An 84,625-nucleotide genomic window follows, 5' to 3' on the forward strand; every position below is an offset into this window, starting at 1 on the left:
TAGAAAAAGCCCAGCAATTGCTGGGCTAAATGTATTAAAGAATTTTTGCGAGCGCTTGTAATGGGTGGGCAAGCTTCTCACCCTCAAAACGCTTCACTTGGCTTCGGCAGGAATACCCCGTCACTAAGCAACGCTCTTTCGGTAAGTCTTGGATCCTTGGCTTCCAACTTAGACCGTATATGTCTTTCGACATTTGTAGCTTATCGACTTCGTGCCCGAAGGTGCCCGCCATACCACAGCAACCGACAGGAACGCTGGTAAGTGCAGCGCCAAAGTGTTTGAAGATAGCGCCCCACTCTTTTTCAGCGTTCGGCATTTTGGTTTTCTCAGTACAGTGAGCAAACAAGTACCACATTTCTTCACTTGCTGAGCGCGCTTCGAACTCACCTAACGATGGCATTAACCATTCATGCACAGTAAGCACATCAAAGTCGCCGCGCTTATCACCTAAGATCTCAACGTATTCATCGCGGTAACAAAGCACAAGAGCAGGGTCAACACCGACCAAAGGAATACCAATATCCGCCACCATCGACAAGAAATCCGAAGTCGATTTGGCTTCACGAGCAAAACGACTTAAGAAGCCTTTGATGTGCAGTGCTTTACCATTTGGCTTAAACGGCAGCAGTACCGGTGTTTTGCCAAGCTTCTGAGCCAGAGTGACGAAGTCTTCAACGACTTCTGCATCATAAAAACTAGTAAACGGGTCTTGAACGATGAGCACATGCTGTTTCTTATGTTCAGAAGACAAGCCTTCTAAATACTGTAGGTCGAAGAGTTGCAGCTCTTTACTTGCCAGACGACTTTTTAGCGTAGGCACAGACATCAGCGGTGCATCAACATAACCGACCGTTTTAGCTGTTGCCGTTTGGATCCACTTTTGACCCAATGCTGCGTTCACTACTTTTGGCGCTTTCGCCATCAGCGGCAGCATGGTTTCAATATTGGCGACTAAATAGTCTTTTGCTGGGCGCTGGTAACGCGAGTAGTAGATGTTTAAGAATCGAGAACGGAAACTTGGAACATCGACTTTAATCGGACATTGACTCGCACACGCTTTACACGCCAAACAACCGCTCATCGCTTCATGAACTTCATGCGAGAAGTCGTACTCATGGCGTTTGTTCATCGTGTTACGAACACGTTCCACCATGGTTTTAACCGGAGTATTGTCCTTCAGCGCTTCTTGCTCTAAATCAAGAATATCGACGCCTTGCTCCGTCAGCTGACGCAACCATTCTCTCACTAGGCCTGCACGGCCTTTTGGTGAGTGACGACGGTCTGCCGTGACTTTCATCGAAGGACACATTGGCGAGCTCGTATCGTAGTTGAAACACAAACCGTTACCGTTACACTCCATCGCTTGCTTAAAGCTATCGCGAACTTGTACGTCAATCTGACGATCATAAAAGCCACGTTTGGTATCAGTCACTTTTACCAATTCAGCATCACTGTCTAATGGCGTACAGATCTTGCCCGGATTCATCTTGTTATGTGGGTCGAATGCGGCTTTAACACGTCTTAATTCGGTAAACAGCTCTTCACCAAAGAAGTCAGGACCATATTCAGAACGAAAGCCTTTACCGTGTTCACCCCACATTAAGCCGCCGTATTTCGCCACCAGCTTAACCACTTCATCAGAAACTTCGTGCATCAATGCTTCTTGCATCGGGTCACACAAATCTAAAGCAGGGCGAACGTGCAGTACGCCCGCGTCAACGTGACCAAACATGCCGTAGTTCAGCTCTTTTGAATCGAGTAACACTCTAAATTCAGAGATAAAATCCGCCAAGTTTTCCGGTGGTACGCAGGTATCTTCAGCAAAAGCGACCGGCTTAGCTCGACCTTTTGCTGCACCTAATAGACCCACCGCTTTTTTACGCATGTTGTAGATTCGGCCAATGCTCGCTAAGTCGCTGCACACTTGGAAACCAATCACACCCGCTTCTTCGGTTTCTACCATGGTTTCAAGTTGCGCGGTCAGCGCTTGAACTTGTTGTTCAACTTCCGCTTCATCTTGACCTGCAAACTCAACCATGTTGATGCCAAGCATCTCTTTATTTGGCACATCCATAAGCAGGTCGCTCACGGTGTGCCAAACAATATCTTGCTTCGCAAGATTCAATACTCTTGAATCAACGGTTTCAACAGATAGTGCTTTCGCTTCAACCATGAACGGCGCATTACGCAACGCAGAGTCAAACGTGTTGTATTTCACGTTAACCAGTGTTCGAGCTTTTGGAATTGGCGTTAAATTTAGTTTTGCTTCAGTAATGAATGCGAGTGAACCTTCGGCACCGCATAAAACGCGAGTCAGATCAAAGCTGTCATCTTGTTCATTGATTGCATTCTTTAGATCGTAGCCTGTTAAGAAGCGATTCAACGGGGGGAATTTATTTAGGATTTGAGCACGTTTTTTACGACAAACAGCCTCAGTCACCGCAAGTGCATGGTGAGCAAATTCACCCTCAACGGGTAAGCCGTTTGATAAATCAGATTCTAGACATGAACCATCTGCGAACACGGCTTGCAGCGACAACACATGATCAGAGGTTTTCCCGTACTTGAGTGACCCTTGGCCAGAGGCATCGGTATTAACCATGCCACCTATAGTTGCTCGGTTACTGGTTGAAAGGTCTGGAGAAAAAAAGTAACCGTAGGGACGCACAGCATCGTTCAATTGATCTTTAACGACGCCAGACTGAACTCTTACCCAGCCTTCGTTTTCGTTAATCTCAAGAACCTTATTCATATATCGTGATAGGTCAACCACCACGCCTTTTGTTAATGACTGTCCGTTTGTGCCAGTACCACCGCCGCGAGGAGAAAAAGTCACTCGTTCGTAAGCGGATTTAGAACCTACTTTGCCGATCAATGCAACGTCGTGCGTTGTCTTAGGAAGAATGACAGCCTGTGGCAATTGCTGATAGACACTGTTATCAGTCGCCACGGCCAAACGGCTAGAATATTGAGATTCAATGTCGCCAGTAAAGCCCACTGTTTTTAAATCATCTAAAAAGCGTACGACTACTGGGTCGACATCAGCATTGAGTTGAAGTCTTGGTAACATTTGCTTCCTGCCCCTACTTCGCTGATCCTATCAGCATTGGGTTATTTAAGATTTTAGTAATTTTCTTTGAATTTCGTCACTTTACTACTATTAAGATCATATAAAAAGGTGCTCAAATAAGAATCTCAGTGCAAGAATAGAGAAATAGTCACTTTTGTCTTAATTCAGTAGTAATATATTGAATAACATTTTGTTTAAGGCACTTCACGAGCACATCACAATGAAAAAAAACAAAACAGTCACAACTGAAGATATTCTTCTTAAGCTATGCCAATCAGTCTCCAGCGTACTCACTTCAGCGACGGCTTCTCAAGTGTCCTATTCAGCCATGGTTCAAAAAATCAATAAAACAAGTTTGAAACCTGACTTCGGCTGTTTCGTCTTATTTGACGGTGGTTTTTCCGGTCTTGTTGTTATCAATTTTACGTCAAAAGCGGCATTAGAGATCTATGCCAATTATATGCGTAACATGGGGATGCCTGAAGAAGAACTTGCTGTTCTCCATACTTCGGACGAAGTTGGTGATGTATTGGGAGAATTAATGAATCAATTAGTCGGCGACTTTACGAATAAAATCCGTAAAGAACTGCAAACTAACATCACGCAGAACCAACCTAAAATGCTGGCGCTTAACAAGCAAGTTAACCTTTCTGTAGACACCAACCTAGATCGTCCACAAGCGCGCCGTGTAACTTTCTCAACCGAAAAGAACAATATTTTCTATCTTGAATTAGCCATGGATAAGACAGAATTCATCCAATTGGAAGAATTTGAAATCGCTGAGGACGAATGTCCAGATAGCATTCTTGAAACTACTCAGAAAAATATGCAAGGAGCAAACAAATCCACTCAAAGCTCAAGCAACGATTCTGCAGCGGATCTACTCGATGAACTCGGGATCTAATTCCACAAAGCCCTAGTCGTTCTGATAAATAACCTCACTAACGCCATCAATACGCTGATGGCGTTTTTATTTTTCAAAAACAACTTTACCTCTACTTCACAACCAGACCTATAGGTTTATATGTGAGTTTTAACTTTCTGTTACCTGTCAAAACATGTAAAATGTCGGACTTTTAAAAATTTGCGGTAATGATTAAGTAGTCGATGGATAAGAAAAAAGCCCTAAAGAAAATTGCCAAGTGTCTTGAGCTTGGAAATTCTGCGAACGTCAATGAAGCTGCCAATGCGATAAAAATGGCGCACAGCTTGATGCTGAAATATGGTCTCGAAAAAGACGATATTGAATTTATCAAGATGGGAAAAACTCAATCCAGTCATCTGTTACCTGCAAATATCAGCTCTACACTGCTGCGTGTTATTCGTGGTATCAACACCAAATTTGGTGTTGAAGCCGTGTTACTGAATCACAAAGGCCTCAAGCGTGTTGAGTTCATTGGTGAAGCCGATCGCGCTATCTTCGCAGCTTTTGCGTTTGATATTGTTTACCGAGAACTGAATGAGCACACGGGCCAATTTAGAAATAGCTTCGCTGGCTCAGGAACCGGGTCATTAGAGGTTACACGTCGTGTGAACTCGTTTGTTTCAGGTTGGGTTGAAGGAGCGCTTGAGAAGCTACCTACTATTACCCCCGACGATGAATCAAACAACAAGATCAATAACTACATTGATAAAGAATTCAAAAATATCGACCGCGAAACTTTTAAGCAACAACTGAGAGAAGCGATGAAAAACCTCACCGCAGATTATGAAGTTGGCTTGAAGAAAGGTCGTAAATTGTCTGTAAATCGACCAGTTTCCGGTGCTCAGACACCTAAAAAGATCACTAAATCGTAGAGCGGCTTTACATTACCTCAACGTATTGATAAAAACACCAATAGCATTTGCAGAACTATGGTTGTCATTCACATCCATTCGTTTGACAGAGGTACATAATGGAGAAAGTACGTTGAAAAAAATCACTCTAGCCCTGGCGCTTACTGTCGCCTTAACAGGTTGTCAGGCAACGCAACGTCAAAACGCGACAACTGGCGAGTCTGAGACTAACTCAGCAACGCAAGGCGCCCTAATCGGTGCTATCGCAGGAGCCGTTGCGGGAGCTGTTACCGGTGACGATTCTAAAGATCGCCGCAAGCGGGCTTTAATTGGTGCTGCAGGCGGAGCTGCCGTTGGCGGAAGTGTTGGTTACTACTTTGACCAACAAGAAGCCGCACTTCGTGAAGAGCTAATGAACTCAGGAGTTCAAGTACAGCGTGTAGGTGAGAACCAACTTCTACTCCGTCTAGAGAACGGCATCGGTTTTGATTCCAGTTCTTACGCTTTGCAGTCTAGCATTCACAACACGCTGCGCGGCGTCGCTCGCATCTTAGTTGAATACCCAGACACTAGCCTAGTAATTGAAGGTCACACTGACAGCACTGGCAGTGAATCGACTAACCAAATACTTTCCGAGCGTCGCGCAGAATCCGTTCGTTCATTCTTGGTCTCTCAAAATGTAGCGGCAGGTCGTGCTATTGCTCGTGGTAACGGTGAGCGCTACCCTCTTTGTGACAACAAAACCTCTCAAGGTCGTGCTTGTAACCGTCGCGTAGAAATTCAAATCTTGCCACTTAAGTAGCACGATTAAGCCCAGCTCGTCTTTATCTATTGAATTAACCATTATATAGTTGCTTGTCAGTCGTGTTACTTATTCAAAGTAATACGACTAACCAACAATCATAAATGTATTCATATTGAACTATCGACTCTGGGCTTTTTACGAGACTTATCTTTTGCTTACCTTATCCAACTTGCTGCCGTCGTCATTTCTTAGAACTCTATTTCTAGCCCTCATCTTTTCCACTATACAGTTATCAATCACACATTTCGTTTATGCTGAAAGGAGTGGTGAGTTGTTACTAGAATCACAACCTCAAGATCCAGTTTCTCAATACCAGTTAGCTCAAGCTTATGAGTCGGGGATCGACCTCCCTCTTAGCACCAGCGACGCATTTTATTGGTATACGCAATCAGCAGATAATGGCAATTCAGATGCGCAATTTAGATTGGGAGAGTTGTACTTAGCAGGTACAGGCGTAGAACAAAGCAACAAGCTTGCTCTGAAATGGTTAATCAAAGCAGCGCTGCAAGGTAACCAACGAGCGCCAATCGAGATCGCCAAACTCTACGAGTCCTCACTTGAGAAAGCACAACTCCAACCATTAGATGCTGCACTGATATGGTATGAAGCAGCCTTACCAGACAATCCTGACGCACAAGATGGATACAACCGGGTTCTGGAAGCACAATTCAACCAACAACGCGCAAAGCAGATTTCTTCGATTGAGAAGCTCAATGACAGCATCGACTCTGAAATAGACACCAGTCAGGGGTTATCTCAGCAAGTACAATCTAACCAAGCCTCACGCTCTAACCTCTCCAGTTCTAACCAAACGTATTCAGACTATCTGATTGGCACAGCCTTAGCCGTGTTGATTTCAATTATCAGCATCATTGCGACGTTCGTTATCTCAAGAAGAAGACAAGCTCTAAAGTCGGGTGATTCGCGACAGCAACAACAATCATTTGAAGCGCGGCTTAGCTCGAAGGACCTGACGATTAAGCAGCAAAAAAGACAACTGCACGCGATGCTTACTGAACTAAAGAAACAGAAAAATTCAAAGGACATACAAAAAATACAAGTGGCTTGCGCTTTATTCGGATATACATCGAACTCTATTCCTGAACAGAGAAGTGTAAAAACTAGATACAAACAACTATCAAAAATATACCATCCTGACGCTAGCGGGTGCGACGAAGAAATGAAACGCTTGAACAATGCACTAAAAACCCTACTACAAAATGTTACAAAATAGTAAAAAATCACACTTATCAAATTTACAAAGTCACAAATATACCGATTTTATTAGTGTGGCAATCGATCCCCCTCTCAAAAACAGGTAACAAACTATTAACTAATAGGTCTTACTTGTGTCATAATTTGCGCCGAAAATACACCTGGCGTATACAGGTGAGGAGAGAATATGTTCACAATAGAAGGCGTTTGTGATTGGTGCAAAAAGCCAAGCCTAGTAAAAAAGCACGACTACCTAGATGGTAAGTGTCATCATGCATGTAAAGAGTGCAATGATATTGCAACCATTGATGTTCGCCAGTTCAATATTGGTGAAATGGAAATGAGAGCGAAACTCTCCCAAGCGACACTGAGATAAGCAACACCGTGAGATATAAGAAAGCGCCTAAGGCGCTTTTTTTGTATCTGGGGCTTATCTTCTTATCTTCTTATCTTCTTATCTTCTTATCTTCTTATCTTCTATACGGAGGTATACAGTACTTTTATGCAAAAACCACTGTATACACCTGTATGAAACTCACATATTTTTCAACTTATGAGACAAAATAGTAAATTCATTCGAATTTAATTTATTATTTACTTTCATATAGTTAGATGATCACTATCTATTTTTTTGACAAAGATCGTCCAATAATCCCGCAAAAAACGCTTGATCTTATAAGCAATCAAAACTACTGTATACACATACAGCATGTATATAAGGACAGCAAAATGATTCAAGCACACGTTAAAGCACAACACTCTAGCCCGCTAGTTCACTGCGCATTTACATCAGTTTCTCGTAAAAGCAAAAATTCAAACGAGGAAGCGTTGTTTGCAAGAATGGCGTTGCTGTCCAATCAACATCAGTGGTTACTGTTTACCGCTCAAACACCAAGACCATCAGCTAAACAGCTTAAGCAACATAATGTTTGCTGCGACCGCGTTATTCATATGAAAGCCTCTCATCAAATGACTGAGGTAGAAACTGTTGAGAAAGCAATCCGTTCTAAGAATGCTAGCGCGATTGTTGCAAGTGCATCGATTGACCAATTCAGCCAACAGTACCTAAGAACACTAGGGTTACGCTTTCAATGTGAAGTCTTCTTTATGGATGCAAATTCAGAGCGTATTCACTAAACCACCTTGCTTAATAACATTTTGGCTCAAAAACATAGCTCACAAACATAGCTTAATCTTTTAGCTAACAAAGTTAACTTAACAAACATAGCTCCAAAACAAAGTCCAAATATACTGCCTTCCCCCGCCCTACAATTCGCCAATTTTTTAGCGGATTGTTAGGCGGGGGTTTTTATTTAAATAATAGATTTAGCAATCGATTGCTTTTTCTCTGGAAGCAAATAGTAGATTGGGTATAATGCCCGTCTAATCATGTGCACACCGCACTTCTCTGTACGACGTTTGATAAAAAATAGGAATGTCTAAATGAGCCTTGCTGATCAAGTTCTTGCCGTAAATGATGACCTACCAATCCGTACTGATAAACCTGTCCACAGTGGCAAGGTTCGTTCGGTCTACTGGTTAACTGAAGAAGATAGCCAACGACTAATTAAAGAGAAAGGCTACGATGTAGCACCAGATGCGCCTTTAGCAATCATGGTGATCAGTGACCGTATCTCTGCATTTGATTGTATCTGGCGTGGTGAAGGGAATCTTAAAGGTGTTCCAGGTAAGGGAGCGGCTCTGAATGCTATCTCTAACCACTGGTTCAAATTGTTTAAAGACAACGGACTTGCTGACAGTCATATTCTTGATATCCCTCACCCGTTCGTATGGATTGTACAAAAAGCTCGCCCAGTCATGATCGAGGCGATTTGCCGTCAATACATCACAGGTTCAATGTGGCGTGCGTACGCGAACGGCGAACGTGAATTCTGTGGTATCGAGATGCCTGAAGGCCTTGAGAAAGACAAGAAGTTGCCTGAGCTACTGATCACGCCTTCAACAAAAGGAATTCTGAAAGGTATTCCTGGCGTTCCAGAAGCTGACGATGTGAACATCACTCGTAACAACATCGAAGATAACTTTGCAGCCTTCAACTTTACTCAAGCAAGCGACATCGCGCATTACGAAAAACTTCTTAAAGAAGGCTTCAACGTAATCAGCCAAGCGCTAGCAAAAGTAGATCAAACCTTTGTTGATACCAAATTTGAGTTTGGCTACGTCAACGATGCTCAAGGCAAAGAAAAACTTATCTACATGGACGAAGTTGGTACTCCAGATTCATCGCGTATCTGGGATACTCAGGAATACAACAACGGCAACATCGTTGAGAACTCAAAAGAAGGTTTCCGTCAGTTCTTGCTTAACTACTTCCCTGATGCAGACATCTTGTTAAACAAAGAACGTATGCCAGAGCGTGAAGCATTGGCTCGTGATAATGAACTTCCACTTGATTCGCTAATGTCTCTGTCTCGCACTTACCTTGATATCGCAGCGAAAATCACAGGTGCAGAGATCGTACTGAGCGAAAATCCTAAGCAAGAGATCATTGATGTACTGCGCGCTGACTATGGTCTAATCGACTAGTCGCTTAATTGCTTAATCTCAAAATAAAAAGCTAGAACGCTAATAAGCTCGTAGACACAAGTTTTAGATACTAAAAGGGCCTCAATATTGAGGCCCTTTTTACGTGTACGTTCTACTATTCCTGAGAGAGGTTGTAGGCGAACTGAAGTTACAGCCTAATCGTAAACTCTTCTCCAGAATTAACCGCAAGCACTAAATGACTACGCGATTCGATATACTCTATCTGCTCTTCTTCAAGAGAATATGGCATCACAACTTTGAGTTCATTTATTCCTTCTAGCTTGGCAAGCTTGAGCAAAGTGACAATGTTTGACTCATCACTTTTACGCGTAGACATTGATTTCAATGCCATCTGCCATAAGCGATCTTCTGGGCTTGCTAGCTCTTTAATGCTATCGCGCCAGACAGTACTGAATACTGGGGCAATGGTGGTAAGTGCTTCCAGGAAAGTCCATTTTTTACTGCATGAGGCGCCAAGAAATGTTGTGTAATCAAACTCTACACGCGTCTCTTTCTGTTTATCCATGATGTCCCCCGACACTTTGGCAACACAATATACTCAATATCCACCAACTTCTTTTATATAGCAATAGGATATAGAAGAATGGTCTTTTATGACCTTTTGACTGGTTAAAATTGCATATAAAAATCAAGTTTGTAACAAAATACGCACTGATAAATCACATATGCGCCTATTTGATTAATATTTTAGAGATAAAACTTATCTAAGCTATTTTATATCGATAATACGGCTCGCTTTTTTATATTGAATACGCCATCCTGACCATGTTGGTAGTTCCCAACGTTTTGGCGATAACTTACGACCACCCGATTGATAATGCACGTAAATCAGCTTTCTTCCGGGGAAGTATTCAACATCAAGCTGCAAATCAGCAAGGCTCAAAGAAAACGGATATTTTTCTGAAAACTCTGAATAAAGCCAAGTTGGGATGCCTTCAAAGGGAATATCTGACTGTTCGAACATTTCTAGCTCGCTAATGTCAGTAACCCCTAAGACTTCAAGTTGCTCTATAAACCATCCCTCAAAACTCAATTGCTCAATCTCTGGGGTATTGTGTATTTTCTCATCGAGCCCAAGTCTCACGTACAACTGCCAATGCTTGATCTCTTGAGTGCGAAGTTCTGCAAAACCGGGAAGCTGAGCACCGCTGACTACGAGGTCTACGATAGGCTTCAATGACAATTGACCTTCAGCCGCCACGAGTTTAGTCATAATAGGGCGGCCGGCATAGAGCAACGCGACCTCGGTAAAAACGCCATCATCATTCACAACGGTTTCACCTTGCCCCCACTCTCCTAGTTCAGCATCAATGATAAGCTCAAGAGGAATTGGGGCCGTGACCGTCGCTAGGGTCAGTGTTTGCTTAACGCCTCTTCCCGGCAAGCTGTGGGTATCAAGCACCAACATAGCTTGTGCATTATCAGGGAAACGACTCTGACGACCGAGTACCACCTCTAACACTCCATTAGCAAAGGCTTCTTTTCTTTTAAGTCGGCGTACAAACACCAGTTCAGGATGCAGATTTACAATGGTCTTGAGCAGTTCAATGCGTTGGAAACGTGACGCGACTTCTAGCTGAGGAAGTTCAAACACCTCCCGCATTTGCTTAGCCAGTCCTTGTGCTTCATTCAGTGCTTGTTGGTCGATATCTAGATGCGGATAATCACGACCGCGAACAATCTGAATTAACAGGGTTAAATCACACCCTTCTTTTTCTTGCTGAGCCAGCGCTTCAAGATGCTCTGCATTGTTAGGTAATTGGTACAAACGAGCCGGAACAGACAACGCAGCAGTGAGATCCACCATGGCTTCTTTTAGTGCTTTGGTTTTGATTCGAGTAACAATGTCGGCATACAAAGCATCAATCGGCAACGGGTAAAGATTTTTACCGTGCTCAGTAATTTGATGGTCGATATCAATCGCTTCCATTGTCAGTAAGGTTTGGGTCGCACTATTTAGCGACCTCTCAGGAATAAGGTCAAGAAAAGACAAGCTCTCAAGCGAGGTGTCGCAACATGCTGCAGCCAACATAGGTTCAGTCAGCTCTTCACGCTGTAACTCAGGCGGTGTGACTAACTCTAACGCCGCATGCTCTCCATATAGACGAACGCAAACGCCATCCATTACCCTACCCGCGCGGCCAGCTCGCTGTTTGGCACTCGCTCGTGATATGGATTTAAGCATCAGTGTGGTTCTGCCATTACGCTGGACGGTGCGCCTTTCTAATCCTGAATCTATCACCACACCAATGTCAGGAATGGTTAATGACGTTTCTGCAACGTTGGTCGCAAGGATGACCTTTCTCAGGGTATTTCCTTCAACATTGATATTGCGACCCGATAACGCTGAATCTCGCTCTTTATCACTGACCGACGCATGCAATTTAACAACTTGGATATCTGGATTTTTCGCTAAGGCTTGTTCGCATTGCACGATCTCTTTTTTACCCGGCAGAAAAACCAACATATCGCCAGAAGAAGCGATCAGCTGATGATTCACTTCTTCCGCAATACGCTGCTCTAGATGTCGAATATCAGGCAGTGTTCTGGATTCGTTCGCTCGATGCTCTATCTCAACTTGATAAGTTCGCCCTTCACAGCTTATGCGATTCGCATCCAAATAATGAGCAAGGCGTTCCCCCTCAATGGTTGCTGATGTGATCACCAAACGATGACTCGCTTTTTGTTTCAGAATCGCCACCAGCAGATCAATGTCCCAACGTCTCTCGTGAAATTCATCCACCACGATCACATCAAAGTTAGCCAATCCATCTTCTGATAACCAACGCAGCGCGATACCGGGCGTCACAAAAACGACGCTAGTTTGCTCGTTGTATTCCGACTCAAGCTTAATCGCATAGCCCACTTTGCTACCCAACTTCTCGCCCGATTGTTGCACTAAATATTTAGCGAGTGACGTACAAGCGATTCGTCTTGGTTCAACAACCAACACTCGCCCATGCGCTGATGCCCAAACTGGTAAGCGTGTTGATTTACCCGACCCGGTTTCAGCTTCAACAACAAGATGAGAATTAGAGATCTGTTCATGGAAAGTCTTTTGATAAGAATCGATGGGCAGTGATGACATACAGAAGGTAACTAATGAAAAACGGTGAGCAAAGTATAACGAATTATGACGTTAGAATTCGAAAAGTGTGGGACATAATTAAGAATATCATTTTGTTTGCTCAGATCTCGGAGAAACTATTTACAATTGAATAACTAAACCGTTATCATTTTTCAGTTACCCTTTCTCCCATATTAGGCATCCAATGAACAACGATAAACGCCCTCTATATATACCTTATGCTGGTCCTGCTCTACTAAGTACTCCTCTTCTAAACAAAGGCAGCGCATTCTCAGCTCAAGAACGTAGTTCTTTCAACCTTGAAGGCTTGTTACCGGAAACAACCGAAACAATTCAAGAGCAAGTTGAACGTGCTTACAAGCAATATTGCAACTTCGAAAGCGATATGGATAAGCATATCTACCTGCGTAATATCCAAGACACAAATGAAACGCTCTTTTATCGTTTAGTTCAAAACCACATCTCTGAAATGATGCCTATCATTTACACGCCAACAGTTGGCGCAGCATGTGAGAACTTTTCAAATATTTACCGTCGTGGTCGTGGCTTGTTTATCTCATATCCGAACCGCGATCGCATCGATGATCTACTGAATAATGCAACCAACCACAACGTAAAAGTTATCGTGGTAACTGATGGTGAGCGTATTCTTGGTTTGGGAGACCAAGGGATCGGTGGTATGGGTATTCCAATTGGTAAACTCGCACTTTATACAGCTTGTGGCGGCATCAGCCCAGCTTATATGCTACCAATCGTGCTTGATGTTGGTACTAACAACCCTCAACGTCTTGCAGACCCTATGTATATGGGTTGGCGTCACCCTCGTATCACAGGGGCTGATTACGATGCATTCGTTGAAGAGTTCATCCAAGCCGTTCAACGCCGTTGGCCTGATGCATTAGTACAATTCGAAGATTTCGCTCAAAAGAATGCAATGCCATTGCTTGAGCGCTATAAAGACCGCATCTGTTGTTTCAACGATGACATCCAAGGTACAGCAGCCGTCACTGTAGGTTCTCTACTTGCAGCATGTAAAGCCGCAAACAGCAAACTTTCAGAACAGCGTATTACCTTCTTAGGTGCAGGCTCTGCCGGGTGTGGTATCGCTGAAGCGATCATCGCGCAAATGGTATCTGAAGGTATCAGTGATGCTCAGGCTCGTTCTCAAGTGTACATGGTTGATCGTTGGGGCCTGCTACAAGAAGGCATGCAAAACCTACTTGATTTCCAACAACGCTTAGTTCAAACCAATGCGAATACTAAAGGTTGGGAAAGTGATAGCTCAGGCTTCTCACTACTGGATGTTGTTCGTCACGCAAAACCAACCGTTCTTGTTGGCGTATCTGGTGCTCCGGGTCTATTCAGTAAGGAAGTCATCCAAGAGATGAATCTACACTGTGAACGCCCTATTGTGTTCCCACTGTCTAACCCAACTAGCCGTGTTGAAGCAACACCAAACGACATCATTCGTTGGACTGATGGAAAAGCATTGGTAGCAACGGGTAGCCCATTTGAGCCAGTAACTCATAACGGCACAACTTACCCAATTGCTCAGTGTAACAATAGCTACATCTTCCCAGGGATCGGCCTTGGGGTACTTGCTGTGAATGCTTCACGCATCACTGACGAAATGCTAATGGAATCGAGTCGTGCGCTTGCAACGTGCTCTCCACTCGCAATCAATGGTTCAGGTGCTCTACTTCCACCATTGGAAGAGATCCATACCGTATCTAAGAAGATTGCTCTCGCTGTTGGTAAAAAAGCGATTGAACAAGGTGTAGCTCTAGAGATCACCGACGAAGCACTACAACAAGCCATTGACCAACACTTCTGGCAGCCGGTTTACCGTCGCTACAAGCGCACCGCATTCTAATAAAAATTGTTACGCTTCTAATCAAAGCCTCTGTAATCACAGGGGCTTTTTCTTTACACAGTCTTGTCTTTTTAACTGATTTTTCTCATTTTTATTTGGTATTATCGAACACCAAAAATTTAATGTTCAACCAAAGGGCCATACCGAGAGTGAAATTCGATTCTCACGTTTACCGTACCTACTTACTAAAAGCTTACCAAAAACTACAAGGGTTTATGTTTGGCGCCTTCCTCGTATTCTTGGTAAGCTGCGCTGCAATTATTGCTATCGATTATTGGGTTTCATGGCAAGCAGAAGATCGCATCATTTACGATATTGATGAAGTACCTGAGCGCGAAGTTGCGGTTGTCCTCGGCACCAGTAAATATTTAGGTCGAACGCTCAACGATTATTATAAATACCGAATTGAAGCCGCTATCGAGTTGTTCAATCGTGAAAAGGTGAATCAATTTTTACTGAGTGGCGATAACGCTCACCGTTCTTACAATGAACCTTGGACGATGAAACGAGACTTATTGAAAGCCGGTATTCCTGATGAACGAATCAATCTAGATTACGCTGGATTTAGGACATTAGACTCAATTGTTCGTGCAAAAAAAATATTCGACACAGATAACTTCCTGATCATCACTCAAAAGTTTCACTGTGAAAGAGCGCTATTTATCGCTAATTCTTATGATATACACGCAACGTGTTTAGCGGTTTCTGGACCAACTCATCACTCGGGAATGACCATACGCTTACGTGAAGTGTTTGCCCGCACCAAAGCGTTTCTTGACCTATACATTATTGGGACCACACCTAAATTTCTTGGCCCGAAAGAGCCAATTCAACTAAATCCAAAACAAGAATCATCACCTATCCCTCCGCCTATTGCAGGACCAGCAGAGACTGATGTGTAGAAAACTACACATTTTTAATTTGTTACCTCACACTTCCCCACTGTTACACAAAAACACACCAACACTCCTTTATTAACTTAAGTAACATTATCCCAACAAAGCCCACCCCTACATCAAGTCAATGCATTAGCACTGTATAGCTTGAAACAAGATAATTCGAAAACTATATACCTCGAAAAAATAAGAAGCATCGCTCTTTGGGTCAGGTGCACCAATAAAACGAGGATAAACAAAAGGAGCGCCTTATGACGGCACTTGTTACTACGCTGAAACACTGGCTGTTTACACGCAACAGCATGATCTTAATTGGTAATTTCTCGCTATTTGCGTTATTGCTCAACACCTTGCCTTTCGAAGCTCAAGTGAATACAGGTCTAAGTATTCTCGTATTTGTCGCGATTTTATGGTTAACCGAAGCCATTCACGTCAGCATCACAGCTTTGCTCATTCCACTTTTGGCTGTCTTGTTTGGTGTTTTCAACACATCGGCTGCATTGTCTAACTTTTCCAACCCGATCATCTTTCTGTTTATGGGGGGGTTTGCTCTTGCGGCGGCACTCAACAAACAAGAACTAGATAAAGCGATTGCTGACAAGGTGCTGCTAATAGCAAAGGGGAAAATGTCTGTCGCCGTCTTCATGTTATTTGGCGTAAGTGCTGGGTTATCAATGTGGATCTCAAACACAGCCACCACTGCAATGATGCTTCCCCTTGTTCTTGGCATCATGAATAAAGTTGACCAAAGTGAAGACCGTAATACGTATGTGTTCGTGCTTCTGGGTATCGCCTATTGCGCATCCATTGGTGGTATTGCAACTTTAGTCGGCAGTCCTCCAAATGCAATCGCAGCAGCGGAAGTTGGCTTGAGTTTTACTGAGTGGATGGAACTGGGTCTGCCGATCTCAATGATCTTGCTCCCAATCGCGATGATCATCCTATATGTAATGACTAAACCTAAGCTAAACCACAAGTTCGAGTTAGACCACGCTCCTGTAGAGTGGACTAATAGTAAGAAAATTACTCTATCAATTTTCCTCTTAACCGTTACGCTTTGGATATTTGGGAAACCAATCAACGCAATGATCGGTGGGTTCTCTAAATTTGATAGCTTAGTTGCAATTGGCGCGATTGTACTGCTTGGTGCTTCTAGAGTTGTTGAGTGGAAAGATGTCGAAAAATCAACGGACTGGGGGGTACTTATTCTGTTCGGCGGTGGTATCTGCTTAAGCAATGTTCTTAAAGAGACTGGCACCAGTGTCTTCTTAGCACACTCACTCAGTGGCTTCTTGGAAACGGCTGGCGTGCTTCTCACAATTCTTGCTGTAGTTGCTTTTGTTGTATTCCTGACTGAATTTGCGAGTAACACCGCAAGTGCCGCACTGCTTGTCCCTTTATTTGCAACTATTGCTGAAGCTCTTGGTATGTCACCAGTTATCTTATCAGCGTTGATTGCCGTTGCTGCGTCTTGTGCCTTCATGTTACCAGTCGCAACACCGCCTAACGCAATCGTATTTGGCTCAGGACATATCAAACAAAAAGAGATGATGCGAATCGGTATGGTATTAAACCTAGTTTGTATCTTAGTACTTACATTATTCGCTTGGATTTTCTGGTAAATACTCAATGCTTAAAGAGTAGGCCTGATAGGTCAATACTTATAGAAATGCTCTAAAAATTGGTTGCAGTTCCCCCGGCTCACCAATATAAAAAAAATGCCACACGTTACATATGTACGTGTGGCTTATCAACTAACTAAAACAATTTTCAGATTAGTGACTCAAGATCACCTGATTTCGCCCCGAATGTTTCGCTTGATACAAAGCCTCATCTGCACGAGCAATCGTCTCCGACCCCTTTTCTTGCTTCATTTCCGCAACGCCAATACTGCAAGTCAGAGGATCACCATGCACCCAAAGGTGCTGACTAACCAAAAATCGGACTTTCTCAGCCTTCCTCTGTGCTTCATCAGCATCAGTATCAGGACAGAAAACGATGAATTCCTCACCGCCCCATCTCACTAGCTTATCAGTGTCACATATCGAACTACCGACCACCATTCCGAACTCTCGTAAAACATGATCCCCCATTTGATGTCCGTATTTATCATTCACACTCTTAAAGTAGTCCAGATCGAGGTACAAGATACTCAACTTTCCGTGGCCTCGCTTAACGTGTTGAGACTGCATTTTCAGCCACTCACGAATGGCATGCCGATTTAAGGTCCCAGTCAATTCATCACGATGAGCTAATTCTGAAAACTCGAAATTCTGATCTCGAAGCGCTTGGTTAAGACTTTTAAGATGAAGGTGTCTTTTCTCCACTATCAACATACGCTTTCTTGAACGATGCAGTTCTGAAACTAAAAATGCCGTACCAGTACAAACCCAAATAAAAAGCAGAATCATAAATAGGCTCTCTGTTGAAATAGACGAACCTTCAAATTCAATGCTGCGTATCACGATTCGATGATGGCCGATTTTCGCTCCAGAACCCGTCGCAAACTCAACCATGTTAACGTTCGAATACTCTGGTAAGGAATGCTCAAGATCAATATTGTTATCGGAAAGCCACCATGTCATGACTTGTAGGTTGTTGATGGGAATTTCAATAACTCCACCATCCACGCCAGGCGAAAATTCCATTCCGTTGTACTTATGCGTGTACTCGTCATCAGGAACAGAGTAAGCCGGATTATAATTTCTCAAATACGTTCTTAAACGAGCACTAGAACCTTCGTCTGTGTGATAATCAATATTCACTCTAAAGGTATGGTACTGGGAAAGATCAAGGCCAACGGTGATGTCTGGGTTGATACGAATCGATAGGCCGCAATATGGCCAAGGGTACTCCGACACCTTCAGTTCACAATCGAGGATGTATTGCTTGTCTTCAAATGAGATTTTAGAGGTACTAACGCCCATGTGGATTTGATCACTGGTCGCGATAAATTCGTATTTTTCAGGGGTAATAGAAGTGATTAAACGATTTCCGTTCACTCGGTAATATTGCATAATCGCAAGTGTCGCAATAACTAAAAAGATGACTATTTTATGGATCCACTTCACTTCTAAGTTTCCGGCTTACTGCTTCTAAAATATAAAACTAATGGTATAAGAATTCAGAAGACCATTAATTTTGCGACAATTTATAACTAATAGTTCATCTACAAACGTTATATCACGCGTGAACAAAATGTCATACTATAATTTATAAATGGAATTTTCTATCAGTTACCCACCATGATAATCAAATAATCTTACGTATAAAAACGGACTCTATTTGTTATACTCAGCGCATAATCATCGTAAACCGTGGCGCCTGCTTACAGAGCGTCCGAGTCGACGAAATAATAATCAAAATACAACGAGTAATGTCATGTCTTTATTAGCAAAAGGAACACTCAAGAAGATGAGTGCTTCGCTCGATGGTGCGGTGACCTACCGTCTACCTGTCGGTGAAGAGTTTGTAGAGCTAAACCCTCTGATTGGTAAAACCATTAATCTCACTCACACGGGTAATATTTTTTGCTGTTCGTGTGGTAAGAAAACCAAAAAAAGCTATTCTCAAGGCCACTGCTTCGTCTGCATGAAAAAGCTTGCTAGCTGTGATATGTGTATTATGAAACCAGAGACGTGCCACTATGACCAAGGAACGTGCCGTGAACCTGAATGGGGCGAAGCAAACTGCATGGTTGATCACTTCGTCTATCTTTCGAACACTTCAAGCCTTAAGGTTGGTATCACTCGTCATACTCAGATCCCCACTCGCTGGATCGATCAAGGTGCCACTCAAGGCTTACCAATCTTGAAAGTGAAAACACGTCAGATTTCTGGCCTGATCGAAGTTGAGTTAGCAAAACACATTGCCGACAAAACCAACTGGCGCACATTGCTAAAAGGCGACGGTGACGATATGGAGTTGCTAGAAAAAGCCAAAGAACTCTTGCCATTAGTTGAGGATACAATCCAAGAGATCAAAGCTAAGTTTGGTGACGATGCTATCGAGATTCTGAGCGAAAACATCACTTCACTGAGCTACCCAGTTGAGCAACACCCAGTGAAGATTGTATCGCACAACTTTGATAAAAATCCTGAGGTGACAGGTGTACTTCAAGGCATTAAAGGCCAATACCTAATCCTAGATACGGGCGTGATTAACATCCGTAAATTTGGCTCTTACGAAGTGGAAGTATCAGCTTAATCATTTGCTAACACGAGACGAAGTCTTTCTTAACTTTAGCTCTCAGTAAATTAAGTGTTGAACAACTCACAACCAGTACATGCACAGTCAGTGTGGCTATTGTTAAATCAATAAGCTCAATGAAATAAAAAGAGCATACTCCCTACTCATTACTATTGAGGCAAGTATGCTCTTTTCTAATTCGATAACGGCCAAGGTATTAGTTACTTCTTGCTAGTTACTTCGCAAGATCCCTTCAAGCACATTGAACAGCAAGTCGATCTCTTCAATCGAGTTGTAATGCATACAACCAATACGTACCACGCCCTGCTCTTCGATACCCAACTGCTTCACCAAACCTAGAGCATAGAAGTGTCCATTCCACACACAGATATTATGCTCCCCCAGCTTCTTAGCAATAAACTCTGGAGAGTGGTTATCAAAGGTGATTGCGAACGTTGGGGTTCTTAGGTTCGAATCAAACTCTGTCTTACCATAGAGTTTTGCCCCTTCCAGATCGGACAAACGTTTTAGGAAGTACTCACTAAGCTTGCTTTCATGCTTACTATACAGCGCATAACTTTGCTCTAAACGAGAACGTAATGAATCGGCTGGATCACCTAACTGCGCCAAGTAATCCACCGCCGCAATCACACCCGCAAGGCCTTCAAAGCTTTGCGTACCTGTTTCAAAACGGCCTGGGCCAATGTTTGTCGCTGGCTCTACCTTGTAAGGCTTTAAAGTATGTAGCCATTGAGGTGAAATATAAGCAATGCCAACATGCGGGCCGAAGAATTTATAAGCTGAACATGCCAAGAAATCACAATTCAGCTGCTGAACATCGATCAAATGATGTGGAGCGTAATGCACGGCATCGACATAAACCTGCGCACCATGCTGATGTGCAAGTTCGATAACTTTCGCCATGTCGACAATCGAGCCCGTCGTGTTCGAAGCAAACGTCACCGCGACAAGCTTGGTTTTCTCATTCAGCAGCGACTCAAAGTGCGCCATATCCAAACTGCAATCTGACTCATCCACACGAACTTGGCGAACAATAGCGCCTTTGTCGTCTGCCGCTTGCTGCCAGCTCGATACATTAGAATAATGGTCTAACGCCGTGACGATAACTTCATCGCCTTCTTGCCAATCGCGACTGATCGCTCGACTAAGTTGGAAGGTCAGAGATGTCATGTTCGCGCCGAACACAACATTGCCTGAAGATTCAGTGTTGAGTAGCGCTTGTACCGCTTCTCTCGCTTGCTGCATTAAGCCTGTCGTCTTTTGGCTCGAAAAATAGTGACCGCCTAGGTTTGAATTAAAGTGCCCAAGATATTCCGTCATTGATGCTAAGACATTTTCAGGAACCTGAGAGCCCCCCGGCCCATCAAAAAAGGTCACAGGCTTACCGTTATGGTATTGGCCTAGCGCGCTAAACTGCTGGCGCACATCGTTAAGAGTGAAGGACATTGCGCGCATCCTTAGCCGTAAGAACAAACACATCCATATAGCCCATCTCATCGTGGTCTATGGTACGAATTGGTTGTGCATTATGCCAAAGCTTACTGTCAGCCAGCATTGCCACTTCACCATCGCCTAATACTTTTCTAAAGAATGGCGCTTCATGTGAGTCTTGATACAGCATGATTTCACCGCCCACAATATTATGTCGGTTCACACCGATTAAGGCGATATGATCAAAACCATCTTGGTGAACACCTTCCGGAGCGACCTGAGTTTCTTCAAAGATAGCGGCAATACGGATCTGATGAATTTCGATTTCTTGCCCGTCTTCAAGCCCATTAGTTTCAATAAACAGTTCACACATCTCTTGCATGCCTTCACTGCTTATAATTTTCGCTTCAATCGGCTCAAACTGGCGAACAACATCACCTTGAAAATGGTTAATATCTTCAGACTGAACAAAGTTATGTTTGTTTAGTTCAACGACCTGTCCGTTACGGAATTGAACCACTGAGTACCTTCTCAATCGAAACTGACCATCTGCATGCTCCGTACTTGGAAGCTTGGAGAATGAAGGTGATAGCTCCTCAACCGCGTGGTTACTGAGACGGGTAATATGTAGGGTATTTTCGTGAGCATGTAACATCATCGACTCCTTAATGATTGTTAATCCACATTCGGCATTTAACGTTTTATTTACATAAAGGATACTTGAAGATCTTGCCAAATCAACAATAAACAATCATTTATCCCGTCAAATTCAATAATTAAGATGCTAAAACCAAATTCACAACAAAAGGCAGTGTATAACACCAGAATAAAAGATGACCAACTCTTAAAACTAGCACACTCCACTAGCCAGTTAAAAACACCTTAAATTTTTTATATAGCGATATTATTAACTATCCTAATAAATTTCACACTCTATCAACCCTTTCTCTTCAATATGCCAGCCTCCTTACATAAGCTCAGCCCTCACTATCGCCATCATTCATTTCTATATTTTTGCACAGTAAAATACGACCTACCTATCAGATGCCAAGCTACTGATGACTTAGCCAACAAAATCAAGCTGGTTAATTTGCGAGTAACCCAAAATTCACAAGCCTTTTCTTGCGCGTCTGGACAGGTCGAGTTCGGGGGGAACTCGGCCGCCCTCAATTGATTTTCTTTCTTTTAAGGCAGCGAGTTAATTGCTCTTTCAGTATCGAAGATGTTTGAAGTGGGATATTGTGGAGGGATTTTACTCAGTGGTATCTGGCAACCTAAGCATGAAGCGTTTGAACAGACCATTCAAAAGACATTACCTCAGATCAGAAGAGAGGCAAATATTAGACCTCGATATTGGGGAAAATCCAAAATTCAATACTGTATCGATATCTACAAGCAAGCCTCCGGTTTCGTAGACCCTAACGATTTATATTTCGATACAATTGAGCTTTCAGTTGCAAGTAGCAAGTAGCAAGTAGCAAGTAGCAAAGAATCAACCCATCTATATAGATCTTTACAAGGGAATGAACCTGATATTTATTGTAACGTGCTCTTAAAAGGGGAGCCAAAATAAATAAATTATTAGCATAAATATTTTATCATACTTTTTATTAGCTCTACTTAGCGCAATGGTGAGATGAATTTGATCACTAAGCTAACGCTTTAGAATATTGTAAATAATTAATAAATTCCCATTTGGGGAAACGTGTAACTCATTTATATCCGTACGACCTGAAGTCGTATGAAGCGCTGTTCACAATGATAAGAGTTAACCATCTATATCAACAAATAACCCTAGAATTCTGAATAAAGCGGCGAATACGACAATGTAACAAAACTCGATTATTAGACCTAGTGGGAATTGAATCGTGAGAGGACGTTCTTCCTGATAATCACAAATTGGGCAAGTGCTAGGGCGTCAGTATGATGAACATAAGTGAATCCACGTTATGATGAAGCTGCGGAAGTGATTAATACACTGTGGTTAAACGGCAATGAGAATCGGAAATAAATTGGTAGCTAACCACTCTATGTTACTCATTGTAGATATCTAAGCCACAGTATAGCGAGATTCATGTTCAATTAACAATGAGTGGCAATAGCAACTCTTGAAGTTGATAAGAACCTCTTATTGATAAATGATCATCGTCAAAGTAAAATGACTCTTTCTCATCCCCAACAAGGCAATGACCAAAACGGCAATAAACATTAGTAGGATCTAACAAAACCACATTCGAAAATTTATTTGCTTCTTCCTTTATGAGATTATTGGTGAACATTTGAAAATCTTTATGTTTATCAATAGTTAATGATGTTCTTTTTAACAAATCGACATCTACACCAAAAATACTTAATGAATCAAAATATAGTTTATCTGGGTTTCTTAATTGCATTGGAACTTGCAATAAAAGAACGACTTTCACACCTGCATCTGAATAAGATTTTAAAGTTTGATTTAGACCATCTTTCAAAGCGATTATTGACTTATTTCTATCCTTTTTATCGTCGCTACTTAGTTTTGAAAGGTATTGAATACCTTTACCTAAGTAGGTACCATGAGTGTAATAAGTCCATCTAGCGGACAGATAAATAACATCCACGTTGCTAGCAATAACATGCTTCATAACCCTTTTGTTTAAGTTGTGACAATTCTTATTCTCTTGATCACTTCTTATAGGGTAAATGCCCAACAAAGGTGGGCAACCGCTAAAGCCTACATAACTCAGTTCAATATTATTCGATAAAGACAAGTCTTCTAACGCAGGTAAAGATGAGTACATATGAGAGTCACCTAAAGCTACAACTTTTCTATGTCCATTACTAAGCTTACAAACTACTATATCCTGACGACTTTGCCCCTTTCTATCGAAACAATCATATGGTTTTCGCTCAATCGATTTAGCTACAGATTCTATATATCTATTTTTGAATGTCTTAATGTCATATTGAGTTATGGCAACAGAAATAAAAATAACTGGTAATACTATAAGAAAGTCATATCTATATTTACGTTTTTCAAATAAAACAAATGAAACCCACCCTAACAAAACACTAAGTAAGAACATTACAATAGCAATTTGAGTCGTTATTTTTAAACCATACAAATATGAAAAACTAACTACAGGCCAGTGCCAAAGGTATATAGAGTATGACCACTTACCTAAGTTTTGAAAAAATATATTATTAGTAATAAAGCTAGATTGTTGATTCGCAACAAGCATCAAGTAAGAACCCAAAACTGGCAATAAAGCAAAGTAACCAGGCCACGCTATATCACTAGACACAAAAGAATATGAAGCAAGGATTAAGGCTAAACCTACAAGTTCTACAAGTTTCTTCTTATTTTCGGGTAAGCGCCAGGGATAAAGAAACGCTACACCACCCATCATCATTTCCCAAGCTCTTGTTGGAAGTAAGTAGTAAGCTCCTACTGGCCATTTCATTGTGCCTAAGACGCTAAACAAAAAACCTAAAATCGTTCCAGTGATAATTAATCTTTTTAAGTTACCTAAAGATAAGAACCTCTTGAATGCCACTAAAACAATAGGGTAGAGGATGTAAAACTGCCATTCAACCGAGAGTGACCATGTATGTAAAAGCCACTTATCTTTAGGGTCTGCATCAAAGTAACCAGATTCTAAATAATAACTGATATTTGAAAAGAAGAGTATACTGCTAAATACATGGTTCGCTAACTTAGTAAATGAGTCTGATTGAATTAATAATAAATAGCCCAATGCCAAAACAACAAAACACAAAACAGCAAGAGCAGGAATTATTCTATTAGCCCTAGCTACGTAGAATTTAAAGAGGTTGAAATTATTGTTCTCTAGACCTTTAAAGATTATCCCTGTCATTAAAAAACCAGAGATAACAAAAAACACATCAACGCCAGCAAAACCACCAGGAACCCAAGCAGGGTTAAAATGGAATAGAACTACAGCAATTACCGCTATCGCTCTCAAACCATTTATGTCATATCTAAAATTCATCACATATACTCAAAATCAAAACTTCGAAGTATTGTAAGGACAAGACACTGCAATACAAGACAAGAAATCATAGCCTCGACTCATTTAGAGGTTATCATTGTTCTTATTATGTTAAACGGGCGTGTTTGTATCAAAAAACACCGAAGTACCTAAAAACAGGGCTGTATGTTTGTAACGTAACTAGTTATCTACCAATTACAATATATGTAACTTATAATATTCTAGTTTTGTTTGATGTAAAAATCTTGTTTTTGCTTAGTTTAGTCGTGCTCTACGAAGTTTTTGCTCACAGACAAAGTAATTATCCATTTCATGACAGAAGCACCTTAGGTGGAATGATCTAAAACATTTCTGCCCAACTTTGAACTTCAGAACTGACAACTAGCCTTGCGCGTACTAAAACATGTAAATTTCTTCAAGGTCGGTTTCAAAATAGACAAGCGGAAGGTTGGTTACCTAAATACAAGTCTAGAGTTAGTGCACCGGACGTTTTCGTAATCCCGGCTCCAACCCCCCATAAACCTTTGCGCGTTTTTACTGATTTTTCAGCCACGAAAACGTTTGTCTCCATTAAGTTCTAACCTATAACGATTAATTACACTTCAGCCCTTGTTTAACCTTTTATTGCCTCCATATTTTCCATACAATCCTAAGCGATTATAAATAAAAACAAATTCAATTTCGGAGTCCTCATGAGCGACGTAAAGCACTGTAATTTATTGATTCTTGGTTCTGGCCCTGCTGGCTATACAGCTGCAGTTTACGCTGCTCGTGCAAACCTAAACCCAGTACTTGTTACCGGTATGCAGCAAGGTGGTCAGCTTACAACCACAACAGAAGTGGAAAACTGGCCGGGTGATGCTGAAGGTTTAACGGGTCCAGCACTAATGGATCGCATGAAAGAGCACGCAGAGCGCTTTGAAACAGAGATCCTGTTCGACCACATTAACGAAGTCGACCTATCAAACCGCCCTTTCCGCCTTAAAGGTGATTCTGGCGAGTACACATGTGATGCTTTAATCATCTCAACAGGCGCATCAGCTAAGTACCTAGGTCTAGATTCTGAAGAAGCATTCAAAGGCCGTGGCGTTTCTGCTTGTGCAACGTGTGACGGTTTCTTCTACCGCAACCAAAAAGTAGCGGTTGTGGGTGGTGGTAACACCGCTGTTGAAGAAGCACTTTACCTATCTAACATCGCGTCTGAAGTTCACCTAGTTCACCGTCGTGACACGTTCCGCGCTGAAAAGATTCTAGTGAAGCGTTTAATGGACAAAGTAGAGAACGGTAACATTGTTCTTCACACTGACCGCACGCTAGAAGAAGTTCTGGGCGACGATATGGGCGTTACTGGTGTTCGCATTAAAGATACTCAGTCTGACAAGACAGAAGATATCGAAGTAATGGGCGCGTTCATCGCTATCGGTCACCAGCCGAACACTGAAATCTTCAAAGGCCAAGTCGACATGAAAGATGACTACATCATCGTTCAGTCTGGTCTGGAAGGTAACGCAACACAAACCAGCATCCCAGGCGTGTTCGCTGCAGGTGATGTAATGGACCACAACTACCGCCAAGCAATCACTTCTGCCGGTACGGGTTGTATGGCTGCACTGGATGCTGAACGCTTCCTAGACGGCCTGAACGATAAATAAAATCTGAGATTACAGATTTAAATATCGAAGTCCTCGCCTCAGTGGATGCAGGGCGTCATCACAATTTGTTATAAATCCCTAGAGCCCAGTGGTATATCCACTGGGCTTTCTTTTGTATACTACTGGCCCTCAACGAATAATAATTATCATTAAGCCTTCATAATGGATAAGAAAAAACAACGCAGCTTGAATAAGTGGCTGAAGCAACAAAGTAAGTTAGCAAAACGCTGGCTTATGATTGCGATTAGCCTTGGCGTACTTTCAAGCGTGTTTTTAATTGCTCAAGCAGCTCTTCTCGCCTCTATTCTTCACCAGCTGATCATCGAGAATGTCGATAAATCTGAACTGGTTGGTCATTTCGCAGGCTTGGCATTATCGGTCGTTGGCCGTGCTGGCTGTACATGGGGACGTGAAATCGCAGGTTATCGCTGTGGTGAACAGATCCGTGTCTACATCAGACAACTCATCCTTGATAAGTTACGTGAGTTAGGCCCTGCTTATATCAAAGGCAAACCTGCGGGTACGTGGGCAACCCTGTTGCTAGAGCAAGTTGAAGACATGCAAGACTTCTTCTCTCGTTACTTACCTCAGATGTCTTTGTCGGTGATGATTCCGTTTATCATTCTTGTAGTCGTGTTCCCGATAAACTGGGCTGCCGGCTTGATCTTCTTGATTACCGCGCCACTGGTACCGATGTTTATGGCGCTTGTCGGCATGAAAGCCGCAGATGCAAACCGTAAAAACTTTAAAGCACTTCAGCGTCTTTCAGGTCACTTTTACGACCGTTTGCAATCAATGACAACCATTCGTCTGTTTGATCGTACAAGCGCAGAAACAGAAGTATTGAAAGGTGCTTCTGAAGTGTTCCGAACTCGTACCATGGATGTATTGAAGATCGCTTTCTTGTCTTCTGCGGTTCTTGAGTTCTTCACATCTATCTCGATTGCGATGACGGCGGTTTACTTCGGTTTCACTTACATCGGTGAACTGAACTTTGGTCATTACGGCGTTGGCATTACTCTATTCGCGGGTCTGTTTATTCTTATCTTGGCACCGGAGTTTTACCAACCTCTGCGTGACTTAGGTACGTTCTACCACGCGAAGCAACAAGCGGTTGGCGCAGCCGAAAGTATTGTCGAGTTCCTAGAAACAGACATCACTAAGGTTAAATCAGGTGACACTCAACTAAACCCAACCCAAGGCATCAATATTGAAGCTCAAGACTTGAAAGTGTTGAGCCCTGAAGGTTTTCAACTGGTTGGCCCTATCTCGTTTGCGCTTAATACTCACCAGTCGACTGCATTGGTTGGCCCAAGCGGTGCGGGTAAAACAAGTTTGATCAACGCCATACTTGGTTTCATGCCTTATGAAGGAAGCTTGAAAATCAATGGCATTGAATTGCGAGACCTAGACTTAGCCTCTTGGCGTAAGACGATTAGCTGGGTTGGTCAAAACCCGTTGCTACTGCACGGCACAATTCGTGACAACGTCACCCTTGGTAAGCAAAATATTACTGACCAAGTTGTCGAGAATGCACTCGAGCAATCTTTTGCTAACGAATTCGTAAACGAACACGGCTTGGATTACATGATTTCTGATCGTTCGGGCGGTCTGTCTGTTGGTCAATCTCAGCGTTTGGCTTTAGCTCGTGCGATGATTCAAGACGGTCAGTTCTGGTTGCTCGATGAACCTACTGCCAGCTTAGATACTCGTAGCGAACAATTGGTAATGAAAGGCATCAATAGCAATATTGAAAGCCGCACTGCCCTGCTTGTAACGCACCAACTTGCTCCCCTTAAGTCAGTCGATAATATTCTGGTTATGCGCGATGGTGGGCTGGTTGAACAAGGTCATTACTCTCAGCTTTCAACTGCGGGTGGTTTATTCGAAGAGATGCTTAACGCGAACTTAGCTCAACAAGACAATAAGGGTAATTTAGATGCGTGATTTACTGCCTTACCTGAAACTCTATAAAAAACATTGGTTTGGCCTATCGCTAGGCATGCTATTGGCTTTTGCTACTCTGTCCGCTTCTATCGGCTTGTTAACGCTATCGGGTTGGTTTATTTCAGCTTCTGCGGTTGCTGGCCTTACGATTGCGCGTGAAACCTTCAACTACATGCTGCCGGGTGGCGGTGTACGTGGTTTAGCCATGGGCCGAACGGCGGGGCGTTGGGGCGAACGTGTTGTGAGCCACAATGCGACATTCAAGCTACTGACAGATCTGCGTATCTTCTTCTTCAAGAAACTGGCACCGCTGATCCCGGGTCGTATTTCAAACCTTCGTGACGCTGACCTACTTAACCGTTTGGTTGCTGATGTCGACGCAATGGACCACGTGTATCTGCGTTTAGTAAGTCCAGTGACGGTTGGTGTGTTCGGAATTTTCTTCCTAACTCTATTCCTGATGTGGTTCGATACTTCGCTTGGTTTAATTTTAGGTTCAATCCTTCTCATCATGCTTCTGGTTTGGCCAGTCTTGTTCTACAAGCTGGGGAAACGTAACGGTGGTGAGCTGACACAGAACAAAGCGGATCTTCGTGTTACTACGCTAGATTGGATTGAAGGCTACAGCGAGCTAACTCTGTTCGGTGCTGAAGAGCGTTACCGTAATGCAATTCTAGAGACTCAACGCAAGCTGATGGCGAATCAGTTTGTAAACGCTAACCTAACCGGTATGGCGTCAGCAGCACTGATGCTGTTCAACGGTTTGACGCTTGTTCTTATGCTTTGGCTTGCCGCTGATGGCGTGGGCGGTAATGCACCAGACCCGTTCATCGCGCTAATGGCGTTCGCAACCATGGCAAGTTTTGAACTGCTGATGCCAATCGCAGGTGCATTCCAGCATTTAGGTCAAACTCTGTCTTCAGCACGTCGCTTGAACGAAGTGATTCTGTCTGAGCCAGAAGTTCAGTTCGCTGAAGAAAAACTCGACATCAGCAAACCGCTTGATATTACGTTCTCAAATATGACGTTCAACTACCCTGATTCTGAGCGCAGTGTTCTGAACGCTGTCGACCTAACGATCCCGGCAACGAATAAAGTTGCGATTGTGGGTCAAACGGGCTCTGGTAAATCGACTCTGATTCAGCTGCTAACGCGCTACTGGGATCCGAAAAAGGGTTATATCTCAATTGCGGGCATTGAACTGACACAGTGGAATGAATCACAACTTCGTGAATCAATCAGCGTGGTCAGCCAACGAGTAGACATCTTGAATGGTACTCTCCGTGACAACTTGTTGATTGCAAGACCAGAAGCAACCGATGATCACTTAGCGAATATCCTAAAAGACGTTGGCCTAGAAAAGCTGCTTGAGAATAATGCACTTGATAGTTGGTTAGGTGACGGTGGTCGTCAACTTTCTGGTGGTGAGAAGCGCCGTATTGGTATCGCACGTGCGATTCTTCATGATGCCCCTATCCTGCTTCTCGATGAGCCAACAGAAGGCTTAGACAAGCAAACAGAGCAAAGTATTATGACAATGTTCGAAAAGCACTTTGAAGGCAAAACGGTTATATTCATCACGCACCGCTTGATTGGTCTAGAGTCGATGGATTCTATCGTTCTGATTGAACAAGGCGAGATTGTAGAAAATGGCTCTCACGAGAAGCTGTTAAACGAAGAAGGACGTTATTTCCAGCTTCGCCAAGCAATCTAGCTTCTTCATAAGTTATAAAAAACCATTCAAGGCCCGAGTTTATGCTCGGGCTTTTTTATCCGCTCCCTCGAACTATCAGTTCCTCTATGCACACCAAGCCGGTAACGCACACAGGAGACTAATGGTAGTGCCAATGTCAAACCGACGTTACCAGAACTGCAAGTTGATAACGCGCTATTTATGAGCGCTGAGTTACTCTGATTGGTATAACTCTCTCATGCGCAAATGCAAAAAAGCCGAATATGATAATCACATTCGGCTTTCAATTTCGTTGTAGCGTATTAACGACTAAACGTTACTTTCTTCTACTTTTTAGTTATTCACTTAAAGCTTGAAGCGGCTGATTTCTCTTTCTAGTTCATGAGACAGCTCAGAAAGCTGAGCAGCTTGTTCGGCGGCTTGGTGCGCTTCGTCTGCTAGTTCATTAGATACGTCACGAATTCCTTCGGTATTGCGAGTAATCTCAGATGTTACTGAAGCTTGCTCTTCTGCAGCTGAAGCAATCTGTGTCGCCATATCACTGATACGTTCAACGGCTGCATGAATTTGCGTTAGGCTTGCAGCTGCTGAGTTCGCGTCATCGACACTGGTTTCAGCAAGAGTACGACTATCATTCATGATGTTAACCGCTTTGCCTGTTGTGCCTTGCAGCAGTTCAATAGTCTGTTGAATCTCTTGCGTTGAACCATGTGTACGTTGACTCAACACTCGAACTTCATCCGCTACAACTGCGAAGCCTCGACCCTGCTCACCTGCACGTGCAGCTTCAATAGCAGCATTAAGTGCAAGTAAGTTAGTTTGCTCAGCGATGCCTTGAATGTTAGACAAGATAGTGTTGATGCTATTACCGTGCTCTTCTAGTTCTAGAATTACGTTAGTTGCGATTTGAACTTCTTGAGCAAGGTTTTGGATTGAGCTTTGAGTCTGTGTCACTTGACCAGTACCGTGTTCACACGCGCCAACGGCTTCAGATGAGTTCTGAGCGGTGTGGTCGGCGTTACCCGCGATCTCTTGTGTTGCAGCAGCCATTTCGTTAACAGCTGTTGCGACCATATTGATTTCGTCTTGTTGCATTTGGATACGAGAGCTACGCTCTTCAGCTTGAGAAGCCGTTTGACGTGCTTGGTTACCCAATGCAGCAGACACTTCGCTTAGCTTAACAACCATAGTGTGCATGTTGCCCACAAAGCGGTTAAAGTTTTCAGCAAGCTTACCAATCTCATCATCACTCTTAGGCTCAAGTCGTTGAGTAAGGTCACCTTCACCTGATGCAATTTCTTCTAACGCAGCAGAAACACGATTTAAGTCGCGGAAGAGGAAACTCACTAACCAAGAAACCAGTACGATCACAATTAATGTGATCACAACAGCCGTTGTGATCAACTGAGTAAGTAGTGTTGAGTGGTTCGCTTCTTCTGTTGCTTTGTCCATCTGAACCGCAAAGATCCAGTTAGTGTTAGGAACCTTCGTGAAATAAAGAAGCTTCTCAGCACCGCGCTGTGTAAAGCTCTCTATGCTGCCAGTACGCACAGCATTCTCAATGATAGACATCGAGATATCGCTTGAAAGTTGGCTCACAGGCTTCAAGCTTAACGCTGAATCTGGATGTGCTAGGAACGTGCCGTCAGAGGCATCAATTAGCATTGCGTATGCGTTGTCACCCACATCCAGGCTGATTACGTCATTAACCAATTGGTCGATCAGTACGTCTGCGCCGACTACACCAACAAGCTTGCCGTTGTGGCGAACAGGCTCTGCAATCGTTACTAAAAGCGCTTTCGTGATCGCATCTTGGTAAGCAGTAGTTATGATTTGTTTGCCAGCCGCGTTTGCTTCTTGGTACCAAGGGCGTTGACGAGGGTCGTAATCTGCACGGTTACGATCAGGATGTGAACGGTACATTCCGCCTTCTGGAGTACCTAAAAAAATATCGTCAAAGCCACCCGCGATACGAGCTTGCTTAAGGAAAGGGACAACATCTCTTTCTTGTGAAAACTCATTAAATGCCGAAGCGATATCCTTACGAATAGTTATCCAGTTTTTAATACCTTCAGATGCTGCTTCTGATACGCTTTCTGCTCGTAGATATACGCCATTATGAGTCTGTTCAAATAATTGATTTGCTGATAGCCAAGTCAATGCTGTTGCCATAACGACAACAGCAGATAGGCTAGCGCCTATAAGCTTCTGTTTAAGTGTTATTTTCATTATAAGTTTTCACGAGTGGTGGGAAATCCTGCGCATATTACCCAATATCAGTATTAAATTCGAGCGATTTCACAATTTAATATCGTTATATAATTTAGATAAACCATAAACTTAAATTATGTCAATTCCTTGGCATTTTGCCAAAATAAAGGCGGCACTTTAAGCATGGTTATTTAGAAAGTGTGGGGGGAAGGAGATTTGTTATTAGGTGGTAAACAGCCACAAAAAAAGCAGGAAAGTTCCCTTTCCTGCTTTTCGTATTATCTAATGTTCAACGATGATACAAAACCATGTATCACTGTGAATCTTAGGAGTTAGCGCTTTTCAGTACGCATACCCATTAGCAAACTCACACACATCAGCAATAAAATGATAGTGAACGGTAATGCAGTTGATATTGCACCCGCTTGCAGAGCTTGTACTGCTTCAGTACCACCAACCCACAGTAAAGCTACCGCAATAGCACCTTCGAGGAAAGCCCAGAAGATACGTTGAGGAACTGGAGTATCAACCTTACCACCAGAGGTGATGCTATCGATAACTAAAGAGCCAGAATCGGATGATGTAATGAAGAACACAAGAACTAATACAATCGCAATGATTGATAGCAGCGTACCAAACGGCAGAGCATCAAACATTTGGAACATTGCTAGTGATACATCTGTCAGACCATCTTGGCCAAGTATGCCAATATTATTTACGATTTGATCAATCGCCATCCCGCCAAACACTGACATCCAAATGATAGTCACAGTGGTAGGAACAATCAGTACAGCTGTAATGAATTCACGAACAGTACGACCTTTAGAAACACGTGCGATAAACATACCGACGAATGGAGACCACGAAATCCACCAAGCCCAGTAGAACACAGTCCAACCGTGCAGCCACGCTTCATCTTCACGGCCGTGAGGATTACTCAACGGAATAATGTTTTCGATGTAAGCCATCAATGTAGTTGGTATTGAAGCAAAAGTAACGGCATAACCAATCAGCGCAACCAGAACTAGTAGCATAAAAGCAACTAACATGTTGATATTACTGATAACTTTAACACCGCCATCAATACCACGGACTACAGAAACCACGGCAAGTAAAGTTACTACCGTAATAACAATAACTTGTAGCCCTAGACCAGCTTCAACTCCAAATACATGTTGAATACCACTTGCCGCTTGTTGAGCACCTAAGCCTAGCGATGTAGCCAAACCAAAGAGTGTCGCTAGAACCGCAAGAATATCAACAATGTGACCAGCCCAACCCCAAGCTCTATCACCTAAAATTGGGTAAAAGATAGAACGAATAGAAAGAGGCAACCCTTTGTTATAAGAGAAGAAAGCAAGTGAAAGTGCCACTACACCATAGATCGCCCAAGGATGTAGACCCCAGTGATACATGGTTGCACCAAGTGCCAATCGAGCAGCTTCAGGTGTGTTAGCTTCAACACCAAGCGGCGTTTCATACCAACCAGTGAAGTACGCAGCAGGCTCTGCCACGCTCCAAAACATTAAGCCGATACCCATACCTGCAGCGAATAGCATGGAGAGCCAAGACATAAATGAATAGTCAGCGGTTGCATCAACACCACCAAGACGGATTTTACCAAACGGAGAAACTATCAAGCCCAAGCAGAAAATAACAAAAATATTGCCCGACCAAATGAACAACCAATCAAATGAATTGATGATTTGGCCTTTCACACCATCTAGAGCGGCTTTTGCTGATGCAGTATCTGTCAGTAAAATAGCAATCAGAAAAAGAGCAATAAGTCCTGCACTAATACCAAACACAGGGTTGTGAACATCAAACCCCCACTTTTGGACGTTATCTTGACCGACAGTGTAATCCGTACTGTCAATACTGTATTTATCTATACCTTTAGTCATTATCCCTCTCTACAGAATATTACTAATATCCTTTAATTTACCTGTGACTTAATCATAAACTCGAACATACGATCCAAGTAGAACAAGCATGTTGTCACAACAATTCAAATACTTGGATGTTGAAAGTCTAGCAGGTTAACTTATTGTTTTCAGTAAATCAGAATCAGTTCGATTAATTTTCAAACAAAATTCACGTAATTACTCAAATTTATGAAGAGACAAAGGCCGAATACATCGACCTTGTACTCTAAAATACTTTTAGCTCAAAGCACTTTGTTGTTGAACCAATTGATTTTCTGTTCGTAAACCAAGCGTTAAACTTAGACACATAAACAACAATATGAACGCAAATGGTAATGCCATTGATACCGTTCCAGCTTGCAATGCTTGAATTGATTCAGTACCGCCAACCCACAGTAAAACAGCCGCAATAGCACCCCCCATTAATGCCCAAAATACACGCTGTGGAACTGGAGCATCAACTTTCCCCCCTGAGGTAATACTATCAATCACTAGCGAACCTGAGTCTGAAGAAGTAATGAAGAACACCATAATCAAGCCGATTGATACAACAGATAGCGCAGAGCTCATAGGAAGTGCGTCATAAGTGTGGAATAGAGAAAGCGTAATATCTTGTAGGCCATTCACCCCGATCTCACCAACTTTATTTGCCACCTGATCGATAGCTATACCACCAAAGATAGCCATCCAAATAATGATGACCGATGTTGGAATAAACAATACAGCGACCATGAACTCACGAATTGTACGACCTTTAGAGATACGAGCGATAAACATGCCTACAAATGGTGACCAAGATATCCACCATGCCCAATAAAATACTGTCCAAGCTTGCATCCAAGTTTCATCATCACGGCCATGTGGATTACTTAGAGGAATAAAGTTTTCTACGTAACCCATTAGGGCCGTTGGTATCGATTTGATGCCCGCCATACCACCTGCAATGGTTACGAAGACCAACACAGCTAAAGCAACCAACATATTAACGTTACTTAGAAGCTTGACACCACCGTTGATACCACGGATAACCGACATCGTCGCCAAAAAGGTAACCACAGCAATAACAATCAACTGCATGCCAATACCACCATTAGTCCCAAACACATGGTTAATACCACTGGTAGCTTGCTGTGCCCCTAAGCCTAGCGATGTTGCTAAACCAAATAATGTCGCTAATACCGCAACGATATCCACAATGTGACCAAACCAGCCCCAAGTTCTATCCCCTAAGACAGGGTAGAAAACAGAGCGAATTGACAACGGTAATCCTTTATTGAATGTAAAAAAGGCAAGCGCTAACGCAACAATGGCGTAAATAGACCAGCCGTGTAAGCCCCAATTATAGATCGTTGCACCTAATGCCAATTTTGCAGCTTCAGGAGAATAGGCTTCAACATTCAATGGGGTTTCATACCAACCCGTGAAATAAGCAACAGGTTCTGCAACACCCCAGAACAATAAACCAATCCCCATGCCCGCAGCGAATAACATTGACATCCAAGAAAGGCTAGAGTGCTCTGCTTTGGCATCATTGCCACCTAGGCGGATGTTGCCATAAGGGGATACAATGAGGGCAAAACAGAAAATTAAGAAGATATTTGCAGCCCACATGAACAAACCATCAAAGTTACCGATGACCTGCCATTTAATTCCATCAAGTGCGGCTTTCGCGGTTTCTGGATCTGCCACCAGAAGAGCGATCAAGAAAATAATGATCGCTCCTGCACTGATTCCAAATACAGGGTTATGAACATCAAAGCCCCATTTCTGAATGTTATCTTGTCCAACTGTATAATCGGTATTTTCAATACTATACCTATCTTTTACAGGCTTCATGTTTCCTCTCTAATTTGTAGCGCACAGTTTGCAACATTGCATTCGGCGCTTACATTTTGGAAAAAATAATATCAACCTGTCGCAAAAATACTAAAAAAACCTCTAAAAAGTTGGCCTAAATGGCAAAGTTAGTAATTAAATTACACTTTTGATGTAATTTAGCGTAAGATCACTCTACAAGCCCAGAATTAACAGCATACTTAGCCAATTCTGCAGTTGAGTGAATATCCAGCTTATGCTTAATATTTTGCCTATGAGTTTCGACTGTCCTATAACTGATATTCAGCGTCTTCGCGACCTCTTTGCTACTCTCCCCTTTCGCTACTAATTTCAACACCGCTTCTTCACGTCTGCTCAATGGATTCTTTACAGATTGTGTCGGGGTAATTGGCTGAGTAAATAGATTTTGCGTCACTTTTTCGCAAAAATAAGTCGAACCTTGATTCACCGTTTTGATCGCTTGAACCATCTTTTCTGCAGAAATCTCTTTCAACATATATCCAACCGCTCCTGACTGCATCACTTTCATGATGTATTCACGGTTGTTATGCATGGTCAACATCAGTACTTTCGCTTCAGAATCCTCTTCTTTGATCTGATTAGTCGCGTCAATCCCATTCATGATGGGCATACTGATGTCCATTAACACAACGTCAGGACGAAGAGTTTTAACTATTTCTACCGCTTCTAAACCATTGCTAGCAGTACCTATCACGCTAATATCTGACTCAAGCTCCAACCTCGCCATAAAGCCATCCAGTACCACTTGGTGATCGTCAGCGATCACAACTCGAATAACTTCACTCATTCACTAATCCCTCTAGTGTCAACAACACTGTAATTTCCGTTCCGAAGCCAATCTCGCTCATCAATTCAAAATCACCGCCAATGAATTCGACTCGCTCTCTCATATTGCGTAGGCCAATCCCTCGTTTTTCCATCGCTTTATAAGTATTAAAGCCCACGCCGTTATCTTGAATCAGCAATTGCAATACATTGCCGATTTGTTGTGCAATAACCGTTACCTTGGTCGCTTTTGCGTGCTTCTCTATATTATTCAATGACTCTTGCACAACTCGATACAAGGTCGTTGCGACCTCCGATTTCAATTTTCCAGGATTGGTTTTAAATAAAGTATCAACTTCAATACCGGAGTGAGCCTGAAAATCCAAGAGTAATGACGATAAAGCCGCTTCCAAGCCAATATCATCTAGGGAGCTAGGGCGAAGCTGGTGAGAAATATGCCTGACCTCCTCAATTGCTCTCATTAATGAGTGCTGAGACTTATTCAAATGGGACTTCAGATCTTCACTTTGTAATTTATAACCTAACAACTCCAAATGACATCGACTTGAGACTAATAACTGGTTAATACCATCATGTAGTTCACGAGCTAAGTGTTTCTTTTCGTCTTCTTGAAACATTACCGTTTTATGGGCAAGTTCCTTTAAGTTGTTATCGGCAATACGGTGTTCATGCATGTTAATAGCTAATGTAAGCACAATGATGACCGCCACTGTCACACTAATAATTACAACGATAGAAAAGAACGTGGTTTCAATATTTTTGTTGATCGCGTCCTGCATTGAAGCCACTTCCTGATGCACGTCTTCAATATACAAGCCCGTGCCAATCATCCATCCCCATCGTTCTAACCAAGCGGCATAACTCAACTTCGGAACGACCTCTCTAGTTGATGGCTTTTGCCACAAATACTGGTGAAACCCGCCCCCCGTTTGAGCCTCTTTCAGCAGGGCCTCTATAAGAAAGTCACCATCTTCATCTTGCAGTTGAAGTAAGTTTCTCCCTATCAATTCAGGCTGTATTGGATGGACTAAATTGGTTCCATGACGATCATATGCGAAAAAATACCCATCGGATCCATATCTAAGTTTAGATAATATACTCCGAACTCCAGTCTTAGCGTGTGCTTCTTGGATCTCAGGGTCGTTGTAGATGTGCTCGATGGCATCAAATGCGAGATCGACCGTATCTTTGAGGGCGTTTTCACGAGATTTAATTAAGCTGTCCCTGAAGATCTCGACCTCTTTCGCACCCAACGTTTTGGTTTGGTGTAACGAGATCCAACTTATGCTCGCGGTTACAAGCAGCAACGGGAGTAACGTCAGCAAAATCAGCTTAGCTTTAAGAGACATTCCTTTCCCTCACAAAAAAAACGGCTTACTGAATATCAATAAGCCGTTTTACTTTACCAATTTATAGATAGCCGTTGAAACATATCATTCACATTCTAGGCTTCACTCACATTCCATAGAAAGATGGGAAAGCGAGAAGTGATCCAAGTACGATGATTTGAATCAGAATGAACGGCATCACGCCTCGGTAGATATCCTTGGTAGTGATGCCTTTCGGTGAAACTCCCTTCAAATAGAACAAACTGAAGCCAAATGGCGGCGTTAGGAATGAAGTTTGTAGGTTCATAGCGATAAGGATAGCGAACCAAGTAATGTTGATGCCCATCAATTCAGCCACTGGCGCTATGATCGGGACGATGATGAAACAGATCTCTACAAAGTCGATGAAGAAACCCAAAATCAAAATAACCAACATGGTGATGATTAAGAAGCCCCACTTTTCACCTGGCAGTTGCAGCATCCACTCTTCGACTAGATAGTCGCCACCGGTATAAGTAAACGCCATCGAAAATGCAGTAGCACCAAGCAAGATAGCAAAGACCATTGCGGTAACCTTCACTGTCTCTTTAGACGCAGCAAATACCATCGACCAACTAAACTGACCGTATAACAGTGCGAGAACCAATGCACCAGCACCACCTAACGCTGCCGATTCAGTTGGCGTTGCCACACCTGCAAAGATAGATCCCAATACCACAATGATGAGCGCTAGCGGTGGGAGAATCGCTTTAAGCGCATTAAACACTTCTTGCTTTCGGCTAATCGAGTCATCGCGCTCGATTGGCTGAGCCGACTCGGGGTTTAGCTTCGCGTATATCAATATGTACACGATATAAGCACCCACTAGCATCACGCCCGGCCAAATTGCCGCTTGGAACAAGTCGCCAACCGGCACACCTAATACATCACCCAGTAATATCAAGACGATGGATGGCGGAATGATTTGCCCTAAGGTGCCAGAAGCACAGATGGTGCCGCAGGCTAAGCCTTTATCGTAGTTGTACTTGAGCATCACGGGCAGAGAGATAAGCCCCATTGCCACTACTGAGGCCCCTACTACACCCGTTGATGCGGCAAGTAGTGAGCCCACGAGTACGGTTGAGATAGCGATACCACCTCGAACACCACCAAACAATCGCCCCATTGACTCAAGCAACTGCTCAGCAAGCTTGGTCTTTTGTAGAACAAGCCCCATGAAAACAAACAATGGAACGGCCATCAGCACCGTATTTTCCATGATCGATTGAATTCGATATGGCATGAAGGCAAACATTTCAATACCTTCAGCCCAAACACCAAAGATTAACGCGATACCACCAAAGGTAAACGCTACTGGGAAGCCAAGTAAAAGTGCAAACAAGGCGACGAAAAACATTACTATTCCAATCATGTTCAACCTCTACTTGTTCTTTGCATGAATATTATTTGCATGGATAAGGTGCGGATTAAAAATCTTGTTCAATGAATGCAGGATCAAACCGACGCCACTGAGTGCCATTAAGAAGAATGACAGCGGGATCATGGCTTTAATGATCCAGCGATATGGCAAGCCACCCGGGTCACCTGAGGTTTCGCCAAGGTTATAACTCTCTTTGGCCACATCAATTCCAAACCAAGCAACTAGCAAACAGAAAGGCATCAGAAAGATCAGTGTGCCGAGCAGGTCAATAATGGCTTGTGCCTTGAAGCTCAGTTGCTCGTAGAACACATCCACTCGCACATGACCACCAGCTTTGATGGCATAAGGAACACCTAATAAGAAAACGGCTGAGAAGAGATGCCATTCCATCTCTTGGAAAGCGATTGAGACATCATTGAAGGCATATCTCATGACAACGTCATACACGACGTTAGCGATAAGTAAAATAAACAACATACTGGAAAGCCATCCCAGTGCGTCACCGATACGATTAAACAGGCGTTCAATATAAATTAGACTTCGCATTACCGACTCCATGGAATTTGAAAAGACATCGCGCAGCGGGCTAACAAGCTGTTCGATGTAGAAAGGGTTCTTGGGCGTATTACAGGATTTATCCTGCTTAATTATTATGTTTTAAATGAACCCGCCACTGACTCACTCTTAGTTGCCTAATATGGAAAGCGTTGGGTTCATTTAGATTCAGTTCAACAACTGTCGATTATTTCGCTTGGCTATTTAGATAAGCTCTATGTGAAATATCCGTCCATGAGCGCACTTGCTCTAGGTAGCTTGCTTGTGAAGCTTGGATCTCTTTTGCCAACTCATCTTTCTCAGCATGGGCAGCAAGTAGGCGATCGTTCGCTTCTTTCAATGCTGACATTACTTCTGGTGGGAAATCTTTCACTTGTACATCTGGGTGTTCTGTCTTTATTGAAACCCAGTTCTTGCCACTTTCATGTGTTGCTTGCGTGTACATGTCGTAAGCCGCGGTGCGCATTGCAACGCGTAAGATTTCTTGTAGGTCTTCAGGAAGTTTGTTCCAAGTGCGTTTGTTCACTAGGAATTGAAGCTCAGAACCCGGCTCATGCCAACCTGTGTAGTAGTACGGCGCGATCTTGTGAAAACCCATTCGTAAATCAAGTGATGGACCAACCCACTCTAGTGCATCAATTGTGCGACGCTCTAGCGATGTGTAAAGCTCTCCTGGGGCAATATTGGTAGGTTTAGCACCTAGCTCTGCTAGAATCTCACCGGCAAAGCCTGGGATACGCATTTTCAGACCTTGTAGATCTTCGACACTGTTGATCTCTTTTTGAAACCAACCGCCCATTTGAACATCAGTATTACCGCCGGGAAATGACATCAAGTTGTGTGGAGAGTAAACCTGCTCCATCAACTCCATACCACCACCGTGATAGAACCACGCGTATTGCTCTGCAGGGGTCATACCAAAAGGCATAGAAGTGAAGTAAAGAGTATTTGGCACTTTACCTTTCCAGTAATAAGAGCCTGAGTGACCCATGTCGTATTGACCAGACTTAACCATGTCAAAAACGCCAAGCGGTGCTTTGTGTTTGTTCGCTGAATCGATTCTGATTTGCAGTCGGCCATTCGACATTTTCTCAGCCATCGCAGCCATGTTCTTGGTCGCGTCACCGAATACAGGGAAGTTTGGTCCCCATGTTTCAGCAAGCTTCAAGCGATAAACCTTATCAGCAGCAGTTGCACCGGTAACGACCAAAGCTAAACAAGCCGCTGCAGTTACCGCAACGTTTTTAAAAACTCGTGTGAGGGAGTTAGAAATGAGACTCATGTTCACATCCTTTTGTTGGGTTAATACTCTTTCTTTGAGTATTTTTTATGATTCAACATAAGAGTGCACCTTGATGAGGCAACTAGATATCAGGGAGAGCACGCACCACGGACTCACACAAACCATGTATTAGACCAAAGGATTACGTAGAACTACGTAGGAGATAATTGAGATATGTCGATTTTAAAGGACTCACTTTATTCACGAGAAGAGTGCTTATTGATAAATACTTAAGTAGATCTATTGAGCAGAAATTAACAATTGATTCCCATTGCGTGATGAGAATCAATTCGTTGCTACATTCTGGGGATATCAACCAGCGATTTCTCACTACAGACGCCCTACTTTAATGCTTGTTAATTAAGTGCATGGACGTCAGACAAGAGAACCATTTTCGAAGAGCAAAAGATGAGATGTGAAGCTGTAAACTGAGTTTGGCACGATTCGTCAGATACAAAAAAGCCTCGATGATCGAGGCTTAAAAACTTAACGAAGCGAATATAATCCTAAGGGATTAGATAGCTTTGTAGATAACCTTGTTACCTGCTAGCTGTTCTTTCGCTACTAGGTTTTCTTCAAGAAGTTTTTTCAATGCGCCTGTTGCCCATGAAGCTGCTTTCGCGTCTTCTTGACCAGCTTTTAGACCGATACCTTTAGGGTTAATGCCATCAGCATTGCTAACAACGATGTCTAGAACTTGTTGTTGCTTAGGAGTCAGTGCGACAGCGACGTCTTTAGTTGCTGCTACTGTTTTCTCTACCGCTGGTTTTGCTGCTACAGGTTTTTCTGCTACCACTTTCTCTGCGACAGGCCTCGCTGTTTTAGGCGTTGCCACTGCGTTTACTACAGCCGCTTTAATGCGTTTCTGCAGTTTAGCCTGCACCTTACGCTTATGAGCAAGTCTCATTGAATATTTCTCCAGTTCACTGCTCTTATCGCAGTGGTGAAAATTTGAAGCGCGATTTATACCAAAAAACAGGAACTATTTGTAGAGTGAAGCGTCGAAAGTCGACGAAAAATACCGATATTGTCTACTAGCGTCTATTATTTAAACATCGACTTATCAATTCAGGGTCATATATACTGGTTATCCATCCAGACAAAAATATGAAAACTTGGTGTTGCCTATGGACACTCGTCACCTTACAAATTTCTCTTTACCTTCATTCACACGCTCGTACCGAATTATCACTGTTATTTTGGGTTTCATTTGCTTGATCGTTGCTCTATACAGCGACAATGCAAAGCTACTAATCGTCGGCGCATTTTGTATTATTGTTCTTCTGGGGACTGGGTATTATTTAATGCTGCGAAGTAGAGTGATGCTTACACTCACTCCAACTCATTTTCAGCAACACTTTTATAAAGGTGGCTGGGTTTTACAATGGCGCAACATTCAAAAGATTGGCCTTTGTACTTATGAACAAGAAGGGTGGCACCAACCTTTACCTTGGGTCGGTATTAAGATTAAAGATTACTCTCCCTATCTTGACTCTATCTGCCCAAAGATCACTTGTGAGTTATTGCTGAGCCAACGATCACTTTTGTATCTAGGAGCTAAACAAGCGGGTAAAGAGTCAAACTTTGAGGATATAGTGCTCGACTCATCGCATTACAACACTCGCTGTACTGAAAATGGTTGTGTTGAACTGAGCCAATATAAAGAATCACAAAATACTGACGAAGTTAGTTTCAGCGATAGCCAAACACAGACTAGCTCTGATTCATCCAATAAACCGAAGAATCAAAACACAGTCATTAAAAACTATTCTGGGTTACAGGCAATGCTTGCGAATAGGATGAAGTACCAAAGAAGTTTCCACGGTTACGATATTTTCATATCAACTCAAGATTTGAATATGAGTGGAGAAGAGTTTATTGGATTAGCTCGACGCTACTTGGCTGCAGCTGAGCGGCTTTCTGATTAAAACGAGCACGTTTGAAATTAGAGCGTTAAATTTAAACAAACTAAAAGTTGATATTAAAACAAGCATGCTCGCATACGCGTAAAATTAAAAAAGCTTAGCTTTCAGTACAAAAGCTAAGCTTAATTTTTCAATCAACCTCAACACGAATAACCGGCTGTCAATCAAGGACTTAATTAGTATAAAGGCATTTCATCCGCTACGAACGGATTAGATGCGCGCTCACGACCAAATGTAGATTCAGGGCCATGACCCGGAACAAATGTTACGTCATTGCCTAACGGCCAAAGCTTAGTTTTGATTGAATCAATCAGCGTGTTGAAATCCCCTTGAGGGAAATCAGTACGACCAATCGCACCGTTAAACAACACATCACCAACGAATGCTAGACGAGCTTGCTCACTGAACAGTACAACGTGTCCAGGTGTGTGGCCCGGAGTGTGGAACACATCGATAACTTGGTTACCAAAAGTCACTTTGTCCCCCTCATCTAGCCAAGTATTTGGTTCAAAGGCTTTACACAGAGGGAAACCAAACATCTGACTTTGATTCTCTAGCCCTTGAAGCCAAAAATTATCTGCCTTGTGTGGGCCAACAATGCTAACCTTCAAGATCTCAGCAAGGGGTACAGTGCCGCCGACATGATCTAAGTGACCGTGCGTCAATACCAAGTTCACCACCTTAACACCTAGTTCTTCGATGATAGCCGCTAGTTGTTGAACATCACCGCCCGGATCGACGACGATGCCTTCCATGGTTTCATCACACCATACAATCGAGCAGTTTTGAGAAAAAGAGGTAACAGGTACAACTTGATACTTAAGAGACATATACAAACCTTAGAGGGCAAACTGAAATTTGGGCAAACTATGACATTGGATGTCTACTTTGACAAGTGTCTACCGTATCGCTCTTCCACTAAGTTTAGCTCTACCAGCTGCGTACTGGACCAGTATCAATATGGATAAAGTTGCTACGCGCATAATAACCCACACCACCTGCATGTAAGCTTTTAGCTACGTCTCTCAACTCTTTCAAATCCACACCATCAATACGAAAATCGATCGCTTTGCCTAACATGTGGTAGCTCTTCTTCGCCACACCACTCGACTTAGAGCGTAACGCTTCATTCGTAGCTGGAGAGCGGTAGCCAGAAATGATTTGAACTTCTTCTTGAATACCTAGGACATTTTGAATCTGAGTTATTTGATCAAATAGATTCTTATCCATTGGATGAATCTCGTTTCGGCGGAAATCACGACATAATTTGCTTAGGCGAGCCATCTCATCACCAACATAATTAGTGCCATCGAAATAACAGGTCTCTAACCTCTCACCGGTGTGAAGGTTATTCATACTAATCGTTCTTGGTCGATCTGGGTACGAAGCAAAAGCAATAGAAGGAGTGATTGAAGCTATAACAGCAGTACCACCAGCGTAAGCCAAAAACTGACGGCGAGAAAATAAACTTTGAGACATACAGCAAGAAAACCCAATTGCATCGAACAAAAAACGCACGATACATAATGAGAATTGCTGCGTCAACGTACAAAAACGCACCAAAAGGCCAGTAACTCTAACCTTTTAAACGTTAGTTATTGATACACATTATAATTTTATCAATAGAAACGACGTTGTCATTTTTTGGTCAATATCGCCTTTTTTAATCAGATTTGAATCAACCGCCCTCTTTGTCGTATTGATAGATGTCACTACGGTATTGGATCCCCTCCTCTTCAAACAACACGGTTTGATAGATGATATGCACCGGAATCCTCTTTCTGAGACGAACCTTAGTGTTAGGAGCAAGATCATAGCTCTGATTGGGAACTTTCCTTACCTTAGTTGCAAACAACAACTTTGCTAGTTGTTCCGCATGCTCGACACGTATACAGCCTGAGCTATAGGCACGGGAGTCACTATTGAACAGACTTTTACTTGGCGTATCGTGCAAATAGATCGCTCGTTTATTAGGAGTATTAAACTTATACAAACCTAATGCATTACTCGATCCAGCCTGTTGACGCATGCGATATGGAAACGAGTTAAAATTGATGGTCTGCCAATCGATCTTTGTGGTATCGACCGTCTCCATAGTGCGCCAACCGTCAATCACTTGGAAGTGATGTGTTTCTAGGTAGCTTTCATCCGCTTTTACCTTGGGCAGAATGTCTTTTACCATGATTTTCCATGGCACATTCCAAGTCGGGTTTAGTATGACCGAATCTAGGTTTATCTCTAAAAGTGGTGTTTTTCGCGACTTTCTGCCTACGACGACTTTGGACTCAAACACCTCTTCGCCACCCTCCCAATACTTCATATCAAAGCTAGGAACATTCACCACAATGAGAGAGTCTCTATTTCTTGGCCACAAGCGAACGCGTTCTGCATTTAAGGCTAACGCATTCAATCGATCATCGAAGCCCATGTTTATCCACTTGATCGTATTAGGCCCGATAATTCCATCGGCTGTCAGGCCATGCATGTGTTGAAACAACTTAATCGCGCTTTCTAAGTCGCGATCAAACTTGGGAAAATCGACAGCAATCATTGATGTGTCGACACCCACTAAAGCTATGCGCTCAACGAGAACGGTTTTGTTTGAAATCAAGTCCCCCAACCGTTTCAAACCCTTTTGTTTATATAGCTCAATAGAGAGTTCAGAAGCAGTTTTTAGGACAGAGTAAGTCGCCTTAAATTGATCGAAGTTACCAACGGGAGGCGCGTAAGACAGCACCATCTCTAACAAATAATCATCGGCTACACTGCTTTTTAATCTCATAAGAATATGAGGAGAAGGCGCTGGCAGCTTAGAATGCAACTTACCTGAAAAGTACCACGCCTTACCGGCTAGTGGCGCATTTTCAACGTAGCTTAAGTAATAGATAAAGGTGTCGGTGAGTAAGATGTCTAACTCTTGCCATTGACCTCGAGATTGATATTGACGGATTTGCTTCAGTTGTCGATCAAAAAGGGGAGCCATTTGCGCTTGCTCTAAAAGCGACAGCTGAAATTCAAACGCTTTAACAAGTTCAGGCGAATCCCAAAGAATAGGAAGAGAAGAGTCTTGATAAATACTCTGGGTGAGCTCTGGATAAATCAGCATAAAAGAGAGCTCTGAATCAGCCGGTATAAATCGACTCTCGTCAGAACTCGTATAGCTCCATGCATGCACAGAAACTAACGCCAACAATCCACAGAAGTATTTCGCGAACATGCTTCACTCCATTTCCTATCATCCAATAAGTATGGCAAAAAAATCGGAGTGAGCATGTTATTTTTACGAGGCGATATAAATCAGATAGAGCTCCAATGATTATCCCACTGGATGGGCGATTGCTGTGTCGACTTTTGATAAGGTGTACGTTGACTAACCACATTACCCGCCCCAGAGCTTAATCGAAACTCACCATCAAGCAGCACAGCACCAGAAGCGTCAGATAATGCAGACAGTTCTACTAATTCTTTAGTCTCTTTAGACCAAATACCATAACAATTACCTCGTGGTGAGGTCGCAATAATCCAGTCATCAGACGCCGCAATACTTGCGATGTAGTGATTGAACCTTGCCCATTGCTCAGGCTCCGCGTTCAGTGATTCAAACTGCCCGCCTTTGGTATGCATCGCCAACAGCGAAGGATACTCATCTGGCTCACCACGATATTGCTGGCCACAAAGCACGGTTTCAGCACCATCATGGGCTAAGTGTCGAATACTCAGCTTCTTGTCTAGCAATTCAACCTGATCAAGCACTGCACCTTCAGGTGAAACATAACTTAAACTAGGCTGCATTGAATCGAGATTTTTCGGTGTTCTGCCATCAGTATGGACGCCACCAACACCAATCGCGAGATTACCATCAGGCATGATGATCACTTCATGTGGGCCGATACCGAAACCAGTGAACTCTTCAACCTTACGATACCCTTGCGCGACATCATAAACGCCAATCACGCCTTGGCTGGTGTCCGTTTTCCCTTCGGTGGCATACAGAAACTTGCCATCCAATGAGTAAACGCCATGACCATAGAAGTGGCGGTTGTTACCTTTCACGACCATTTTGATTTGCTGACCATTTTTATAGTCAAACACCATAAAATAGTCACCTGGGCGACGAGCAAACGCCACAGCATGCGATGAGGTTGGGCAAATAGCGACGCCATGACCACGATCGGGGATAGGCAACTGACTCAACGGCATACCATATTCATCAGCCACCACCGCTGAATATTGACCACGTCCATTTAGCGCACAGCCAACCAACTGGGGTTCATTCGATGCACTCTTTCGAGTCGCACAGCCAAATGGCAGTACTGGAACAGCTGCGCAACCCAGTGCAGCCTTGAGTAGCGTTCTTCTCGTATTATCAGTCACCATCGGTAGCATTAAATCCTATTACCACGCCAAGCTCTATCGCCACTTCTTCATGAATCAGGTACTTCAAGTGTTCTAGCTTATTGTATTGAGTAAGCACCGTTCGGTAGCCTTCTTTACTCTGCAATAGCTCAAACAAACTTGATTCTGTAGGCCAACTATCTAGCGTTAGCGTAAATTGAGCAGCAACACGATCTGCAAGGCCACCTAAACCCTTCTCTCTCAACAAGCCATCTAGTCCATTGCCATCAGCCAAATAAAGCTTTTGAAGTGCTGCTACATTGGCTTTTAGTTGAGTCATCGAGGTTTGTGCACGCCATGATTCTGAGAAGTAAGGACGCGGATGACCGATTTTCGCCATCGGACGACTCAGCTTTTTCATGCTGTAATCAAGTTGGTTGGTCAATAAAGCGATGTATTCCGACTCCCAACGAGTCTCGTCTTGCGCTAACCAAGGGTTAACTTGCCAAGCTTCAGCAATAGAAGCCGATTTCATCGCCAAGTTTTGTGCGATAGCTTGTGAAGATAAACACCCTAGCGCTTTATCTTGAAGCAGTGACGACTGCTCGTCGTACAGAGACCATTCCAATGCGCCAAGCCCTTGAACAGTCACACTTTGCTGCGCGATTTCGTCTTGTGACCAAGCTTTATCTTGCTGAGTCAGCTGACGCATTTTTAAGCCTGTGGTATTCTTTTTGTCTGGCCAAAACTGAACATTCCAACTCTCTTCAAGTGCCGCTGTTGGGCCTCTTTCTTGGCCTTGCAGTGCCATCCAACTATTCATTGTTAACTGCCACTGGTTTTTCAACGCATCTAACTCAACAGTGTTGGCTTCACAGTAACCCTGCATCAAGACTTCCAGCTCACTGGCTTGCTTAGCAAATAGCACTGCTGAATCAAATTCTTGTTGATACACGCTACGACTGATATGAGCGGTCGTGTCTGCTTGATAAGAGACTCCGTTAACCTCAGATGAAGCCGTTTGCTCACCCGATGATTGGCAGCCTGCCATGATTAATACCGACAAAGGCATTAACAAAAATTTATGTGTCATGCTGTTACCTTACTTCCTAATTTTTCTTTTAATTATATGAGTTCAACCTATTTAAAAATTACCGCTGATCTCGCATTCCTACAAGTTCAGCGGTTATGTTCTTTTGGCTAACTTATTCTTCGGATTAGCTTGTTCTTTAAGTTAACTGGGGCGTTGAGCTACTGAATCTCATACCGACTATAGCGAATTCAAAAACGCCAGCAGTGCTTCACGCTCAGTCGCATTCAAAGACAGAACCTTTTGTCTCGCCATTTCTGCTTCACCACCGTGCCAAAGCACCGCTTCCATAACGTTTCTTGCACGACCGTCATGAAGCAAGAAGGTGTGACCGTTCACTTCTTTGGTATAGCCTAATCCCCACAATGGCGTGGTGCGCCACTCATGACCGTTCGCAAGATACTCTGGGCGATTATCGGCTAAGCCTTCACCCATATCATGCAAAAGCATATCGGTGTATGGGCTAATCAACTGTTTCGAAAGAGCAGGCAGACCTTCACGCTCTGCTGTGCGAATTTCAGCTTGGTGACAGCTTTGACAACCAATCTCTTTAAATAGCTTTTTACCTTGAACAACCGTTGGGTTATCGACATTACGACGAATTGGAACCGCTAAGTGCTGCGAATAGAACTCAACGAAGTCGAGGATATTGTCGCTCACTTCTGGCTCACCACCATTTGGGAAGTCATCACAAGTCGATTGCGCTGATGTGCAGTTTTCGTTCGGGAACAAGCTGCTTGTTAGGCCTAAGTCACCGTTAAATGCCGCTGCGTTTTGCTGCATTAGGTTTGGCTGTCCGGCTTTCCAACCGAAGCGACCGAGTGCCATTTCATTGGTTTGAACATCAAGAACATAGTTAGCTTTACCCGACACGCCCTGTTTGTCTGCCAACTGTTGGTCAGCAAATCCTAGAATCGTTTCTTTTGGAATGCTCTCAAGCAAGCCAAGGCCGATCATTGGCGGAGCAACACGAGCTGAAAACTCTGTTTTAGGGTGCATCTCGCCAAAAGCAAGATCAGTAATCTTTAGGGTTGGTTTACGCAGAGTCACGACTGTGCCGTCTTTGAATTCAACCGGAACATCTGTGTAGCTGATGTTCACTTTACCCTCTGGTTTAACACCTTGAAGTGCGAAATCTTGAAGCTGACCACCGTAGGTCGGTTCTGGAATACCACCATCGCGAATAAAGGCTTGTCTCTGATCTGGTGTTTCAGCCGGAATGCTTAAACGAACCAACATGGATACTGCGTTCTCATCGCCTTTTTCTGGCGCGTGACCACGACCATCTTTGATGTGGCAGTTTTGGCAACCATTGGTGTTGAACAATGGCCCCAATCCATCACGAGCATCGGTTGATGATGGCGCAGGCACCCAAGGGTTTCTAAAGAAGCTGTTACCTACGCTGAAATCTAAGCGCTTGCTCATTGGTAAATTGGCAGCAGGAAGAGAAAAAGCATTCGCTCCCTCTTTCTTCACAGTAGTTTTACCACCAGAGTAGGTTTCATGGGCGTGTAATGGAGATAAGAAAAACAGTGCGGTTAATAGTGAGGCTGAGAGATACGACTTCATACATTGCCTTGCTGTGCATTTGATTTTAGTTTTTTTGATAATGACTTTCTTGAATAGCAAACAATTAAGGGCTCAATAAGAGCCCTTGCATTAGTTTTGGCCTCGGGTTCTTAGAACTCGTGATCAGCCGTGTCTGGGTTTAGACTATCAATACCAATCACACCAGCAGCACGCTCAATCGCAGCAGTTTGAGACACTAGCGCAACAATTGTTTTGTTTACTAGTGCGTTACCTGCCGCGTTGTCAGCAGCGATTAGCTGATCGAAGTGCTGGTTGTTTTTCTCAGCAGACGTTACTAATTCACCTACTTGTGCACGCGCTAGGTCAAACTGCTTTTGAATATCTTTCGCAGCTTGCTCATCTTTTTGCTCTACTAGGTCAAACAGGCTTGGGCCTGAAAGCAGAGTGCCGTCTTCACGCTTGTATAGACCCGTGTAAACGTTGTAGATGCCTTGCTCGTTGTAGTAGTGAGAGTTGTGTGTGTTATCAGAGAAACAATCGTGCTCGTCTTCAGTCGAGTTCGCTTCTAGTGCCACCTTCATACGCTCACCCGCTAGCTCACCTAGAGACAGTGAGCCCATACCGAATAGCATTTTACGCAAACCGTTTTCGCTAGATTCAGCAAGAAGTTCTTGACGGTAGTTGCCTTTCTCGCCTTCAGCCCACTGCTTTTCCATCCACTCTAGGTCTTGAATAAGGAGTTCAGCTGATGCTTTTAGGTATGCGCCACGACGGTCACAGTTGCCATTTGTACACTCAGCGCCAACAACGAAATCTGTGTAAGCACGCTCACCTGCACCGCTGTTAGTACCGTTTAAATCTTGGCCCCAAAGTAGGAATTCAATCGCGTGGTAGCCAGATGCCACGTTCGCTTCAGAACCGCCGATCTCGTTAAGGTCTGCGATTAGCTCAGGGGTAATGTTCGTTGCATCAACAGTCGTCTGACCAATTTGAAAAGTCTTGTTTGCCACGATGTTTGCGCTAGCGCCTTCGTTACCAAGCTCATATTGGTAATCAGAAGAAACGTAATCGATCAGGCCTTCATCTAGTGGCCATGCGTTTAGTTGGCCTTCCCAATCATCAACAATAACGTTACCAAAGCGGAACACTTCAGATTGTTGGTAAGGAACACGAGACTCAAGCCAAGCTTGTTTGACTTGTTCGAAGTTACCAGCAGAAGGAGAAGCTAAGAAGGCATCAATAGAAGAGTTCAACGCTTTTGCTGTAACTACTGAATCGGCAAACACTGCATGTGCAATATCTGCGTAATGTTCTACAACTTGATCTTGAGTTACTGCTGCGAAAGAAGAAGCAGAGGCAAAAATGAGTGACGAAGTTACGGCTTTTGTCACTAAAGATTTAATGGTCATGAAGCATCCTTGTTGAGCTTTAAATTATTATTCGTAGTAATAGTGCAAACTATTATCATTTACACTACGGATTAAAATAATACAAACTTACAATTTTATTGCAAGATAAATACAAAAAAACCTCACGAAGGTGAGGTCTTTAAACATTTTTGTGTTTTACGCAACAAAGAGACGAGTCAGATATCTAAATTATGTTTTCCGTGTGAGACTTTTGCCTTGAGGTAGCTTTCGTTCCCCGACTTTATATGGGCAGAGGTCTTTACCACTTCTTCAATCTCAATACCAAAAGATCTAAGCTCATTGATCTTCTTAGGGTTATTGGTCAGCAAACGGATTTTAGTGGTGCCTAAAGCTCGTAGCATTTCAGCTGCTTCTGTAAAATCACGCAAATCATCACCAAAGCCTAGGTGATTATTTGCTTCATACGTGTTCATTCCTTCACTTTGAAGACGGTAAGCATCAATTTTGTTATACAAACCAATACCGCGTCCTTCTTGGCGTAAATAAAGAATCACGCCACCCGTTTCACCCATAATCCTTATGGTTTCGTCTAACTGCTCACCACAGTCACAGCGAGATGAATGGAAAACATCACCAGTAAGACACTCAGAATGCATGCGAACAAGAGGTATGTCTTGTGTCTTATCTGCTGACTTAAATATCACAGCAACATGCTCTTTATCTGTTTTCAAACCATGAAAAGACAGAAGCTCAGCATCAATACTGCTTGTTACCCCTACTTTGAAATCTATTCTGGCACGCACTTCCGCCATAGCTATACTCACTTGAAAATTCGATGTATTTAACAACACTACATTATATGTCTAGGCAATATTTTGTAGCGAACTATCTAATGATAGACACTATGAGGCTGTTAACAATTTTTTTCAAGATCGAACAGGCAAAAATTGTTATGTTATAACAATAAATGTTCACATAAGAAAAAACCCACATTGGCATGGCCAATATGGGTTATAAATAAGTCTAATTGTAGTGGTTGACTAAAACTGTAGTTATACCTTGACCGCTTATCAACCAACTTGTGTTTGCTTCCAGATGACTAATTGAACCCAGGCGTTTTGCAATTCGGTCAACTCTTCCGGGGTCAAAGTAGATACACTTGACTTGGCACTGTATTTTTCGCCCCATTTATCTGCTTGGACATGGGTATGGAACTCTTTTTTTAGATTTGAGATTACGTTATCCACGAATACATCCTTATATAACAGTGCTTAGCCTTTATAATTTTTAATGTTACAAAATACAGGTCAATTGGTAAACAATAATACATGACTTTTATGAGCTCTTTCTAACACTTTTTACTGATAGATATATAAACAAGAGGAATAATAGACTGGGTAGTAGCCAAAGTAATAAGTTTGAAGCGTTCATTGCCGGCTTATAAAGTACAAATTCACCAAACCTTTCCGTCATATATTGAGTAATTTCACGATCACTCTCTCCAGCTTTTACCCTATTGAACACAACAAGACGTAAATCTTTTGCGATGGGAGAATTCGACTCAATAAGGTTTTGATTCTGACATTGCGGACAACGTAGTCTTTTTGCCAAGGAAATAGCTCGCTGCTGCTGTTCTGAGTTGTCAAACTCAAACAGTTCAACTTGAATACTCGTATCTTTATTACTGGCAGTAAACAGGTCTTCAGCCATGGTCGGAAGGCTAATCACTAAAAGAGCTGACAGCATAAACAACGTTTGTATTAGAGACTTCATCATCCATTCACACCATCAAAATACATCGCAAGCTCATCTTTCCATACCGTTTCATTAATCACGCCCGATAGCTTTTTAATGATCTGGCCATCAGCATCGACCAAATACGTTTCAGGTGTGCCGATTACGCCCAACTCTAACGCTAACTTACCTTGCGGGTCACTGATCACGGTTGAGTACGGGTTGCCAGCATTCGATAACACGTTAATCGCAGCCCCAAAGTTATCTCGATAATTAAGCCCGACGATGGGAATGCCTTTATCGTGAAGTTGAAGCAAAAATGAATGTTCGGTTTTACATATCACACACCAAGAAGCCCACACATTAACCAGTTGATAAGGATGCTGCGTGACATCAGTAAGCGTAACTTTCTGCTGACCACTGACGCCTTCACTATTCACTAACACACTCGATGTAAATTCTGGAAATGCCCTTTGTTGTTCAGACACAATGGTCGACTGCTTCTTATTATCAAGCGCAAAGACAAACCCCAGCACCACAATCAATGCTAAGGCAATTAGACTAATTAGCTTGTTACGAACGCTGGTATGCATACTGTGACGCCTTAACGGTTTTCTTTTTACGATGAGTCAATGAGAGCAAAGCGCCGATAATGGAGAACAGCCCACCAAACCAGATCCAGCGCGCATACGCCTTATACTGAACACGAAATGCGTAAGCGGTGGAATCGACTTTCTCTCCCATGGTGATATAAACATCACCATGCCAGAACCATTTCATTGCGGGCTCACTCATGTTCATGACTCGAACTTGGTAATGTCTTCTTTCCGGCGAAATAGAAAAGCTCTGCTCGCCAGACTCTAGGCTGAGTATCGCTTTTTCTGCGGTAAAGTTTGAAGCGACATACAGCTCAGTATCACGATGAGAAAGCGCCCAATCCATGAATTCGACTTCTACGCCTGGGCTTAACTTATAACTGCGCTCATACGAGTGGTAGCTATTCATAGCAGCACCGACCGCTAACACCGCAACCCCAACATGGGCAAAAGTCATCACCCGGACTTTACGTTGGAACTTGGAACTGCGCGTTACTGCCAAGCCATACACATGAGTGAGTAAAACCCAAAATGCGAGTGACCATGTCATTAGTGCCATCACTTGAATCTTCTCTACTTGCAAAGCGTAACAGGCGAACCCGAGACCAATCGATACTAAAGCGATCAGTGTAATAATACCTTTCGATGCTTGAGGCTTAATGCTCAACAAAGGGGCTAAGCCCACAACAACCAACGCAAGCAAAGTCAAAGGTGCAATCAATAAATTAAAGTAAGGTGCGCCGACCGAGATGTTTCCTAGGCCAAGCAATTCAAATACCATTGGATAAAATGTTCCGAACACCACGACAGCAGTCGCCAGAACAAAAATAAGCACCGCGACTAAGCTCAAAAAGCTTTTGCTGGCGAAGCTGGTAATCGGATTAGATTCAAAAGACTCTCCTCTGACGATAAGCAGAGAAAATGAACTCACCAGCACCAGAACTAATATAAGCAGCAGTGTGATCCCTTTGGTTGGGTCGACTGCAAAAGCGTGTACCGATGTGAGTACGCCAGAACGAACAATAAAGGTGCCTAATATACTCAAACAAAACGTAATGAAAGCGAGACTGAGAGACCATTTCAGTAACTGTTGTTTGCCCTTTGCAACGCCTAGGCTGTGCAGTAAAGCGGTCGAAGTAAGCCACGGCAACAAGCTCGCATTTTCAACCGGATCCCAGAACCACCAGCCGCCCCAACCTAATTCGTAATACGCCCACCAAGAGCCAAGAATGATCCCTGCGGTTATAAAGATCCAAGCGACTAGACACCAACTGCGACAATGAGCAACCCAATCAAATTCAATTGGATCAACCAGCAAAGCGGCAACTGCAAATGCCAGCACTACAGAAAACCCGACATAACCAAGGTAAAGTAAAGGCGGGTGAAAGATCAGACCAACATCTTGCAACATTGGGTTAAGGTCACGCCCTTCTAGCGGCAACGTCGAGTTCATTTCAAATGGGTTTGATGCGAACAAGGTGAACCAAGCAAATATCGCGAGTAGCAGATTCATCACCCACAGCACTCGGCTTTGGTATTCATTTGAATAGTGTTTTTGTAAGGCGATAACACCAGACCAGACGCTGATCGTCAGTACCCAAAATAACAAGGAACCTTCATGGCCAGCCCATACGGCCGCTAGCTTAAAAAATGAGGGTAATTGAGTATTTGAATGTTCAGCGACGTATAAGATAGAGAAGTCATCACTGACAAAGGCATAGCCAAGCAATGCGACAGAAGTGAGAGAAAACAGCGCACTTGAAAGAGAGAAACTGCGGATTAAACCTAGATTTTGCGTCCGTTTATTTAGCATTTGGTAAAACGAATGCACACCAATAATGCTGCTGAGTACAGCAACCAACACCAAACTAAACAGCCCCAAATAACCGACCATATCACCTCAATAAGACTCTACCGGAGCAGAGCCAAGTTAAACAATTGTTCGCTTATACTGTTCCAATAAACAGAAGCCAAGTAAGCAGATGCCCAGTATCCAACATCTACTTACTCATTAACTTGCGCGAAATTAAGCTATCGTTAACTGCCCTGCATAAAGGACAAAAGTTCGCAGCATTAATACGCCCATTAGGCTTAACGAAGTCACCGAGAAAATATATACCGAACTATGGCGGATTGAGGTTGGTGTAACGGCATTCAGCAACAATGGTAGAACCATGCCAACACCGATAACGCCATACCAGAACCAACTCGCCCAGAAACCACTGCCAATTGCGTTCCATACTGCTTGCTCACTTTGACCACCAGCGAAGATAAGCCCAGTAAAGAAAGTAATCAGAACAAACAACTCAAACATCACGACCGGACGTTCGAACCCGTGGACCCATGAAATACTCGGGCTATGAGGTGATTCTTTAAAGACCAACACACCAAATAAAATACACGCCGCCGCTCCCGAAGATAAGCTCGAGAATAAGAACAAAATCGGCAGCACTGGGTTATTCAACAGTGGGAAGGTATTTAAAGCTGAAAGCAAGAACCCGGTATAAGCGGCAAGCATTAGAGCAAGAACAGCTAAGAATATTTCCAGAGCATTCTCAAACACTTCTAATTTGCCAATCCAGTTACCGACGAAATCGAGTCGTCCTTTTAACCATGTTTGGTCATTTAAAAATACGACGATTTGATCTCTAAATATAATGCCGATCCAAAGAAATAAGATCACCATATACACTTGGAATAAGATCACACCCATCGACATCACAGACGTTGGGTTATAGAAGATCATGATCTTCCAAAAGGATAACGGTTTTGTCAGATGGAAAACCAAGATCAGCAGACCTGAAATGATCCCAAATGGCGCAAGAAAAGCTGTCGCCTTTAACACACCATTATGAGCAGGATCGCCTTCAATAACCTTGCGCTTAAGGTAAATGGAGATCATTACGGCACCCGCCGACATCCCCGCCAGAAATAGATAAATAGCTATAATCCAGTCCCATACCACGGTACCAGACTGAAAAGCTGCGTCCCATGCACTCATAATCAAATCTCCCCTTTTTGGTGTGGCACTTTATAGAGTTTTGGTTGAGTGCCTAGATAGGCTTTATCTCTGTAAACCACCTCGGATTGAAGTACTTGGTTTATCTCACTCTTAGGGTCATTTAAATCGCCGAATGTCAGCGCTTTGGTTGGGCAAGATTCGACACAAGCAGGCAACTTCCCTTGTGCTAGATTGGTATCACGACAGAAGTTACATTTATCGGCTGACTTGTTCTCTGGATGGAAAAAGCGCACTTGATATGGACACGCTAACAAACAGTAACCACAACCGACACACTTCTCTTTGTGGACATCAACAATGCCCGTTTTTTCATCTTTATAGGCTGCACCTGTTGGGCAAACCATCACACACGGCGCGTTATCACAATGTTGGCAAGAGTTACGAGTAAAACGGTAATCAACATTTGGATATTCACCTTGGGGTTCGCTCTTAATAATTTCTAAGCGCGACACGCCTTCAGGTACTTTATTCACTTCACGACATGCTTCTGTACAAGCAGTACAACCAATACACGCGGTTTCGTCATGAATCATTCCATAACGTTTAGCACCATCTTCTTGAACATTGGCCAACGTTTTACGACTTGTTACCGCCGCCGTTCCTGCAACACCTGTGGTAAAAATAACGGCACCCGCGCCAGCTAAAAAGTTTCTTCTTGAGCAGCTCATAGATTACTCCCCTTCTTTCTTCTGGTTGAAGTCTGAATGGCAATCCACACACAGCTTAATGGTTTGCTTCTTATCTAAGCCCAACACCTTTGCTTCTGTCGCATGAACATCATGGCAGTTTGAACACGTTAAATTTTGTGCGTGAACGTCGTGGGTCCAACTCGCTTCGCGCAGATCATCAGGCTTGTGACAATCGATACATTGGCTATTGGCATCTAAAATTAAGCTAGGATCGAGGAAAACCTTGTCGGTCCCTGGTTGTGATTGAGCCTCACGATACTTCACCACTTTAGGCGCGCCTTCGCGGTGATCGGGGCTAATAGAACTATGACAGTCGGTACAATTTACTTCACGGCCAAGCAAAGCGTGTGCACTTTCACCATGTGAACCCAATACCGTTTCTTTTGAATCTTTATGGCACTGAACACACTTGTAGTCTTTGTCACGGATTAATTCGACTTCATGTCTTGTTGATTCTCCTACTGGCGTAACAGCAGGCTCAGCAACAGCATGAATGGAATAACCATAGAGGCAGAATGCTAGAAGGGATTTAAGCATTATGACTATGGCCAATTTAATATTGCCCATTTTATCCTTTCCTTATACCGGCATTATTTAACTCTCAACTAAATAATACTCCGGTTAAACAAAAGTACCCTTAAACGATATTATTACCGTTTAAATGATATCAATTCTTATTTTGGATAAGCCACAACGCTTTCTATAGTTAGAATATACCTCTAATTGGGTAATACGAAATTTGGATGAGTTAATCTGTGAACGCAATCACCCTATTCATATCATGGTCAATTTAGGTAATTGATTGTTATATATGATAATAATTCTCAGTTAAATTCTAATTAACCTAACCACCAATACCACTTTAGGGTTATATAAACTTCAACGTGATTAAGGTCACTGCCATTAATTGATCTGGGACAATCTATATCCAACACGTAACAAAATGTGTTTGTTTATGAATTAATATAAACAGGAATTCTCCAGTTCTTAATTTGAATAGCAAACTCACAACGCTTGGTATAAGAATCAGTATATTGGAGATATCACTGTGAAAAAGCATTGGATACGTAATTCGGTCACAGCACTATTAATGGTTAGCGCATCACTAGCAAGCGCGACCAGTTTTGCTGCGTCTGAACAAAAAGAAATTGGCGATCCTCGTAACGACCAGTTCGAGCAAAACCACCCAGATCAATATCATTCATGGAGACAGACTTCAGAAAGCGAAACCATAGAAGATGCACTAAAAGAAGATCCCAACATGGTCATCATGTGGGCTGGCTACGGCTTCGCAAAAGATTACAACAAGGCACGTGGTCACTTTTATGCGATTGACGATGTACGACAAACGCTTCGTACTGGCGGCCCAACGGACGAAAGCTCAGGCCCGATGCCAATGGCATGTTGGAGCTGTAAGAGCCCTGACGTAGCACGTGTTATCGAAGAGCGTGGCGAAGATGGTTATTTCGAAGGTAAGTGGGCGCGTCTTGGTAACGAGATCATTAACCCTATTGGCTGTTCAGACTGTCACGATACCCAAAGCGAAGGCTTTAAAAATGGTGAACCAGCACTGAAGGTGACTCGTCCTTATGTTGAACGTGCATTTGAAACAATTGGTAAAAAGTTTGATGATCAAAGCCGTTTAGACCAACAGGCTTCTGTTTGCGCCCAATGTCATGTCGAATACTACTTCACTGGGCCAACCAAAGGCGTGAAATTCCCTTGGGACCAAGGTACAACCGTCGGCGATATGGAACGTTACTATGACGCGATCAACTTTAAAGATTGGACGCATAAAGTATCGAAAGCGCCAATGCTAAAAGCGCAGCACCCTGGTTTCGAAACATGGCGTGAAGGTATCCACGGTAAAAACAAAGTCGTTTGTGCTGACTGTCATATGCCGAAAGTGACTAAAGAAGATGGCACCGTTTATACCGACCATAAAGTGGGTAACCCATTCGACCGCTTCGAAGATACGTGTGCAAACTGTCACACTCAATCGAAAGAAACCATGCGTAACATCGTATCAAGCCGTAAAGCGCAAGTTCTGAACATGAAACTGACTGCTGAGAAGCAAATCGTAGCCGCTCACTTTGAAGCAGGCGCGGCATGGGAAGCGGGTGCGACAGAGCAAGAGATGGAGCCGATCCTACTGGATATCCGTCACGCTCAATGGCGTTGGGACTACGCTATTGCATCTCACGGCATTCATATGCATGCACCTGAAATCGCTCTAGAAGTGCTAGGTACTGCAGTTGACCGTGCAGCGGATGCTCGAACTAAGATTGTTCGTCTACTGGCGAAGAAAGGCATCACCGATCCAATCGAAATTCCAGATATCTCGACAAAAGAAGCGGCTCAAAAAGCGCTTGGAATGGACATGGATAAGATGAACGCTGAGAAACAACACTTCTTAGACACGGTTGTTCCTAAATGGGAAGAGCAAGCTGAAAAGCGTGAAGCCAACTACGAATACTAGTTTCTTCAATTAGACCATTAAGTAAAAACCAGTCACACTATTGTTGTGTGGCTGGTTTTTCTGTTTTAAATATTCAGTTTTAGGTTTGAAGCATTCAAATCAATACCTACTTTCCAATGACCGTTTGCTAATTAAAGGAGTCAACAATGAAGACCTTACTTTCGCTTTCAGCATTATGCATTGCACTACTCTGTTCAGGCGTTCACGCATCAGAGCGCGCAGAGACAGGGTGGGAGTTAATAGAGAAAGGCGCATTAGTTGTTGATGTCAGAACACCTGCAGAGTTCGAACAAGGGCATCTAGACAACGCCATCAACTACCCTCTTTCTGAAGTGGCTACTCACTTTGCTAAGATAGATAAAGACCAACCAATCGTGTTGTATTGCCGCAGTGGCAATCGTTCAGGGCAAGCTTATCAATTCTTGCGCGCTCAAGGATTTACTCAAATCCACAATGCTGGTGGCTTAATAGAAATGCAGGAAAACCAATAGTCTTCGAAATGAGCTCTTAAGTAAGATCGCTACTTTAGCAATTAGCCAAGCTTAACGGATCATCTGTTTGGCTTGGTTGATCGAATGGATTATAGAAACGCGATCAATCCCCTTTTGATTGGAATCGAGAATTTGAGTCCACGCATCAATCGCTTGTTGATAGCGCATGCTAATGAAGTGATCGGTCGCAATCAGCATTAATGCAGTCCGATCGTTTGGATCAAGCTGCATTGAGTGATCCAATAACGCATTCACGTCATCGCTCATCGCTTGAGAACTAAGATAGTAAAGTGCCGTTGCTTTGGCTGCATAGAGTCCAGAAGGTGCTTGAGGATCTAATCGAATCGCGTAGTCGTAACAGGTGAACGCTGCATCAAACTCTCCTTTCTGCATATACACACCACCAAGCTTAAACCACAAACCGGATTGATTTGGGTCTTGCTTAAGGCTTTGCTGAAGCTCATCTTTGAAATCTGTTGCTGTGTAACTATTGCTATCATCCAAAGGAAGTTGAGGTAACTCTTGTTTCAGTTGAGACCAGACAAGCACACTCAAAGCCACTGCAGTAAATAAAATCATCACATTGCCTTTTAGATTACTGCCATTGTTGTTCGCGGCAACAACGATCACCACCAAAAACAGGCTCATCAATAACAAAGCAGCCAGTAACCAGATATCCATTTTACTCTCCCTTTTTATCCGCCCATTCACTCTACCTCTTTCACCACAAAGCAAACTTGATCAAGGTATAGCTATTGGTATTTAACGATTATCCACAAATAGCAGGTAATAAAAAACCGAGCACTTAGGCTCGGTTTTTCAATGGTAAACTTAATTACTTAGCGTAATCGAGATTACTCAGTGTCTTGCTCGCTATCACTTTCAGAGTCAGAAGCATCTGATGCTTGCTCTTCACTTGATTCTGCAACTTCAGCGTTGATAGTTTCAGCATTTGCTTCTTCAGCTTCGCCTTCGACAATCTCAGCTTCTTCTACTTCGTCGATACGTTGTAAACCTACAACATTCTCGTCTCCAGCAGTACGAATCAGTGTTACACCTTGAGTGTTACGACCGACTTGGCTTACTTCCGCGACGTAAGTACGTACCAATGTACCTGCGTCAGTGATCATCATCATCTCATCGCCTTCTTCAACTTGAACCGCACCAACAACCGGGCCATTACGTTCAGAGACTTTGATAGATACTACACCTTGAGTTGCACGACCTTTCGTTGGGTATTCAGCTAGTTCAGTACGCTTACCGTAACCGTTTTGCGTCACAGTTAAGATATCGCCTTCATTTGAAGGAACAATCAATGAAACCACTTGATCGTTTTCTGGAAGTTTCATACCACGAACACCAGAGGCAGTACGACCCATTGCTCGTACTTTGTCCTCATTAAAGCGGACAACCTTGCCCGATTGAGAGAACAGCATAATGTCGCTATCACCATTAGTAATATCAACGCCAATCAATGAATCGTCGTCGCGTAAATTAACAGCAATTAGGCCATTAGCACGTACGTTTGCGAATTGATCCAGAGGTGTCTTTTTAACAGTACCGTCGCCTGTTGCCATGAAGATGAATTTCTCGCTAGAGAACTCAGAAACACGCAGAATAGCCGTAATACGCTCACCTTCTTCTAGAGGAAGAATGTTAATGATAGGCTTACCACGAGCTGTGCGACTTGCTAACGGTAGTTGGTAAACTTTCAGACGGTATGTCTTACCACGTGTAGAGAAACATAAGATGTTATCATGAGTATTAGCGACAAGCAGACGCTCAATGTAATCCTCATCTTTCATCTTAGTAGCACTCTTACCTTTACCACCACGATGCTGGGATTCGTAATCGCTTAGGATTTGGTACTTAACGTAACCTGCGTTAGAAAGCGTTACTACAACGTCTTCTTGAGCAATCAGCTCTTCCATGTCGATATCATGAACTGCCGTTGTGATTTCTGTTCGACGTTCGTCGCCATAGATTTCACGTACCGCTTCAAGTTCTTCACGGATAACTTCCATCAAACGCTCAGTGCTTGCAAGGATATGCATTAGCTCAGCGATTTCTTCTAGAAGTGCTTTGTACTCATCTAGAATCTTCTCGTGCTCAAGGCCAGTTAGGCGGTGAAGACGAAGTTCTAGAATAGCTTGTGCTTGTGTTTCCGTTAGGAAGTATTGGCCATCGCGGATGCCGTATTGGTCTTCCAACCAATCAGGACGAGCCGCATCAGTACCAGCACGTTCAAGCATGGAAGCAACGTTACCAAGATCCCATCCGCGCGCCACTAAGCCAGCTTTTGCTTCAGCTGGTGTTGGAGCGTTACGGATAAGCTCGATGATTTCATCGATGTTAGCCAGTGCTAGAGACAGTGCTTCAAGGATGTGTGCACGGTCACGCGCTTTCTTCAGCTCAAAGATAGTACGACGAGTCACTACTTCGCGACGGTGGTCTACGAAGCACTTAAGCATATCTTTGATGTTGAACAACTGTGGTTGACCGTTGTTCAACGCAACCATGTTGATGCCGAAAGTCGTTTGCAGTTGAGTCTGTGAGTAAAGGTTGTTCAGAACAACTTCACCTACAGCATCACGCTTACATTCAATAACAATACGCATACCATCTTTATCAGATTCGTCACGTAGAGCGCTGATGCCTTCAACTTTCTTGTCTTTTACAAGTTCTGCAATCTTCTCGATCAAACGAGCTTTGTTTACTTGGTAAGGAATTTCAGTAACGATAATGGTTTCTTTACCATTATTTTCTACTTCAATATTCGCTTTTGAACGCATGTAAACTTTACCGCGGCCAGTCTTATAAGCATCAACGATGCCTTTACGACCACTGATAAGTGCTGCTGTCGGGAAATCAGGACCAGGGATATAGTCCATTAGCTCATCAATAGTAATATCTTCATTATTGATAAATGCTAAACAGCCATCAACAACTTCACCAAGGTTGTGTGGTGGGATGTTAGTAGCCATACCTACTGCGATACCAGAAGCACCGTTTACCAATAGATTAGGAATTTTTGTAGGAAGTACTGCTGGAATTTGCTCTGTACCATCGTAGTTCGGTACGTAATCCACAGTTTCCTTATCAAGGTCAGCCAGGAGCTCGTGAGCAATTTTCGCCATACGAACTTCGGTATAACGCATTGCAGCCGCGGAGTCGCCATCGATAGAACCAAAGTTACCTTGGCCATCAACTAGCATATAACGCAGTGAGAACGGTTGAGCCATACGAACAATCGTATCGTATACCGCACTATCACCATGCGGGTGGTATTTACCGATTACATCACCTACTACACGAGCAGACTTTTTATATGGTTTGTTCCAATCATTACCTAGTACATTCATCGCGAACAAAACGCGGCGGTGTACAGGCTTTAGGCCATCACGCACATCTGGAAGGGCACGACCAACGATGACGGACATCGCGTAGTCTAGGTATGAACCTCTAAGCTCATCTTCAATATTTACGGGCGTGATCTCTTTCGCTAGATCGCTCATAGAGCCATTTTCCCTCTATAGTCAGATCGTATTTTTGAATACGTATAAGACCGAAAAATATAACACAAATTTACCTACGGAGGCATCACTTTCCCTCTCCTTTTACCATCTTGTGACCCTTGTAGCCAATCAATTGATGAGAAATTGCACCTCCGCGTCATATCTCGCTGAAACATGGTCACTTTACACCCAATAAATTAGCAAAATTGTAGATCTTCTGGTCAAGGCGAAAAGGCAAGCTATAATGCCTGCAATTTCATGGATGCATTATTTAACTTGGAAATGCCCGATTATGACTAAATCACAGAATGTAGACCCAGCAGAAATCAAGAAATTCGAAGACATGGCATCACGCTGGTGGGATCTAGAAGGCGAGTTTAAGCCATTACATCAGATCAACCCACTTCGCCTAAATTATGTACTAGAGAAAACCGAAGGCCTGTTTGGCAAGAAAGTACTCGATGTTGGCTGCGGCGGTGGCATTTTGGCTGAAAGCATGGCCGTTGAAGGCGCAGTAGTGACAGGTCTAGACATGGGTACAGAGCCGCTTGAAGTAGCTCGCTTGCATGCATTAGAAACCGGTACCAAGCTAGATTACATTCAGAGCACAATCGAAGACCACGCAGAAGAAAACCCACAAACTTACGATGTGGTGACTTGTATGGAAATGTTAGAGCATGTGCCTGACCCACAATCGGTGATTAACGCATGTTCAAAGTTAGTGAAACCTGGCGGCCACGTATTCTTTTCTACCTTGAACCGGAATTTCAAATCTTACTTGTTTGCAATTGTTGGTGCGGAGAAGCTATTAAAGATCGTTCCAAAGGGCACTCATGAGCACGAGAAGTTCATTCGCCCTGCTGAACTTATCAAGATGATTGATAACACACCGCTGCAAGAACTAGGGATTACAGGGCTGCACTACAACCCATTAACGGACACTTACCGTTTAGGGATAAATGTGGACGTTAACTACATCGTTCACACCCAAAATTTCGCCTAAAAAATATCGACACCCCAACCGTAAAATTATTTAGCAAATAGGCTCACGAAAAAGGTTGCAATTAACATAAGTTTGCGACTTTTTTCAGTCTAAATTTCGTGCGCTAGCTTCCATTTTGACCACCTCGATTTAAATTTAATCGTCTAAAATCCGTCGCCTATTTTGCTCAAAGATCAAGGGATTTTTTTTTATGGGCGAGCAAAAATAAAGCATCATGAAAAACCGAATTTTATACAATCAAGTCGCATCTAACTTCATCAGTTAGTGGTTACTTACAGTTTTTTTTCAATCCACCACTTATCCACAAGCACTCCCATTTCTTTACCTTGAAAAATATCGGATGTAGCACTATCTTGTAACCCAACAAACAAATGACCCCTATATGTTGTGTTTGAACTACAATGTATGGGTAGACCAAGATCACAAGGCCGGAACGTAATTTACAAAAATTACACAGAAACACACAAAAACACGGCCTTGTTCAGTTTTGTTAGGGAAATTAAGCAGAATGAACCAACAACTTACTGTTACCAAGCGTAACGGGCGCAAAGAAACTATCGATCTAGAGAAGATCCATCGCGTGATCACATGGGCAGCTGAAGGCTTGCACAATGTTTCTGTATCACAAGTAGAATTGAAAGCTCACATTCAGTTTTACAATGGCATCACCACAACTGACATTCATGAAACAATCATCAAGTCAGCAGCGGATTTAATCTCTGAAGAGACTCCTGATTATCAATATCTAGCAGCACGCCTGTCAGTATTCCACCTACGTAAAAAAGCATACGGTGAATACGAGCCGCCTGCGCTTTATGACCACGTGGCAAAACTGGTTGATATGGGTAAGTACGATAAACACCTAATGGAAGACTACACGAAAGCTGAGTTCGACGAGCTTGACGAGTATATCGACCACAAACGTGACTTAGACTTTTCTTATGCAGCGGTTAAGCAGCTTGAAGGTAAATACTTCGTGCAAAACCGCGTAACAAAAGAAATCTACGAGAGTGCTCAGTTCCTTTACATCCTAGTTGCTGCGTGTCTATTCGCTAAATACCCGAAATCGACTCGTCTTGACTACATCAAACGTTTCTACGACGCATCGTCTACGTTTAAGATTTCTCTACCTACACCGATCATGTCTGGTGTACGTACACCTACTCGTCAATTCAGTTCTTGTGTACTGATCGAATGTGGTGACAGCCTAGATTCAATCAACGCAACAGCAAGCTCAATTGTTCGTTACGTGTCGCAACGTGCTGGTATTGGTATTAACGCAGGTCGTATTCGTGCGATTGGTTCTGAGATCCGCAATGGTGAAGCGTTCCACACTGGCTGTATCCCTTTCTACAAGTACTTCCAAACAGCAGTGAAATGTTGTTCTCAAGGTGGTGTTCGTGGTGGTGCAGCAACTGTGTTCTACCCACTATGGCACGGTGAAGTTCAGTCTCTATTAGTACTGAAAAACAACCGCGGTGTTGAAGAGAATCGTGTTCGTCATATGGACTACGGTGTGCAGCTGAACAAGCTTATGTACTCTCGACTTGTGCAAGGTGGCAACATCAGTCTGTTCTCTCCGTCAGACGTACCTGGCCTTTACGATGCGTTCTTCGAAAATCAAGACCGTTTTGAAGAGCTATACGTTAAGTATGAAAACGATCCTTCAGTAAAACGCGAAACAGTCAAAGCCGTTGAGCTATTCTCTCTGCTAATGCAAGAGCGTGCTTCTACTGGTCGTATCTACATTCAGAACGTTGACCACTGTAATACACACAGCCCGTTTGATTCTGAGGTAGCACCAGTTCGTCAATCGAACCTATGTTTAGAAATCGCGCTACCAACTAAGCCGCTTTCTAACGTAGAAGATAACGAAGGCGAAATTGCATTATGTACGCTTTCAGCATTCAACCTTGGTGCAATCAACGAGCTTGATGACCTAGCAGAGCTTTCTGAATTGGTTGTTCGTGCCCTAGATGCGCTCCTTGACTACCAAGACTACCCGCTTCCAGCTGCATACAAGTCAACAATGAACCGCCGTACTTTAGGTGTGGGTGTAATCAACTACGCATACTACCTAGCTAAAAATGGTGTTAAGTACTCTGACGGCAGTGCAAATGGCCTGACTCACCGCACATTTGAAGCAATTCAATACCACTTGCTAAAAGCATCTGTTGACTTAGCGAAAGAGCAAGGTCGTTGCCCATCTTTCCACGAGACCAACTACGCGAAAGGCCTACTGCCAATCGATACTTACAAAAAAGATATCGACTTAGTATGTGAAGAGCCATTGCACTACGATTGGGATTATCTACGTGAAGAGATCATGGAGCACGGTCTGCGTAACTCTACGCTAACAGCACTTATGCCTTCTGAGACATCGTCTCAAATCTCGAACGCAACTAACGGTATCGAGCCACCACGTGGCTATGTCTCAGTGAAAGCATCGAAAGATGGCATCCTGAAGCAAGTAGTTCCTGATTTCCTAAATCTTAAAGAGAACTACGAGCTGCTTTGGAACATTGGTTCTAACGATGGTTACCTGCACCTAGTAGGTATCATGCAAAAATTCGTTGACCAAGCTATCTCTGCAAACACTAACTATGATCCAAGTATTTACGGCAGCGGTAAAGTACCAATGAAGCAACTGCTTCAAGACCTACTAACAGCGTACAAGTACGGTGTTAAGACGCTTTACTACCATAACACTCGTGATGGTGCTAAAGACGACCAAGGCGATGCAGTTCAAGTGCCGGAAGAAGATTGTGAAGGCGGCGGTTGTAAGATATAAACTGCAATAAACATTAAGACCCCAGAGAAGTTATCTTCTCTGGGTTTAAAGCATTAACAGGGTCCGTTTTATTACGGATCTTTAAAGGATTTGAGGCATTTATGGCTTACAGTACTTTTTCTCAGAAAAAAAATGATCAACTAAAAGAACCAATGTTCTTAGGTCAGTCGGTAAACGTTGCACGTTATGACCAACAAAAATTCGAGATCTTCGAAAAGCTTATCGAGAAGCAGCTTTCTTTCTTCTGGCGTCCAGAAGAAGTAGACGTGTCTAGCGACCGTATCGACTACAACAAGCTACCTGAGCATGAAAAGCACATCTTCATCTCTAACTTGAAGTACCAAACGCTTCTAGATTCTATCCAAGGCCGCAGCCCTAACGTTGCCCTGCTTCCATTGGTATCTCTACCAGAAGTGGAAACTTGGATTGAAACTTGGTCTTTCTCTGAAACGATTCACTCTCGTTCTTACACGCACATCATCCGTAACATCGTGAATGATCCAGGCGTAGTATTCGACGACATCGTTGAAAACGAAGAGATTCTGAAGCGTGCGAAAGACATCGCGTTTTACTACGACAATTTGATCAAGCTAACGGCAGACTACCATCGCTACGGCGAAGGCAACCACAGCATCAACGGCGAAGACGTTAAGATTTCACTTCATGACCTGAAGAAGAAACTTTACCTATGCCTAATGTCTGTAAACGCACTAGAAGCAATCCGTTTCTACGTGAGCTTTGCATGTTCATTTGCATTCGCTGAGCGTGAGCTAATGGAAGGTAACGCTAAAATCATCAAGCTAATCGCTCGTGATGAAGCGCTTCACCTAACTGGTACTCAGCACATGATCAACTTGCTACGTAACGGTCAAGACGACTTCGCATTCATGCAAATCGCTGAAGAGTGCAAGCAAGAGTGTTTTGACCTATTCAAGGAAGCAGCCGAGCAAGAGAAAGAGTGGGCAGAATACCTATTCAAAGATGGCTCTATGATAGGTCTAAACAAAGACATTCTTTGCCAATACGTTGAATACATTACCAACATCCGTATGCAAGCGGTTGGCTTAGGTACTGCTTACCCAGAAGCAACGTCGAACCCAATCCCATGGATCAACGCATGGTTATCTTCAGATAACGTACAAGTTGCTCCACAAGAAGCTGAAATCAGTTCTTACCTAGTTGGTCAAATCGACAATGAAGTAAAAGCTGACGACTTTGAAGGATTTGAGCTGTAATGCCAACAATCAAAATCAACAAGCTGACTTCGATTGAATCTAACCCTTCAAACACTCTGTTGGAAACAATGGAACAAGCTGGGTTAGAGCCAGAATACAACTGCCGAGATGGTCACTGTGGCGCTTGCCGCTGCACGTTGGATTCTGGTGAGGTCGAGTACGTTGGTTTTGCTATGGCTTACACGCAAGGTAATGAAATATTGCCTTGTATCTGTAAAGCAAAGACTGAGCTATCGCTGAGTAACGTTATTCATAGAAACAAGCAAAAACGCGCATAAGCCAACTTGCTTTAGGTCGCTTTGTTCGGATATCGTCAATAAGAATTTAAAAGGGTCCGCTTCCTTAGGAATGCGGACCCTTTTCTATTTATGTCTTTAGGTATCTTTAGACGACTCGTCTATCACTCAACCAAAGTCTTCCTGTTGATTTGTGCCATACAAGACCCAACGTTTACTGCTGAGTCAGGTTAAGAGTCACAGAGCCAATATAACAAGCGCTTCGGCACTCTCCACAGCCGTTACACTTATCTTTGTCCACCGTAGGTAACTCTCCTACTTCGATGTGTATCGCACCTGCTGAACACGCAGTTTGGCATGCTGAACAATCCATTTGCATGTAATTGTTACAGCTATCAGCAAAGCTCGGCTTGAGGTCGATATAAGGCGTGATCGTTGGATGAAGTGCGCCAGTCGGACACACTTCACTGCATTTGTTACACATAGAACAACTGTTGTAATCCAAATTCAGCAGCGCACTGCCTTCTAGCATCTCAATAACGCTATTTGGACACGCTTGTTCACACAGCCCACAACCGTCGCAAAGACGCTCAAACAACACCTCATCGACTGCTCTTGGCGGCCTTGCGTGCAAGCGCTGTGATACCTCTTCATAATTCGCGGCTGCTTTAACTGGTTTAGAAAGTCGAGTTAAGAAACCGCGCCTATTTGAGTTTATTTGTTCAGACATTAGTCGACATATAACTTTTTAGTAGCAACATTTAAATTATATTCAGATGTTAATTTCTTAAGCCAATTTATTACATCACTTGATAGCTTCTTATAAAATGATAAATCTGATGATGTATTTAATTTATCTAAATAAGTAGAAGACCAAGGTAATAAGTGACACTCCAGCAATTCACGGGCTGAATCGATATTATTTTTTTCTAACAAATACGTATGGGCGAATAACATTAAACCAAATTGATCTTCTGGCTCTCTTAACCCCGTGTCTAATTCAATCTGATTCAATTCTAAAAACTGGCGATACTCAACCGTAGAAGCGCCGAACACAACGCGGTCTTTATCTAGGTACACAGAACCCCAAGGCGGAGCTGGCATGTCTCCAACGCCTTCAAACAGGCGGCTGAACTCTGCTGCGAGCGCATCTTCGTCTTTGCCTCTCAATGCCTGTAAGCATTCTTCAGAGAGCACTTCGCTCTCAACCAAAGCTTCAACAATGGTGACCAACTGTTCTTTACTTGTCGCTTGATAAAATAGCGAACCCAATAATTTATGCGTATCGATAATCATTATTATTTATACCGTTATAGGTTTAAAGATAATTATATAAACAAGGCGATTTAATTCTTTGATCTATTTTATACATTCGATTAATAAGATTTAAATTTCGCTCTTATTTGATGCCAGTCAATCAACAATCCGAAATAAAAACATAAATAACAAACTACCTATAAAGTGCTAGTCATCAATAGCAAAAGGCATCTTAGAATGACGAATAAAAAAGAATCTGGGGTAATGAATCTTACTCGAAGAGGCTTCATGAAAGCTTCTTCTGCAGTAGGTAGTGCAGCCGCACTTGCGAGCGGTATCGCTTTACCTTTCAAATCCAAACCAGTAGCGGCTGCGGTTGCTGAGAATGTGGATGAGAAAATCGTATGGAGTGCATGCACAGTAAACTGTGGCTCTCGCTGCCCGTTACGTATGCATGTACAAAACGGTGAGATCAAATACGTAGAAACAGACAACACAGGTACTGACGAATACGGTCATCACCAAGTTCGTGCGTGTCTACGTGGTCGCTCGATGCGCCGCCGTGTTTACAACCCAGATCGCCTAAAATACCCAATGAAACGTGTAGGTAAACGTGGTGAAGGTAAGTTTAAGCGTATTAGCTGGGAAGAGGCTTATGATGAAGTCGCCGGCACCATGCAACGCCTTATCAAAGACTACGGTAACGACACTATCTACCTAAACTACGGTACAGGTACGCTTGGCGGTACGGTTACTAAATCTTGGCCACCAGCTCAAACGCTGATTGCTCGTCTAATGAACCTGAGTGGTGGTTACCTAAACCATTACGGTGACTACTCAACAGCGCAAATCACGAAAGGCTTGAGCTACACCTACGGTGGTTGGGCGAACAACAACTCTTTCTCTGACCTAGAGAACACCAAGCTTAATATCCAATTTGGTAACAACCCTGCCGAGACACGTATGTCTGGCGGCGGTCTGATCCACCACTACGTAGAAAGCAAAAACAAATCGAACGCAAGAACGATCATCATCGACCCTCGCTACACCGATACTGCCGGTGGTCGTGAAGATCAATGGATTCCAATTCGTCCTTCTACGGATGCGGCATTGGTAGCGGGTCTTGCACACGTGATGATCACGGAAGACCTTGTCGACCAACCGTTCCTAGACAAATACTGCGTCGGTTATGACGAAAAAACTCTGCCTGCATCAGCGCCTAAAAACAGCGACTACAAATCTTACATCCTAGGTTTAGGTGAAGATGGCGTAGAGAAAACACCAGAGTGGGCTTCTAAGATCACCGGTATTCCCGTTGATACTATCGTCAAGCTTGGCCGTGAAATGGGCACAGCAAAACCGTGCGCAATCCACCAAGGCTGGGGCCTGCAACGTACTGCGAACGGTGAGCTAGCGTGTCGTGCAATCGCGATGCTGTCACTGCTCACTGGTTCTGTGGGTGTATCAGGCGGTTCAACAGGTGCTCGTGAAAGCGACATCAACATTCCATTTGTGCGCTTCCCTACTGTGCCAAACCCAGTTGAAACGTCTATTTCAATGTTCATGTGGACAGACGCTATTTACCGTCACCATGAAATGACCGACATCACTGATGGTGTTCGCGGTGCAGAGCGCCTTAAGAACCCAATCAAGATGATCTGGAACTACGCAGGTAACTGCATCATCAACCAACACTCAGACATCAACAAAACTCACGCGATTCTTCAAGATGAGAGTGCGTGTGAAATGATTGTTGTGATTGATAACCATATGACGTCTTCAGCGAAATACGCCGACATCATCCTGCCTGACTTAACAACATCAGAGCAAGACGACTGGTGTATGGATGGTAAAGCATCGAACATGCCTTACTTCATCTATGCACAGAAAGCGATTGAGCCTCAGTTCGAAGCGAAATCTATCTACGAGATGTGTACTCAGCTTGCTAAGCGCATGGGCGTAGAAAAAGAGTTCACCGAAGGCCGTACTCAAGAGCAATGGATTGAGCACCTTTACGCTGAAACTCGTAAGAATGATCCAACACTGCCAACCTTCGAAGAGATGAAAGAGCTGGGTATCTACAAACGTAGCTACGACCACCACTACATCGCTTACGAAGACTTCCGTAAAGATCCAGAAGCGAACCCACTGACCACACCAAGTGGCAAGATTGAGATCTACTCAGAGCAACTGGCTGATATCGCGAAGACTTGGAAGCTGAAAGAAGACGAAGTGATTCACCCACTTCCGATTTACGCGGACTCTTTTGAAGGTCATAACGATCCACTAGCAGAGAAGTACCCACTTCAGCTAACCGGTTTCCACTACAAGGCTCGTACTCACTCAACTTACGGCAACGTTGCAGAAATCAAAGCAGCAGCACCGCAAGAGTTGTGGATCAACCCGATCGATGCAAAAGAACGTGGTATTGAAAGCGGCGACATGGTGAGTATTTTCAACGACCGTGGCGAAGTACACATTCCAGCGAAAGTGACACCTAGGATTCTTCCTAGAGTTGTCGCACTAGGCGAAGGTGCATGGTACGCACCAGATGGTCAGAAGATCGACCATACAGGCTCTATCAACGTGCTGACGACTCAGCGCCCGAGCCCACTTGCTAAGGGTAACCCTCAGCATACAAACCTAGTTCAAATCAAAGCGCTAAAGAAAGCATAAGGTAGGTTGGAATGAAACAATACGGCTTTTACATTGATTCAAGTAAATGCACGGGTTGTAAAACCTGTCAGCTTGCTTGTAAAGATTATAACGATCTAGACATCAAAACGAACTACCGTCGCGTATACGAATATGCCGGTGGTGGCTTCACTCAAGATGGCGATACCTGGGTTCAGAAAGATGTCTTTTCTTACTACCTTTCTATCGCTTGTAACCACTGTACTAACCCAGCGTGTGTGAAAGTGTGTCCTTCGGGCGCGATGCACAAACGTGATGAAGACGGTTTGGTTGTGGTTGATGAGAGCGTATGTATTGGTTGTCAGCACTGTAGCAATGCGTGCCCTTACGGCGCACCACAATACAATGCTAAGAAAGGTCACATGACCAAATGCGATGGTTGTTACCAACGTGTTTCTGAAGGCAAACAGCCTATCTGTGTTGAGTCTTGCCCACTTCGTGCATTGGAGTTTGGTGAAATCAATACACTTCGCGAAAAGTACGGCTCCGGTGCGGATGTGGCGCCATTGCCATCTTCAACAGAAACGCTACCGAACATCGTGATTAAGCTGAACAAAAACGCGAAGCCGACTGGCGATACCAGTGGTCACCTAGCAAACCCGAAGGAGGTGTAAGATGATTTTTCATGAGTGGTCTTTAATCTTCTTTACTGTGCTGGCGCAAACTGCGGTTGGTGGTTACTTACTGATTGGCGCACGTGCACTGGTACTTGGTCATGACGAAGAGAAGCTGAACAGCTACGAGGTTCCAATGTTCATTCTATGGGCACTAATGGGGCTTGGCTTCATGTTCTCGACAACGCACCTTGGTTCTCCACTGCGCGCGTTTAATGCCTTTAACCAACTAGGCTCTGCTTGGTTGTCTAACGAAGTGTTCTTCGGTGCAGCATTCTTCGCTGTCGGTGGCCTGCAATGGCTATTGTCTGTGCTTAAGAAAGGTGGCGTAGCTATCCAGAAAGCACTGATGGTTGGCGCGATGGTGTTGGGTGTTATCTTCATGTACGCGATGATTAACGTATACATGATCAATACAGTACCAACGTGGGACAATATCTACACACCATTGAGCTTCATCATGACGATGGTTGTGGGCGGCTTGCTGCTGTCTCAGTTTGTGATTGTATTGGCAAACGACAGCCGCTTTACGGTTGACCGTAACATCACCATGCTGGCTGTTATCGCTGTTGCTATCAGCTTGCTTGTGACAGTAGGCAAACTGAACCTAATCGGTGACATCCAAACTTCAGCAGCAAAAGCATCTGAGTTGGTTGACGGTTTAGGCAGCTATGTGATTCTTCAAGTTGCATTACTGATGGCAAGCTTGTTGATTTGGATTCTACCTATGCTGAACAAAGCAAAAGTGAATCCAGTTAACCTTGGCTTAGCACTAGTATTGTTCTTGGCTTCAGAGTTAATCGGCCGTGGTTTGTTCTACAGCCTACATATGACAAGCGGTTTGTAATCGAGTTCTTACAGACATGAGTTGCGTGTAAACATCGCTGCTTGTTTGGTTATCTAGAAGGCTAGATAACCAAAAGGCCCAACACCTATTTAGATGTTGGGCCTTTTTATTGCGTTTTTTCTAGCGTTTTCAGTACAGACTTAGCGAGTTCGCTTACATAGCTACTTAATGATAGCCGCTGGAATAAACATGTCTTTCAATCGCTTAACCGAAGAATAAGTACCAAACATCGGTTTGTTGTCTAAATGCCTTCTCAGCATATCGGCGGCGACTGTCTTAATCACGTTGCGTTGGTCTTCTCGCGAGTACTGACGATAAAACTCAAGTACCTGCCCCCACTCGCCTACTTCAGTCGACAATGCAACGCTGAATGTGTTGCCTTCCAACTTACCCGTCACCAAAGCCAATTCAGTTCCGCATTTATCTCTTGTTGCTCCGGCCAGAGCAAAGGTTGCGGCCAATGGATCGCTCTTTTCAAGTTCGCTCTCTTTGGGCTCAGCCATCACCCACGAATGTCCGAAGCAATCTTCGACCTGCTCATTCAATTGCAGCCACGCTGACAGTGAACCTTTGGTCGACACTTCAGACACAGATAACGTCTTCTTTTTTTCCGCCATGATGTGTCCAATATGGTCAATCATCGGCTCATCGACACTCACGACATTACTCTCTAGCAGCTTGTAAACCATTTGCAGAAGCTTAACGCGAGTTTCTAAGTCTGCCTTAGGGCCAAACAGTTTAACCTCAATGAATGGCAGATAAGAGCGATAACCCAACTCATAACCTTCTGGCAGCTTTAATTGGTCCAAAACATCAGAGATGCCCGATTCAGATAAGCCAAACGTAAACAAACGGCTGCATTCTGAAGCAACCACTTGAGGATACGTACGCGACAAGTCCGGCAGAATTTCAAAGGTCACCATGCGCTTGAATTCACTTGGCACACCCGGCGTGAAATAGAACGTCGCATCGTTAATCTTCAGCTTAAAGCCACACGCAGTGCCAACTGGGTTATCGACAACCTGAGCGCTTGCTGGCAACAAGGCTTGTTTAAGGTTGCTGTCAGGCATCGGCATACCGCGTCCTGAGAACATTTTTTCCATACGAGTCAACCACTCAGGGAACATAATTAAGTCCTGCTCGGAAGCAGTTGCAGCAGCGGCGGCGCTCATGTCGTCGGTTGTCGGCCCTAAACCACCATTAACGATAACCACATCATAGTTAAAGCTCAGCATCAGCAGTTCTTCAACCAGAGCATTCATTTGGTCACCCACAGTGGAACGTTTAGCAAGAGCAAAACTGTGCTGATAAAACTCAGCAGACATCCAGGCCGCGTTTGTGTCGACAATGTCTCCATGAAGAACTTCTTCACCTGTACTTAACATTGCGATTTTCGTCATATTACTTCCCTTGTTGTCATAAAAAGACACTGTATTATTTACAAACTAGTCTATGGTTGAATTTGATACATTTCACCTTTCATAAGTATTGACCATGTCTGAACTAAGATTCTTATGAGAAAAGTAATAAAGTATTAGTTCCCTAAATCAGGCATTTAATAGATAATTGTGACTCTGATCAATTTTTAACTTCTCGTGGAGACCCTTGTGTCCAAATCGCCGTCACTAGCAAAGGTTACAGCTGTATTATCAATGTTAATGTCAGTTAACTCGGCTGCAAGCCAATATGACTTCGAACAGCCAATCAACCTTTCTTACTCGGATGAATGTGCTCAAGATTACTGTGTTAGTGAAAGCTTGTACACCTACAAGCCAAGTAAGAATTATGCATTAAACGAGTCAAGCGATCAGTACGATTTAACGATCGACAAGCAACCACTTTATCTGACTGTCAGCGATGGTAAAGATTGGGATTACCTTATGGGTCAAACCTACACTATTCTTGGTTTGAGTGTCGCAACCGTTGGCCTAATGACCCTATTACCTGAAAGTATTACTAAGTGGGACGATGACCAACGCGATATTAGTGCACTAGGTCAGAAGTGGAAGGATAATGTTTCTGCTGGTCCAGTATGGGACCGTGATGAACACTTCTTAAATTATGTAATGCACCCTTATTTTGGTGGTGTTTACTACACTGCAGCTCGACACGCGGGGTACGATGAGTTTGAGTCTTTCCTATACTCTTGGACTATGTCGACATTCTTCTGGGAATACGGTGTAGAAGCGTTTGCTGAAGTACCTTCATGGCAAGATCTCTTCATCACACCATTCTTTGGTGCGGTTGTTGGTGAAATGATGTTAGAAGCAGAACAAAACATCGTTGCTTCAGGTGGTGAAGTGATGGGTTCTCAAACCATGGGTGATGTGTCTCTATTTTTCCTAAACCCTGTTGGCCATATCCATTACTGGGTAAGTGACGCTTGGGGCGGTGACGCAGAAGTTAACCTGAATACTAACCCTTGGTGGGACAACCAAGATGCCGCTAAATTCGCTTACGATGCTGGCGCACCATACGACTCACAGTTTGTTGGTATGAACTTCAAGGTAACGTTTTGAACCAGTATCCGTGTTACTTGCTAAGCCGTTTACTCAGTTGCTTGCTAAGATTCTGAATCACAAATAACAGTGACAACTCTTTTACAAAGCGGCTCTTTAGCCGCTTTTTTGTGCCCTAGCCTTCATTCTCTTTTTTTGTATCGCAGCTTAGTTTCAAAAATTGACACAGGTCAAACATTGTTCGATGTAACCTTCTACACTGAAATTAAAGAACTTTATCGCGTGATATCAAACATTTAATTGGCAAAGAATAATTGAAACTTTGGGGGCTGATATGAACAGTACATTTATCGTAAACTTTATCGGAAAAGCATCACCAGCAACAATCAAGCAACTTGCTGCGGTTACTCACGAAAACGACGGAAAATGGCTCATCAGTAAAGTGAATTTTATTGAAGACCAAGTCGCGGGTGTACTCAAGGTTGAACTTCCAGCCATCAACGAATCGATTGTTAAAGAAGCCTTCAGCGCTAATCCGGATCTCATCGTGCAATTTGTCGATTCAGACCATGCACACAATGTCCAAGACACGATACACCACCTTAGACTCGACTCGAACGACAGAGCAGGTATCGTCAACGAAGTAACCCATGTCTTGGATAGACAAGGAATCAGCATTCTAGATATGGACTGCCACCGAGTCTTTATCGCTGGTGGCGGCGGTGTGAGCTCAAGCCTGTTTACTTCCAAGATAGCGGTTAAGCTGCCAATCGAAGTTCAGATCGAAGACGTAGTGAATGAGCTAGAAACGCTTAGCGAAGATACTCGAGTGATAATTGAAGGTTAACTGGTAGTCGCTCTCAATTTTATATTCTGTTTTCTGATTAACGGACACCTAAAAACAAAATAGAGCTGCTCATTGGCTGCTCTATTTGTTGTTCTGAGTCTAAGGATCGTTATTTAACCGACCATTGTGACAATGAACGTTTGAAGTCTTCATAGCCAAACTCATTCAGCTTTTGAACTTCTCCGTTGCTACGCTCGCAATAGATCGATGGCATCTTCAGGCCATTGAACCAGTTCAGTTTCACCATGGTGTAGCCCGCACTGTCCAACAGGTGAAGTTTTTGGCCAATCTTAAGTGGCTCATAAAAGCTCGTTTCGCAGAACTGATCGCCCGCCAGACATGAACATGAACCAATCACATAGTCGTGACTGCCTGTTTCTGAGGCTTCTAGCACCGATGCTGGTTCATTGTAAATAAGCGTATCAAGGCGGTGTGCCTCAGTCGCTGAATCCACAATCGCTGTTTTCTTCACGTTCTCAACGATATCAACCACTGTCACAACTAGGTCGGTTGTTTTAGTGATGATCGCTTCACCCGGCTCGAGGTACATCTGCACACCGTGTTTTTCAGAGAAGGCTTTCAGCGCAAGACCCAGTTTTTCGATGTCATAGCCCGGCCATGTGAAGAACACACCTCCGCCCATGCTCACCCAGTCCAACTTATCTAAGTGCTCACCAAACTGTTCGGAGATTGAATCAAGTAGGCCGATAAATGCATCAGCATCTTTGTTCTCACAGTTCATGTGGAACATCACACCATCAATCTCATCGAAGGTCTCTGGCTTGATATGGTCAGCTTGTACGCCCAAACGCGAGAATTGGCGCGCTGGGTTTGCCAAATCTTGTCCTGCGTAGCTCACACCCGGATTTAAACGTAAACCCAGTGAAGCTTTACCTTCAACAATATGACGGTAAGCAGCAAGCTGGCTTTGAGAGTTGAAAATCATCTTGTCGCAGATGTCAGCTACTTCTCTCACGTCATCTTCGCTGTAACCGACACTGTAAGCGTGCGTCTCACCACCAAAGGTTTCGTGGCCAAGCTTCACTTCGTATGGGCCAGAGCTTGTCGTGCCATCTAGGTAAGGCTTGATGATGTCAAACACACCCCATGTAGAGAAGCACTTCAGTGCCAATACCAGCTTCACACCTGAAATCTCTTTCAGCTGCTTAGCTTTCTCTAGATTCGCAATCAACTTGTCTTCGTTGATCATGAAATAAGGCGTTTTTAGTTCGTTGTTTTGCATGTTAATACCTTGCGGCCCTCGAGTTCACGAAGGCACATGAGAATCGAACAAAGCCGACGCAAGAGCGTTGGATGTAATTCGCAAAACTTTGCCCTTATCGCGAGGACAACGCGATGAGGGCAAAGAGCAACAAATTACTTCAAAGTATGGATTAGAGGTAGACCAGGTGTAGGCTCTAGCTCTTGAACGTGCCAGTCTAGACCGATTTCAGGCATCGTTGCTAGGAACGGGTCTGGGTTTAGCTGTTCCATGTTGAACACGCCTTTATCAGCCCATTCGCCGCGGAAGAACTGAAGTGCAGCGGTAATCGCTGGAACACCTGTTGTGTAAGAGATAGCTTGGTGCTCTACGTCTTCGTAAGCCACTTCGTGGTCCGCGTTATTGTAGATGAACACGCTGCGCTCTTTACCGTCTTTCTTACCTTGAACCCAAGTACCGATACACGTTAAACCTGTGTAACCCGGAGCTAGAGATGTTGGATCCGGTAGTAGTGCTTTAAGAACATGTAGAGGCTGAACCACAGTGCCATCGTGCAGTGTTAGCGGATCTGGGCTAAGAAGGCCGATATCACGCATGCAGTTGAAGTAGTTCAGGTAAGCATCGCCGAAGCCCATCCAGAATTCGATACGCTTAGCTGGGATGAACTCTTTCATTGAACGTACTTCATCGTGTGCCATTGAGTACACCTTGTGAGAGCCACAGTTAGGGAATTCAAACTCAAGCATACGAGAGTGGCAAGGTACTTGTTTCCACTCTTCATTTTCCCAGTAGAAAGAATCGCCTTGGATCTCAAGCATGTTGGTTTCTGGGTCAAAGTTTGTCGCAAACTTCTTACCGTGGTCGCCTGCGTTTACGTCCATTACATCGATCGTATCGATCTCATCGAACAAGTGCTTAACCGCGTGCGCTGCAAATACAGAAACCACACCAGGATCGAAACCCGCGCCAAGAATACCTGTGATGCCCGCTTCTGCGAACTTCTCACGGTAGCCCCACTGCCAATCGTAAGCTTGTGGTACTTGTTGGCCTTCAGAACATAGGTCAACCGCTACCGATGTATCTAGGTAAGATACTTTTGCTTGGTAACACGCTTCCATGATCGCCATATTTACCCAAGGAGGACCAGCGTTGATTACTAGGTCTGGTTTCACTTCGTTAATCAGAGCAACAAGTTCATCAACATCGTCAGCATTTACTGCGCGAGCTTCTAGTTTTTTAGTTGAATCTTTAAGGTTGTTTTTGCCCTTGATAGATTCGATGATTTTTTCACACTTCGCGATTGTGCGAGAAGCGATTGTGATATCACCCAGTACTTCGTTATTTTGTGCTGCTTTATGTGCAACAACCCAACCAACGCCGCCTGCACCAATTTGTAGAATAGCCATAGTTTTAATTACCCTTGTTGTTCTGCTAGCTCAATAGCTAAAGTTTGAATTTTGTTAATTAGAGATTTGAAATCTGATGTCGTTAAGCACGGATTCAAGATAGTGAATTTCAGCGCGCTTTTACCGTCGACAACCGTTTCGCCAAGCACGGCAACGCCACGAGTCAGTGCTTCCAGTCTTAGCGTTTGATTCAGTTTGTCTAAATCTAGCTCATCGTTTGCTGACTGCTTATTGTTCGGCTTAGATCGGAACAGCACTGTTGATAGTGAAGGTTCCGCGAGTAGCTCTAAGTCAACTTGGTTTTGAATCAGGTCTGCCACTTCTAGCGTTTGCTCAAGAAGATGGTCGTACATACCGCCCAACTGCTTTGGCCCAACGCTTTGCATCGTCATGAAGACTTTCAATGCATCAAAACGCTTGGTCGTCGCGATAGACTTGTCGACTAAGTTCGGCAGCTCATCGTGTTCACGGTTTAGGTAATCTGCGTGATGCAGAAGGTACTTAAAGTTCGCTTTGTCTTTCAACAACACCGCGCCGCAACTGATTGTTTGGTAGAAAAGCTTATGGAAGTCGACACTCACAGAGTCTGCTTTCTCGATGCCTTTCAGACGAGCTTTATGGCTACTTAAGATAAGCGCACCACCGTAAGCACTGTCGACATGGAACCAAAGGCCTTGTTTGCTTGCGATGTCTGCAATCGCATCAAGGTCGTCGATAGCACCATGATCCGTCGTACCCGCCGTACCGACTACAGCAAAAGGAATTAGGCCTTGAGCTTTAAGTGCTTTGATTTCTGCGTCTAATAAATCCGGTTTGATGGTGCCATTAGCGTTTGTTTCAACACAGCACACCGCGCTCTCGCCTAAACCAAGCAATGAAGCGGATTTTTGAACCGTGAAGTGAGATTTGTTTGAGCACAAGATACGAAGCTTGCTCGCGTATTCTGGTAAGCCAAGCTTTTGGATAGAATGACCATTGTGCTTATCCGCAACCCAGTCTCTCGCAAGCAATAAACCCATTAGGTTACTTTGCGTACCGCCACTGGTGAAAACGCCGTCCGCTTGATCGCCAAGTTGGTATTTGTCACACATCCAATCCACCACACGCTGCTCAACATAAGTCGCCGCAGATGCTTGGTCCCATGAATCCATTGATTGGTTCAGGGCCGCGATAATTGATTCCGCAGCGACTGATGCCATAAGAGGAGGAGTGTGAAGGTGTGCAATACAGTCTGGGTGTTGTACGAAGATGGAGTTTGCAGCGACAAGGTCTGCAGTACTATCTACAACATCAACCAAAGCGTGTTGATTGTTATCTAGGTCGACAGCCTTGATAGCGGCCTCTAGCACTTTTGGTTCTAGACCTGAATATGGAGTTTCAACCTGCTCAAAAACGGCTTTCATCGCTTGGGTGGTTTGATTCATCACATTAGCAAATTCGTTGCTACCACCTAAACCTGTCTGGATGAAATGCCTGTTCCATTCTTGGTTTGCTTGTTCGGTTGAAGCTGGGTCTTGTTGCAAACCGCCACCCGCTGCGATGATCGCTTCTTCCATCACGCGCAATGCAAAGTCGATCTGCTCAAAAGAGATAATCATTGGCGGAAGGAAACGAATAACCGAACCATCACGCCCACCCTTCTCAACCATCAAGCCGCGCTCTAGTGCTGCTCGTTGAATCGCTAGAGTTAGTTCGCCGTCTGATTGTGGTTCGCCAAACTTGTTAAGCTCACCATTTGGTTGCTTGATCTCAGCGCCAAGCATCAAGCCTTTACCACGAACCTCAGCAATACAGCTCACACGCGATTGAATCTTCTCAAGCCCGTGACGTAAGTATTGGCCTGCGATGTTCGCGTGTTCAACCAAACCATCACGCTCGATGATTTCCAACGCCTTAGCGCCAGACACCATTGCTAATTGGTTACCACGGAATGTACCTGTGTGCTCACCCGCTTTCCATGTATCAATGCTCTTATCGAACACAAGTAGCGACATCGGCAGTCCACCACCGATCGCTTTAGACAAACATAGGATATCAGGGTTAACACCCGACTCTTCAAACGCAAATCTATGACCCGTTTTGCCCACACCACACTGAATTTCATCAAAAATCAGTAGGATGCCGTGTTCATCACAGATACGACGTAGGCCTTGCAACCAAGAAGCAGGAGCCGGAATCACACCGCCCTCTCCTTGCACAGGCTCTACGATCATCGCGGCTGGTTTCATGATGCCGGATTCGTCGTCATTCAACATGCGCTCGATGTAACGAATGCTCGCGTTGGCCCCCGCCTCACCACCAATGCCAAACGGGCAGCGGAGGTTGTATGGGAAAGGCATGAAATGTACGTCAGACATCAAACCGCTACGACGCTCTTTAGTGCCGAGGTTGCCCATCATGCCCATGGTGCCGTTCGTCATGCCGTGGTAAGCACCACGAAAAGCAAACATGGTGTTGCGACCTGTGGTTTGCTTAGCGAGCTTGATCGCCGCTTCCACAGCATCAGCACCCGATGGGCCACAGAATTGAAGAACCGAATTATTTGAAAAGTCTTGAGGAAGAAAAGCTTTAACTCGCTTGATAAACGTCTCTTTTGCTTGAGTCGTAATATCAAGAGTTTGGTATGGTAGACCAGAATCAAGTTGGTCTTTAAGTGCTTGGTTAATCTCTGGGTGGTTATAACCCAAAGAAAGTGTACCTGCACCGGCTAAGCAATCGAGAAAGATCTGGCCACGAGTATCTTCAACTAAAGCGCCACATGCTCGCTTAATAGCAATAGGCAGGCGTCTTGGGTAAGAACGAACATCCGACTCATGCTGTTCTTGCTCGAGCAAAATAGCGTCGGGGGTTAGATCGTAAGTTTCCTCTACGATAGGAACCATAGTTGAAAATGAATTTGCGATAGTATTAATATCGACTTCAAAGGCGGTAGTCATAAAAGTCCCCTTGAATGAGTTCATACTCATCTCACCAGACGCGATTTCACTATAACTCTCTGTTTATATTAGAGAGTTCATTATGAAGTAGGTGCGTTGTCTAGAAATGAGATATAGCTGTACGCTCGTATAAGTCAAATGACGAACACGAAATTAGGCCGTCTTAAGACAGCGATAAATTGTTAACGTAAGCTCAAGGTTCAGTAATGCTACTGTTTTGAAGAATTGGACATTTTTGCAGGATCGGACAGCTATGAAGCGCTAGTCCCTTTGGAAATGCAGAGCTGATTAGCAATGTTGTTTTTAGTGTGTTCAATGTTGGGTTTCCCATTAACATGGCGAATGGCGCCATAAGTATCCCGTCTATCAGCTTAAGGACTAGCCGATACCTACCCTACGTTATGTCCCAATCAGCAAGAATGGTCATTACGCGTATCCCCCAGAAGCCATCATGATTCGTTTTGAACATCATCCATTCCGAGATTAAGCGGGAAAGTAACATAAAGTGAAATGAACTATCAATAATTTTTAGTGATGGCTTCATAAATACAAGATTTGGTTGGGTGATTACTTTAAATATCGATATTTAAGTGTCAATTTTTTGAGGGTAACGAGAAATTAAAATAGCAGAAAACAAAAAAGCCTGAACATTTCTGTTCGGGCTTTCTAATTTGGAGCGATACATCGGGTTCGAACCGATGACCTCAACCTTGGCAAGGTTGC

Annotated in this window: 65 protein-coding genes; 26 read left to right on the forward strand and 39 right to left on the reverse strand. The window is 43.6% G+C overall.

From position 1 onward, the window contains the following. Positions 1-34: 34 nt before the first annotated feature. Positions 35-3,070 carry an FAD-binding and (Fe-S)-binding domain-containing protein gene (locus ACED48_RS03240; RefSeq protein WP_017055183.1) on the reverse strand — a complete coding sequence of 1,012 codons (3,036 nt, stop codon included), beginning with the start codon at positions 3,068-3,070 and terminating at the stop codon, positions 35-37. Between the two features lie 220 nt (positions 3,071-3,290). Here ACED48_RS03240 and ACED48_RS03245 point away from each other — a divergent pair, with 220 nt between their 5' ends. The 7 genes from ACED48_RS03245 to ACED48_RS03275 all read left to right on the forward strand — a co-directional run bounded on the left by ACED48_RS03245 (position 3,291) and on the right by ACED48_RS03275 (position 9,413). Then, positions 3,291-3,974 (forward strand): DUF3334 family protein, encoded by a 684-nt coding sequence (locus ACED48_RS03245; protein ID WP_017055182.1) that lies wholly within the window; start codon positions 3,291-3,293, stop codon positions 3,972-3,974. A 203-nt stretch (positions 3,975-4,177) separates the two neighbouring features. Further along, positions 4,178-4,867 (forward strand): DUF2786 domain-containing protein, encoded by a 690-nt coding sequence (locus tag ACED48_RS03250; RefSeq protein WP_017055181.1) that lies wholly within the window; start codon positions 4,178-4,180, stop codon positions 4,865-4,867. 112 nt (positions 4,868-4,979) lie between these two features. Then, complete coding sequence (locus ACED48_RS03255; protein ID WP_017055180.1) at positions 4,980-5,648, forward strand: OmpA family protein; 669 nt, start codon at positions 4,980-4,982, stop codon at positions 5,646-5,648. A 154-nt stretch (positions 5,649-5,802) separates the two neighbouring features. Beyond that, complete coding sequence (locus ACED48_RS03260; RefSeq protein WP_029626797.1) at positions 5,803-6,885, forward strand: J domain-containing protein; 1,083 nt, start codon at positions 5,803-5,805, stop codon at positions 6,883-6,885. A gap of 168 nt (positions 6,886-7,053) precedes the next feature. Continuing rightward, on the forward strand, positions 7,054-7,242 hold the full coding sequence (locus tag ACED48_RS03265; RefSeq protein ID WP_004733419.1) for a hypothetical protein: 189 nt from the start codon (positions 7,054-7,056) through the stop codon (positions 7,240-7,242). Positions 7,243-7,595: 353 nt separating this feature from the next. Further along, positions 7,596-8,003 carry a SulA-like leucine-rich domain-containing protein gene (locus tag ACED48_RS03270; protein ID WP_017055178.1) on the forward strand — a complete coding sequence of 136 codons (408 nt, stop codon included), beginning with the start codon at positions 7,596-7,598 and terminating at the stop codon, positions 8,001-8,003. 306 nt (positions 8,004-8,309) lie between these two features. Continuing rightward, the gene (locus tag ACED48_RS03275) at positions 8,310-9,413 is read left to right on the forward strand and encodes a phosphoribosylaminoimidazolesuccinocarboxamide synthase (RefSeq protein WP_017055177.1); all 1,104 of its coding nucleotides are present in this window, start codon (positions 8,310-8,312) and stop codon (positions 9,411-9,413) included. 148 nt (positions 9,414-9,561) lie between these two features. Here the strand turns inward: ACED48_RS03275 and ACED48_RS03280 are convergent, their stop codons facing one another. Both ACED48_RS03280 and ACED48_RS03285 read right to left on the reverse strand, forming a co-directional pair. Next, positions 9,562-9,939 (reverse strand): hypothetical protein, encoded by a 378-nt coding sequence (locus tag ACED48_RS03280; RefSeq protein ID WP_017055176.1) that lies wholly within the window; start codon positions 9,937-9,939, stop codon positions 9,562-9,564. Positions 9,940-10,143: 204 nt separating this feature from the next. Beyond that, positions 10,144-12,522, reverse strand: a complete 2,379-nt coding sequence (locus ACED48_RS03285) for a helicase-related protein (RefSeq protein WP_017055175.1) — start codon at positions 12,520-12,522, stop codon at positions 10,144-10,146. 184 nt (positions 12,523-12,706) lie between these two features. Between ACED48_RS03285 and ACED48_RS03290 the strand changes: the two genes are divergently transcribed. From ACED48_RS03290 to ACED48_RS03300, 3 genes are all read left to right on the forward strand, one after another. Continuing rightward, positions 12,707-14,395 carry an NAD-dependent malic enzyme gene (locus ACED48_RS03290; RefSeq protein ID WP_017055173.1) on the forward strand — a complete coding sequence of 563 codons (1,689 nt, stop codon included), beginning with the start codon at positions 12,707-12,709 and terminating at the stop codon, positions 14,393-14,395. A 149-nt stretch (positions 14,396-14,544) separates the two neighbouring features. Then, a complete protein-coding gene (locus ACED48_RS03295) occupies positions 14,545-15,297 on the forward strand; it encodes a vancomycin high temperature exclusion protein (RefSeq protein ID WP_017055172.1) in 753 nt (250 codons plus the stop codon). A gap of 245 nt (positions 15,298-15,542) precedes the next feature. Then, a complete protein-coding gene (locus tag ACED48_RS03300) occupies positions 15,543-16,913 on the forward strand; it encodes a DASS family sodium-coupled anion symporter (RefSeq protein ID WP_017055171.1) in 1,371 nt (456 codons plus the stop codon). 153 nt (positions 16,914-17,066) lie between these two features. Here the strand turns inward: ACED48_RS03300 and ACED48_RS03305 are convergent, their stop codons facing one another. Further along, positions 17,067-18,362 (reverse strand): GGDEF domain-containing protein, encoded by a 1,296-nt coding sequence (locus tag ACED48_RS03305; RefSeq protein WP_017055170.1) that lies wholly within the window; start codon positions 18,360-18,362, stop codon positions 17,067-17,069. A gap of 310 nt (positions 18,363-18,672) precedes the next feature. Here ACED48_RS03305 and ACED48_RS03310 point away from each other — a divergent pair, with 310 nt between their 5' ends. Then, complete coding sequence (locus tag ACED48_RS03310; protein WP_017055169.1) at positions 18,673-19,497, forward strand: DUF2797 domain-containing protein; 825 nt, start codon at positions 18,673-18,675, stop codon at positions 19,495-19,497. Positions 19,498-19,710: 213 nt separating this feature from the next. Here ACED48_RS03310 and ACED48_RS03315 read toward each other — a convergent pair whose 3' ends face one another. The 3 genes from ACED48_RS03315 to ACED48_RS03325 form a co-directional block, all read right to left on the reverse strand. Continuing rightward, a complete protein-coding gene (locus ACED48_RS03315; protein ID WP_017055168.1) occupies positions 19,711-20,946 on the reverse strand; it encodes a cysteine desulfurase-like protein in 1,236 nt (411 codons plus the stop codon). Further along, positions 20,930-21,589 carry a 2OG-Fe dioxygenase family protein gene (locus ACED48_RS03320; protein ID WP_029626794.1) on the reverse strand — a complete coding sequence of 220 codons (660 nt, stop codon included), beginning with the start codon at positions 21,587-21,589 and terminating at the stop codon, positions 20,930-20,932. Before ACED48_RS03320 ends, ACED48_RS03315 begins: the two co-directional genes overlap by 17 nt. A 1,420-nt stretch (positions 21,590-23,009) precedes the next feature. Then, entirely contained in the window at positions 23,010-24,923 is a 1,914-nt protein-coding gene (locus ACED48_RS03325) for an acyltransferase family protein (RefSeq protein ID WP_017055165.1), read from the reverse strand. A 692-nt stretch (positions 24,924-25,615) separates the two neighbouring features. On the opposite strand from ACED48_RS03325, the gene trxB reads away from it, so the two are divergent. The 3 genes from trxB to cydC all read left to right on the forward strand — a co-directional run bounded on the left by trxB (position 25,616) and on the right by cydC (position 30,236). Continuing rightward, the gene (gene trxB, locus ACED48_RS03330; RefSeq protein WP_017055164.1) at positions 25,616-26,575 is read left to right on the forward strand and encodes a thioredoxin-disulfide reductase; all 960 of its coding nucleotides are present in this window, start codon (positions 25,616-25,618) and stop codon (positions 26,573-26,575) included. 162 nt (positions 26,576-26,737) lie between these two features. Continuing rightward, positions 26,738-28,522: a cysteine/glutathione ABC transporter permease/ATP-binding protein CydD gene (cydD, locus tag ACED48_RS03335; protein WP_017055163.1), complete on the forward strand. Its 1,785-nt coding sequence runs from the start codon at positions 26,738-26,740 to the stop codon at positions 28,520-28,522. After that, entirely contained in the window at positions 28,515-30,236 is a 1,722-nt protein-coding gene (gene cydC / locus ACED48_RS03340) for a cysteine/glutathione ABC transporter ATP-binding protein/permease CydC (RefSeq protein ID WP_017055162.1), read from the forward strand. Before cydD ends, cydC begins: the two co-directional genes overlap by 8 nt. A gap of 324 nt (positions 30,237-30,560) precedes the next feature. On the opposite strand, the gene ACED48_RS03345 is transcribed toward cydC, so the two are convergent. From ACED48_RS03345 to ACED48_RS03385, 9 genes are all read right to left on the reverse strand, one after another. After that, positions 30,561-32,444 (reverse strand): methyl-accepting chemotaxis protein, encoded by a 1,884-nt coding sequence (locus tag ACED48_RS03345; RefSeq protein WP_017055161.1) that lies wholly within the window; start codon positions 32,442-32,444, stop codon positions 30,561-30,563. 314 nt (positions 32,445-32,758) lie between these two features. After that, entirely contained in the window at positions 32,759-34,330 is a 1,572-nt protein-coding gene (locus ACED48_RS03350; protein ID WP_017055160.1) for a BCCT family transporter, read from the reverse strand. A 258-nt stretch (positions 34,331-34,588) separates the two neighbouring features. Next, positions 34,589-36,187 (reverse strand): BCCT family transporter, encoded by a 1,599-nt coding sequence (locus ACED48_RS03355; RefSeq protein ID WP_017055159.1) that lies wholly within the window; start codon positions 36,185-36,187, stop codon positions 34,589-34,591. Positions 36,188-36,356: 169 nt separating this feature from the next. Then, on the reverse strand, positions 36,357-36,995 hold the full coding sequence (locus ACED48_RS03360; RefSeq protein ID WP_017055158.1) for a response regulator transcription factor: 639 nt from the start codon (positions 36,993-36,995) through the stop codon (positions 36,357-36,359). Then, entirely contained in the window at positions 36,988-38,343 is a 1,356-nt protein-coding gene (locus ACED48_RS03365) for a cache domain-containing protein (protein WP_017055157.1), read from the reverse strand. The genes ACED48_RS03360 and ACED48_RS03365 overlap by 8 nt, the downstream gene beginning before the upstream one ends. 106 nt (positions 38,344-38,449) lie before the next feature. Beyond that, complete coding sequence (locus ACED48_RS03370; RefSeq protein ID WP_029626792.1) at positions 38,450-39,733, reverse strand: TRAP transporter large permease subunit; 1,284 nt, start codon at positions 39,731-39,733, stop codon at positions 38,450-38,452. A 9-nt stretch (positions 39,734-39,742) separates the two neighbouring features. Then, entirely contained in the window at positions 39,743-40,288 is a 546-nt protein-coding gene (locus ACED48_RS03375; protein WP_017055155.1) for a TRAP transporter small permease subunit, read from the reverse strand. Between the two features lie 196 nt (positions 40,289-40,484). Further along, positions 40,485-41,579 carry a TRAP transporter substrate-binding protein gene (locus ACED48_RS03380; RefSeq protein ID WP_017055154.1) on the reverse strand — a complete coding sequence of 365 codons (1,095 nt, stop codon included), beginning with the start codon at positions 41,577-41,579 and terminating at the stop codon, positions 40,485-40,487. 514 nt (positions 41,580-42,093) lie between these two features. Beyond that, entirely contained in the window at positions 42,094-42,486 is a 393-nt protein-coding gene (locus ACED48_RS03385) for a hypothetical protein (protein WP_017055153.1), read from the reverse strand. 220 nt (positions 42,487-42,706) lie between these two features. Between ACED48_RS03385 and ACED48_RS03390 the strand changes: the two genes are divergently transcribed. Continuing rightward, positions 42,707-43,507: a DUF2982 domain-containing protein gene (locus ACED48_RS03390; protein WP_017055152.1), complete on the forward strand. Its 801-nt coding sequence runs from the start codon at positions 42,707-42,709 to the stop codon at positions 43,505-43,507. A 173-nt stretch (positions 43,508-43,680) separates the two neighbouring features. On the opposite strand, the gene ACED48_RS03395 is transcribed toward ACED48_RS03390, so the two are convergent. The 15 genes from ACED48_RS03395 to nrfB all read right to left on the reverse strand — a co-directional run bounded on the left by ACED48_RS03395 (position 43,681) and on the right by nrfB (position 58,437). Next, positions 43,681-44,334 (reverse strand): MBL fold metallo-hydrolase, encoded by a 654-nt coding sequence (locus ACED48_RS03395; RefSeq protein ID WP_017055151.1) that lies wholly within the window; start codon positions 44,332-44,334, stop codon positions 43,681-43,683. 100 nt (positions 44,335-44,434) lie between these two features. Continuing rightward, positions 44,435-44,983 carry a YcbK family protein gene (locus ACED48_RS03400; protein WP_017055150.1) on the reverse strand — a complete coding sequence of 183 codons (549 nt, stop codon included), beginning with the start codon at positions 44,981-44,983 and terminating at the stop codon, positions 44,435-44,437. A 199-nt stretch (positions 44,984-45,182) separates the two neighbouring features. Continuing rightward, on the reverse strand, positions 45,183-46,721 hold the full coding sequence (locus ACED48_RS03405) for a murein L,D-transpeptidase (protein ID WP_017055149.1): 1,539 nt from the start codon (positions 46,719-46,721) through the stop codon (positions 45,183-45,185). 80 nt (positions 46,722-46,801) lie between these two features. After that, positions 46,802-47,881: a DUF1513 domain-containing protein gene (locus ACED48_RS03410; RefSeq protein WP_017055148.1), complete on the reverse strand. Its 1,080-nt coding sequence runs from the start codon at positions 47,879-47,881 to the stop codon at positions 46,802-46,804. Beyond that, positions 47,871-48,932 carry an imelysin family protein gene (locus ACED48_RS03415; protein WP_017055147.1) on the reverse strand — a complete coding sequence of 354 codons (1,062 nt, stop codon included), beginning with the start codon at positions 48,930-48,932 and terminating at the stop codon, positions 47,871-47,873. The genes ACED48_RS03410 and ACED48_RS03415 overlap by 11 nt, the downstream gene beginning before the upstream one ends. 177 nt (positions 48,933-49,109) lie before the next feature. Beyond that, positions 49,110-50,498, reverse strand: a complete 1,389-nt coding sequence (locus tag ACED48_RS03420) for a di-heme oxidoredictase family protein (RefSeq protein WP_017055146.1) — start codon at positions 50,496-50,498, stop codon at positions 49,110-49,112. A gap of 110 nt (positions 50,499-50,608) precedes the next feature. Next, on the reverse strand, positions 50,609-51,868 hold the full coding sequence (locus ACED48_RS03425; RefSeq protein ID WP_017055145.1) for an imelysin family protein: 1,260 nt from the start codon (positions 51,866-51,868) through the stop codon (positions 50,609-50,611). A gap of 176 nt (positions 51,869-52,044) precedes the next feature. After that, positions 52,045-52,641, reverse strand: coding sequence for a GTP cyclohydrolase II (gene ribA, locus ACED48_RS03430; RefSeq protein WP_017055144.1), 597 nt, complete (start codon positions 52,639-52,641; stop codon positions 52,045-52,047). A 258-nt stretch (positions 52,642-52,899) separates the two neighbouring features. Beyond that, entirely contained in the window at positions 52,900-53,076 is a 177-nt protein-coding gene (locus tag ACED48_RS03435; RefSeq protein WP_017055143.1) for a hypothetical protein, read from the reverse strand. A gap of 88 nt (positions 53,077-53,164) precedes the next feature. Then, entirely contained in the window at positions 53,165-53,605 is a 441-nt protein-coding gene (locus ACED48_RS03440) for a cytochrome c-type biogenesis protein CcmH (RefSeq protein ID WP_017055142.1), read from the reverse strand. Next, complete coding sequence (locus ACED48_RS03445; protein WP_017055141.1) at positions 53,602-54,156, reverse strand: DsbE family thiol:disulfide interchange protein; 555 nt, start codon at positions 54,154-54,156, stop codon at positions 53,602-53,604. Before ACED48_RS03445 ends, ACED48_RS03440 begins: the two co-directional genes overlap by 4 nt. Beyond that, positions 54,137-56,053, reverse strand: a complete 1,917-nt coding sequence (locus ACED48_RS03450; protein ID WP_017055140.1) for a heme lyase CcmF/NrfE family subunit — start codon at positions 56,051-56,053, stop codon at positions 54,137-54,139. Before ACED48_RS03450 ends, ACED48_RS03445 begins: the two co-directional genes overlap by 20 nt. A 132-nt stretch (positions 56,054-56,185) precedes the next feature. Further along, positions 56,186-57,160, reverse strand: coding sequence for a cytochrome c nitrite reductase subunit NrfD (gene nrfD, locus ACED48_RS03455; RefSeq protein WP_017055139.1), 975 nt, complete (start codon positions 57,158-57,160; stop codon positions 56,186-56,188). A 2-nt stretch (positions 57,161-57,162) separates the two neighbouring features. Further along, positions 57,163-57,849, reverse strand: a complete 687-nt coding sequence (gene nrfC / locus ACED48_RS03460; RefSeq protein WP_009848842.1) for a cytochrome c nitrite reductase Fe-S protein — start codon at positions 57,847-57,849, stop codon at positions 57,163-57,165. 3 nt (positions 57,850-57,852) lie between these two features. Then, complete coding sequence (gene nrfB, locus ACED48_RS03465) at positions 57,853-58,437, reverse strand: cytochrome c nitrite reductase pentaheme subunit (protein ID WP_017055138.1); 585 nt, start codon at positions 58,435-58,437, stop codon at positions 57,853-57,855. A 481-nt stretch (positions 58,438-58,918) separates the two neighbouring features. Between nrfB and nrfA the strand changes: the two genes are divergently transcribed. Both nrfA and ACED48_RS03475 read left to right on the forward strand, forming a co-directional pair. After that, positions 58,919-60,349, forward strand: coding sequence for an ammonia-forming nitrite reductase cytochrome c552 subunit (gene nrfA, locus ACED48_RS03470; protein WP_017055137.1), 1,431 nt, complete (start codon positions 58,919-58,921; stop codon positions 60,347-60,349). 146 nt (positions 60,350-60,495) lie between these two features. Continuing rightward, a complete protein-coding gene (locus ACED48_RS03475; protein ID WP_017055136.1) occupies positions 60,496-60,840 on the forward strand; it encodes a rhodanese-like domain-containing protein in 345 nt (114 codons plus the stop codon). 51 nt (positions 60,841-60,891) lie between these two features. Here the strand turns inward: ACED48_RS03475 and ACED48_RS03480 are convergent, their stop codons facing one another. Next, complete coding sequence (locus tag ACED48_RS03480) at positions 60,892-61,521, reverse strand: tetratricopeptide repeat protein (protein ID WP_017055135.1); 630 nt, start codon at positions 61,519-61,521, stop codon at positions 60,892-60,894. A 173-nt stretch (positions 61,522-61,694) separates the two neighbouring features. Then, positions 61,695-64,355, reverse strand: a complete 2,661-nt coding sequence (gene gyrA / locus ACED48_RS03485) for a DNA gyrase subunit A (protein WP_017055134.1) — start codon at positions 64,353-64,355, stop codon at positions 61,695-61,697. A gap of 292 nt (positions 64,356-64,647) precedes the next feature. Between gyrA and ubiG the strand changes: the two genes are divergently transcribed. From ubiG to yfaE, 4 genes are all read left to right on the forward strand, one after another. Next, the gene (ubiG, locus tag ACED48_RS03490; protein WP_017055133.1) at positions 64,648-65,358 is read left to right on the forward strand and encodes a bifunctional 2-polyprenyl-6-hydroxyphenol methylase/3-demethylubiquinol 3-O-methyltransferase UbiG; all 711 of its coding nucleotides are present in this window, start codon (positions 64,648-64,650) and stop codon (positions 65,356-65,358) included. A 508-nt stretch (positions 65,359-65,866) separates the two neighbouring features. Then, a complete protein-coding gene (gene nrdA / locus ACED48_RS03495) occupies positions 65,867-68,149 on the forward strand; it encodes a class 1a ribonucleoside-diphosphate reductase subunit alpha (RefSeq protein ID WP_017055132.1) in 2,283 nt (760 codons plus the stop codon). A 101-nt stretch (positions 68,150-68,250) separates the two neighbouring features. Next, positions 68,251-69,384: a class Ia ribonucleoside-diphosphate reductase subunit beta gene (gene nrdB / locus ACED48_RS03500; protein WP_017055131.1), complete on the forward strand. Its 1,134-nt coding sequence runs from the start codon at positions 68,251-68,253 to the stop codon at positions 69,382-69,384. Continuing rightward, positions 69,384-69,662 carry a class I ribonucleotide reductase maintenance protein YfaE gene (gene yfaE / locus ACED48_RS03505; RefSeq protein ID WP_010438115.1) on the forward strand — a complete coding sequence of 93 codons (279 nt, stop codon included), beginning with the start codon at positions 69,384-69,386 and terminating at the stop codon, positions 69,660-69,662. Before nrdB ends, yfaE begins: the two co-directional genes overlap by 1 nt. Positions 69,663-69,834: 172 nt before the next feature. On the opposite strand, the gene napF is transcribed toward yfaE, so the two are convergent. Both napF and ACED48_RS03515 read right to left on the reverse strand, forming a co-directional pair. Next, the gene (gene napF, locus ACED48_RS03510) at positions 69,835-70,350 is read right to left on the reverse strand and encodes a ferredoxin-type protein NapF (RefSeq protein WP_017055130.1); all 516 of its coding nucleotides are present in this window, start codon (positions 70,348-70,350) and stop codon (positions 69,835-69,837) included. Continuing rightward, on the reverse strand, positions 70,350-70,916 hold the full coding sequence (locus ACED48_RS03515; RefSeq protein WP_017055129.1) for a molecular chaperone: 567 nt from the start codon (positions 70,914-70,916) through the stop codon (positions 70,350-70,352). Before ACED48_RS03515 ends, napF begins: the two co-directional genes overlap by 1 nt. Positions 70,917-71,114: 198 nt before the next feature. On the opposite strand from ACED48_RS03515, the gene ACED48_RS03520 reads away from it, so the two are divergent. The 3 genes from ACED48_RS03520 to ACED48_RS03530 are packed head-to-tail and all read left to right on the forward strand — an operon-like array spanning position 71,115 to position 75,032. After that, positions 71,115-73,553 carry a DmsA/YnfE/YnfF family dimethyl sulfoxide reductase gene (locus tag ACED48_RS03520; protein WP_017055128.1) on the forward strand — a complete coding sequence of 813 codons (2,439 nt, stop codon included), beginning with the start codon at positions 71,115-71,117 and terminating at the stop codon, positions 73,551-73,553. Positions 73,554-73,564: 11 nt separating this feature from the next. Beyond that, positions 73,565-74,185: a DMSO/selenate family reductase complex B subunit gene (locus ACED48_RS03525; RefSeq protein WP_004733360.1), complete on the forward strand. Its 621-nt coding sequence runs from the start codon at positions 73,565-73,567 to the stop codon at positions 74,183-74,185. 1 nt (position 74,186) lies between these two features. Beyond that, positions 74,187-75,032: a DmsC/YnfH family molybdoenzyme membrane anchor subunit gene (locus ACED48_RS03530; protein WP_017055127.1), complete on the forward strand. Its 846-nt coding sequence runs from the start codon at positions 74,187-74,189 to the stop codon at positions 75,030-75,032. Positions 75,033-75,193: 161 nt separating this feature from the next. Here the strand turns inward: ACED48_RS03530 and ACED48_RS03535 are convergent, their stop codons facing one another. Next, positions 75,194-76,432 carry a CinA family nicotinamide mononucleotide deamidase-related protein gene (locus ACED48_RS03535; RefSeq protein WP_017055126.1) on the reverse strand — a complete coding sequence of 413 codons (1,239 nt, stop codon included), beginning with the start codon at positions 76,430-76,432 and terminating at the stop codon, positions 75,194-75,196. Positions 76,433-76,639: 207 nt separating this feature from the next. Between ACED48_RS03535 and ACED48_RS03540 the strand changes: the two genes are divergently transcribed. Together ACED48_RS03540 and ACED48_RS03545 are read left to right on the forward strand one after the other, a co-directional pair. Further along, positions 76,640-77,551: a DUF3943 domain-containing protein gene (locus ACED48_RS03540; RefSeq protein WP_029626788.1), complete on the forward strand. Its 912-nt coding sequence runs from the start codon at positions 76,640-76,642 to the stop codon at positions 77,549-77,551. 274 nt (positions 77,552-77,825) lie between these two features. Then, positions 77,826-78,338, forward strand: a complete 513-nt coding sequence (locus ACED48_RS03545) for a glycine cleavage system protein R (protein ID WP_017055124.1) — start codon at positions 77,826-77,828, stop codon at positions 78,336-78,338. Between the two features lie 109 nt (positions 78,339-78,447). On the opposite strand, the gene nspC is transcribed toward ACED48_RS03545, so the two are convergent. From nspC to ACED48_RS03560, 3 genes are all read right to left on the reverse strand, one after another. Further along, complete coding sequence (nspC, locus tag ACED48_RS03550) at positions 78,448-79,581, reverse strand: carboxynorspermidine decarboxylase (protein ID WP_017055123.1); 1,134 nt, start codon at positions 79,579-79,581, stop codon at positions 78,448-78,450. 134 nt (positions 79,582-79,715) lie between these two features. Further along, a complete protein-coding gene (locus tag ACED48_RS03555) occupies positions 79,716-80,966 on the reverse strand; it encodes a carboxynorspermidine synthase (RefSeq protein WP_017055122.1) in 1,251 nt (416 codons plus the stop codon). Between the two features lie 8 nt (positions 80,967-80,974). Continuing rightward, a complete protein-coding gene (locus tag ACED48_RS03560; RefSeq protein ID WP_029626786.1) occupies positions 80,975-83,926 on the reverse strand; it encodes a pyridoxal phosphate-dependent class III aminotransferase in 2,952 nt (983 codons plus the stop codon). Between the last annotated feature and the right edge of the window lie 699 nt (positions 83,927-84,625).

This window comes from Vibrio sp. 5S239 (genome assembly GCF_041439575.1).
GTDB lineage: Bacteria > Pseudomonadota > Gammaproteobacteria > Enterobacterales > Vibrionaceae > Vibrio > Vibrio kanaloae.

Coding starts and splice junctions, on each gene's coding strand:
- ACED48_RS03240 (WP_017055183.1), bottom strand. CDS start 3,070: ATGTTACCAAGACTTCAACTCAATGCTGATGTCGACCCAGTAGTCGTA.
- ACED48_RS03245 (WP_017055182.1), top strand. CDS start 3,291: ATGAAAAAAAACAAAACAGTCACAACTGAAGATATTCTTCTTAAGCTA.
- ACED48_RS03250 (WP_017055181.1), top strand. CDS start 4,178: ATGGATAAGAAAAAAGCCCTAAAGAAAATTGCCAAGTGTCTTGAGCTT.
- ACED48_RS03265 (WP_004733419.1), top strand. CDS start 7,054: ATGTTCACAATAGAAGGCGTTTGTGATTGGTGCAAAAAGCCAAGCCTA.
- ACED48_RS03270 (WP_017055178.1), top strand. CDS start 7,596: ATGATTCAAGCACACGTTAAAGCACAACACTCTAGCCCGCTAGTTCAC.
- ACED48_RS03275 (WP_017055177.1), top strand. CDS start 8,310: ATGAGCCTTGCTGATCAAGTTCTTGCCGTAAATGATGACCTACCAATC.
- ACED48_RS03280 (WP_017055176.1), bottom strand. CDS start 9,939: ATGGATAAACAGAAAGAGACGCGTGTAGAGTTTGATTACACAACATTT.
- ACED48_RS03285 (WP_017055175.1), bottom strand. CDS start 12,522: ATGTCATCACTGCCCATCGATTCTTATCAAAAGACTTTCCATGAACAG.
- ACED48_RS03290 (WP_017055173.1), top strand. CDS start 12,707: ATGAACAACGATAAACGCCCTCTATATATACCTTATGCTGGTCCTGCT.
- ACED48_RS03300 (WP_017055171.1), top strand. CDS start 15,543: ATGACGGCACTTGTTACTACGCTGAAACACTGGCTGTTTACACGCAAC.
- ACED48_RS03310 (WP_017055169.1), top strand. CDS start 18,673: ATGTCTTTATTAGCAAAAGGAACACTCAAGAAGATGAGTGCTTCGCTC.
- ACED48_RS03315 (WP_017055168.1), bottom strand. CDS start 20,946: ATGTCCTTCACTCTTAACGATGTGCGCCAGCAGTTTAGCGCGCTAGGC.
- ACED48_RS03320 (WP_029626794.1), bottom strand. CDS start 21,589: ATGATGTTACATGCTCACGAAAATACCCTACATATTACCCGTCTCAGT.
- ACED48_RS03325 (WP_017055165.1), bottom strand. CDS start 24,923: ATGAATTTTAGATATGACATAAATGGTTTGAGAGCGATAGCGGTAATT.
- trxB (WP_017055164.1), top strand. CDS start 25,616: ATGAGCGACGTAAAGCACTGTAATTTATTGATTCTTGGTTCTGGCCCT.
- cydD (WP_017055163.1), top strand. CDS start 26,738: ATGGATAAGAAAAAACAACGCAGCTTGAATAAGTGGCTGAAGCAACAA.
- cydC (WP_017055162.1), top strand. CDS start 28,515: ATGCGTGATTTACTGCCTTACCTGAAACTCTATAAAAAACATTGGTTT.
- ACED48_RS03345 (WP_017055161.1), bottom strand. CDS start 32,444: ATGAAAATAACACTTAAACAGAAGCTTATAGGCGCTAGCCTATCTGCT.
- ACED48_RS03350 (WP_017055160.1), bottom strand. CDS start 34,330: ATGACTAAAGGTATAGATAAATACAGTATTGACAGTACGGATTACACT.
- ACED48_RS03355 (WP_017055159.1), bottom strand. CDS start 36,187: ATGAAGCCTGTAAAAGATAGGTATAGTATTGAAAATACCGATTATACA.
- ACED48_RS03360 (WP_017055158.1), bottom strand. CDS start 36,995: ATGAGTGAAGTTATTCGAGTTGTGATCGCTGACGATCACCAAGTGGTA.
- ACED48_RS03365 (WP_017055157.1), bottom strand. CDS start 38,343: ATGTCTCTTAAAGCTAAGCTGATTTTGCTGACGTTACTCCCGTTGCTG.
- ACED48_RS03370 (WP_029626792.1), bottom strand. CDS start 39,733: ATGATTGGAATAGTAATGTTTTTCGTCGCCTTGTTTGCACTTTTACTT.
- ACED48_RS03375 (WP_017055155.1), bottom strand. CDS start 40,288: ATGCGAAGTCTAATTTATATTGAACGCCTGTTTAATCGTATCGGTGAC.
- ACED48_RS03380 (WP_017055154.1), bottom strand. CDS start 41,579: ATGAGTCTCATTTCTAACTCCCTCACACGAGTTTTTAAAAACGTTGCG.
- ACED48_RS03385 (WP_017055153.1), bottom strand. CDS start 42,486: ATGAGACTTGCTCATAAGCGTAAGGTGCAGGCTAAACTGCAGAAACGC.
- ACED48_RS03390 (WP_017055152.1), top strand. CDS start 42,707: ATGGACACTCGTCACCTTACAAATTTCTCTTTACCTTCATTCACACGC.
- ACED48_RS03395 (WP_017055151.1), bottom strand. CDS start 44,334: ATGTCTCTTAAGTATCAAGTTGTACCTGTTACCTCTTTTTCTCAAAAC.
- ACED48_RS03400 (WP_017055150.1), bottom strand. CDS start 44,983: ATGTCTCAAAGTTTATTTTCTCGCCGTCAGTTTTTGGCTTACGCTGGT.
- ACED48_RS03405 (WP_017055149.1), bottom strand. CDS start 46,721: ATGTTCGCGAAATACTTCTGTGGATTGTTGGCGTTAGTTTCTGTGCAT.
- ACED48_RS03410 (WP_017055148.1), bottom strand. CDS start 47,881: ATGGTGACTGATAATACGAGAAGAACGCTACTCAAGGCTGCACTGGGT.
- ACED48_RS03415 (WP_017055147.1), bottom strand. CDS start 48,932: ATGACACATAAATTTTTGTTAATGCCTTTGTCGGTATTAATCATGGCA.
- ACED48_RS03420 (WP_017055146.1), bottom strand. CDS start 50,498: ATGAAGTCGTATCTCTCAGCCTCACTATTAACCGCACTGTTTTTCTTA.
- ACED48_RS03425 (WP_017055145.1), bottom strand. CDS start 51,868: ATGACCATTAAATCTTTAGTGACAAAAGCCGTAACTTCGTCACTCATT.
- ribA (WP_017055144.1), bottom strand. CDS start 52,641: ATGGCGGAAGTGCGTGCCAGAATAGATTTCAAAGTAGGGGTAACAAGC.
- ACED48_RS03440 (WP_017055142.1), bottom strand. CDS start 53,605: ATGATGAAGTCTCTAATACAAACGTTGTTTATGCTGTCAGCTCTTTTA.
- ACED48_RS03445 (WP_017055141.1), bottom strand. CDS start 54,156: ATGCATACCAGCGTTCGTAACAAGCTAATTAGTCTAATTGCCTTAGCA.
- ACED48_RS03450 (WP_017055140.1), bottom strand. CDS start 56,053: ATGGTCGGTTATTTGGGGCTGTTTAGTTTGGTGTTGGTTGCTGTACTC.
- nrfD (WP_017055139.1), bottom strand. CDS start 57,160: ATGAGTGCATGGGACGCAGCTTTTCAGTCTGGTACCGTGGTATGGGAC.
- nrfC (WP_009848842.1), bottom strand. CDS start 57,849: ATGAGCTGCTCAAGAAGAAACTTTTTAGCTGGCGCGGGTGCCGTTATT.
- nrfB (WP_017055138.1), bottom strand. CDS start 58,437: ATGGGCAATATTAAATTGGCCATAGTCATAATGCTTAAATCCCTTCTA.
- ACED48_RS03475 (WP_017055136.1), top strand. CDS start 60,496: ATGAAGACCTTACTTTCGCTTTCAGCATTATGCATTGCACTACTCTGT.
- ACED48_RS03480 (WP_017055135.1), bottom strand. CDS start 61,521: ATGGATATCTGGTTACTGGCTGCTTTGTTATTGATGAGCCTGTTTTTG.
- gyrA (WP_017055134.1), bottom strand. CDS start 64,355: ATGAGCGATCTAGCGAAAGAGATCACGCCCGTAAATATTGAAGATGAG.
- ubiG (WP_017055133.1), top strand. CDS start 64,648: ATGACTAAATCACAGAATGTAGACCCAGCAGAAATCAAGAAATTCGAA.
- nrdA (WP_017055132.1), top strand. CDS start 65,867: ATGAACCAACAACTTACTGTTACCAAGCGTAACGGGCGCAAAGAAACT.
- nrdB (WP_017055131.1), top strand. CDS start 68,251: ATGGCTTACAGTACTTTTTCTCAGAAAAAAAATGATCAACTAAAAGAA.
- yfaE (WP_010438115.1), top strand. CDS start 69,384: ATGCCAACAATCAAAATCAACAAGCTGACTTCGATTGAATCTAACCCT.
- napF (WP_017055130.1), bottom strand. CDS start 70,350: ATGTCTGAACAAATAAACTCAAATAGGCGCGGTTTCTTAACTCGACTT.
- ACED48_RS03515 (WP_017055129.1), bottom strand. CDS start 70,916: ATGATTATCGATACGCATAAATTATTGGGTTCGCTATTTTATCAAGCG.
- ACED48_RS03520 (WP_017055128.1), top strand. CDS start 71,115: ATGACGAATAAAAAAGAATCTGGGGTAATGAATCTTACTCGAAGAGGC.
- ACED48_RS03525 (WP_004733360.1), top strand. CDS start 73,565: ATGAAACAATACGGCTTTTACATTGATTCAAGTAAATGCACGGGTTGT.
- ACED48_RS03530 (WP_017055127.1), top strand. CDS start 74,187: ATGATTTTTCATGAGTGGTCTTTAATCTTCTTTACTGTGCTGGCGCAA.
- ACED48_RS03535 (WP_017055126.1), bottom strand. CDS start 76,432: ATGACGAAAATCGCAATGTTAAGTACAGGTGAAGAAGTTCTTCATGGA.
- ACED48_RS03545 (WP_017055124.1), top strand. CDS start 77,826: ATGAACAGTACATTTATCGTAAACTTTATCGGAAAAGCATCACCAGCA.
- nspC (WP_017055123.1), bottom strand. CDS start 79,581: ATGCAAAACAACGAACTAAAAACGCCTTATTTCATGATCAACGAAGAC.
- ACED48_RS03555 (WP_017055122.1), bottom strand. CDS start 80,966: ATGGCTATTCTACAAATTGGTGCAGGCGGCGTTGGTTGGGTTGTTGCA.
- ACED48_RS03560 (WP_029626786.1), bottom strand. CDS start 83,926: ATGAACTCATTCAAGGGGACTTTTATGACTACCGCCTTTGAAGTCGAT.